The 115,343-nt window shown below is 64.2% G+C and carries 93 protein-coding genes, 1 tRNA gene and 6 pseudogenes (2 of these 100 running past the window's edge); 41 read left to right on the top strand and 59 right to left on the bottom strand.

Features of this window, described 5'->3' with window-relative positions; all coding sequences use genetic code 11:
• Positions 1–1,747: the 5' portion of an AMP-binding protein gene (locus tag QP164_RS06730; protein ID WP_333922634.1), read on the bottom strand. It extends 170 nt beyond the left edge of the window; only the first 1,747 of its 1,917 coding nucleotides appear in the window; it begins with the start codon at positions 1,745–1,747; the stop codon falls past the left edge of the window.
• 184 nt (positions 1,748–1,931) lie between these two features.
• Entirely contained in the window at positions 1,932–2,462 is a 531-nt protein-coding gene (locus tag QP164_RS06725; RefSeq protein ID WP_277984139.1) for a thermostable hemolysin, read from the bottom strand.
• A 368-nt stretch (positions 2,463–2,830) separates the two neighbouring features.
• Between QP164_RS06725 and QP164_RS06720 the strand changes: the two genes are divergently transcribed.
• The 7 genes and pseudogenes from QP164_RS06720 to QP164_RS06690 all read left to right on the top strand — a co-directional run bounded on the left by QP164_RS06720 (position 2,831) and on the right by QP164_RS06690 (position 8,715).
• Positions 2,831–3,310: a DUF3833 family protein gene (locus QP164_RS06720; RefSeq protein ID WP_333922633.1), complete on the top strand. Its 480-nt coding sequence runs from the start codon at positions 2,831–2,833 to the stop codon at positions 3,308–3,310.
• Positions 3,307–3,998, top strand: a pseudogene (locus QP164_RS06715) (VIT1/CCC1 transporter family protein). The gene QP164_RS06720 and the pseudogene QP164_RS06715 overlap by 4 nt, the downstream one beginning before the upstream one ends.
• A gap of 40 nt (positions 3,999–4,038) precedes the next feature.
• Positions 4,039–4,539: a hypothetical protein gene (locus tag QP164_RS06710; RefSeq protein ID WP_333922632.1), complete on the top strand. Its 501-nt coding sequence runs from the start codon at positions 4,039–4,041 to the stop codon at positions 4,537–4,539.
• A gap of 383 nt (positions 4,540–4,922) precedes the next feature.
• Positions 4,923–5,411, top strand: coding sequence for an RNA polymerase sigma factor (locus QP164_RS06705; protein WP_333922631.1), 489 nt, complete (start codon positions 4,923–4,925; stop codon positions 5,409–5,411).
• Positions 5,412–5,547: 136 nt separating this feature from the next.
• Positions 5,548–6,450 carry a FecR family protein gene (locus QP164_RS06700; protein WP_333922630.1) on the top strand — a complete coding sequence of 301 codons (903 nt, stop codon included), beginning with the start codon at positions 5,548–5,550 and terminating at the stop codon, positions 6,448–6,450.
• A complete protein-coding gene (locus QP164_RS06695; RefSeq protein WP_333924311.1) occupies positions 6,353–6,745 on the top strand; it encodes a hypothetical protein in 393 nt (130 codons plus the stop codon). The genes QP164_RS06700 and QP164_RS06695 overlap by 98 nt, the downstream gene beginning before the upstream one ends.
• 32 nt (positions 6,746–6,777) lie before the next feature.
• On the top strand, positions 6,778–8,715 hold the full coding sequence (locus tag QP164_RS06690; RefSeq protein ID WP_333922629.1) for a TonB-dependent receptor: 1,938 nt from the start codon (positions 6,778–6,780) through the stop codon (positions 8,713–8,715).
• 274 nt (positions 8,716–8,989) lie between these two features.
• On the opposite strand, the gene QP164_RS06685 is transcribed toward QP164_RS06690, so the two are convergent.
• On the bottom strand, positions 8,990–9,397 hold the full coding sequence (locus QP164_RS06685; RefSeq protein ID WP_333922628.1) for a response regulator: 408 nt from the start codon (positions 9,395–9,397) through the stop codon (positions 8,990–8,992).
• Positions 9,398–9,632: 235 nt separating this feature from the next.
• Between QP164_RS06685 and QP164_RS06680 the strand changes: the two genes are divergently transcribed.
• The 3 genes from QP164_RS06680 to QP164_RS19805 all read left to right on the top strand — a co-directional run bounded on the left by QP164_RS06680 (position 9,633) and on the right by QP164_RS19805 (position 14,319).
• Positions 9,633–11,156, top strand: a complete 1,524-nt coding sequence (locus tag QP164_RS06680) for a PAS domain-containing protein (protein WP_333922627.1) — start codon at positions 9,633–9,635, stop codon at positions 11,154–11,156.
• 538 nt (positions 11,157–11,694) lie between these two features.
• Positions 11,695–13,416, top strand: a complete 1,722-nt coding sequence (locus QP164_RS06675; protein WP_333922626.1) for a DUF885 domain-containing protein — start codon at positions 11,695–11,697, stop codon at positions 13,414–13,416.
• Between the two features lie 207 nt (positions 13,417–13,623).
• Positions 13,624–14,319: a J domain-containing protein gene (locus tag QP164_RS19805; RefSeq protein WP_443027425.1), complete on the top strand. Its 696-nt coding sequence runs from the start codon at positions 13,624–13,626 to the stop codon at positions 14,317–14,319.
• 206 nt (positions 14,320–14,525) lie between these two features.
• Here QP164_RS19805 and QP164_RS06670 read toward each other — a convergent pair whose 3' ends face one another.
• From QP164_RS06670 to QP164_RS06660, 3 genes are read right to left on the bottom strand one after another with little or no spacing between them, the layout of a single operon-like run.
• On the bottom strand, positions 14,526–15,020 hold the full coding sequence (locus QP164_RS06670; protein ID WP_333922625.1) for a nucleoside deaminase: 495 nt from the start codon (positions 15,018–15,020) through the stop codon (positions 14,526–14,528).
• Positions 15,021–15,078: 58 nt separating this feature from the next.
• Complete coding sequence (locus QP164_RS06665) at positions 15,079–15,573, bottom strand: hypothetical protein (protein ID WP_333922624.1); 495 nt, start codon at positions 15,571–15,573, stop codon at positions 15,079–15,081.
• A complete protein-coding gene (locus QP164_RS06660) occupies positions 15,567–16,538 on the bottom strand; it encodes an aminotransferase class V-fold PLP-dependent enzyme (RefSeq protein WP_333922623.1) in 972 nt (323 codons plus the stop codon). The genes QP164_RS06665 and QP164_RS06660 overlap by 7 nt, the downstream gene beginning before the upstream one ends.
• A 202-nt stretch (positions 16,539–16,740) precedes the next feature.
• Between QP164_RS06660 and QP164_RS06655 the strand changes: the two genes are divergently transcribed.
• Positions 16,741–16,983, top strand: coding sequence for a ComEA family DNA-binding protein (locus QP164_RS06655; RefSeq protein WP_333922622.1), 243 nt, complete (start codon positions 16,741–16,743; stop codon positions 16,981–16,983).
• Here the strand turns inward: QP164_RS06655 and QP164_RS06650 are convergent.
• From QP164_RS06650 to QP164_RS06615, 8 genes are all read right to left on the bottom strand, one after another.
• The gene (locus tag QP164_RS06650; RefSeq protein ID WP_093401120.1) at positions 16,949–17,299 is read right to left on the bottom strand and encodes a response regulator; all 351 of its coding nucleotides are present in this window, start codon (positions 17,297–17,299) and stop codon (positions 16,949–16,951) included. The two genes, QP164_RS06655 and QP164_RS06650, sit on opposite strands and share 35 nt — an antisense overlap.
• Positions 17,300–17,390: 91 nt before the next feature.
• Entirely contained in the window at positions 17,391–18,881 is a 1,491-nt protein-coding gene (locus QP164_RS06645) for an HWE histidine kinase domain-containing protein (protein ID WP_333922103.1), read from the bottom strand.
• A 118-nt stretch (positions 18,882–18,999) separates the two neighbouring features.
• Positions 19,000–19,434, bottom strand: a complete 435-nt coding sequence (locus QP164_RS06640; protein ID WP_333922104.1) for a response regulator — start codon at positions 19,432–19,434, stop codon at positions 19,000–19,002.
• Positions 19,391–20,563, bottom strand: a complete 1,173-nt coding sequence (locus QP164_RS06635) for a histidine kinase dimerization/phosphoacceptor domain -containing protein (RefSeq protein ID WP_333922621.1) — start codon at positions 20,561–20,563, stop codon at positions 19,391–19,393. The genes QP164_RS06640 and QP164_RS06635 overlap by 44 nt, the downstream gene beginning before the upstream one ends.
• A gap of 380 nt (positions 20,564–20,943) precedes the next feature.
• Positions 20,944–22,515 carry an alkaline phosphatase D family protein gene (locus QP164_RS06630; RefSeq protein WP_443027424.1) on the bottom strand — a complete coding sequence of 524 codons (1,572 nt, stop codon included), beginning with the start codon at positions 22,513–22,515 and terminating at the stop codon, positions 20,944–20,946.
• A gap of 10 nt (positions 22,516–22,525) precedes the next feature.
• On the bottom strand, positions 22,526–22,975 hold the full coding sequence (locus QP164_RS19800) for an acid phosphatase (RefSeq protein WP_443027478.1): 450 nt from the start codon (positions 22,973–22,975) through the stop codon (positions 22,526–22,528).
• Between the two features lie 423 nt (positions 22,976–23,398).
• On the bottom strand, positions 23,399–24,040 hold the full coding sequence (locus QP164_RS06620) for a DUF1826 domain-containing protein (RefSeq protein WP_333922619.1): 642 nt from the start codon (positions 24,038–24,040) through the stop codon (positions 23,399–23,401).
• Positions 24,040–25,257 carry a GTP-binding protein gene (locus QP164_RS06615; protein WP_333922618.1) on the bottom strand — a complete coding sequence of 406 codons (1,218 nt, stop codon included), beginning with the start codon at positions 25,255–25,257 and terminating at the stop codon, positions 24,040–24,042. The genes QP164_RS06620 and QP164_RS06615 overlap by 1 nt, the downstream gene beginning before the upstream one ends.
• Positions 25,258–25,343: 86 nt before the next feature.
• Here QP164_RS06615 and QP164_RS06610 point away from each other — a divergent pair, with 86 nt between their 5' ends.
• Positions 25,344–25,739: a MerC domain-containing protein gene (locus tag QP164_RS06610; protein WP_333922617.1), complete on the top strand. Its 396-nt coding sequence runs from the start codon at positions 25,344–25,346 to the stop codon at positions 25,737–25,739.
• Positions 25,740–26,179: 440 nt separating this feature from the next.
• Here the strand turns inward: QP164_RS06610 and QP164_RS06605 are convergent, their stop codons facing one another.
• Positions 26,180–26,749, bottom strand: a complete 570-nt coding sequence (locus tag QP164_RS06605) for a cytochrome b (protein WP_333922616.1) — start codon at positions 26,747–26,749, stop codon at positions 26,180–26,182.
• Between the two features lie 95 nt (positions 26,750–26,844).
• On the opposite strand from QP164_RS06605, the gene QP164_RS06600 reads away from it, so the two are divergent.
• Entirely contained in the window at positions 26,845–28,275 is a 1,431-nt protein-coding gene (locus tag QP164_RS06600) for a glycosyltransferase family 2 protein (protein WP_333922615.1), read from the top strand.
• Positions 28,276–28,350: 75 nt separating this feature from the next.
• On the opposite strand, the gene QP164_RS06595 is transcribed toward QP164_RS06600, so the two are convergent.
• Together QP164_RS06595 and QP164_RS06590 are read right to left on the bottom strand one after the other, a co-directional pair.
• Positions 28,351–28,956 carry a DedA family protein gene (locus tag QP164_RS06595; protein ID WP_333922614.1) on the bottom strand — a complete coding sequence of 202 codons (606 nt, stop codon included), beginning with the start codon at positions 28,954–28,956 and terminating at the stop codon, positions 28,351–28,353.
• Complete coding sequence (locus tag QP164_RS06590; protein WP_333922613.1) at positions 28,953–29,309, bottom strand: hypothetical protein; 357 nt, start codon at positions 29,307–29,309, stop codon at positions 28,953–28,955. The genes QP164_RS06595 and QP164_RS06590 overlap by 4 nt, the downstream gene beginning before the upstream one ends.
• A 315-nt stretch (positions 29,310–29,624) precedes the next feature.
• Here QP164_RS06590 and QP164_RS06585 point away from each other — a divergent pair, with 315 nt between their 5' ends.
• Together QP164_RS06585 and QP164_RS06580 are read left to right on the top strand one after the other, a co-directional pair.
• Entirely contained in the window at positions 29,625–30,074 is a 450-nt protein-coding gene (locus QP164_RS06585) for a MarR family winged helix-turn-helix transcriptional regulator (protein ID WP_333922612.1), read from the top strand.
• A gap of 264 nt (positions 30,075–30,338) precedes the next feature.
• Positions 30,339–31,396 (top strand): annotated as a pseudogene (locus QP164_RS06580) (NAD(P)H-dependent flavin oxidoreductase).
• 225 nt (positions 31,397–31,621) lie between these two features.
• Here QP164_RS06580 and QP164_RS06575 read toward each other — a convergent pair.
• The 7 genes and pseudogenes from QP164_RS06575 to QP164_RS06545 form a co-directional block, all read right to left on the bottom strand.
• Positions 31,622–33,229, bottom strand: a complete 1,608-nt coding sequence (locus tag QP164_RS06575) for a glycoside hydrolase family 32 protein (RefSeq protein ID WP_333922611.1) — start codon at positions 33,227–33,229, stop codon at positions 31,622–31,624.
• Positions 33,230–33,425: 196 nt separating this feature from the next.
• The gene (locus QP164_RS06570) at positions 33,426–36,320 is read right to left on the bottom strand and encodes a TonB-dependent receptor (protein ID WP_333922610.1); all 2,895 of its coding nucleotides are present in this window, start codon (positions 36,318–36,320) and stop codon (positions 33,426–33,428) included.
• Positions 36,321–36,436: 116 nt separating this feature from the next.
• Positions 36,437–37,951, bottom strand: a complete 1,515-nt coding sequence (locus QP164_RS06565; protein WP_333922609.1) for a glycoside hydrolase family 32 protein — start codon at positions 37,949–37,951, stop codon at positions 36,437–36,439.
• Positions 37,948–38,565: pseudogene (locus tag QP164_RS06560) on the bottom strand (MFS transporter); the annotation flags it as partial. The gene QP164_RS06565 and the pseudogene QP164_RS06560, both read right to left, overlap by 4 nt.
• A 75-nt stretch (positions 38,566–38,640) precedes the next feature.
• Positions 38,641–39,252 (bottom strand): MFS transporter, encoded by a 612-nt coding sequence (locus QP164_RS06555; RefSeq protein WP_333922608.1) that lies wholly within the window; start codon positions 39,250–39,252, stop codon positions 38,641–38,643.
• A 61-nt stretch (positions 39,253–39,313) separates the two neighbouring features.
• On the bottom strand, positions 39,314–40,276 hold the full coding sequence (locus QP164_RS06550; protein ID WP_333922607.1) for an ROK family protein: 963 nt from the start codon (positions 40,274–40,276) through the stop codon (positions 39,314–39,316).
• Between the two features lie 190 nt (positions 40,277–40,466).
• A complete protein-coding gene (locus tag QP164_RS06545; RefSeq protein ID WP_333922606.1) occupies positions 40,467–41,591 on the bottom strand; it encodes an ROK family transcriptional regulator in 1,125 nt (374 codons plus the stop codon).
• A gap of 476 nt (positions 41,592–42,067) precedes the next feature.
• On the opposite strand from QP164_RS06545, the gene QP164_RS19795 reads away from it, so the two are divergent.
• On the top strand, positions 42,068–42,604 hold the full coding sequence (locus QP164_RS19795; protein WP_443027423.1) for a J domain-containing protein: 537 nt from the start codon (positions 42,068–42,070) through the stop codon (positions 42,602–42,604).
• A gap of 126 nt (positions 42,605–42,730) precedes the next feature.
• Here the strand turns inward: QP164_RS19795 and QP164_RS06540 are convergent, their stop codons facing one another.
• From QP164_RS06540 to QP164_RS06525, 4 genes and pseudogenes are all read right to left on the bottom strand, one after another.
• On the bottom strand, positions 42,731–44,059 hold the full coding sequence (locus tag QP164_RS06540) for an alpha/beta hydrolase family protein (RefSeq protein ID WP_333922605.1): 1,329 nt from the start codon (positions 44,057–44,059) through the stop codon (positions 42,731–42,733).
• Between the two features lie 131 nt (positions 44,060–44,190).
• Positions 44,191–44,823, bottom strand: a complete 633-nt coding sequence (locus QP164_RS06535) for a tyrosine-type recombinase/integrase (protein ID WP_333922604.1) — start codon at positions 44,821–44,823, stop codon at positions 44,191–44,193.
• Positions 44,824–44,983: 160 nt separating this feature from the next.
• Positions 44,984–45,970 carry an NAD(P)/FAD-dependent oxidoreductase gene (locus QP164_RS06530; RefSeq protein WP_333922603.1) on the bottom strand — a complete coding sequence of 329 codons (987 nt, stop codon included), beginning with the start codon at positions 45,968–45,970 and terminating at the stop codon, positions 44,984–44,986.
• 174 nt (positions 45,971–46,144) lie between these two features.
• A pseudogene (locus QP164_RS06525) lies at positions 46,145–47,088 on the bottom strand (aldo/keto reductase).
• 164 nt (positions 47,089–47,252) lie between these two features.
• On the opposite strand from QP164_RS06525, the gene QP164_RS06520 reads away from it, so the two are divergent.
• Positions 47,253–48,140, top strand: a complete 888-nt coding sequence (locus QP164_RS06520) for a LysR family transcriptional regulator (protein WP_333922601.1) — start codon at positions 47,253–47,255, stop codon at positions 48,138–48,140.
• Between the two features lie 253 nt (positions 48,141–48,393).
• The gene (locus tag QP164_RS06515; RefSeq protein ID WP_333922600.1) at positions 48,394–49,557 is read left to right on the top strand and encodes an IS3 family transposase; all 1,164 of its coding nucleotides are present in this window, start codon (positions 48,394–48,396) and stop codon (positions 49,555–49,557) included.
• Between the two features lie 15 nt (positions 49,558–49,572).
• Here the strand turns inward: QP164_RS06515 and QP164_RS06510 are convergent, their stop codons facing one another.
• The 3 genes from QP164_RS06510 to QP164_RS06500 form a co-directional block, all read right to left on the bottom strand.
• The gene (locus QP164_RS06510) at positions 49,573–49,851 is read right to left on the bottom strand and encodes a DUF6538 domain-containing protein (protein ID WP_333922599.1); all 279 of its coding nucleotides are present in this window, start codon (positions 49,849–49,851) and stop codon (positions 49,573–49,575) included.
• Between the two features lie 94 nt (positions 49,852–49,945).
• Positions 49,946–50,020, bottom strand: a tRNA-Glu gene (locus tag QP164_RS06505).
• An 84-nt stretch (positions 50,021–50,104) separates the two neighbouring features.
• A complete protein-coding gene (locus QP164_RS06500; RefSeq protein ID WP_132741841.1) occupies positions 50,105–51,478 on the bottom strand; it encodes a class II 3-deoxy-7-phosphoheptulonate synthase in 1,374 nt (457 codons plus the stop codon).
• Positions 51,479–51,701: 223 nt separating this feature from the next.
• Between QP164_RS06500 and QP164_RS06495 the strand changes: the two genes are divergently transcribed.
• Positions 51,702–51,875 carry a hypothetical protein gene (locus tag QP164_RS06495; RefSeq protein WP_277982561.1) on the top strand — a complete coding sequence of 58 codons (174 nt, stop codon included), beginning with the start codon at positions 51,702–51,704 and terminating at the stop codon, positions 51,873–51,875.
• Here QP164_RS06495 and QP164_RS06490 read toward each other — a convergent pair.
• The 5 genes from QP164_RS06490 to QP164_RS06470 form a co-directional block, all read right to left on the bottom strand.
• Positions 51,869–52,807 (bottom strand): D-2-hydroxyacid dehydrogenase, encoded by a 939-nt coding sequence (locus QP164_RS06490; protein WP_333922598.1) that lies wholly within the window; start codon positions 52,805–52,807, stop codon positions 51,869–51,871. The genes QP164_RS06495 and QP164_RS06490 overlap by 7 nt on opposite strands.
• A 95-nt stretch (positions 52,808–52,902) precedes the next feature.
• Positions 52,903–54,453: a M1 family aminopeptidase gene (locus QP164_RS06485; protein ID WP_333922597.1), complete on the bottom strand. Its 1,551-nt coding sequence runs from the start codon at positions 54,451–54,453 to the stop codon at positions 52,903–52,905.
• A 185-nt stretch (positions 54,454–54,638) separates the two neighbouring features.
• Positions 54,639–56,492 (bottom strand): ABC transporter permease, encoded by a 1,854-nt coding sequence (locus tag QP164_RS06480; RefSeq protein ID WP_333922596.1) that lies wholly within the window; start codon positions 56,490–56,492, stop codon positions 54,639–54,641.
• On the bottom strand, positions 56,492–56,806 hold the full coding sequence (locus QP164_RS06475; RefSeq protein WP_333922595.1) for a hypothetical protein: 315 nt from the start codon (positions 56,804–56,806) through the stop codon (positions 56,492–56,494). The genes QP164_RS06480 and QP164_RS06475 overlap by 1 nt, the downstream gene beginning before the upstream one ends.
• Positions 56,743–57,399, bottom strand: coding sequence for an ABC transporter ATP-binding protein (locus QP164_RS06470; protein ID WP_333922594.1), 657 nt, complete (start codon positions 57,397–57,399; stop codon positions 56,743–56,745). The genes QP164_RS06475 and QP164_RS06470 overlap by 64 nt, the downstream gene beginning before the upstream one ends.
• 272 nt (positions 57,400–57,671) lie before the next feature.
• On the opposite strand from QP164_RS06470, the gene QP164_RS06465 reads away from it, so the two are divergent.
• Positions 57,672–59,888, top strand: a complete 2,217-nt coding sequence (locus QP164_RS06465) for an ATP-binding protein (protein WP_333922593.1) — start codon at positions 57,672–57,674, stop codon at positions 59,886–59,888.
• Between the two features lie 6 nt (positions 59,889–59,894).
• Here QP164_RS06465 and QP164_RS06460 read toward each other — a convergent pair whose 3' ends face one another.
• From QP164_RS06460 to QP164_RS06435, 6 genes are all read right to left on the bottom strand, one after another.
• Positions 59,895–61,241, bottom strand: coding sequence for an ABC1 kinase family protein (locus tag QP164_RS06460; protein ID WP_333922592.1), 1,347 nt, complete (start codon positions 61,239–61,241; stop codon positions 59,895–59,897).
• A gap of 129 nt (positions 61,242–61,370) precedes the next feature.
• On the bottom strand, positions 61,371–64,499 hold the full coding sequence (locus QP164_RS06455; RefSeq protein ID WP_333922591.1) for a PAS domain-containing protein: 3,129 nt from the start codon (positions 64,497–64,499) through the stop codon (positions 61,371–61,373).
• A gap of 273 nt (positions 64,500–64,772) precedes the next feature.
• Positions 64,773–66,326 (bottom strand): aldehyde dehydrogenase (NADP(+)), encoded by a 1,554-nt coding sequence (locus QP164_RS06450; protein ID WP_333922590.1) that lies wholly within the window; start codon positions 66,324–66,326, stop codon positions 64,773–64,775.
• A 142-nt stretch (positions 66,327–66,468) separates the two neighbouring features.
• Complete coding sequence (locus QP164_RS06445; protein ID WP_333922589.1) at positions 66,469–67,665, bottom strand: sensor histidine kinase; 1,197 nt, start codon at positions 67,663–67,665, stop codon at positions 66,469–66,471.
• Positions 67,655–68,005, bottom strand: a complete 351-nt coding sequence (locus QP164_RS06440; RefSeq protein ID WP_333922588.1) for a helix-turn-helix domain-containing protein — start codon at positions 68,003–68,005, stop codon at positions 67,655–67,657. Before QP164_RS06440 ends, QP164_RS06445 begins: the two co-directional genes overlap by 11 nt.
• On the bottom strand, positions 67,948–68,868 hold the full coding sequence (locus QP164_RS06435; RefSeq protein WP_333922587.1) for a response regulator: 921 nt from the start codon (positions 68,866–68,868) through the stop codon (positions 67,948–67,950). Before QP164_RS06435 ends, QP164_RS06440 begins: the two co-directional genes overlap by 58 nt.
• A 162-nt stretch (positions 68,869–69,030) precedes the next feature.
• Here QP164_RS06435 and QP164_RS06430 point away from each other — a divergent pair, with 162 nt between their 5' ends.
• The 7 genes from QP164_RS06430 (at position 69,031) to QP164_RS06400 (ending at position 76,910) form a co-directional block, all read left to right on the top strand.
• Positions 69,031–70,014 (top strand): HlyD family secretion protein, encoded by a 984-nt coding sequence (locus QP164_RS06430; RefSeq protein ID WP_333922586.1) that lies wholly within the window; start codon positions 69,031–69,033, stop codon positions 70,012–70,014.
• Positions 70,015–70,067: 53 nt separating this feature from the next.
• On the top strand, positions 70,068–70,277 hold the full coding sequence (locus tag QP164_RS06425) for a hypothetical protein (RefSeq protein ID WP_333922585.1): 210 nt from the start codon (positions 70,068–70,070) through the stop codon (positions 70,275–70,277).
• 8 nt (positions 70,278–70,285) lie between these two features.
• Positions 70,286–70,966 (top strand): ABC transporter ATP-binding protein, encoded by a 681-nt coding sequence (locus QP164_RS06420; protein WP_132741823.1) that lies wholly within the window; start codon positions 70,286–70,288, stop codon positions 70,964–70,966.
• Positions 70,966–71,094, top strand: coding sequence for a hypothetical protein (locus QP164_RS06415; RefSeq protein WP_333922584.1), 129 nt, complete (start codon positions 70,966–70,968; stop codon positions 71,092–71,094). Before QP164_RS06420 ends, QP164_RS06415 begins: the two co-directional genes overlap by 1 nt.
• Before the next feature lie 10 nt (positions 71,095–71,104).
• Entirely contained in the window at positions 71,105–73,522 is a 2,418-nt protein-coding gene (locus tag QP164_RS06410) for an ABC transporter permease (protein WP_333922583.1), read from the top strand.
• A gap of 10 nt (positions 73,523–73,532) precedes the next feature.
• On the top strand, positions 73,533–75,938 hold the full coding sequence (locus QP164_RS06405; protein ID WP_333922582.1) for an ABC transporter permease: 2,406 nt from the start codon (positions 73,533–73,535) through the stop codon (positions 75,936–75,938).
• Positions 75,939–76,121: 183 nt separating this feature from the next.
• Positions 76,122–76,910, top strand: a complete 789-nt coding sequence (locus tag QP164_RS06400) for a SirB1 family protein (protein ID WP_333922581.1) — start codon at positions 76,122–76,124, stop codon at positions 76,908–76,910.
• 15 nt (positions 76,911–76,925) lie between these two features.
• Here QP164_RS06400 and QP164_RS06395 read toward each other — a convergent pair whose 3' ends face one another.
• The 3 genes and pseudogenes from QP164_RS06395 to QP164_RS19790 all read right to left on the bottom strand — a co-directional run bounded on the left by QP164_RS06395 (position 76,926) and on the right by QP164_RS19790 (position 79,099).
• Positions 76,926–77,147 carry a hypothetical protein gene (locus QP164_RS06395; RefSeq protein ID WP_132897071.1) on the bottom strand — a complete coding sequence of 74 codons (222 nt, stop codon included), beginning with the start codon at positions 77,145–77,147 and terminating at the stop codon, positions 76,926–76,928.
• A gap of 104 nt (positions 77,148–77,251) precedes the next feature.
• The gene (locus QP164_RS06390) at positions 77,252–77,500 is read right to left on the bottom strand and encodes a hypothetical protein (RefSeq protein ID WP_333922580.1); all 249 of its coding nucleotides are present in this window, start codon (positions 77,498–77,500) and stop codon (positions 77,252–77,254) included.
• An 85-nt stretch (positions 77,501–77,585) separates the two neighbouring features.
• Positions 77,586–79,099: pseudogene (locus tag QP164_RS19790) on the bottom strand (alkaline phosphatase D family protein).
• A gap of 527 nt (positions 79,100–79,626) precedes the next feature.
• On the opposite strand from QP164_RS19790, the pseudogene QP164_RS06375 reads away from it, so the two are divergent.
• Positions 79,627–80,018 (top strand): annotated as a pseudogene (locus tag QP164_RS06375) (MerC domain-containing protein).
• 42 nt (positions 80,019–80,060) lie between these two features.
• On the opposite strand, the gene QP164_RS06370 reads toward QP164_RS06375, so the two are convergent.
• From QP164_RS06370 to QP164_RS06360, 3 genes are all read right to left on the bottom strand, one after another.
• Positions 80,061–80,261 (bottom strand): hypothetical protein, encoded by a 201-nt coding sequence (locus QP164_RS06370; protein ID WP_333922576.1) that lies wholly within the window; start codon positions 80,259–80,261, stop codon positions 80,061–80,063.
• On the bottom strand, positions 80,255–80,542 hold the full coding sequence (locus tag QP164_RS06365) for a peptide-methionine (S)-S-oxide reductase (protein WP_333922575.1): 288 nt from the start codon (positions 80,540–80,542) through the stop codon (positions 80,255–80,257). The genes QP164_RS06370 and QP164_RS06365 overlap by 7 nt, the downstream gene beginning before the upstream one ends.
• A 118-nt stretch (positions 80,543–80,660) precedes the next feature.
• Positions 80,661–81,374, bottom strand: a complete 714-nt coding sequence (locus QP164_RS06360) for a dihydrofolate reductase family protein (protein WP_333922574.1) — start codon at positions 81,372–81,374, stop codon at positions 80,661–80,663.
• A gap of 295 nt (positions 81,375–81,669) precedes the next feature.
• Between QP164_RS06360 and QP164_RS06355 the strand changes: the two genes are divergently transcribed.
• Genes QP164_RS06355 through QP164_RS06345 form a run of 3 tightly spaced genes read left to right on the top strand, consistent with a single transcriptional unit; the run spans position 81,670 to position 86,878 of the window.
• Positions 81,670–82,647, top strand: a complete 978-nt coding sequence (locus QP164_RS06355; protein ID WP_333922573.1) for a L,D-transpeptidase family protein — start codon at positions 81,670–81,672, stop codon at positions 82,645–82,647.
• Entirely contained in the window at positions 82,644–85,271 is a 2,628-nt protein-coding gene (locus tag QP164_RS06350) for a cation-translocating P-type ATPase (RefSeq protein WP_333922572.1), read from the top strand. Before QP164_RS06355 ends, QP164_RS06350 begins: the two co-directional genes overlap by 4 nt.
• Positions 85,268–86,878 carry a SulP family inorganic anion transporter gene (locus QP164_RS06345; RefSeq protein ID WP_333922571.1) on the top strand — a complete coding sequence of 537 codons (1,611 nt, stop codon included), beginning with the start codon at positions 85,268–85,270 and terminating at the stop codon, positions 86,876–86,878. Before QP164_RS06350 ends, QP164_RS06345 begins: the two co-directional genes overlap by 4 nt.
• On the opposite strand, the gene QP164_RS06340 is transcribed toward QP164_RS06345, so the two are convergent.
• The gene (locus QP164_RS06340; protein ID WP_333922570.1) at positions 86,870–87,433 is read right to left on the bottom strand and encodes a GNAT family N-acetyltransferase; all 564 of its coding nucleotides are present in this window, start codon (positions 87,431–87,433) and stop codon (positions 86,870–86,872) included. The genes QP164_RS06345 and QP164_RS06340 overlap by 9 nt on opposite strands.
• Before the next feature lie 167 nt (positions 87,434–87,600).
• Between QP164_RS06340 and QP164_RS06335 the strand changes: the two genes are divergently transcribed.
• Together QP164_RS06335 and QP164_RS06330 are read left to right on the top strand one after the other, a co-directional pair.
• Positions 87,601–88,215, top strand: a complete 615-nt coding sequence (locus tag QP164_RS06335; RefSeq protein ID WP_333922569.1) for a hypothetical protein — start codon at positions 87,601–87,603, stop codon at positions 88,213–88,215.
• A 60-nt stretch (positions 88,216–88,275) separates the two neighbouring features.
• Positions 88,276–88,812: a hemerythrin domain-containing protein gene (locus QP164_RS06330; RefSeq protein WP_333922568.1), complete on the top strand. Its 537-nt coding sequence runs from the start codon at positions 88,276–88,278 to the stop codon at positions 88,810–88,812.
• Here the strand turns inward: QP164_RS06330 and QP164_RS06325 are convergent.
• Genes QP164_RS06325 through QP164_RS06310 form a run of 4 tightly spaced genes read right to left on the bottom strand, consistent with a single transcriptional unit; the run spans position 88,809 to position 92,463 of the window.
• The gene (locus QP164_RS06325) at positions 88,809–89,519 is read right to left on the bottom strand and encodes a Crp/Fnr family transcriptional regulator (RefSeq protein ID WP_333922567.1); all 711 of its coding nucleotides are present in this window, start codon (positions 89,517–89,519) and stop codon (positions 88,809–88,811) included. The genes QP164_RS06330 and QP164_RS06325 overlap by 4 nt on opposite strands.
• A gap of 55 nt (positions 89,520–89,574) precedes the next feature.
• Positions 89,575–89,697 carry a cytochrome bd-I oxidase subunit CydX gene (gene cydX / locus QP164_RS06320; protein ID WP_333922566.1) on the bottom strand — a complete coding sequence of 41 codons (123 nt, stop codon included), beginning with the start codon at positions 89,695–89,697 and terminating at the stop codon, positions 89,575–89,577.
• A gap of 25 nt (positions 89,698–89,722) precedes the next feature.
• Positions 89,723–90,862: a cytochrome d ubiquinol oxidase subunit II gene (gene cydB, locus QP164_RS06315; protein ID WP_333922565.1), complete on the bottom strand. Its 1,140-nt coding sequence runs from the start codon at positions 90,860–90,862 to the stop codon at positions 89,723–89,725.
• A gap of 14 nt (positions 90,863–90,876) precedes the next feature.
• Entirely contained in the window at positions 90,877–92,463 is a 1,587-nt protein-coding gene (locus QP164_RS06310) for a cytochrome ubiquinol oxidase subunit I (RefSeq protein ID WP_333922564.1), read from the bottom strand.
• Positions 92,464–92,828: 365 nt separating this feature from the next.
• On the opposite strand from QP164_RS06310, the gene QP164_RS06305 reads away from it, so the two are divergent.
• The 5 genes from QP164_RS06305 to QP164_RS06285 all read left to right on the top strand — a co-directional run bounded on the left by QP164_RS06305 (position 92,829) and on the right by QP164_RS06285 (position 99,599).
• On the top strand, positions 92,829–95,534 hold the full coding sequence (locus tag QP164_RS06305) for a TonB-dependent receptor (RefSeq protein WP_333922563.1): 2,706 nt from the start codon (positions 92,829–92,831) through the stop codon (positions 95,532–95,534).
• A gap of 54 nt (positions 95,535–95,588) precedes the next feature.
• The gene (locus tag QP164_RS06300; RefSeq protein WP_333922562.1) at positions 95,589–97,139 is read left to right on the top strand and encodes a tryptophan halogenase family protein; all 1,551 of its coding nucleotides are present in this window, start codon (positions 95,589–95,591) and stop codon (positions 97,137–97,139) included.
• Positions 97,136–98,455 carry a tryptophan halogenase family protein gene (locus QP164_RS06295; protein WP_333922561.1) on the top strand — a complete coding sequence of 440 codons (1,320 nt, stop codon included), beginning with the start codon at positions 97,136–97,138 and terminating at the stop codon, positions 98,453–98,455. Before QP164_RS06300 ends, QP164_RS06295 begins: the two co-directional genes overlap by 4 nt.
• Complete coding sequence (locus QP164_RS06290; RefSeq protein ID WP_333922560.1) at positions 98,379–98,669, top strand: tryptophan 7-halogenase; 291 nt, start codon at positions 98,379–98,381, stop codon at positions 98,667–98,669. Before QP164_RS06295 ends, QP164_RS06290 begins: the two co-directional genes overlap by 77 nt.
• Positions 98,670–98,840: 171 nt before the next feature.
• Positions 98,841–99,599 (top strand): FadR/GntR family transcriptional regulator, encoded by a 759-nt coding sequence (locus QP164_RS06285; protein WP_333922559.1) that lies wholly within the window; start codon positions 98,841–98,843, stop codon positions 99,597–99,599.
• Positions 99,600–99,658: 59 nt separating this feature from the next.
• Here QP164_RS06285 and QP164_RS06280 read toward each other — a convergent pair whose 3' ends face one another.
• The 6 genes from QP164_RS06280 to QP164_RS06255 all read right to left on the bottom strand — a co-directional run bounded on the left by QP164_RS06280 (position 99,659) and on the right by QP164_RS06255 (position 108,335).
• On the bottom strand, positions 99,659–101,290 hold the full coding sequence (locus tag QP164_RS06280) for an alpha-L-fucosidase (protein WP_333924197.1): 1,632 nt from the start codon (positions 101,288–101,290) through the stop codon (positions 99,659–99,661).
• Between the two features lie 2 nt (positions 101,291–101,292).
• Positions 101,293–102,090, bottom strand: a complete 798-nt coding sequence (locus QP164_RS06275; protein ID WP_333922558.1) for an SGNH/GDSL hydrolase family protein — start codon at positions 102,088–102,090, stop codon at positions 101,293–101,295.
• A complete protein-coding gene (locus QP164_RS06270) occupies positions 102,090–104,390 on the bottom strand; it encodes a glycoside hydrolase family 31 protein (protein ID WP_333922557.1) in 2,301 nt (766 codons plus the stop codon). Before QP164_RS06270 ends, QP164_RS06275 begins: the two co-directional genes overlap by 1 nt.
• A 251-nt stretch (positions 104,391–104,641) precedes the next feature.
• Positions 104,642–106,729 carry a beta-galactosidase gene (locus tag QP164_RS06265; protein ID WP_333922556.1) on the bottom strand — a complete coding sequence of 696 codons (2,088 nt, stop codon included), beginning with the start codon at positions 106,727–106,729 and terminating at the stop codon, positions 104,642–104,644.
• Between the two features lie 47 nt (positions 106,730–106,776).
• On the bottom strand, positions 106,777–107,157 hold the full coding sequence (locus tag QP164_RS06260; protein ID WP_333922555.1) for an alpha-L-fucosidase C-terminal domain-containing protein: 381 nt from the start codon (positions 107,155–107,157) through the stop codon (positions 106,777–106,779).
• A complete protein-coding gene (locus QP164_RS06255; protein ID WP_333922554.1) occupies positions 107,154–108,335 on the bottom strand; it encodes an alpha-L-fucosidase in 1,182 nt (393 codons plus the stop codon). Before QP164_RS06255 ends, QP164_RS06260 begins: the two co-directional genes overlap by 4 nt.
• Positions 108,336–108,723: 388 nt before the next feature.
• Between QP164_RS06255 and QP164_RS06250 the strand changes: the two genes are divergently transcribed.
• The 3 genes from QP164_RS06250 to QP164_RS06240 all read left to right on the top strand — a co-directional run.
• Entirely contained in the window at positions 108,724–111,531 is a 2,808-nt protein-coding gene (locus tag QP164_RS06250; RefSeq protein WP_333922553.1) for a TonB-dependent receptor, read from the top strand.
• 156 nt (positions 111,532–111,687) lie between these two features.
• The gene (gene galA, locus QP164_RS06245) at positions 111,688–114,615 is read left to right on the top strand and encodes a beta-galactosidase GalA (protein ID WP_333922552.1); all 2,928 of its coding nucleotides are present in this window, start codon (positions 111,688–111,690) and stop codon (positions 114,613–114,615) included.
• A gap of 120 nt (positions 114,616–114,735) precedes the next feature.
• Positions 114,736–115,343: the 5' end (the start) of a DUF5597 domain-containing protein gene (locus tag QP164_RS06240; protein WP_333924196.1), read on the top strand. The gene runs 1,027 nt beyond the window's last position; only the first 608 of its 1,635 coding nucleotides appear in the window; its start codon is at positions 114,736–114,738; its stop codon lies beyond the right edge, outside the window.

The following is a 115,343-nucleotide window of genomic DNA, read 5'->3' as shown; positions in this document are numbered from 1 at the left end:
AGGTCAGGTAATGAAACGCGTCGTCGGGCAGCCCGAGCGACGCCTGAACCGCGCCTGCGCCGTGGCTCGCCATCGCGATGCTGGTGCCCTCGAGGACATAGACCATGCCGAAGAAGGCGGCAGGGTTACCCTCTCGAATCGTTTGATAGGCGTATTCGACCATTGCACGCGTAGCAGGAGAGGGCGCTTTACTCGCTGCCACGCTGTCGCCCCCAGCCGCTTCGATGTCTTCCAGGATCCAGAATTCGTGGCCGGTCTCTTCCTCGATATACTCGTCGAGTGCGGCGACCAGGACCGGTCGATGCGAAAGCCGGGTCCGTGCTTCCTGCATGAGCGGCACGGTGTGGCGGACGTGATGGAACGCTTGCGTCAGATACGCGATGTAATCCGCGCGCGTGATCCGTCCGGTCATCCCGGCGACGAGTTGCGGGGTCATCGCAAACCGCGCCTGTGCCTCGCGGGTGTCGGCAACGAGGCGGTTGAAGAAGGGCACATCTGAAGGCGCGTGATCCATGGAAATCTCCTGGGCGGGATAGGCGGTGTCGATCGCGGCGCGGCGGAGGCGGCCGTTGCCGGTGAGAAGTCCCGTCGCGGGGGTGAACGGCGGGACGACCTGCCAGTCCGCGATGTGCGCGTAGGCAGGGAGCGCTTCGTTGGCGGCGGCGACTGCGGCCTCGACGTCCGCGGTCGGTGATGACGGGACGAGCAGCGCGTCGATCGTCGCGCGCCCGTCGCCGCGTACCATCGCCTGGAATATCGCGGGTTGGCGCGTCAATATTCCCTCAACCCATTCGGGGGCAATGTTGCGGCCGTGGCTGGTAACGATGAGTGCGGACTTGCGCCCCTCGATCCAGAGCCGGCCGGCGTCGTCGATCCGTCCCAGATCGCCGGTCGCGAGCGGGCCCGGAGCGCGCGGCGCGCCGACTGTGCCAAGGAAAAGCGGCCCGTCGATCAGGATCTCGCCGTCGTCGGCCAGGCGCAGGATATTGGCACCGATGCTCCGGCCGACGCTGCCGCGCGATGACGGATCGCCGTCGTCGAGTGAAACGACCGAAGCGCATTCGGTAAGGCCGTAACCCTGGCAGACCGGCAGCCCCAGGTCTGCCGCGGCGTCGAGCAACAGCGGATCGATCCGCGCACCCCCGACCGCGACTAAAGTCAGGCGTGGCAGCCGGATGCCGGTCGCGCGCATCGCCGCGACGAGGCCGGCAAGGTAGTCCGGCACGAGGATCAGCGACGTAATCGCCTGCCGCTCGATTGTGTTGAGGATCGCCATGACGTCCGGGCGGAACGGATCGGCCATGCCGACCGCGGACTGGGGCAGCGCGACGTAAGTGCCACCCGCCAGCATCGTCGCATGGAACCCGGCGACGTTTTCGAGCAGGATCCCCGGGGGCAGCAACGGCAGATGCCGCCCGGCGTGATGGACACCCAGCGTATCCACCACCCCCTGCGCGACGCTTAGGAGATGGTCGCGCGAAAGGCAGATACCCTTCGGGTCGCCGGTCGATCCGGACGTAAAGGTAATGCGTGCCGTGCCGTCGGGCAGCGTGCGGGCGGGTGTGCTGCGTCGAACTTCGCGAACCTGCAGGCTCGGATGGGCGTCCAGCGATACAGCCACCGGCCCCGACAGCAGTATCTCCGCACCCGCCGCGTCGAGTGCGTGATCGGTCTGTGCGGCGGTGAAAAAGGCAGGGAGGGGATGGTCCGTATGCCCGCTTCGAGCAAGGCGAGGTCGAGGAGACATTCGCTCACGCCCTGATCGACCTGCAGCGCAACCGGGCGGCCATCGGCAAACCGCGCGGCCAGATCCTCCGCCAGCAGCGGGAGCGTGCGCGCCAGTGTCGCCCAGGTCACCGGTTTCGTGCCATCGATTGCGATCGCATCGGGCCGGTGCTCGGCATGGCCCCGGATCGCATCCAGCAACCGCGTCATGCGCGTGCGCTACGATCGAGCGTGGCGCGACAGGCGGCGATGTCTCCTGCGCAAACCACCGGGTCGGTCTGGTAATAGCGCCCCCAGATTTCGCCTGCCGCGCCGAGCGCCTCGATCCGCGCGGGTGCGAGTTCGATCAACTCGAGACCCAGGCGCGCGAACATCGACCGCAACGGCCGGGTCAGTACGGCGACCGCGACATCCGCCTGACCGGCGAGTGCCGCTGCCGCCTCGTGCCACAGAGTTATCGTCGCGCCGGGACGCTGCGAGGCATGGTCGCCGAGCTCGACGACCCGCGCGCGGGGTACCGGTCGCCCGAACCGTTCGGTCAACAGCACCTCGATTGGGCGGTCGAGATACCCCTCAAGAAACAGGGTGCCGGCTTCGGCCAGTCGATAGCCGAGGGTCGCTTGCGGCAAATCAGGCGCACCGACAGTCAGGTAGGTCGGATAATCGCTCGCAGGGATGGCCCCGTGTACGGCGGCGTAACGGTCATGGATCAGCGCGATCAGCGCGGCGTCGTGCATCTGCATCCTCCCAGATGCAGATGGGACGCCACCCGCACGTCACGACCTCAGTCCACGCTGACAAAAAACTTCAGTTAACGACGATTTGACGTCGGCAAACGGAGACAATCGACGATTTAGTCGTCCTTTCAAAGAAGTCGGAGGAATAAATGATAATCATTATCAGCTTCCCGCGCGTAGATCGGTAACATGAACTTGAGTTTAGGGAACGGGTGGTGGCGCAAGGGTCGTCGATAGCTTAGATATTGGCACTGAGCATAGTATCGGACGTTGCAATCGTTCCGTTCGACCACACCGCGCTCCTGCCGAAAGCCCCTGCGATGATGCCGTTCTTGACCTCGAGGCCAGCCGTCGCGATAGCGTTCGCCGTGCTCGTCTCGGCCTGTGCGGGCGCTCCACCCGTAGCCAACACCTCTGGTGCCGCGCCGCGCTTCGTCGCAGAGCGTTTCTTCGCAGGCCGCCTCGATGGCGTCGGCACGCTTAAGATCGTGCTGCACGCGCCGGCCACGACGCACGTGATCAGCATCGGTCGTGTCGGCGCCGACGGGATCCTGCTGCTCGACCAGCACATCGAACAGCAGGGTAAGCCCGCACGTGATCGGCAATGGCGGATCCGGCCGCTCGGCAACGGGCGTTATAAGGGCACGCTGACCGACGCCTCCGGCCCGGTAACGGGGGAGGTCGAGGGCAATCGGCTGCATCTCGGATTTCCGATGAAGGGCGGCATGCGCGTCGATCAGTGGCTGAGGCTGTCGTCTGATGGGCAGGTCGCTCAGAACCATCTCATCGTCCGTAAGGTGGGCGTTACCGTCGCGACGCTAGAGGAAACCATTAGGAAGTTACCATGAGCGTCCATAGCGAACGCCATCTCGTTTCGCGGACCGGCTGGTTGCGCGCGGCGGTGCTCGGCGCGAACGACGGGATCGTCTCGACCGCAAGCCTGATCGCGGGCGTCGCCGCGTCGGGTGCGACCACCGGCGCGGTGCTTGTCGCGGGGTCGGCAGCGATGGTTGCGGGCGCGATGTCGATGGCGGCGGGCGAATATGTCTCGGTCAGTTCGCAGGCGGATAGCGAAGCCGCCGACCTTGCGCGCGAACATGCCGAACTCGCCAGCGACTGGGCGCACGAGCATGACGAACTGGCGCAGATCTATGTAGCGCGTGGGCTTGATCCGACGCTCGCGCATCAGGTCGCGGAGCAGTTGATGGCGCATGACGCGATCGGCGCCCACGCGCGTGACGAGCTCGGCATCTCCGAAATCGTCATGGCGCGCCCGGTCCAGGCGGCGTTCGCCTCGGCGATCAGCTTCGTCACCGGCGCGGTCGTGCCGCTCGCGGTCGCGGCCCTCGCCCCGGCGCCGCACCGGCTGGTCGTGGTGATCGGCGCGACGCTGGTCTGTCTCGCGATCCTCGGCGTGGTGGGCGCGAGGGCAGGGGCGCCCACCCGTTCCGCCCTGCGGTCCGCGTGCTGCTCTGGGGTGCGGCAGCGATGGCGGCGACCGCCGGGATCGGGCATCTCGTCGGCACTGCCGTATGAGCGTCATGCCCTATGCCAAGGCCAGCCACCGGAGTCCGCGATGAAAGCCCAGACGATGCGCCGTATCCGCCAGTATCATTTCTATTTGGGCATGTTCTTCGCGCCCGCGACCTTATTGTTCGCGCTGAGCGGTGCGCTCCAGACATTCCGCCTGCAGGAGGCGAAGGGCTATGGCGGCACGCCGCCCGGCTGGATCGTCTGGATGGCTAGCGTGCACAAGGACCAGTCGCTGCCGCGCGAGAACCGCGGCGGGCCTCTCAGTCTAACGCCGTCGGCACCGCGCGCCGGGGCGGCGTCGCGACCTTCCACCGAGATGTCGTCGGGATCGCTGTCCGGCCCTGCAAGGCGCGGGGAGGATCGACCGTTCGCACCCATCTCGCCGCTGCCCCTGAAGATCTTCGTCGTACTGATGTCGATCGGACTGCTGGCGTCGGCGATCCTCGGCATCGTCATCGCGCTCACCAATCGGACGATGCGCCGGACGTCGGTGATCGTTCTCGTGGCGGGAGCAGTGTTGCCGCTTCTGCTCCTGCTGGCCTGAAACGCTGGCGATCGGCCGTCAGCGACTTGCAAGGATCAGGTGCGGTTCGGGTCAATTACTGCGATCGGCGCGCTGCATCAGCCAGTCCTTTGCGCGCGCGGTGGACACCACGATATCCGCCGGCTCACCGGGCAGCCGCGCGTCGTCCGGCAGCGCAATGACTCGCCGGTCCGTCCGATCGGCGGGCGGCGTGACATCGTTTCCAATATTTCGGACGCGACTTCCTGTTGGGACGAGGGCAGTATGCCACGAGATTGCCGATTCCGGGCGCCAGGGTGACGTGCAGCGATTGCTCGCCAAGGTGAATGCCAGGTTCGGCGCCTGAACCGCGGAGCCCTGTCGTAGCCGACGCCGACCCGATCCCGCCCGCCGGCCTGTCCGCGGTGCTCGCGGCCAACCGCCCGCAACTCGTCCGGTTCTTCACCGGGCGAACGGGAAGCGTCGCGGAGGCCGAAGACGTGGTGCAGGAAATATGGCTGCACGTGGCCGAGCCCATAACGGGCCCGATCGCGAACCCGCTCGCCTATCTGCACCGCGTCGGCATGAACATCGTGCTCGACCGGGTACGGGCCGGCGGGCGACGGCAGCGGCGCGACGCGGGCTATGTCGAAGTCACGACGTCGGTCATGGGCGCGGAGGCGATCGACGATGCGCCGTCCGCCTTCGACGCGGCGATGGGGCGCGAGCGGCTCGACCGGCTCGTCGCTGCTCTGTCGGGGCCACCCGAAGGCGCAATGCGCGTGTTCCGACGGCACCGCATCGACGGCGCATCGCATGCCGAGATCGCCGCCGAACTGGGCATATCCCGCAGCGCGGTCGAAAAACACGTCGCGGTCGCGCTCCGGCACCTCAGAAAGGCGCTCGATGATTGATCGAGACAAGCAACTGCGGTCCGATACATGCGGCGGCGTCTATCATTCGGGTGGGGAAAGGAGGGCGGCATGACGGACATACGCACGGCGATCGACGACGCGGCCTCCTGGCACGCCCGGCTCGATCTCGCCGGAGATGGACTGGGAGGCGTTCGGTGCCTGGCTCGATGCCGACCCGTCGCATCGCCGCGCCTATGACAGCATCGCTGTGCTGGACGCCGAGATCGGCGAGGCCGCAGCCGCGATCGCAGCCGCGATGCCCGCGAACGACGACATGGTCGCCGAGACGCCGACGCCGGCACGATCGCCGCGCTGGCGCTGGGCTGCGCTCGGCACTGGTGGTGCGCTGGCGGCAGGGCTTGCGGTGCTGATCGCCGTCCCCTCGGCCGATACGGCGGCACAGCTCTACACGACCGGTCGCGGCGAAACGCGCGCGGTCACGCTCGCCGATGGCAGCCGCATGCAGGTCGACCGCGGGTCTCGCGTGTCGGTCAGCGGCGGGACGAGCCCGGTGATCGAGATTGCGGACGGTGCGGCGAGTTTCGCGGTGCGCCATGACCCCTCGCGCCTGCTGATGGTGCGCGCCGGCGGCTATGAAATACGCGATATCGGCACGCGGTTCGACGTCGTTAACGCGCGCGGGCGCGTCGCGGTCACGGTCGCGGAGGGTGCGGTGGACGTCACGCCGATCGGTGGGTCGGCGGCGGACACGACAATGCTGCACGCCGGGCAAAACCTGGACATCACGCCGTCGAAGCAGATCGCCGAGCGCCGCACCGTCGATCCTGCCCGCGTCTCGGACTGGGCCGATGGACGGCTCGATTACGATGGCGCTCCGCTGGCGCTGGTTGCCGCCGACATATCGCGGTATGCCGACGCCCCGCTGATGGTCGATCCGTCCGCGGCGAACCTGCGTTTTTCCGGGGTATTGACGATTGGTGATGGATCGCGGCTCGTCGATCAGCTTCGCGCAGTCCTGCCGATACGCGCTCGTCGCGTCGGCGGCGTGGTGCATCTGGACGCCGCCGCTTCACGCTGAGGCGCCCCATGCTGAGCAGGCCCACGCTGAGCAGGCACGCCCGGGGCTGACGATCCCGGCCGGTACGTTGCGATCGGCGCTGGATGCGCTCGCGCGGCAGAGCGGCATTTCGATCGGCATGGCGGGATCGCTTCCCGATCTGCGCGTCCGGCGGATCGATCGGGCGCGCGATGTCGGCGATGCGATGCGGCGGATGCTGGCCGGCAGCGGGCTGCGTGCCGTCAGGGTCGACGCAAGCACATGGCGGGTCGAGGCGGTTCCGCAAAAATCTCGCGTTCGCCCCGCCGCCGCGTAACGCCGCCCGACCTCGCCAGCGGCGACATCATCGTGACCGCCAGCAAGCGAGACGAACGCCTCTCCGATCTACCCGCCTCGATCAGCATCGCGGGCGGGCAGGTGCTCGGCCGTCTCGCCGGGCGCCGGGGACTGGTCGACGTGATGGCAAGCGCTGACAGCGCGTTCTCGACTAATCTGGGGCCCGGTCGCGACCGCATCTTCCTGCGTGGCGTCGCCGACAGCGCGTTCAACGGGACCAGTCAGTCACTGGTCAGCCTGTATCTCGACGACGCGCGGATCGGCTATGCCGCGCCCGATCCCGATCTGCGGTTAGTCGACGTTGACCGCGTCGAAGTGCTGCGTGGCCCGCAAGGCACGCTCTACGGCACCGGTGCGCTGGGCGGCGTCGTCCGCATCGTCACGGTCGCGCCCGATCTCGATCGCTTCACCGGTAGCGCAGCGATCGAGGGAACGGGCGTCGCCAACGGTTCGCTCGGCGGTGCGGTCGAGAGCATCGTCAATGTGCCGATCCTGCCCGGCACGCTGGCGTTGCGCGCGTCGGGCTGGAGCGAGACGATGCCCGGCTGGATCGACGACACCGGACGCAACCGCCGAGACGTCAATCGGACACGCCGGATCGGCGGCCGCGCCGCTTTGCGATGGTCGTTCGGCGACTGGCATGCGACGCTCGACGGTGTCGCGCAGCGGATCGATGCGCGCGACAGCCAATATGCGACCGATGGCCTGTCGCGTGCGACCCGCATTGCAGAGCCGCAGGACAATGACTTCACTGCGGCAACGCTCACCCTCCAGGGGCTGATCGGCAAGCTCGACGCGCAGGCGACGACTGCATTCGTCGACCAAGAATTCGGCAGCACCTATGATGCCAGCGTGTTGGCGTCCTTGCTCGGCCCGACGGCGCCGCTGGCCTATATCGAGGATCGCTCGGCACAACTCCTGTCGCAGGAGATCCGCGTCAGCGACCCGACCGCGCGCCATCCGTGGATCGTCGGTGCGACGATCCTGCATTCGACCAGTCGGCTAGACGGCCGGTACTTCTCCACCGGCGGATCCCCTGCGGTGACCGCGCGGCGCGACGAAGAGGATGTCATCGACGCCGCCCTGTTCGCCGAGGGCACGCAGCAAGTGACGCAGACGCTCGATTTGAAGCTCGGACTGCGGGCGTTTTCGACCATTAGCCATCTCGAACAGGTCGACCCCGACCGCGAACGCGCCGCGCGGGTCGGCGTCACCCCTAGCGCGACACTCAGCTGGCACCGTGACGATCTTGGTCTCGTGTGGCTGCGCTATGCGAGTGCTGTTCGCCCAGCCGGTGTCAGTCGCACCGCGCCGATCGCCGATCGCCGCATCCCCGGCGACGAGTTACAGAGCCTCGAATTGGGGTGGCGGATCCGCGTGGGCGGAGACCTTGTTGCGCTACACGGAGCAGTCTTCGGCTCGGTCTGGGAGCATTTGCGCAGCGATACCGTCGGCGCGGACGGCCTGCTCGGGACGGTCGATGTAGGTAACGCGAACAATTACGGGCTCGAACTAGGGGGCCGGCTGGACCTAGCGCCGGTCGCAATCGACTTTAGCATGACGCTCCAGCGCGCGCGCCTGACCTCAACCTCGTCGGTTGCAACGGTCGATGACGATGATCGCCGGCTGCCCGTAGTACCTGATATATCTGCGAGGCTCGCTGCCTCGCGAAACTTTGACGTGCGCGGGCTGCCTGCTCAAGTCTATGCGGCCGCTCGTTATATCGGTCGGACCCGACTGAGCTTCGATCCGTTGCTGGACCGTCCGGCAGGCCGCTATGCGACGATCGATGCCGGTAGCTCGATCGATATCAGCGGACGGCGCTGGTCGGTCGACGTCACCAATCTGCTCGACAGCCGTGGCAACAGCTTCGGCTTCGGCAACCCTTTACTCTCGGCAGCACGATGCAGACCGTGCCCGTGCGTCCGCGGACGATCACGCTGCGGTTAGCGATTGGGCTTTGAAATGACGTTGCTGCTTACAGGGGGCATCTGGAACCGCTTCTCCGCCTATATGAACGAACGGCCGGAGTAGAGCAGTCGCAGGCAGGCCGGGAATGACCGGTTTTGGGTCTCGACAGCAGCCTGAGCCTCTCAGCCTCGTACTTGCAGAGCGTTTTTAGGCCTGGTCTTGCAATAGCCTCATCGGCTCGATCGTTGTCCGCTAGAGAGTTACGCTGGTTGTCCCGTTCAAGCTCATCTACGCCAATGAGTTGTACAGTTGATCAAACCGCCTTTTTGAGCGGCTCCGGCAATTTGTTGTCCGGAAGCATGTTGCGCAAATGCTTGTGCACCATTTGCTTGTTGAACGGCTTGGAGATGAATGTGGCCTTTGCGGGCATCTCGCCCGCTTTTGGCAGAACATGACCGGATGCGATGACGATTTCGATCGCCGGCCAGCGATCGGCGACATGACGCGCCAATGCAAAGCCGTTGGTTTCGCCGGGCATGTCGACGTCAGAGAACAGCAGTACGATACTCTCCCAGTTGGTGGCTAAGACGCGCTTCGCCTCGTCGCCGTCCATGGCTTCGTAGAAGCGGAATCCGGCGTCTTCGAGAATGGCAGTCGTATCCATCATGATGAGCGGATCATCATCGACAACGAGGGCGTAGGGTACGGTTGAAAGGGTCATGGAGCCCTAACTCGCCCGCCATATGCCGAGTTGCGGCGCGCGAGGATTTACTGGTCGATTTCCTCAAAATGCGACTGCGGCATGGCCGTATCCACGGGCCATGCCGAGTGTCGTTTGCAGGCTGTTAACCGAGTAGTTTTGTCACAATAGCCATCATAGCCTACTGACACTAAAGGACTAAAAAACGCAGCGTCCAACGTCGTAAGGCCCGTTGAGCACGCGAACGGAGTGACGTGTGCGAGATATCCAGGAAGAAGCGCGGATCGTCCGCGAGCTGACGCGCGGCGATAGCGGATCTGACCCTTTTGCCTCGGCCGTGCGGGCAACGCGCATGCCGATGATCATCACCGACCCCCGGTTGCCCGACAATCCCATCGTGTTTGTGAACGACGCCTTTGGGAAGCTGACCGGTTATGCCCGCAGCGAGATCATGGGTCGCAACTGCCGGTTTCTGCAGGGACCGAACACGGACACGGCCGACGTCGACCGCGTTCGAGACGCGATACGCGCGCGCGAGTCGATCGAACTCGACCTGCTGAACTACAAGAAGGACGGCACGCATTTCTGGAACCGGTTGCTGGTTTCGCCCGTGTTTAACGACGACGGGGTGCTGCTCTATTTCTTCGCCTCGCAGTACGACGTCACTCTTGAGCGCGAACGCCTCGTCAATCTTCAGCTCGATCGCGATGCCCTCGAAGCAGAAGTAGAGCGCCGGATAGCCGAGCTTCAGGAGAGCGAGCAGCGGCTTCAATTTGCCCTCGATGCCGGTCGCCTGGGGTCCTGGAGCATCAATCTCGATACGTACCGGCTGACGGCATCTGCCGAGTGCAAGAGGATATGCGGTCGTGCCCCAACCGATCCTCTAACCCTCGACGAACTGCGAGAGTCGATCCATCCGGAAGACCGGCAGATGCAGGTCGACGGCATAGAGCGCGCCATACGCGACCGATCGCTGCTGGACCTTGAGTACCGCTTGCAGACGCCGGCAGGCGAGGAGCGCTGGGTACAGATCCGGGGACAGGCGAGCTACCGCGCCGATGGCACACCGTTGGCACTCGTCGGGACGACCCAGGACGTGACCGCACGGAGACGCGCTGAGGAGCATCGGACCCTCTTGGCTAATGAGCTAAGCCACCGGGTGAAGAATACGCTTGCGTCCCTGCAGGCGATCGTCTCGCAAACGATGCGCCGGGCGACCTCTGTGCAGGAGGCCGGCACGACGCTGGAAGCACGCATCCACGCGATGTCTGCCGCGAACGACTTGCTGATCAGTGGCAGGTTCGAAAGCACATCTCTGCGTGCGCTGGTCGAGCGTACCCTTACCCCCTTTGGGGTGGAAGACGGGCAGAGGTTTAAGCTTTCCGGCGAGGACCTTCAGCTCCCGCCCCGCCTCGTCGTCGCCTTCGCCCTTGCCCTCCATGAGCTTGCAACCAACGCCGCAAAATACGGCGCGCTATCGACCGCCGAGGGCGTGATTGATCTGAGCTGGAAGGTCATGGACGGCTGGCAGCCACATGATCTCCACCTCACCTGGATTGAGTCAGGAGGCCCACCGGTTGAACCGCCAACGAGGACCAGCTTTGGCACACAGCTCATTCAGCGTGTTTTGGCGCACGAAACCGGTGGAACGGCTCGTATCTCATACCTTCCTGGCGGCGTCTTATTTGAAGCCGTGGCTCCATTGATCGACAGCGCCGACAACGACAACGACAACGACAACGACAACGAGCAGCAGGATAGAGCGGAAGAAAGGAATTGAGGTCGGGCGTTCCCAAAATTTGATCCCTTTCGAGAAATTCGGCGTGCCGTCAGGCAGGGGGAATGCGCGCCGCTTGAGCCCCGCCTCGACATGAGCAAAGGGCTGAAGTTGGGGAGCAGAGATTGCCCTGTGAACGTCCACAACTAGGTCCTGTTCGCAATTCTCTATGATCTGAGCAGTTCGACGTTCTCAAAGTATCGGTCCGAAGGGATAGTGGCCCAAAATGCCGGCCTGAGCCCCCCGGCTATTCTCGTTGCGGAACCTGCCTTGATGACCTCGCTGCCGACCCGACGTTAAGCGAGGTAATCCGACCTCCAGTGGCCCATTTGGACTTGACGGCGCGCGTTAACCCTCGCGCGCTTGCGGGAACTATGGCCGCATCCTAACCCTCGCACCGTCGCATCCCAAGGAGCCGCATATTGTCCGTCAAACTGATGCTCGCCGCTCTACTGTCCACCACGCTGGCGACTGCCGCGGCGAGGGGCAGGCGGTACCCGAGCCGGTCGTGCAGCCGGGTGAGAGCGCAGACGACGCGCGTTTGAAGCAGCTGTTCTACAACAGCGATGAGGCGAGCTTGGAGCGTCATCCCATCGAGGCGGTTTTCCGTGGCGACCTGCGCTACGCCGACCAGTTCGGCGACTATCTGACCGATGGGTATCTCGCGGCCGAGCGCGCGGCAGTGGAGCATGACCTCGCGACCCTGAACACAATCGATCGTTTCCGGCTGACCCCGACAGATCAGATCGCCTATGACGTCTTCAAGACGCGAAACGAGACTGATCTCGCCGGTTTTGCGCCCGCGCTCTTGAAGGTGCAGCGCGACCTGCCGATCGACCATATGAACGGGTTTCAGACCTTCTATCCTGATTTCGCGTCGGGCAACGGCGCCGCGCCGTTCAAGACGCTCGCCGACTATGAGAACAATCTGAAGCGCAACGCGAAATATGCCGTTGTCCTCGACCGCGCGATCGGCCTGTTCCGGCAGGGGATGAAGGACAAGATCGTCCAGCCCAAGCTGGTCGTCACGAACATGATCCAGGAGTTCGAAAACCTCATTGCTGAAGGGGTCGAGGGCTCGACCTTCTACGGCCCAGTGAAGACGTTTCCGGCAACGATCCCCGCAGCGGACCAGGCGCGTCTGAAGGCGGCCTATGCCGCGCAGATTCGCGACGTGATCATACCTGCGCATCGGCAGATGCGCGATTTCCTCGTTAACGTCTATCTGCCCGCCGCGCGCGACACGGTAGGTCTTTCTTCCCTGCCCGGCGGCGACGCGTATTACACCTTTCTGATCCGGCAAAACACGACGCTGCCGATGACCGCGGAGCAGGTTCATCAGCTCGGCCTAACCGAGGTCGCGCGCATCCTGAAGGGTATGGAAGCGCAGAAACAGGCGGTCGGGTTCAAGGGCAACCTGCCGGCGTTCTTCGCCTTCCTGCGTACCAACAAGCAATTCCAGCCGAGCTCGGTGGACCAGCTGCGCAACGGTTACCGTGGAATCGAGGCGCGTATCTCCAAGCTAATCCCCGAGCAATTTTCGCTGACGCCGAAGACGACGCTGGAGATCCGGCCGGTCCCGGCGTTCAAGGAGAAAACCGAGGCGGCCGGATCGTACAACGGCGGCACGCCCGACGGGTCGCGACCGGGCGTGTTCTACTACAACACCTACGACCTGCCCTCGCGTTACATGTGGGAAATGGAGACGCTGTTCTTACACGAAGGCGTGCCGGGGCATCATTTCCAGATCAGCCTCGCGCAGGAGAACACCGCGCTGCCCGCGTTCATGCGGTTCGGCGGCAATACCGCCTATGTCGAGGGCTGGGCGCTCTATGCCGAGAGCCTGTGGAAGGAACTCGGCATGGAAACCGATCCGTATCAGCGGATGGGCGGGCTGAACGACGAGATGCTGCGCGCGATGCGGCTGGTCGTCGACAGCGGAATCCATGCCAAGGGTTGGACGCGGGATCAGGCAATCACCTACATGCTCGCGAATTCGCCAATGGCGCGGACCGACGCGACGGCTGAAGTCGAACGCTACATTGCTATCCCGGGCCAAGCGCTGGCGTACAAGATCGGCCAGCTGACGATCGCGCGCACCAAGGCGAAGGCGCGGGCGATGCTTGGCCCGAAGTTCGATCCGCGCGATTTTCATGCGCAGGTGCTTGATACCGGAGCGCTGCCGATGCCGGTTCTAGAGGCTAAGATCGACAAGTGGATCGCTGCTGGCGGCGGTGCGGCGAAGCGAGCGGCCGCCCGATAGCCAAGCGGGCTCGACGTGCCCTGACGGCTAAACAGGCTTGCCCGTATTGAGTCCGCAGGGACGGCGGCACGGACTCGAAGCGTAAGTTCTATGCAGTCGGCCCCCTGGTAAACCAGTCGACACCGTTGAGGTTCTGTCCCGTCCGAATCCGGAATTTGGATAGGGCACAGTGACTGGTGGCAGTTGAGCTGAGCGGGACGAAGATAAATGAGCGACCGTCCGGGGAGCGGCGGGCGCTGCTTGAATGTCGCTTTCATCCGACTGTTGGCCCCTAAAGCCACCCTTTGGATCTGTGAGAAGACCAAGTTTAGATCACGCGACGGGCGGACTTTCCTTTTTCGCGTTTTAGCCGCAAGTAACGGCTGGATGGCTCTCTCACCCGACTATTATTCTATTTTAGGGGTGCCCTCGACGGCGAGTCGCGACACTATCCACGCCGCGTGGAAAGCGCTGCTGCGTCAATATCACCCCGATGCCAATCATGGTGTGGATGTTTCTGCTCGTGCGAAAGCGATCAACGAGGCGTATTCCGTTTTGGGAAAGAAGGAATCACGCGCCGCCTATGATCGGTCGCAGATCAGGCCGTCTGCCCACCGAGCGACTGGGGACCGTCCGTTTCACCCCAGGAAAGCCGGCAGGCGCCCGATGCGACCTAGCCCGTCGATGCAGCCCAGCGGTAGCTTCTCGCAGCCGCTACAGCCCAACGAATGGCTGATGGGCCTTTTCCTACTGATCCTCACGGCCGCACCGATCGCTACAATCCTTGTTCTGTGGAATGAGGAATCCGGATTGGCACCTACGGTTCGACGTAGCGTCGCCGCTCATCCCTTGCCTAAGCCTCCTGCAAATGGCGTCCTCAGCTCATCAGGCACAAAACTCGGACTCGGACGGCCTGCTTCCTAAACTACCGCCCAACCGCGACATTCGAATTCGCAGGGTCAGGCGCCAAAAGCAGTCGTAACGCGGAGATGAACGAGCGTCTGTAGTTGGGAAGTTGGGCAGGGGGCGGGGACGTCTGCTTCTGGGTCGTCGGGGCTGCTTCGAGGAGGCTTTGCGTTACCCTCGCGCTCACAGCCGCAAACAGTCGTCGCCTATGACATGCTGTGTGCTTATAGGTTGGCCTGTTCCTCTTTATTTAAGTCGGCGTCGGAACCGTAATAGAGTTCAGCGCACGCGTCGCGCAGGCAGCCACCCTCGATCTCGATATCGTCCCGATAGGCGTCCCCGATGAAGCCGAGAGTGTCGACGTGCTTTGCCTCGAAATACATCGGGTGCACATCGTTGCGACCAGCACCGTAAACGACGCGGCCGACTTTCGACCAGATCGATGCCATCGTACACATGCCGCAGGGCTGGAGTGTCGAGTATAACGTCGCTCCGCGCAGCTCCAGTTCTCCGGTTTGCTCACAAGCCCGACGGATCGCCATCATCTCGGCATGAGCGGTTGCGTCAGGCAACTCCTTGGTCTGATTGCGTTCGGCGGCAATCACCCTCCCGTCTAACACGATGACGCATCCAAGCGGGGAGGTTGAGGGATCGGACCCTTTGGAGCGCGCGACGTCTATCGCCATTTGCATCCAGTGTTCGTCGGTATCGGTCTGCATTGCGTTTCCACCTAATTGCAGTTGCTGTTAGATTTGGCGTGTCGATCCGGTTGCTGCGTCAGCTCTGAACCACTCTGACGGTCGCTTCTGTGGGATCGACCGGATCCATCACGAAAGCCCCGGCATCACGGTTCGCGACAAGCCATGCGACGTGTGCGGCAGTGATGCGCTGGCCCGGCACCAGTCGAGGTACGCCGGGCGGCGCGGGCGCGATCATCTCGGCTGCGATCCTTCCCTCCGCCGCCTCGTAGGCAACCATCTCGGCTGAGCCGTAGAGTGCCGCAGGCCCAGGCATCGCCATGTCGACGGAAAGGGTGCCGATCCCGGGCACAGGTGGGATTGCCGGCAGGATGGAGGGATCGGAACCGAGCTGATTCACGAGATCCTGCAAACCACGGACGAGCTTGCGGAGATCGGACCTGGTTGTGCCCATGGACAGAACAGCCAGAATATGCCGGGCGTCGGACAGGCCCATGCTGATCCGGTGATGCTTGTAGAGCCAGTCATCGATAGCATACCCCGATACGCTCAGCGCCGAGACGTCGATCAGCACTTTCGTGACGTCCAGACTGGCATCTGGCGGCAAATGATCATGACCGAACACGCGCAGGGGGCTATACCGGCAATCTTCCTGCGGACCTTCTCCGCCAGCGCAATGACGCCGTTCCACATCTGCTCCCCGTTCAACGCGTGATCTCGCCGGGTCGCGTCAAGCGTTGCTAGGATCGGTACCGATGGGCTGGTGGTCTCGAACAGCTCATAGGCCATCCACAATCGCTGGCGATCGATCAGGTCGCCCTTGGCGACGATCACCGATCCCTGCGCGAGGGCCCCCATCGTCTTATGGGCGCTGTAGACGGCGGCATCCGCCCCCTTGGTCAGCGGATCGTCAGGCAGTCCTTCACAAAATGCGAACGCACCACCCCAAGCGGCATCGACGATCATGGGAATACCGTGATCGTGACAGACAGTGGCGAGTGCCGCGATATCGCTCGTCACGCCGTAATAAGTTGGGCTGACGACGATGAACGCCTTGGCGGTTGGATTGGCCGCCAAGGCGGCGTTCAGCGCCTGCGGCTCAACACCATGCTCAATGTCCCATTCCCCGTCGATCTGGACCGGCACGATAGCGGCATTGAGCCCCGTCGCGAGCGCGTAGGTACGCTCGGCCTTGTGGGCATTCGCCGCGACCAGAATGGTGTCACCTGGTCCGGCGACCGAGGCCATAACCGTGTGAAGACTCTGGGTGGATCCGCCGGTTGCAAACCGGCAGAAGTCGGCATTCCAGGCCTCCGCCGCGATCTCGTGCGCACGTTGAAGGGCCAGCTTGCCTTCGGTACGGTCGTCGAGCCCCTTCGGCGTCAGCACGTCGGCTTGGAAAACGCGCTTGCCGAGCAGTGCCTTCATCCCGCCAGGAATGGCTGCACCCTGGTTGTGGCCCGGCGCTCCAAATCCGATGACCGGCCTCTTCTCGATCGCCGCCAACGCATCGGCCAACGGCGCACTCTTCTGATCCATGCCGAACCCTCTCCTGATCGAGTGGGTGAAACGCACGGATACTGGAAAGCCCCTCCACGATGGTTGATCTTCTTTATCAAACAAGCAGTTATCCGCCGAAGGCGGACATGAATCAAACCTTCCGCCTAGCTGGCTAGGGCGCTCATCGATAGCAAAGCCCTTTCCAACATTCCGTCACCAAGGGTACGAAAGAGGAAGAGCTATGAGGAACGAGATGCCGATCAACGTCAACGCGGCGAGTGCGGCGGAGTTGGACGCCATCCCGGCGCTAGCGGGGCACGGGTTCGAGATCGTCCGCTATCGTGAGGAACGTGGCGGGTTCAGTGACCTGAGACAGCTTGATGAAGTACCCGGTCTTACCGGTAAGGCCGATGGGGCGACTGCTTCACTGACCGTCGGCGATCGCTGGCTCAGGCGGGCGCCAGACTTTGGAACGCCGCGATAAGAGCCTGTTCGTTGATCGGTTTGTCGAGAACGATCATCGATGGCCGACTTACATGGCATGCTTCGCGCGTGCCGGTAACGAAGATCACGGGCGTCGGCCCATGCTCCAAGATGATGGCTTCCACCGCGGCAGGACCGGTACCGGCTGAGAGATTGACGTCGGACATGATGATGGAGGGAGGCCGCAATCTCGCGGCATCGATTGCCTCATCTTGCGAGGCGGCCTGATCAAAGGATGTGCCACCAGCCCGCTCGATCAGCTGAATGATGTGATCGGCGATGAGGAAATCATCCTCGATGACGAGCACATGGCACATATGACAGATCCCGATAAGCTGAGCTCTTAACCAATGTGGTCACGCAATGGGCCCGCCACGGCGTTAATAAATGTCAGACATGATCGAGAGCTTAGATCGGCGCTTCGATTGCGAAGCGAACACCTTCCGGCAAATATTGGATTTCCGCCCTGCCGCGGATGTGGCGTGACAGGACACGCTCAATCATTCGCGTACCAAATCCAATACGCGTAGGCACGGCAACGACAGGACCATCCTGCTCTGCCCAGGAGAAGGTAAGTCGACGTTCCGTCCCATTGCCGTTCAGGTCCCAGCGTATGCTCACCTGACCCTCCGGTACCGAGAGCGCACCATATTTGATCGCATTGGTCGCCAGCTCGTGCAGCGCCATCGACAACGCAAGTGTCACTTCCGGGGTCAGCCGTATCGTCGGGCCGACAGCGGAAAACCGTCGACCGTTGCTGTCCATGAACGGCGCGAGCACCCGCTCGACGATCTCACCGATCGCCGCGCCTTCGATCTCGTCCTTGAGCAGCAGTTCGTGGGCAGACGCTAGGCTGGCGATGCGGCCCGATACCGCATCCCGAGCCTCAGCGAGGGACGCAGCATCGCGTAGCGTCTGACTGACAACGGCACTGACTGTCGCAAGCGTGTTTTTCACGCGGTGTGTCAGTTCATGGGCCAGAACCGAACGTTGCTCCTCGGCGAATTTGCGCGCTGAAACATTGCTCGAAAAGCCCGAAACCGCCAACGGCGTGCCATCCGCACGGCGCTGCAGCGAGCCTTGGGAATGGATCCAGCGTTGCTCGCCTTCAGGCGTCAATATGCGGTATTCGACGTTATACCGCGTGCCATGCTCGATAGCGTTGTTCAGCGAGGTCGTGAGGAGGTCTCGATCCTCTGGATGAACGCATGCCAGCATACCTTTCATCGACAACTTTTCGCCGACAGGCCGGCCAAAGTTCGTCAGGCAACTTGGCGAGTAGCTGAGCCGCCATTCCGGCAGGTCGATGGTCCAAGTGCCCAGTCCGCCAGCATCGAGCGCAAGTGCCAGGCGGGCCTCTCGTTCGGCTAGCGCAACTTCGCGCTTCGCAAGCTCGGCACTCAGCGTGTCGCGGTCGCGTTCCAACTGCAACAGCCCGTGCCGCTCGAGTGTGACATCGAGCTGGGATGCCACGAAGTAGCGTAGGCTGCCGATCGCGTCATGCACGGGCGCGACCATGAGGCGGTTCCAGAACGGCGTGCCATCACGACGGTGATTCAGGAGGTCGATATCGATCGGCTTACGAAGAGCAATTGCGTCCTTCATGCGTTGGACGTCAGCCTGATCGGTCAACGGTCCCTGCATGAAACGGCAGTTCCGGCCAACGACCTCGACTGCCGAGAACCCCGTCAGAGCCTCGAACGCACGATTGACGTAAACCAGCGGGTTATCCGGTAGCGTTGGATCGCTGACGACCATTGGCGTAATGCAGTGATCGAACGCCGCAACGAAGGGGTCATGCTCGTTGAGGCGGGACGCAAAGGCATCGACAGCCTCGCGTACGACACTTGAGGCATCGTGCGGTCGAATAGGCGAAGGTGGGAGTGGCTGACGGTCCAAAGCGGGAACGTCCTAGCGGTAAGACGTTGATGGATCAACGTAATCGAATTTATGTATAACTTCTGTCATCTGTCGTCCCACTTCGTGAGGCCGTGGATTGTCGCTTATCACCCGGAAATCAGGTACTGGTCTGGGACCACTCTGCGGCAAACGCGGGCGCCGCAATGAAGCTCGCTGGCTGCGGGGATACGGGCGGTGGATCGCAGACACCCTCTTCGATGTAGCGCATTGCGGACATCAGACCATTCCGGGAGAAGGGTTTGGGTATGACGCCATGGCCACCGGCAAAGTCGGCTGGGATCTTAAGTGGGTTTGCAGTGACGAAGACGACTATTGCGTCCGCCCATCGCTTTCGGATTAGTGCACAGACATCTAGGCCGCTGGTGCCTTTCGCAAGCTGTATGTCGACAAAAGCCAAGTCCGGATGGAGATCGCTTGCCAGGTCTTCAACTTCGTAGAGAGACGCGGCCTCGCCGACGACACGGTGACCGGCGTCTTCGATCATCGCTTCAATATCCATCGCCAAAAGAGCTTCGTCCTCGACGATCAGCACATTCAACGGCGGTTGGGCACGTGCATTCATTAATCGTCCACCGGGAATGAGAGAGATACACGAACACCGGGGCGGCGTCGGACCATACGACGTCGGCCCTGACTTGCTTGGCGAGGCGGGAAATAAGCATTTTGCCAATGCCGTCCGGCTGAACGTCATTGCTGGCAAGCCCATGCCCATCATCGGTGATTTCGATCAGGGCATTATTGCCTTCTAGGGCGGTGCGGACGGAAATCGTACCCGCTCGCCCGTCGGCAAATGCATGCTTGATGGCGTTGGTCGCTATTTCGTTGAGGATCAACCCAAGCGATGCCGCCTTACTGGACGGCACCTCTATTTGCGAAATGTTCGAAACAAGCTTGATGTCGTCGCGTCGGCTGGCACCAACGACGTCGCTGATTAGATTTTCGGTAAACGCCCCGACATCGAACCGGGTGACGTCGTCCGACTGATAAAGACGGCGATGCACTGTCGCCAGCGCATCAACCCGTTCGAGCATAGTTTCAAGTTTTGATGAAACGGCCGGGTCTGATATGCTGCGCGCCTGCAGACGCAGAAGTGAACCGATCATCGTAAGGTTGTTCTTTACCCGGTGATCGACTTCGTGAAGCAGCAGAGTTTTCGCATCTAACGCGGCCTCGAGGTCTGACGTGCGCGCCTCGACTTCCTGTTCGACCAATAACTTCTGCTTTGAAATCATAGTCTGCGCTTTGACGCGGTCAGTAACATCAAGCTGGGAGGCGAAGAAGAATACAACCTTACCGGCGTCATTGCGTACAGGGCTCAGATACAACGCGTTCCAGAACGTAGATCCATCCTTTCGATAGTTTAGAAGGTCCACGGCAATGTCGGTCTGGGCGTCGATTGCCCGACGCACTTTAGCCACCTGCTCTCGGTCGGTGTCGGGACCCTGCAGGAAGCGGCAGTTACGGCCAATGATTTCACTTCGGTCATAGCCCGACAGCGTTTGAAAGGCTTCGTTGCAGAAGACGATCGGGTTATCGGTCTGCGCGGGGTCCGTGATGACCATAGGCATTCGGGTAGCCCGAACAGCCGCGGCAAAAGGGTCCGCTCGCCCGTGCTCGTAATCGAGCGCTTCCGTCAGATGCCAATCGTCCCGCTGCTTCATCACGCCTCCGTGGAGCGTGCCGACCAGCCGAACTCCGTGCCGGGACTAAATCGTTTTGATCGGCTTCCGTTCCGCTGAGAGATCGAGTTCGTCTCACTAAGGCATTGCCATTGGGCGGCATGGCTTGCGCGTACAAAGCCTCTTTGAGATCGAAAATCGGCGACCCGTCTTGCAGGCTGGAAGCTGAACGAATGGCAGAAGTAGGGAAAGCGAAAACGGCTTATGAGTGTCCGCTTGTGGGTCAAGTTACTGCAGAAAGCCGATCAGTCATCGTTTCTGCAGTTTATCATTTGAAGCGCACGTTTAAAGAACTGAAGCGCAAACGCAGTGTTTTTCGTATATGCACAGATCGCGATTTCTGGCACCATACTCGGGCAAGTTTAGGTCACTTTCACTGCGGCACGGCCATGCTCGACGATCGCCGTACCAGACGTCTTGATAACGCCATCGGGCCGCGTGACGGTATCGACGGTACGGAAGTTGGTCTTCCACTGGTCGGCGTTCACATCGCACAGCAGATAGCCGCGCCGGTCGTTGGTCCAGGCGAGGAACGGGTTGCGGGCGCGGATGCGATCTTCGCCGACCCGCCGATCCGCGCCGTCGCCGCCCGAGGTGATCGATGTGCCGACGAACTCGACCGCGACTGCATCCCCCTGGCCGCCGTCGGTACGCAGCACGCCGGCATAATTCTGATGCTCGTCGCCGGTCAGCACGACCATGTTGCCGAGCCCCTCGACCATCTTTAGCACGCGTTCGCGCGGCGCGTCATAGCCGCCCCAGCTGTCCATGTTGCGGATCGGTACGGGTTCGTCGCCGGTCCGCCGATCGAGCGGCATCATCATCACCTGTTGCGCCAGCGCGTTCCAGCGGGCCTTTTTTTGCTTCAGGGCGTTGGCGAGCCATGCTTCCTGGGTCCGTCCCATCACCTGCGCGGCGGGGTCGGCCCAGCCCGCACAGCGAGTCTTGAAGCCGTCGTCGCACGGCTGATCGGTCCGGAATTGCCGGGTGTCGAGCAAATGCAGGTCGAGCAGATTGCCGACCGTCGCCCGGCGATAGATCTGCATCCCGGCGGGCCCCGGAAAGGCCGATCGGCGCAGCGGCATGTGCTCGTAATAGGCCTGGAACGCAGCGGCGCGGCGCAGCGCGAACACTTCGGGCGGGTCCTTCTCCTGGTCGATCTCGCCGACCCAGTTGTTCTCGATTTCGTGATCGTCGAACGTCACGAACCATGCGGCTGCGGCATGCGCGGCCTGCAGGTCCGGATCGGTCTTGTACTGGGCGTAGCGACGGCGATAATCGGCGAGGTCGAACAGCTTCTGCCCGGCATGCTCGCGGACGAACCGTCGGGGCTTGCCGTCATAGCCGACCGGCATCGGCGCGCTTCGGCCCTCGTAGATATAATCGCCGTGATGGAAGACGAACGCCGGATCGTCCGCGGCAAGGTGGCGATAGGCGGTGTAGAGACCGTCCTCGTAATTCTGGCACCCCGCGACCGCGAAACGTAGCCGGTCGAGCGATGCGCCGGCGATCGGCAGGGTGCGCGCGCATCCCGCGGTCGAGCGCTCGCTGCCGACCGTGAAACGGTACCAATAGGGGCGATCGGGCTGCAGTCCCGCGACCTCGACATGGACCGAGTGCGCGAGTTCCGGACGCGCGAGCGCCTTGCCGCCGGCCACCAGCGTCGCAAAGCGCGGATCGGTCGCGACCTGCCACTCGACCTCGACCGGCTGCATCGGCATGCCGCCATGCTCGGCCAGCGGATCGGGGGCGAGGCGGGTCCAGATGACGAAGCCGTCCGCGGCTGGATCGCCCGCCGCGATACCGAGGCGAAACGGGTAGGCGGCGAAGAGTTGCTGCGCGCGCAGGATCGCGGGTGCGCCGATCATGGCGGCAGTGGCACCGATCATGGTGCGGCGATTGAGCAGCAGGCGCGAGCCGGTCGTGTCGGTCATGAGTGTCTCGTCAGTAGAGGGGCTGGGCGACGAGTGCGGCCTCACGTGTGCACTGGACCGTATCGTGTTTCGCCGCGGCGCCGGGCTGTCGGAGCGCCGCGATCTCCTGTCTGGCCGCGGCAAGATCGGTGGTGAAGGCCGGATCGCCCTGCATGGCGGTCAGCGTCGACGAGGCCGACAGCCGCCCCGCCTCGACCGCGCTGGCATTGTGGACGCCGCACACGATCCGGCTTTCGCCATACGCCCGACCACGCGCGAGCAGCGCGGTTGCGCGATCGGGAGCGATCTCCGCGAGCAACGTCGCCATCGTCCAGCCGGCGGTCGTATGGCCCGACGGATAATCATAGCTGTCCGCGACCTCCGATGCAGGCTGGCAGATCGGTCCGCGGTCGATCAGGAACGGGCGCTGCCGCTTGTAGAATGTCTTCGCGATGCCGGTCTGTCGTCCGGTGTCGAACATGGCGCGCCGAAGCAGCGCGGCCGTCCGTGGCGCGTTTTCAGGCGTCATCGTGATCCCCATGGCGCAGTTGAAATCGCGGAAGAGGTCGGCGGGGGCGGACTTCACGTCGTTTGTCGCCATCGCCCAGCGAGGACTGCCCTGCAAAGCCCGCGTTGCCTTGAAGATCGCGCGGTCGGCGAGACCGCGGGGATCGGTCGCCTTCGGGGCAGGCGGCAGGACGGCCAGCACATCGAACGCGCCGGGCTTTAGATACCCTGCCGGTCCGAGCGTTTGCTGCGCACCGGCAATGCCACCAAGACTTGCCAGCGTGACGGCAATGATTAGCGGCAAACGGGTCATGGGGTCGGCATCCTGATGGCTTGGATCATGGGAATCGTGAGAACGTGCCCGCCGATCGCGTGACGATGATGGGCCGCGAATATGTCAGCCACGTTGCATCGCCCGCTCCCACAGCGCAGCGGTGTCCGCTGGCGGCGGACCGTCGATCACGAGCAGCAACCGCTCCTCGCCGGTGCCCGCGATTGGTGGCGAGCGGTGGACGATTGCCTGCTCGCCGGCGAGGATGCGGCCCTTGAACAGGCCGACCGCGCCTTGAGCGAGCGATCGCGGTGTCTCGACCGCCGGCGCATCGGCGCTCTCGACCAACCGTTCGATCCACTGCGTCCCCGATCCGCGATAGGTGCAGATCAGCCGGACGGACACGTAATCCGCGTGCCAGCGCTTGCAGGCGTCGCCGACTACCCGTTCCAGCCGGATCACGACGTGCGACAGATCCATGATCGCGGCGAAGGACTCGGCCAGCGTAGCGATGTCCGCGGCGATATCCGCATGCCAGGCGGCCGGCGGCTGTTGTGCGAGCGCATCGGTCAGTGCGGCATGCGCGCGACCGACTGTCGTCGTCATCTGGATGGTGCCGAAGCCGTCCAGCGACCCGACCGGCAGCATCGACGGACGATCCCAGATCGCAAGGTTCACGTCGGGGTCGAGGATCGCCGCGAAGGCATCGACGGTCCGCGCACGGTGAACGTGCGAGCGGCACGGGGCGAGTATCGCCGCGCCGTTCATCAGGCCATCTCCCGCACGCCCCAGGCGGGGAACGGATCGGGCAGCCCCTCCCACAGCCGGGGCGTGAAATCGGCCGCGGGGACGAGGCACGCATCGAGGCGCCGCCTGATCTCCGCCTCGTCCATCTCGATGCCGATGAAGACCAGTTCCTGCCGCCGGTCGCCCCAGATCGGCGACCATTTCGCCGCAACCATCCGGTCCCAGGCCTCGCCGCTCGGGCGCTTCGTTTCCGGTACGCACGCCCACCAGCGGCCCAGCGCCTCGGTCACCGACTGGGCGCCGGCTTGTGCGAGTTCGCCGCACCAGTCGGGTCGCGTCGCGAGCCAGAAATGACCCTTGGCCCGGACCACACCCGGCCAGCCGCCGCGTGCGAACGCGTGGAACTTCACGGGGTCGAACGGCGCGCGAGCCCGATAGACGAAGCTCTCGACGCCGTATTCCTCGCTCTCGGGACGATGTTCGGCGTGGCCGTAGAGTTCCTTGGCCCAGAGCGGGTGCAGTTCCGCCTTCTCGTCGTCGAACAGCCCGGTCCCGATCACCGAGTCGAGCAATACGTGTCCGTGGCGTGCCTCGACGATGCGGGCATCGGCGTTGAGCGACGCCACCAGCTTGCGCACGGTCGCCAGCTGCGCAGCATCGACGAGATCGGTCTTGGTAATGACGATCACGTCCGCGAACTCGATCTGCTCGACCAGCAACCCGACCAGGCTGCGGCGATCGTCGTCGCCAAGCGCCTCGCCGCGGTCGGCTAGAAAGTCGGTGCTGGCATAGTCGCGCAGCAGATTGGCGGCGTCGACCACCGTCACCATCGTGTCGAGCCGTGCGACATCCGACAGGCTTTCGCCATGCTCGTCCTCGAACGAAAAGGTCGCTGCGACCGGCAGGGGCTCGGAGATGCCGGTGCTCTCGATCACCAGGCAGTCGAACCGCCCGGCATCGGCCAGCGCGCGCACTTCGATGAGCAGATCCTCGCGCAGCGTGCAGCATATGCAGCCATTGGTCATTTCGACCAGCGTGTCCTCGCCGCGCGACAGGGTGGTATCGCCACTGCGCACCAAGTCGGCGTCGATGTTCACCTCCGACATGTCGTTGACGATCACCGCCACGCGCCGGCCCTCCCGGTTGGCGAGGATGTGATTGAGGAGCGTGGTCTTTCCGGCACCCAGGAATCCGGACAGGACCGTCACGGGTAACAGCGGCTTCGCATCTTGAACCATCGACCTACCTCATATTGAATGATATGATGTATCATTACTGTGTTGATGGTGGTTGTGGCAAGATGAGAACGATACGGAATTACGGAATGGATTGGCTCGACCGCGCGGCGATGGCGGGATCGGCGGCCTGCATGGTTCACTGTCTCGTGCTGCCGATCCTCCTGGCGGCGGTACCGGCCGTGTCCGCGTTCATCGTCATACCCGAAAGCTTCCACCGCTGGGCGCTGCTGTTCGCGGCACCGATCGCAGCGATCGCACTGGTCGGTGGTCACGCGCGCCACGCGGCGTCCTGGCCGCTGTGCCTTGGCGCCGCCGGACTGGGCCTGATGACGATAGGGGCCTTCGCCCTGCCGGAAGGCGGCGTCGAAATCACCGTCACGGTGACCGGCGGCATACTGGTAGCACTCGCCCACACGGCCAATCTGCGGTTGCGGCATAGCTGCGGCAGCCTGGGAGATCGCTCGCGCGCACGGTCAGCCTGAGCCGTTGAGCCTTCGATACAGCTACTCATTGCTCTGCTGAGGTGTTGAGCCCGGCCTAGCGCCCGCAGGAATCTGTCTCGGGCTCGTTTCTTGGGGCTCCCGGCTTGGGAATGCTGACGGGTAAGTACGGTAGCCGGGGGAGCAGGTTTGGGAGAACTCCGAGTTTCTCAAAACCGTGCTGTCGTCCTAGCAGCAACAGCGGCTCGATGCGGCAGGCGCGCTGCTTTCACTCGAGCTTTGTCTCATTTTCGCCTCGCCGCGCAACCGCATCATCAGCAGCAGTGACGTGAGAGTTTGGAGCGAGGGTAGCTGAACGAACGGCCGCTTCCAAGACGGCAGTTAGCAGGGCTGAATGTCCGTTTCTGGGTCTTGCAGGCGGGCCTGCTTCGGTACCGAGCAGCCGTCCGTTCTCTAAGCGGCAGCCGCGTCGCTCAATTCCCTCAACGGCGGCGCCAAACCGGCATCATGCGGCTTAATTCGCGGTGTCGATCGATCCATTCATGCTTGAGCGCGCCGCCGATGTGAAGCGCGACCAGTGTATAGAGCAGGTAGGACAGGTAAACGTGCAAGGCGCCGAAACCATCGTGGACGGCGTCGCGCGTGGCGGGCGGCAGGCTTAATATCGTGCCGATCCGCGGCCATTCGAACAGTCCGAACAGGAACATCGGGTGGGTCGCCGCATCCTTGTACGCCGAGTCCATGATCCAGCCGGTCAGCGGCATGGCAAAGATCAGCGCGTACAGCAGCCAGTGGGTCACATGGGCCGCGCCGATTTCCCATTTTTGATAGGTGGTCGGCATCGGGGGAGGCCGATGCGTCAGCCGCCAGAGCAGGCGCATGGTTGCCAGGCCGAGGATCGTGATCCCGATCGACTTGTGCAGGTCGATCGCGGGGCGCACGCGGTCGTCGGCAAGATGTGGCCAGAGCCAGGGCAGGGTCATGTTGATGACGATCCCCACCGCGACCAGCCAATGGAAGGCGATGGCGACGCCTGTGTATCTGGTATTCATCCGCTGCAATCCGCTCCACCACCTCGCGCCGATTCCCGGTTCTCGACACATTTCCGCAATAGCGCGTTCAGCAAGCCAGCGTTAGGCGCTGGCCGATGCAATCCCTCTCGGCAAATTTTACCGCACAGTCGCCGCGGCTGTCGCCACGGCCGATCCGGCTGGCGAGCCGGCTGATCGGCTTGGCCGCCCCGCTGGTGTTCGTCGTGCTGATCGCGCAGGCATTTCTGCGGCAGGGGCTTGCCATATGGTCGGTCGGGATCGCGTACATCCTGTACGACACGGCGCTGCTCGTGTTTACGGCGTGGCAGATCCGCCACCTTGCGCAAACCGCAACGCCAGCCCCGACCGGCGTGCAGCCGAGCTTCGGTGTGATCGTCGCCGCGCATAACGAGGCAGGCGTGATCCGGCTGGCGATCGACCGGCTCCTTGCCCAGGACCAACCACCCGAGGCGATCCTTATCGCCGACGACGGATCGAGCGACGATACGCCGTCCGCCATGGCGGCGGGCTATGCGTTGGCGACGCCGCCCCTCGGGGGGCTCGTCGAGATCGAGACGGGGCGCACCCGGCTTCAATGGCTGCGTCTGCCGCACGGCGGCAAGGCCCGCGCGATTAATGCTGCGCTCGAGCGGATCGCTACGGACGTGGTGCTGACCGTGGATGCCGACACGTTGATCGAGCCCGGCTCGATCGCAGCAATGCGTGCCGCCTTTGCAGCGGAGCCAGAGCTGGTGGCGGCTACCGGGGTGCTGGCGCCGATCTGCGGTCCAAACCTGAGCGGTCGGATATTCGAGTGGTTCCAGTCCTACGAATATGTCCGCAACTTCCTGTCACGCGACGCGTGGATGCGGATCGACGGGCTGTTGCTGATCTCGGGCGCCTTCGCGGCGTTCCGGCGCGATGCGGTGCTGACGGTCGGCGGCTTCGATCCCGACTGCATGGTGGAGGATTACGAGCTGATCCACCGGCTGCACCGCCATGCCCACGATGCCGGGCTGCACTGGACGGTGCGGGTCGTCGGTGGCGCGCTGGCGCGAACCGATGCGCCGGCGAGCATCCCTGCCTTTCTAAAACAGCGACAGCGCTGGTTCGGCGGCTTCCTGCAGACGCAGCACTGGAACCGCGACATGGTCGGCAACGCGCGTTACGGGCGGCTGGGTACGCGGATGCTCCCGGTGAAGGCGCTCGATACGGTGCAGCCGATTTATGGGTTGGCAGCCTTTGCGGTCCTGATCGGCCTCGTCGTCACCGGTCGCTACACGCTCGCGTTCCCGATCCTGCTCGTGATGATCGCCAAGATCGCGATCGACCTGAGCTTCCACCTTTGGTCGCTCGGCATCTACAAGCGCTGGACCGGGCAGCGCGAAGGCTTGAACCTCGGCCCCGCGATCGTCGCCGCGATCGCCGAACCGTTCAGCTTCCAGCTGTTGCGTCACGCGGGCGCGATCTATGGCTGGTACGCGTTTTTGCGCGGCGGTCAGACTTGGAGTGCACAGACCCGGACCGCGCTTGAGCAGCGCGCTTGACGGAGAAGCCGGCGGTGTCCGACGAATACGCCCACGGACGAGGTTAAGTGGGAAGCGTTGCTCTGCCAGAGACGATCATGCCGCACCATCCGAGACTTCGGTCGAACGGCCGAACAGTTTCCAACCGAGCAGCCCGGCGACCAGCACGCCGACGATGACCCAGGTCAGATTGCCGAGCAGGCTCGCGATCGTCTGAACCTGGTCGCTGAAGGCGCGGCCCAGCGAGACGTAGATCAATAGCCACAGGACTTCGCCGGCAACGTCTAGAACGATGAACCGTACCCAGGGATACTCGGTCAGTCCGCTGGTGACGTTGATCCACGGTCCCAATGGCCCGATCAGCCACCGGCTGAAGAAGATGCCCCAACCCGCCCATTTGCGAGAATAGGCTTCGGCCTGCTCGACCTTGTCTGCCCCGCCGATTCGCTTCGTGACCGCCGATAGCAGCGGCCGGCCGCCATATCGTCCAAAGGCATAGCCGATCTGGTCGCCGACGATCGCGCCCGAGGCACCAGCGAAGATCACGGGCCAGAATGCGAGCTCCCCCTGCGCGACGAACGAACCCATCGCGACTAACGTCAGCGAGCTGGGGAACGGCATGCCGGCCGCAGCCAGGATCATTGCACCAAACAGGGCAGGCAGCCCGTAGGTCGTCAGCAGTTCTAGCAGCTGGTCGGTCATTTGGCGGGGGATGCCGTAGACGTAGGTGATCGCATGAACGGTCGTGCTGGTGGGCCGGGTGGCGGATAGGGCGGCCGCGCGTGGACGATCGCATACATCAGTTTCGCCTCGATCTGTGTCATCGAACGGCCGCTATCCCGCGCAATCCGTCCGAGCGGCCGACGGTCCGGCGTCGGCGGCAGGTTCAACGCCTGATGCAGGACATGGGGCGGGACGTGATACGAATGTGCGACATAGCCTATCGTCATCCACCGCTCGATCGGCTCATCGCGGTGCGCGTTCCAATACATCGCGTCGCTGACCGTCCGGACCGCGTGATAGCCAGTGAAGGCTAGGACCGCGACGAACAACACGATCAGGGCTTTTCGCCAGGGTCGATTACGTGTCATTCCAGTGCGATACGCGCGCCGAGTGCGACGAGCAACGGCGGCGATACTACTATCTCTTTAACTCCAGAACGTCTCATAGGCCCGAACAGCGCCTCGTTTGCCTGTAAGTTTTGCACCTCACAGCGCAGAAAGTTCGTGGTAGGCGTAGATACTGCCATTTCGCTGCTTCATGCATGACGGACCTGCCTGCCAACAGTGAGAGAGATACCAAGCCTCACATGCCAAAATCCATAAGCCCCCCGTGCCCAATATTTGCGTGACGACGTCATCCGTGGAGGAATGGATCTCCTGCTTTTCGCGCACAGATCGCACCTGCGTCATTCGGATGAGGAGCTTGCCGCACTGGGTCTTGGGCGCGCGCATCATCGCTGCCTCTATTTTGTCGGCAGGCAACCTGATCTAAGTGTCTCCGAACTTTTGAGCTTGCTTGGTGTCACCAAGCAGTCGCTTGGGCGTGTTCTCAGCCTTCTTGTCGAACGTGACCTGATCCGCCAGAAGACTGGCGACAAGGACCGGCGACAACGTCTGCTTAGTCTGTCGCCAGCAGGCGAGCTACTCGAACATAAGCTTTTTGCTGGACTGCATGAGAATATGAGCCGTGCCTATGCTGCCTCAGGCGAAGAGGCCGTCCATGGTTATTGGACAATGATGCAGAACCTTATGAGTGATGAAGCGCAGCGACAGTTTGCGGCGTTTCATGCAATCGGCGCACCACGAAACCCGTGCTGATCAGCACCGAATGGCTTCCAGAGCAAAACCTCCTACGCAACCAGATGGCGACGTTCTGACGTGAATGTCGGGCGGCGGATGGGTGATCTTGGCGGACCTGAACGGACGTCCGAAGTTCGGTTGCTAGGAGGGCGGGCTAAACGTCTGCAAGTGGGTCGTAGAGGTTGAAGGGCAGAGGATCCGCGTCCGCCCACCTGGCGTCATTCACTTAATGAGCTGGCGTAGTCATAAGCGGACCATCGTTAACGGTTGGGTCCCGTAGGTATGTCTCTCATCAATCGGTTCGAACTCTCGGTGCCCTTGATCCAGGCGCCGATGGCGGGGGTCGCCACACCTTCGTTGGCGGCAGCCGTATCCGAGGCAGGAGCCTTGGGGTCGATCGGCGTGGGCGCGACCGACGCCGCCGGCGCACGGGCGATGATCGAGGAGGTGCGCAGCCGCACGGCCCGCGCGTTCAACGTCAACGTCTTCGTCCACGCTGGCGCAAAGGCCGATCTCGCACGGGAAGCGCACTGGTTGGATTGGCTTGCCCCGCTGTTCGCCGAGTTCGGCGCAGAACCCCCGACGGCACTCAGGACCATCTACAAGAGCTTCGCGGATGATCCCGACATGGTGGCGGTACTGCTCGACCTCGCGCCGCCAGTGGTCAGCTTCCACTTCGGGTTGCCGTCCACCGACGTGCTCTCGGCGTTGCGAGCGCGCGGTATCTACCTCATGGCGACCGCAACCAGCCTCGACGAAGCCCACGCGATCGAAGCGGCGGGGATCGACGCGGTGGTCGCGCAGGGGATCGAGGCTGGGGGCATCGGGGTGTCTTCGACCCCACTGCGCCCGACGACGCGCTCGGCGTGTTCGCGCTGACCCGGCTCTTGGTGCGCAAGAACAACCTACCGGTCATCGCAGCTGGCGGGATAATGGACGGCGCCGGCATCGCCGCGGCGCTCGACCTCGGCGCATCGGCAGCGCAACTGGGAACTGCCTTTGTCGCGTGCCCGGAGTCGGCCGCAGACGATGCATACCGGGCGGCCCTTACCGGTGCGGGCGCTTACCACACCGTCCTCACGTCGCTTATTTCGGGTCGACCCGCGCGTGCGCTGGCCAACCGGTTTACGGCTATGAGCCAGTTGGTCGATGAACGCCGACCGCCTGATTATCCTATCGCCTATGATGCGGGGAAGGCCTTGCACGCGGCTGCCAAGGCGCAAGGCGAACACGGTTTCGGGGCGCAGTGGGCCGGGCAAGGTGCGCCGCTTTCTCGTGCCATGCCGGCAGCAGCCTTGGTTAGGGTGCTGCGAGCGGAACTCGAATCGCTACGGATTTGATGTCTGGTTGAGCTTTGTGACGTTCCCTGATCGGACTCGCCATTTCCCCACTCGAAGCCGTCTAAGCAGACCCTCCAGCGTACGGGATAAGGCCGTACGGTCGAGATGAACCAATGGCCGAAGTTGGAACACAAAAATGGGTCGCGGATGGCCGGTTGTGGGTCCAGCCGGACTTGGCTTAAAGGCGCGAAACCGAATTCGCTGCAAGCGCGAGTTCAAAACGCGCTAATTCATAGGCGTTATTGAAACACCCGATACCTTCAATCTAGCGTTGCTTACGCTCAGGTTAAGCAGCTTGGCCTCAAGAGGCGCCGTTATGAGTTCAGAAATGTTTGCTTTTCCGCTGCCGAGAAAAAGCTCAACCGAACCTGAATCAATGAATAGGCTTAAGTTTATCGAGCCCGTCGTGAAATCGCACGCGACACTACGTTGCTGCCGCCAAACGTCAACATTCGGTACGTTGGGGCCGCTCTTTTCTCGGTGAAGGGAGACCGTATTGGTATGCGCTGTGAATAGAATTCGGGTTTCAAAATTATCATCCTTGCGAACCAATAAGATGATGTCGTCGGGCCAAATGGCGCCAATCCGGCTGAACGTCAGATCAATACGGCAGGCGGCTGCTTCTGCACCTGCCGGCCATACGTAATACGTCCCTTCTGTAATCGTCTGATCCTGTCCGGCAATGGCGGGAGCAAAGACCTTATTCTGGGCAGCGAGCGGTGTGCTGAGCAGACGTGGTAAGTTCGCTACACGCTCAAGTCTTAGCTGGCGAACAAGGCTGAGTTGTCCGCGGTAATCTCGGGTGACAGGAATCTTGTTCACATAATCCCAGTTGCTCATCCAGGCTATCGAGTACGCCGATGCAAGCGGATCGGCCGAGGCTGGGTCGGTCCAGACTACAGCGGCGTAGAAGTCTGCCCCTCCATCGATCCACTGCCCCTCCAAGGCGTCGGACGTGAACGTCATCCCATCAAAGTCGCCGACCCAATAATAGCCGCCTACGGTGAAGCCGAGCTTGGTACCATTGCCGCCAACCAGCAATACCCATTTATCTGCCGACGTCTCACCGTTCGCCTCGTACAGATGCAGCTTGAAGAGATGTGAGCATTCCATGACGCGCCCGACAATCGTCGAGGCGAAGCCACTGGCATATGTCCACTGCTTGAGATTGGTGGATGTGTAGATCCCGATCTTACCCTCCTCGGAGAGGGTCATAACCCAACGGTTCGTGGGCGCATGCCAGAACACGGTAGGATCGCGAAAATCCTTGCGACCTCCCGGATTAGCCAGAACGATGTCATGGAACGCAAAGTTCGCTCCGTCGTCATGTGAGTACCACAATGCACAGGATTGGCCGGTGCCCGGCACCGGCATCGTTACGAGAGTTACGAGCGCTCCTGCGCCGAAACCGGCGGTATTTGCTGTATCAACAACGGTACTGCCGCTCCATACGTCTCCAAAGCGGTTGGTGTTTCGCGGGATCGCAATGCCACGGTCTTCCCATGTGACGAGATCCTTCGACGTCCAACGCCGCCAATTTGTGCCACCGGTAGGGTAGGTGGGATTGTACAACGCCCAAAGCGTCCAGGTATCGCCGATCTTCAGTGGGCGTTGCGGATCGTTGATCCAGCCGCCTGCCGGGGCAGTGATGTGATAGCGAGGCCGGCCGTTTTCTGCCTGAGGCACAGTGGCTGAAGGTGACGGAGGAATGGAGACCGAGCCGTCCGTCAAGGTCGTTGCTCCGCCCAGTGTTCGGCCACACCCAGCCATCATCGGAAAGCCGGCGATGAGCCCAAGCGTCGTGCGCCGGGTGTAGACGGTTTCACGTGGCATTGCCTTGGCTCCTATCAGGATATCTGTGGCAGACGGGTCCCGGCCTCCCGCACCCGAGCGGAATGGCATTTCGTTACACGGGACTCAGGGATCCTACGCTGCGCAGGTAGGTCAGAGTTCGAAGGCGTTGACCCGCGGTCAACTTGGTCCAAGTCCCTGCGCAGTGCCGTGTTGCCACACTGCGCAGGTCAGAGCGTTACATCTTGAATCGCAGGCCTAGGCTCATGTATCGACCTTCGATCCGGAGATCGCGACCAAAATACTGCGTCTCATTATAGTAGCGGTAGTTCTTGAACGGCTGCGCCAGGATGTTGCTGACGTTGGCCACGAGCGAGATGTTTTTGTACGGCTCGAAGCTCGCGGAGAAGTCCAGTCGTGACACAGGACGTACGAGTTCGCCCGCATATTGCGTTTCATTGATGGTGCGGTTGTAGCTCGTGGTATACCCCGACCGCCAGTTGTACGAGAGCCGGGCGGAAACCTTGCCCTTCTCGTAGAAGCCGGTGAGATTATAGGCCCATTTGGACAGACCAGTAATCCGCACTTGGCGATCACTTTCGCCGAGCGCCTGCGGCAGTTGGTTGGTGCCGTCGAGATAGGTGCCGTTCGCCTGCACGCCGAAGCCAGAGAGCAGGCCGGGAAGGAAGTCGAAGAACGTCTGCGCCGAAGCCTCAATACCCTTGATGCGTCCGTTACCGGCATTTTCAGGACGGTTCAGCTGAACGCGGCCGTAGATCGGGTCGTTTACGACCTGTGTATAGTTGCCGATGAAGCCATTGAGATCGCGGTAGAACGCGGCGACAGATGCCGACCCGTTCTTGGAGAAGTACCACTCCAGAGTGGAATCATAGTTCTTTGACGTCAGCGGGCGCAGGTTCGGATTGCCGCCAGAGCCGGTTGCATCAAACTGCGGCGGCGAGCCATCTGGACCTGGGCTGTTGGCCGTGATGTTGAGCGAAGGGTTCAGCTGACCGAACCCCGGCCGGGTCCGCGTCTGCGTGTAGCCTAGACGAACCTGCCATTTCTGAGAGAAGCGAATGCGCGCAATGGCAGATGGCAAGACGTCGACGTAGTTCTGCTTGGTCGTCGTCGGGACGATACCAACGGTGCCATCGCTGCCCTGTACGCGACTGAAACCGCGATACTCACCATCTGTGTTGACGATGCGAGCACCGGCAGTGCCGTCAACCTCGATACCGCCGAGGTCGAACGCGAACTTGCCCTGACCATAGAAGGCATAGCTAGCCTCGCTAGCGGTGAAGCCGCCCAGCGGATCGACAGGGATCTCGGCAGTTGCGTACTTTGCCACAGCGTCACGAATGCCGCCGTCGTTCGGGAACAGCACGGTCGCCTGCTGGACCGACTGATAGGCAAGCTGGCGCAGTGCCTCGCTATTGGCGATGATCGCGTCACGATTTGGCGCAAGCCAGTTCTGAAAGCGCTGTGGATCGTTACGGAAGCCATCCGTAATCACTTCAAGCGCGCCGGTTGGAAGGCTCGCAAGCGGGATGTTGAGGCCGGCAGTGTAGGCGTAGCGAGTATTGTTCTGCGACGAGGCGTTGCGATCACTGGCACGAACGCCAAACTGAAGATGCGGCAGGAAGCCCCAGTCGGTTTCGAGATCCAGATCAAGACGGCCTTGAAGCCCGTTGCCCTTGGCGACGAACTCGCGCTGATTGAAGCCGCGCCAGCGGGCGTTGTCGGGGTTGGTGATGTCGTAGCTGCCTAGATCGAAAACTGCCGATCCGCGTGCGTCCCAATCGACGTTGATAGTCGGTGCAGTCGCAAGCTGGGAGTCGACGGCAAGCTCCAGGGCTTTGTAGCGGCTGTTGGTGTAGGCGAAGTCGCCCGACAGCGTTGCGCGGCCGGTCGTCCATTTAAAGCCCAATGCGCCCTGATATGTATCAGTCCGATCATCCTGCGCTACCCGTGAAAACTCGGGAACGTAGCCGCCCGTCTTGGTGAAGCTTGCGGCCTTGTTCGGCTCGCCCGGTACCAGGACGACGTTGCTGAGCGTGGGCGCAACGCCGTTGGCATCACGCCGTTCGAAGTTCACGTTAAACGAGTCCCGCAACACGTTGCCGCGATACGCCTGCCACAAACCTTCTGCGTAAACCTCAAGATCGGCCGATGGGCGCCACTGGATCGTACCGTTGATGGCCGGCCGGTGACGAACGCCCTTCTCGTAAAAGTTGCCGGCGTTTGCCGGAAAGTTGAAATTGCCAACGCCAGAGGTCGTGACCGTCAGATCATCGGCGGGATCATCGACGCCAAAACCGCGCGGCGTGATAACCGCGGAGTCAGCATAGCGATCGGCGTTGCGATAGGTGGTGCGCGTGTAGCTCATATTCACCAAGGCGCCGATCTCGCCAATCGGTGTGTCCCAGCGCTTCGTCAGCAGGAGGTTACCTGACGGGTCGAATGCTTTGGACTGATCATTGTATGATCCGCGGATTTCTCCGGCGATCTCGGTGTCTTTTACGTCGAACGGGCGACGCGAGCGCAGATTGACCAGCCCTGCCAGACCGGGTTCGATAAGATCGGGCGTCCCCGACTTGTAGACCTCGATGCCCGCGGCGACACCAGCCGGGAAATCCTGGAGATGCAAGACGCGGTCTTCGGCCGAGAAGAACTCGCGGCCGTTGAACGTCGTTGCAACGTCCGGGAGGCCACGCACCAGAATGACGCCTGCTTCGTCGTTGTAACGTAGAACCGTAACGCCGACGATCCGCGAGATGGCTTCGGCAGCGTTGTTGTCCGGCAGTTTGCCGATGTCGTCAGATACGACCGCGTCGACGATTGACGACGAATTGCGCTTGAGTTCCTGTGCAGAACCAAGCGCTGCACGGTAACCAGTAACAACGATTTCGTTGTCTCCGCCCGCCTGCGCGTTCTCCGGCGCCGCGTCCGATTGCGCCTGCGCAGCACTGGTGGGCGCAGAGTTGGGCAGTGGATCGCCGGATGTTGGCGTCTGGGCCGCTCCGGTCTGGTTCGTTGCCGGCGACACATCAGCTTGTGCCCAAGCTGAAGATGCAACAATCAGCGGCAGGAGTGCAGTAGTCGTCAACAGGACGTGGAAAGACCTCGTCATAAAAGAATCCCCTCTTTATTACGTTATTTGTTTCAGGTTATTGGTAGTCCGGGCCGCGAGGCCCGCTAGCTAGCTCGGGCCGGACATGCTTGCCGACTTTTGAACGGGACCCGTCGTCACTTCGCTGCGACCTTCACTGGGCCTGCGTTCATCGGCCATGCGGTGAGCTTCAGTTGCGCACTGCCGCCGCGCGAGGACGCGCTCCACCGCAGCAGGCCACTGCCACGGAAGAATCGATCGGTGATCGTCCGCTCGCCATCGTTGATGAAGACTTCGAGGATCGACTCGTCTGCCAGAATGCGCAGTTTCACGCGATGCGTCTTCAGATCGACGGGGGCGACGTGGCGGCTGGCAAAGCCGTCATGGAAATGCGGTCCAGAGCGCGTCCGATCCACGAAGACCTCGTTCACGGTCGGATTAACGCCGACGACGGTCTGATAACCCTCGCCATCCGTGAGCGTGATCGCCACCTGCTCGGACGAAGCAGCGTCGATCGCGAACTCCAGATCCGCCGAACCACCCTGAATGGGAAGCGCGGTCGGGCTGTCGTTCAACGTCGCGGCGAATTCCTGTCGGGCGCCGTGCAGGGTCGCGACCTCGCGCACCGGCGTCTGCATGATCCGATACCCGTCGGGCGATTTGCGCAGCGTAACCTGGCGTGGGACGGTCATCAGTCCGCGCGATGGCCAGGTTGGGATGGCTTCCGCGTAACGCCAGTCGTTAGCCCAGCCGATCCAGATGCGGCGTGGATCGTCCTTGGGCAGATCGTTCCACGACACAGCGGCGTAGAAGTCTGCCCCATAATCCATCCACTGCGCATCGCCGGGCCAGCCCTGAACCGGCGTGAATCGCGTCCCATCGAAGTCGCCGACGAAATACTGACCACCCGAGCCCCCACCGACGGCGTTGTCGCCGAGGTTGATGCCGAGCACCCAGTGCTTTTCGCCGGAAGCTCCGCCCTCGACGGGCAATTCGAACAGATCCGGACACTCCCAGTTTTTCCCGCGACCGCCGGCGGGGCCGAAGCTGCTGGCGAACGTCCACTGCTTGAGGTTCGGCGAGGTGAAGATCACCGCGCGGTTCTCCAGCGCCATCACTGCGACCATCACCCAGCGCTTGGTGGCGGCGTGCCAGAAGACCTTTGGATCGCGGAACTCTGGCGATCCGACGTTCAGAACCTCGCCGTGGACCGTCCACGTCCGACCGCGATCGTTGCTATAGGCGACGTACTGCGACTGGAGCTTCGCCTTGGGGTTGTGCCCGGTGTAGATCGCGATCATCGGCGGTTTGCCGTTGCGTCCGAAGCCGCTGGTATTGTTCCAGTCGATCACGGCGCTGCCGGAAAAGGCCATGACGTCGGCGGTCTCGGGAATCGCGATGGGCAGTTCCTGCCAATGGACGAGATCGCGGCTGACTGCGTGTCCCCAGTTCATATGGCCCCAGCGGTCGCCATGAGGGTTGTACTGGAAGAACAGATGATACTCGCCGTCATAGTAGACGAGCCCGTTGGGGTCGTTCATCCAGTTCTTGGCTGGGGCGAAATGATAGCTAGGCCGGGGATCGGGCCGCTGCGCCGACGCCGAGGTTGCCAGAGCGGCAGCTGCCGCCATCAGCAGTGCAATCGTCTTCATGCTGCAGCTCCACGCAAATCCATATCTTCCAAGGCGACACCGTTCGTCTCGGGCATCACTTTCCATGCCCAGACGAACTGGAGCAGCATCATCGCGCCAAAGAATGCGAACACCCATCCGCCGACGGCGCTGGCGACCACCGGGAACAGCCAGGTGATGATCGCTGCCATGACCCAGTGCGTGGTCGAACCCAGCGCCTGACCTTTCCCGCGAACGGAGCTTGGGAAAACCTCGGAGATGAACACCCAGATCACCGCGCCCTGGCTCACCGCGAACGCTGCGATGAAGGCGAGAAGTCCGACGAGGATCAGGGTGCCGTTCGGCGCGACGCGCTCGAGCTGCCAGCCGACCAGAAGCAATGCGGCAGCACAGATGATCGACCCGACGAACAGCAGCGGCTTGCGACCGAAGCGGTCGATCAGGAACAGTGCCAGCGCCGTAAACAGCAGGTTGGTACCGCCCACAGCAACCGATTGCAGCAATGCGCTGTCAGCACCGGCACCGGCCAATTCGAAGATGCGCGGTGCGTAGTAGAGCAGGGCGTTGATGCCGGAGAGCTGGTTGAACATCGCGATCGCGATTGCGCAGGTGACGGGGAGGGCGTGCGACGCCTGGAAAAGGCGTGGAGCCCCTTGGCGGCTTCGCGCGTGTCTGCGGCTTCGATGCGGAGCAGTTCGGCACCGGGGTCGCTAAATCCAAGCCGCGTCATCGCGGCGACGGCGCGTTCGCGGTGCATATGCACCGCCAGCCACCTTGGGCTTTCTGGAAGAAGAACGTGACGATGAGGAATATGACGGACGGCACCCCGACGATGCCGAACATCCAGCGCCAAGCCGTCTGGGGGGCAGGATCTGCGCTATGATGTAGTTGGAGAGGAACGCGATGAGGATACCCAGCACGATGTTCAGTTGGTTCATCGCCACCAATCGGCCGCGGAACCGCGCCGGCGAGACCTCGGCAATGTAGATCGGCGTGACGACCGATGCGGCGCCGATCGCCACGCCACCCAGGAAGCGGAATGCAATCAGCACGTACCAGTCGTGCGCCAGCGCAGTACCGAGCGACGACACGACATAGGCTATCGCGACGGACAGCATGATGGCTTTGCGGCCGTACCGATCGGCCGGGGCGCCTGCTATCAGCGATCCCAGGACGGTGCCGATCAAGGCTGAGGCCACGGTAAAGCCAAGCGATGCCTCGGTCAGCGCGAACTGGCTTTGCAGCGCATTGGTCGCACCCGAGATCACAGCGGTGTCGAAACCGAACAGAAGACCACCAAGCGCAGCGCCTGCCGCGCTCATGATGATCGCCGGAGTTGCCCGGGCGTCATCGGCAACACCCGCGGGGCCTGAACTAACAACACTATGCATTGACGGCTTCCGCTTCGATGGAGGTGGTTTCAGTAACGGCCCAATGCATCGGCCACTGTCGGGTCGCTTTTCGATAGGCGAGCGCGAGGGCGCCTGTCAGACCTGCCGAAGAGCCCGCGGTTGGCGCCGCCACATAGTCGGCCATGTCGATCGCGCGCATGCTGGCATCGTAACCGGCCAGCTTCGCGGTCAGCGCCCTGCGCACACGGTCATACATGGGCGGTTGCATGACGCCTCCACCGATGATGATGCGGTCGGGCCGCACGGTATAGGTAAGTGTCGCACAAAGACCGGCGAGGTAGTCTGCCTCGATGTCCCATGCTGGATGACTGCTGGGCAACGTCTCCGCCGGCGTACCCCAACGAGCATGCATCGCAGGCCCTGAGGCCAGACCTTCAAGACAGTCGCCGTGGTAAGGACAGATTCCGGCAAACTGATCATCGCTAGGCGCGCGTGGCAGTTTGATATGACCTGCCTCGGGATGATTTGCGCCACCATGCGGAGCACCGTTAATCAGAACGCCAACTCCGATGCCTGTTCCAACCGTCACATAACAGAACGTATCGAGCCCTTGGCCGCTGCCAAACAGCCGCTCGCCAACTGCAGCACAATTCACGTCGGTATCGAGTGCTGTGGGCGCGGAGATAGTTTCGCGGAAATGCGCAAGAAGGTCGACGTTCTGCCAACCCGTTTTCGGCGTTGACGTGATGCATCCGTAATCGATTGCAATCGGATTCAAAGAAAGTGGCCCAAAACTGCCGATAGAGAACGCCGCAAGAGTGCCGTACTGCTCGCTCGCCTGAGCGAAGAAATCGCTGGCCGCGCCTAGTGTCTCTTTCGGCGTCGTGGTCGGGATGCGTGTCTGCATCAACGTCGCGCCATCACGATCGGAGATCGCGCAAAGAAATTTGGTGCCGCCAGCTTCGATTGCGCCGAGAATCAATGGCTCAACCATGAGCGCGATTCCGAAAATAGTCGGCGCACGACAGTGGCTTAGGACGAACGAACACGAAATCTCTCTCCTGACACTTGCCACGCCTTCGTGGTCAGGTACTAAATCTACTAGTGTGAGTTAGTCTGTCAAGCACAGTTAGAAATCCAGTCGGCATAGACCGTGTTTTTTTATTGTGGCCGTTTCGGGCAGATCAGCTTTTCTTGAACAGGCTCGCCAAGTCTGGGGTAAAGCTTGCGTGGAGTGGCAGCAGGGCTGCGCCCACGGCTGCAGCTACGTTGCCAAGACCTCCTCGGCGGATCTCAGGGACAAAGAAATCCGGCGGTGAATTAGTCAAAAAGTGATCTTGCAATCCTGTGGCGATTGCATCGAGACACGTGGAAGAAAGGGCACCGTCAATGATGACGGCTTCGAGATCGAGAAGGCTGTTTGCGCTAGTCACTGCGAAGGCGAGTGCCTCAACACACCGACGCGTCCACGCGGAACGCTCCTCGGCAACGGCTTCCTGGTTAAGAGCGTAAAGCGAGGCGTGGTGGATCAGATAGTCGCTCTTGCCGGCTGCGCAGACAGGCATTGACGCGAGTGCTCCGGCATTGCCATGTCTGCCTTGATGTACCCGACCGCCCAAAACTAAACCTCCGCCGACGAAGGTGCCGATATTGACTGCCAGGAAGTCCTGAAGATCGATGCCTGCGCCGCATAGCAGTTGGGCCAGTGCAGCGGCATTACCGTCGTTTTCGAAAAATGCAGGCCAGGCGAGTCCTGCTTGAAGGCGATCCGCCACATCAGCACGTCGCCACTCGTCCGCTTGGTCGATCGATATACCAAGCTCGTCACGCCATTCTCCGAGGAACCACGGCATTGCAATTCCAATGCCCATAAAGGCTTCGTTACTGAGCAAGTTCGTGGCCGCGAGATGTTCGTCAATGAACGCGTTGACGTGCCGAAGCACGGTATCGATAGATGGAAAGCTGTCGGCATGGCGACAGACGGCTTTGCGCTCTCCGTCGAAATCCAGAAGCGCGATCGTGGTATCCCCACGGCCAACCTCGACGCCGACCGTGTATCCACGCTTGCCGTTGATACGATAGATGGTCGCAGGCTGGCCCATGCCGCCGGTGCGCTTACCTGCCTGAAAAAGCAGACCTTCACCATCCAGCTCGTCAACTATGCGTACGACTGCCTGTGGAGACAGCGTAGTCACGCGAGCGAGTTCAGCTTTTGACGCGCCGTTCATACGTCGCACGGCTGACAGGATCAGGCGCTCATTATACCGTCGCATCCCGCCCGCATTCGTGCCTCGCCGTATCGTATCCACGCCGTATCCTTTTCAAACGCGGCGTTTTGCACAGGTACTTGCCACCGTGGTTGCTCGTTAACCCGATCAGGCGTTTCGGCCTATGCCAAAGAGCGGCCGGTTAACAACGTCAACCGTAGCCCGTCGTGATTACCGAGACAGGTCAGGAACAGATCGTTTTCGGTGCGTCCTGCAAACCTGGTCGATCTTACGCGGTGTGGAGTATGGTCCCTTTCAGCTGGGCATGCGTGTGGCGCTCCGGCAAGGATATGAAGAAGTGTCTGAAGTTAGGATACGCAGAGGGACGATCGAACGCCGACTATGGGTCTGCGCCGGGGGCGTCGTGGTGTCGTCAAAAGCACGAAGTTGTGGATGGGAATGGTAGCCATCTGACTGTTGGCGCCTAAAGCTTTCTTTTGGATCACCGAGAAAGCTAGGTTAATATCACGCCTCAAGCGGACTTTTCTTTTTGCGTTTTAGCCGCAAGTAACAACTAGATGGCTCTCTCACGCGACTATTATTCTGTTCTAGGCGTGCCCTCGACAGCAAGTCGAGACACTATCCACGCCGCGTGGAAAGCGCTTCTCCGTCAATATCACCCCGATGCCAACCATGGTGTGGATGTCTCTGCTCGTGCGAAAGAGATCAACGAGGCGTATTCCGTTTTGGGAAAGAAGGAAGCACGCGCCGCCTATGATCGGTCGCAGATCAGGCCGTCTGCCCACCGAGCGACTGCGGACCGCCCGTTTCACCCCAGGAAAGCCGGCAGGCGCCCGATGCGACCTAGCCCGTCGATGCAGCCCAGCGGTAGCCTCTCGCAGCCGCTAGAGACCAACGAATGGCTGATGGGCCTTTTCCTGCTGATCCTCACCGCCGCACCGATCGCTACAATCCTGGTTCTGTGGAATGACGAATCCGGATTGGCACCTACGGTTCGACGTAGCGTCGCCGCTCATCCAGTGCCTGAGCCTCCTGCAAAAGCCGTCCGCAGCTCATCGGGCACAAAACTCGGACTTGGACAGCCTGCTTCCTAAACTATCGCCCAGTCTGGACATTCGAGTTCGCAGGGTCAGGCGCCAAAAGCGGTGGCAACGCGAAGATGAACGAGCGGCCGAAGTGGGGAAGCCGGAAAGGGGCGGGGACGTCTGATTATGGGTCGATTAGGCCGTAGTTGAGACGACCCAGTCAGCAATTAATTCCAGTACTTTGGGATCGATGGTAGTCGCAATATGACCATATTCGCTGGGGGACCCGGTCGCAGCCGGTTGCAGTAGATGATTTAATCCAGGTAGTTCGACTATTTTGGCGTGCTTGTTTTTCAATAGCGCTTTGCGGATGAGCGGCAGGTTCCGTTCCGGCAGCACTTGAAGATCCTTCGATCCTGCAACTACCAAGGTTGGTACATTGAGAGCTTGCAATGCCGGCAGCGGATCATCATTCAAGAAAGCACGGTACCACGGGGACGCGAGACCCTTAGCCTGCGCGGCCGCCCGATCGGTCGGCATACCTGTTGCGACCAGGATGTCGGTCGCCGCGCGCTCCGCCGTCGCATTGTCCGGAGCGGCGCCGACCGCTGCGAGCAGCCGCCGTTGGAGTACGTCGTTGGCCGCGGCGGTTGTGGCGGGCACGCCACCGATAAGCGATATGGCCTTGGCCTGGGACGCGATCGTCTCCATTCCTGTTTCCGCCGGCGTCGATAATAGGACGGTGAAAGCGACATGGCCATCGACGTTGGCAACGGTGGGGGCGATCTCTGCGCCCTCGCTATGTCCCAGCAGGCCGACCTTCGCCGCGTCGATGCCGGGCTGCTTGCGCAGCCAGTGCAACGCCGCTGTCGCATCGGTGATGAAGTCGCGCTGCGTCGCTGTGGCGTAACTGCCGGTCGACTTGCCGACGCCGCGCTTGTCGTAGCGAAGGACCGCGATCCCTTGCCGCGTCAATCGATCGGCGATCACGAGAAAGATGCGATGACCCTCGACAGTCTCGTCGCGGTTTTGCGGGCCGGATCCAGCGATCATTACGACAGCGGGAAAAGGGCCCTTGCCATTAGGCATGGTCAACGTGCCTGCGAGCGTGACTGCGGGATCGGGGACGCTTACGTCTGCCGCCGCATAGGGGAATGGCGGTTGCGGCGTTTGTGGACGTTCTCGAACCGGTTCCTTCGCTCCAATAGGACGACGCTGGAAGTTCGCCTTCATCTCCATGCCGCTTTGACGAAACGGACCAGCCAACGTGTTGCAATCAGACGACAAAACGCCGTCAAATTCGGCCTTCGTTGATGGCATTACGACCGTGGCGCCACTGTCGTGCATTGTGACGTCGATGGGTATGTCTCGTGCATTCTGGTCCGGGCTGTCGATCGTGCTGCCTGTGCCCTTGAGATGCAGCACTAATGGGAGATGCATTCCCGCGGGAACGGTCAGCGCTCCATCCCAGTCGCCCAGAGGCGAGCAAGCGGAAGTTGCAGCAAGCAAAGCAATCGCGATCATCGCCTGATCATACGCTCGTCGCGAGCCTCGACAATAGGACATCGTCGCTTAAACAAGGCCGAATGAGGATGAACGAGTGACCGGAATGGGGAAGCAGACATTGCGCCGTGAATGACTGCGTCTGGGTCCGATCAGACCTCAGTCCTTTCGGCCAGTTCTAAAGCGTCCTCCACGTCAACGCCCAAGTAGCGAACCGTGCTGTCGATCTTGGCATGACCGAGAAGGATCTGAACGGCGCGGAGGTTGCCAGTCGCCTTGTAGATAATCGATGCTTTCGTGCGCCGAAGCGAGTGCGTCCCGTAATCCTGAGCCGGTAGGCCGATAGCGACCACCCACTCGTGCACTAGGCGGGCATATTGTCGCGTGCTCATGTGCGCCATGTAGTCATTTCGGCTCGGGAATACGAAGTCGTTCAGTGTCCCGCCGCGTCGCTCCAACCATGCCCGAATCGTCTTTCGTGCCGTGTCCATCAGCTCGAACTGGACCGGTCGTTTCGTCTTCTGCTGAACCACGATGGCGCGGTCACGGACGCGCCCGCCGGAAACTAGATCGCCGATCCGCACCGTGACCACGTCACAGCCGCGCAGCTTGCTGTCGATGGCGAAGTCGAACAGCGCTCGGTCGCGCAGTCGTCTATGCTGGTCGAGCCAGAAGCGAATAGCCCAGACCTGTTGCTGTTTCAGTGCCCGCTTCGCACCAATAAGCCGACCTTCGTTCCAAGGTCGAAGTTCGTGAAACGCGGGGTCCATCGACGAGTGACCCATCGACCATCTCCATCAGGCCGGATCAGCCAAGTGAGCGTAGGCAGGCGCGGTAAACCGACGGTTCGGAAATGTGGTTGATCGTCCGTCGGTAATACTGAACGACCGGCAGGTTTCGGGCGCCGCCTCGTAGTCTCTGAGCGGCCGATTTTGGGTCTCAGCATCAGACATTCTGTTCGGAAACAGTCCAATTTGTCGATCCTACGAACTCTGCGAGTTGCTGCCCCGAAAGCCAAGCGGCTTCAATTCGTGGTCCGAGGAGCCAGTCGCCGCAGGCGCCAAGCCGGATATCCGCGTTCCAGATCGCGCCGAGTTTTAACGCGTCGACTTTCGCATACCGCCAGCGATGGACGCTGGTCGCGATGACGGCAGGCGACCTAGCGCCGACGTGCTCCGCGAACGCCGCGAGAAGCGCGCGTTGGACCGTGTCCGGAGCGTCTTCGATATGCACGCGCGACCAATCGGCGCTGGCCTGAAGCACCCAGGCCTCCGGTCCGGTCCGCGCTGGCTTGGCCGAGTTGCGGACGGCGGATCCGATTATGCCGAGATCCGTAAGCCGATCGCAATCGGTCGGTACTGGACCGTCGAATGCTGCCATGACGGTCCAGCACGGATCGGAGACCGCAGAGCGCGCTGCATCGGCTAGCGCGGCATCGTGGGCGGCGACTAAGGGCGCGACCTGTTCGGCGGGCACCGCGACGATCGCCGCGTCGAACCGCTCGTTACCGATCCGCCATTCGCCGTCATAGGTCAGGCTGCCGATGGCCGTGTTCCAGCGGACGTCGCCGTCGCTCGCCATAGCCCGGATCGGCGCGTTCATCGCCGGCGTCCCGACCCACGCATCCGCGCCGGCGGGCAACCAGCGCGCGACGTGGCCGTCTTGCGCCCAGCGCTCGACCTGCGCGACGAACGCGGGGTCGCGTGCCGTCAGATATTGCGCGCCGTGATCGAACGCGGCTTCACCCAGCGGGGTGCCGATGCGGCGGGTCGACATGCGGCCACCCGGCCCGCGGCCCTTGTCGAACACGATGACATCGTGACCCTGATGACGAAGCGCCTGCGCGCAGGACAGACCTGCCATTCCCGCCCCGATGATTCCGATCCGCATGAACACCCCCGTGTCGGCGTGCAGCAAACGAACTTGCTGCACGCCGACACCCTCAAACGCGGAGTTTGTCGATTGGAGCCGATCACGCGTAGATTTCGTCTCGGGCGGGTGGCTCCAGGATGACGCGTCAGCTTCGAACGTCTCCGCCGCCGAAGACGACCTGGTTGCGCACGGCAGGGGCGAACAGGCCGTAGAGAAACGGCAGGTTGCCACCGCTCACCGCATCGAGCGCGGCACGGTGCTCGGGTGACAGGGGAGGCCAAGTGCGGCGACATTGTCGGTTACCTGCTCCGCCCGGCTCACGCCCATCAGCGTCGATGCGACGCCGGACTGCCCGACCACCCAGGACAGCGCGACGCGCGCCGGCGTCTCGTTAATCTCCGCTGCGACGCGTTTCAGTTCGTCGAGGATCTGCCAGTTGCGCTCGGTGAACAGCGTGTCGCCGAACGGATTGTCGCCATCGAGCCGCTTGTCGTCGGCGGGCCGCGCCGTGTCGTCCTGCCCGGCCTGGTTGGGGACGCCGCCCGCGCGCTTCGGACCCGCCTCGACGGTCGCGCGGTCGTATTTTCCGGTGAGCAGGCCATAGGCGAGGGGCTCCATGGCACGAGACCCATGCTCGCCGATCGCGCGAGCGGCAGGTGCTCGGCTTCGACCCCGCGTTCGACCAGCGAATAGAAATATTGCAGGCCGATCGGCGCCGGATCGCCCTGGACCCGCGCCAGCGTCGCGAGTTCGGCGACGTACCAGGCCGGGGTGTTGGATATGCCCCAGTAGCGGATCTTGCCGGCTGCGACGAGCGTGGTCATCGTCCGCAGCAGTTCCTCGGGCGGCGTGATGCCGTCCCAGACATGCACCCAGTACAGGTCGATGAAGTCCGTCCGGAGCCGGCGGAGCGATCCTTCGACGGACGCCAGTATGTGGCGCGCGCCATTGCCGCCTGCGTGATAGCCGCGGCCGGTCGCAAACCCCGATTTCGTCGCAATGACGATCCGATCGCGCGACGATTGCGCGGCGACGAAACTACCGACCATCTCTTCCGATCGCCCGCCTGCATAGACGTCTGCGGTGTCGATAAAATTGCCGCCCAGATCGGTGTAGCGATCGATCACCGCGCGGCTGCCGCTCTCGTCCAGCCCCCATCGCGGCGTGCCGAAGGTCATCGTGCCGAGTGCCAGCGGGCTGACGAGAAGGCCGGAGCGGCCGAGCGGGCGATAGGTGTCGAGGTTCATGGTGGCGTCCTGCGTTGTGTCGTCTCCAGATGGACGCCGGACGGCGCGAGGATTAGATCATCTGCGGCGCATGGGTTGCTGAAGGATGTTCAGGAATGGATCGTGATCTCTGGTCCGGTCTCGCGGTGTTCGAGACGATCGTCGAGGCTGGCAGCTTCGCGCGGGCGGCGACCCGGCTTGGGTTGTCCGCCTCTGCGCTCAGCCATGCGATGCGCTCGCTGGAGACGAAACTGGGCGTTCGGTTGCTCGATCGTACGACCCGCTCGCTGGCGCCGACGCCCGCCGGCGAGGACCTGCTGGCGCGCTTAAAGCCCGCAATCGCCTCGGTCGCGGGTGCGCTCGCCGACCTGGACAACGCCCGCGAACGGCCGGCGGGGCGGATCCGGGTCAGCGCGCACCGGGTCGCGGCGATCTACGCCATCCTGCCGCGGCTGGCCGAGTTTGCGCGCGCCTATCCCGACATCGCCGTCGAACTGGTGGTCGACGACAGGTTCGTCGACATCGTCGCGGACCGTTTCGACTGCGGGGTCCGGCACGCGCAGACGCTGCAGGCCGACATGATATCGGTGCGGATCAGCGCGCCGGTGCCGCTCGTCTTCGTCGCTGCCCCGGCCTACCTCGCCGATCATCCCGCACCCGTCGAGCCCGACGATCTCGTCGCGCATCGGTGCCTGTGTTACCGGTACACGTCGTCCGGCATCGTCCACCGTTGGGAATTCGAGCGGGATGGCCGGACGGTGGAACGGTCGGTCCGCGGCGACTTCATCACCAACGACATCGACGTGATGCGCGACGCCGCGGTGGCAGGTCTAGGAGTGACTTGCCTGCCGCTGCCGCACGCTGCGCTGCAACTGGCCGACGGTACGCTGGTCGAAGTGCTCGCCGGCTGGGCACCCATACTGGCGCCGAACCACCTCTATTATCCGAGCCGCCGCCAACCTACTGCCGCTTTCCAGGCCTTCGTGGCGGCGATGCGCGTCTGATCGCAAGCGTGCTTTGACAAGATTGAGGGCATTTGATGATCAGGACCACGGGGCGCTTCGGTGGGGAACGTCGCCGTCAGTTTCTGAAGACCCGAGGGCATGAATAAGTGTCTGGAGTTGGGAAATGGGGGCCGGCCCGAACGTCTGCAAGTGGGTCCTCAGGACACCCCCGCTTGCTCTCGGAAATGTTGACGTGACCCCCGTTTTTTCCTCCAGTTGGAGCTAGAGTCCGACCCCGGAAAGGGACGGACAGATGAAGCGGAAGCAGTTTTCGGAAGAGCAGATCATCGGCATCCTGAAGGAGGCCGAGGCGGGCGCGGTAGTGACGGACCTGTGCCGGCGGCACGGGATGTCGAGCGCGACGTATTACGCGTGGAAGGCCAAGTTCGGAGGGCTGGAGGTGTCCGACGCGAAGCGGCTGCGAGCGCTCGAGGAGGAGAACGCCCGGCTCAAGCGGCTGCTGGCGGATACGATGCTCGACAACGCGGGTCTGAAGGACCTGCTGTCAAAAAATGGTGACGCCTGCCGCGAAGCGGAAGCGGTCGCGCATCTCCAGACGGCGCTGGGGATGAGCGAGCGGCGGGCGTGTGCTGTCGTCGGAGCGGATCGCAAGAGCATGCGGTACCGCTCGTGCCGGGGAGATGATGGCGACCTGCGGTCGCGATTGCGTGAGCTGGCGCAGCAGCGCCGGCGGTTCGGCTATCGGCGGCTGCACATCCTGCTGCGCCGGGACGGCATCACGATCAACCGCAAGAAGACCCAGCGGCTCTACCGCGAAGAGGGTTTGACGGTGCGTCGTCGCAAGGGACGCAAGCGTGCTGTCGGCGCGCGGGCGCCGGCCCCCGTGCTGGCGCTGCCCAACCAGCGCTGGAGCCTGGACTTCGTGCATGACCAGATGGCCACGGGGCGGCGGTTCCGCATCCTCAACATCGTCGACGACGTGACACGCGAGTGCTTGCGGGCGGTGCTCGACACCTCGATCTCGGGCAAGCGCGTGGTACGCGAACTCGCTAATCTGATCGCCGAGCGCGGTGCGCCCAAGATGATCGTCAGCGACAACGGGACCGAACTGACCTCGAACGCGGTGCTCGCGTGGTCGGGCGATGCCGGCGTCGAGTGGCACTATATCGCCCCGGGCAAGCCGACGCAGAACGGGTTCGTCGAGAGCTTCAACGGTCGCATGCGCGACGAGTTGCTGAACGAGACGCTGTTCTTCACCATCCGCCAGGCGCGCGCGATCCTCGCGCGCTGGGTCGACGACTACAACACTGAGCGGCCGCACTCCTCGCTCGGCTACGCCACACCAGCGGCCTTCGCCGCCGAACTCGAAAAGCAACGGGCGGGTTTAAACCCGCCCGTTGCTTCACCCGCGCTCCTGCGCGACAACAACGGTCGGTCTCTGGTTGCCGCTGGATGAAAAACGGGGGTCACGTCAGCCGGTGCCTGTCGCCGGCGCCTCGCACCAGCGTCGCACCAGGGCGCCGGGCGTCGGGACCAATGTTCCCTCCGCGAACCGGCGGCGTGCTTCGGCGAGCCTCGTCTCGAATTCTGCGTTCTCGCGCGCGAAGCCGATCTTGGCCTCGGCGGGATCCTTGGTCCGCAGCGAAACCTTCACCACGGCCTTGCCTTCGAAGGCCGACCGGAGTGCCTCGGGGACCGCCCGCCTGAAGTAGAGCTGACCGGTCCGGGGATCGGCGAAAGGGGACGCCATGCTGGTCTTCTTCACGTTCTTCTGTACCCATGTTCTGTACACATGACGGGTAAAAGAGACGTAAATCCGCACATTTCCGAGGTTTACTCGAGAATGGTGACCCCTACGAGAATCGAACTCGTGCTTACGCCGTGAGAGGGCGTCGTCCTAACCGCTAGACGAAGGGGCCGTGTAGCAGAAGCGGGCGTCTACGGAATGGGTCGGTAGCCGTCAAGACGGTTACCGACAATTCTTGCGACGCCCGCGCATTTTATCAGGCAGCGACCTTCTTGCGTTCGGCCATTTCCTCGTTGAGCATCTCGGCCAGCAGGAATGCGAGCTCGAGGCTCTGGCTGGCGTTGAGGCGCGGGTCGCAGTGCGTGTGGTAGCGATCGGCGAGCGACTGCTCGGTTACATCGACCGCGCCGCCGGTGCACTCCGTCACGTTCTGGCCGGTCATCTCGGCGTGGATGCCGCCGGCGTGCGTACCCTCCGCGCGGTGGACCGCGAAGAAGCCGCGGACCTCGGCGAGAATCCGGTCGAACGGCCGCGTCTTGTAGCCGTTGGCGGCCTTGACGACATTGCCGTGCATCGGGTCGCAACTCCACACCACCGGATGGCCTTCGCGTGTGACCGCACGGACCAGACGGGGCAGGTTGGCCTCGATCTTGTCGTAACCATAGCGCGTGATCAGCGTCATGCGGCCGGGTACGCGGCCGGGATTGAGCGTGTCGAGCATCCTCAGCAGGGCGTCCGGCTCCAAGCTAGGCCCGCATTTGATGCCGATCGGGTTGCCGATGCCGCGCAGGTATTCGACATGCGAAGAGCCCTCGAACCGCGTGCGATCGCCGATCCAGAGGAAATGCGCGCTCGTGTCGTACCAGTCGCCGGTCAGCGAATCCTGCCGTGTCAGTGCCTGCTCATACTGGAGCAGCAATGCCTCGTGGCTGGTGTAGAAATGCGTTTGCGCAAGCTGTGGCACCGTCTCCGGGTCGATCCCGCACGCCGCCATGAATTCGAGCGCCTCGCCGATCCGGTCCGCGGTCTCGGCGTATTTCTTCGACCAGGGGCTGCGGCCCATGAAGTCGTGAGTCCAGCGGTGCACCTGGTGGAGGTTCGCGTAGCCACCTTGCGCGAACGCCCGAAGCAAGTTGAGCGTCGCCGCCGACTGAGAATAGGCACGGATCATCCGCTGCGGATCTGGCGCACGTGCCTCGGCGGTGAAGGCGATATCGTTGACGTTGTCGCCGCGGTACGAGGGCAGCTCGACGCCGCCGATCGTCTCGGTATCGGTCGAGCGCGGCTTGGCGAACTGACCCGCCATGCGGCCGAGCTTCACCACCGGTAGCTTCGACGCGAACGTCAGGACGACCGCCATCTGCAGGATGACGCGGAACGTGTCGCGAATGTTGTTCGCGCTATGCTCGGCGAAGCTCTCGGCGCAATCGCCGCCCTGGAGCAGGAATGCCTTACCGGCAGCGACCTCGGCGAGCGACGCGGTCAGGTTGCGGGCCTCGCCGGCAAAGACGAGCGGCGGGAAGGTCGCCAACTGGTCAGTCGCGGCGGTCAGTGCAGCCGCGTCGGGATAGGTGGGGAGCTGTCGTGCTTCGTGACGCGTCCAGCTGTCGGGGGCCCAGTTCGCGGCCATATCATGTCGTCCGGATGGTGAATTGTGCGGCTGGCCATGCGCGAAAACGCCTTTTCGCGCAATGAAGTAAAGCTTGTGCGGCTCAAGCATGTGCCGTTGCTAGGCCACCATAGAGAGGGTAGGCCCTTGAAAGCGCCCGGTTTGACCATTTTTGGCGTAGCTGAGACGATTGGGAATGGCGCAACCGCTGTCCCTTCGGCATTAGCCGCGTATGGATATCCCTTTGCGTGTCATGATCGCGTTTTCAATTATCGCCGGCGTCATCGTGGTCGGCGTGCCTATGCTGTTGGTCTTTGCCCGTCGTCGCCGCGCAACCAAGCTGCGTCGGCGCGGCGTCAAGAGCTACAACCGCCAGCAACGCACCGACCCCCTCAGCATCCGCTCGAACGGTCAATAGCCCTCGTCGAGATCGGCGACGTTCTTCATCGGTTCACCGGCAAGAAACGCGGCAAGATTTTCGAGGAACATCGTCGCCCCGCGTTGGAACATCGTCGTCTGGCTCCTGCCCGACAAGTGCATCGTCACGATCGCATTCGGGGCGGACCAGAGTGGGTGGCCGGCGGGCAGGGGTTCGGGCTGGGTAGGGTCGAGAAACGCGCCGCCGATCGTTCCGTCCGCCAGCGCACTGCATAAGGCTTCGTCGTCGATCATGTCGCCGCGGGCGATGTTGATCAACCAGGCCGACCTTTTCATCTGCTGGAGTTCGGCATGGCCGATCATCGCCTGTGTCGCGCCGGTCGACGGTGCGGCGAGAATGATCCAATCGAACGCGCCGAGCCGGTCGCGCCAGGCATCCGCCGTGATCGTGCCATCGCGGCCGGTCCGCGAGACGCCCGTCACCGCGACGCCAAACCCGGCAAGCCGGTCGCCGATCAACCGGCCGATCGTGCCATAGCCGATGACCAGCGCCTTCGTCCCCTCGAGCTCGATCTTGCCCGGCGCGTCCTTGAGCCATTCGTGGCGGTCGTACGCCCGCAAGACCGTATCGAAGCGCTTGGCCGCGACCAGCACGCCCATCACGGCATATTCCGCCACCGTCACCGCATTGATCCCCGCGCCGTTGGTCAGCGTGACGTGATTGGCCTTGAGGTGTTCGAGGGGGAACGCGTCCAGCCCAGCATAGATCGTCGATACCCACGTCAATCGGGGCCCCGCCGCCCGAATCGCCTCGGCAACGAGATGGGTCGGCTGCATGTCGACCCAGGCGATGTCGGCATCCGCGATCATCGCCTTCGCATCGTCCGGCGTCGAAAACCAGGCGACGTCGAGCGTCATGGGGAGATGGGGTTCGAGGAGCGGGCGAGCGGCTGCGGGCAGGACGGCTTTCATTCGCTCAGCATCGGTCGTGGACGGAGCCTGTCAAGTGCCGTGATCGGTGCCGGTACCTCGTCGCCACCTCGTCGCATTGCCGGCCGTCCTGACCGTCATCCGCCGGTCACCGCGGCGACATTGTCGTCGCCGTTGCGGTCTACGTAGAAATTATAGGGATCGACCCCGGCGAATGCGGGCTTGCGCGTCGTGACGATGCGGATGACCTGTTCGCCAGAGCGGATCGGGCGGCGTTCCTTCAGGATGACGTCCTTTGTCGCAAAGCTGCCAAGCCCGGGACGCTGATCGAACACGCCGACGTCGATCATATCCGACAACGGTGCTTCGGTTTCGACGCCTGCACCATTTGCATGAGACTTGGTGGCTTTGATCGTCAGCAGCGTTTCGAAACGGCCGTCGGATCGCCTGCGCGTAACGGCCGCGGTCGTCTTGAGGTCGTACACGGTGATCCGGTCGAGCAGGTCGAGCACGAGTTCTCTTTCCGCCGGGGTTCGCGCCAACGACAGGAACCCGTCGACCAGATCGAGCGAGCGCGGATATGGCTTGCCCTTGAACCTATACCGCGCAAGCAGGCCGCGCAGCATCGCGTTGACCCGCGCCTCGCCAAGCCGATCCTGGAGAAGATACATCACCAGCGACCCCTTGCGGTAGTGGATGTACCCCTGGCCCTCGACCCGGTCGAGCGGGACTTCTTCGACGACCTCGCTACCACGCGAACGCAGATAGCTGTCGAGTTCATACTTCAGGAAGCGGCGAATCTTGTCGTCGCCATATTGATGTTTCATCACCATCAGCGCCGAATATTGTGCCATCGTCTCGATCAGCATCGAGCCGCCCTGCATGTCCGCGCTGACCAGTTGATGACCCCAATATTGGTGGCCTAGCTCGTGAGCGGTGATGTAGCTGATATAGTCGACCTTGGCCGGATCGCGGTTGTCGGCAATGAAGCCGAGCCGTTCCGAATAAGGGATCGTGCCAGCGAACGCCTGCGCGTAGCTCGCATAGCCCGGATATTCGAGGATGCGGGCATAATCGAACTGATAAGGCCCGAAATTGGTGCGGTAATAGCGGAGCGAACGCTGCATCGCGTCGAGCATCCGATCGACGTTGAAGGCGTGCTGCGGATCGTAATACACCGTCAGTGCAGTGCCGTCGGCGGTACCGTTTTTCTGCGCGTACGCCGCTGACTGGACCGAGAAGAAGGCGAGGATCGGAACGGTCGACACGAACCGGGCAGTGCGCCGCCCGCCAGCGATGGCGTCCGAGACTTTCCGACCCGGCGCGATCGGGATCTGGCTGGCGAGCGTCGAGACGGTGATGTCGGAACGAACCCATGGTGCGTTGCCCAGCAGGTTGCGGTCCTGTGCAGTGCGATCCTCGAGCTTGGCAGGACGGAGTTCGGGCGTCAGGCCGTATTTGCGCCGTTTCGAACGCTCCTCGAGCAGGCCATCCTTGCTCATGCCGATCTGCGGCGCGAATTCGCGATTCTCCAGAAACGTACCGTTGGCCACCACGCGCGTGTCGTCGCCCGTAGCGACGAGGCCGCGTTGCCAGCGGGTCGTGTGGAACGTCAGCGTGCCATGCGCGCCGGGCGCAAGCGGAGTTGCGAACCGGTAGATACGGTATTGCAGGTCGGAATCGTCCATCACCAGCACAGCGCCGGGAATGGAGACCGCCCCCAGCCGGGTCCTGTCGTCGGGCAGGCGAACGTGAAGGTCGCGTACCGGCGCACCGCTATCGTTGACGAACGCGTAGGTGCCGTCGGTCTCGAGCCGGCGTTGGTCGGGATAGAGCGCGACGTTCAGCCGGATATCCGTGACCGAAGGCTGCTTTACGCCGAGATAGCGTAGATATTTTTCTCGTAGAGCGCCTGACGCGCCTCGCCATCCTGCTTGGTGCGATAGACGCTCAGAACGTCCATCTGGTAGTACAGGAAGACGCCGGTCGCAGTGGCCATGATGAGCGCACCGGCCAGGACCGCGCCGGGCGTGCCGATCAGACGACGTGGCACCTGCACAAGCCGCACCCGCAGCCGGGTTTCGGTGCCGCGCCGCCAGAGCAGATGCGCGAACACGCACAGGCCCAGCGCAATCGCGCCCCAGTACAGCCGCAACCACCATGCCCGCGCGCCACCGATCTGTGCGCCGTTCATGTCCGACAGCGTGACGGTGCCGACCGTGCCATATTGGTAGAGTGGGTGTTCGAAGCCCATGTTGGTCAGCGTGATCGTGCCGACGAGGTAGAGGACCATGATCGCCCAACCGATATATTTGTTCGGACTGAGCGCCTGGACGAATACCGCCAGCACCGCGAGGATCACGGCATCGACGGTCATCGGCAGCACCCACCACGCGATATAATGGCCGAGCGCCAGATCAGTCTGGCCGCGCGAAAGCTGGACGACGCACGCAGTGACGACCGCCACCACGGAGGTCGCGAACAGCACGCCGGTGATCGCCAGGACTTTCGGCACGAGATACGCCCAATTGGGGAGCGGGGTGGCGTCGACGATCTCGTGCATCCCGCGCTCGCGGTCGCGCCAGACGAGTTCGCCCGAATAATAGATCGCGATGATCAGCGGGATGATGCTGAACGCACCCTCCAGCGTCCCGATCACCGCAAAGGTCAGCGGGCGGATCGCGGTACCGTACATTTCGTTGGACGAGAGCAACGCGGCCAGCGCGTTGAAGATGCCGATCAGCATCAGCACGAGAAATGCGGGACTGCGGAACACGAGCGCCATCTCGAACCGGCAGCGCTCGCGAAGGCGGGTCCAGCCTGCGGCGGCGGGGCGCGCGGCGGGGAGCTGGTCGACCAGCAGCGGCGGGGTGGCGGCGAGCTTTGCGGTCGTCCGGCGTTGCCGGCGAAGCGCCCGTTTCGAGACGCCGCGCTCGGCGAACGAAAAGCGGACATAGGCGATGCCGATCGCGACGAAGCCGATCAGGATCGCGAACAGCCGGTTCCAGACCAGCACGCCGGTAAAGGCGGGCAGCCCGGCATTCGCCTCGCTGGCGGTGAAATAGCGCGTGGTGCTCGCAAAGGCGCCAAGCCCGAACGGTTCGAGGTAGCTGCCGACCGCGCGCCATTCCGGTTTCGCCCGCAGCACCGCGTTGATCGCCAGGTACAGGACCAGGAAGACGATCACGCCGAGATAGCTGTACATCATCGACCGCGTCATCGTCGCCACCGCGAAGAAGATCGCGGAGGTCATGAACACGCTCGGCAGCGCCAGCAGGAAATAGGCATAGGCATAGTCGCCCAGACGATTGGGTCCGAGCCGTTCGGCATCGACCCATGGCATCATCGACCCCAGCCAGATTGCCAACGGGATCGCGACGAACGCCAATGCCGCGGCACCGAACGCGCCAAGGAACCGTGCGGTCAGATAGTCGAACTTGCTGACGCGCGTCGACCGGACCATCGGCCCGAACCCGCTCTCGTCGTCGCGGACGATCACGTTGGCGACGAACGCGGTCGTCACGAACATGAAGAACAGCGACATGATCAGGTGGACCTGGGCGATCGCGACCGGTGCATTCTTGTGGATGTTGGCGCCGCTGCCGATCTGGATCTGCTCGATCGTCATCGATCCGAAGCTGAGCAGGAAGAACAGGATCGCGACGGTCCAGAAGACCGGGTTGCGCAGCTGATAGCGCAGTTCGAAGCGGGCGATCTGGCCGAACATCAGGCAGCGACGAACTGGTCGGATGCTGCTGCCGGTATTCGCCGCGACCTAGCGAGCGTCGAGAAATAGACATCCTCGAGCCCGCCATGTGCTGCGGCAAAGCCTTCGCCGGGATCGTCGGGCGACAGGATGTGAATGATCGTCCGGCCAGCGAACAACCGTGTCGAGATCACCTCGTAGCGCAGCTTGGCCTCGTCGAGTTCGTCCCTGCCGATCGTCTTCGCCCAGACCTGGCCGCGGGTCCGCTCGATCAGGTCGAGGGGGCGCCTTCGAGCTGGATCCGCCCGCCCGCCAGCACTGCCATCCGCGGGCACAGATCGGCGACGTCCTCGACGATGTGCGTCGACAGGATCACCACGACGCTCTCGCCGATCTCGGCCAGCAGGTTGAGGAAGCGGTTGCGTTCCTCCGGGTCGAGCCCGGCGGTCGGTTCGTCGACGATGATGAGACCGGGGTTGCCGATCAGCGCCTGCGCGATTCCGAAACGCTGGCGCATGCCGCCCGAGAAGCCGGCGATCGCCTTCTTGCGGACGGACCAGAGGTTGGTCTGGTTGAGCAGCGTCTCGACCGTCTCCTTGCGTTCGCGCGCCGAGGCGATCCCTTTGAGCACTGCCATGTGATCGAGCATGTCGTAGGCCGACACGCGCGGATACACGCCAAAATCCTGCGGGAGATAGCCGAGCGTCTCGCGCAACGCCTCCGGGTTGGCGACTACGTCGATATCGCCGAACCGGATCGTCCCCGAGGTGGGGGTCTGCAACGTCGCCACCGTCCGCATCAGCGTCGACTTGCCCGCGCCATTGGGACCCAGCAGTCCGAACATGCCATTGGGGATGCTCAGCGTCACATCATCCAGCGCGCGCGTGCCATTGGCATAGACATGCGTGACATTGACCAGATCGAGCATGTGGAATCCCCGTTCGTTTCGAAGGCGCAACCTATCAAGTGTATTGCCGTTGTAAAGCGCTCAGACTGAGGGGCTATCGCGGGCGCGGTGGCGTATGATGGATTTGAGGGGCGGCGAGACAGCACGATCCTTGTGTTTCAAAGACGTCGCTAGGCGGCGGGTAGTTGTGCCGATCCTGAGTTACTCGCGCGCCAACATGCGGAAAACAATCTTGTATTGTTGGGCTGGCCCCGACAGAGACGCGGGGCGGTCGGCGTGGAAAAGGCGGAATGGTGTCGAAGGAATTCGCGTTCTTGGGCGACGGCGGGCAACTGGCGACGCTGATCGGCGAGACTGATTGGGCGTCGACCCCGCTCGGACCGATCGACGGCTGGCCGCAATACCTCAAGACCGCGACCTCGATCATCCTGCGGGCGCCGGTGCCGATGGCGTTGCTGTGGGGGAGCGACGGCGTCATGATCTACAACGACGCCTATGCCGCCATCGTCGGCGCCCGGCACCCCGCCGGTTTGGGGGCAACGGTCCATGCTGCGTGGCCCGAGGCGCGGACGTTCAACGAGCATGTCCTGCGCGTCTGCCTGGCCGGCGAAACGCTGTCGTTCGCGCGACAGGAGATGTCGCAATATTTTCCGACACACGATCACGCGGTCTTTCTCGATCTCAATTACTCGCCGGTGCTCGATCATGATGGCGTGCCCGGCGGCGTGCTCGCCGTCGTCGTCGAGACGACCGACGCGGTGCTCGCCGAGCGCGGGCTGCGGGGAGAGACGCACACGCTCGAGACGCTCAACCTCACCGGCGCGGCGCTGGCGGCCGAACTGGAGCTCGAGCCGCTGATACAGATGGTGACTGATGCCGGCGTCAAGCTGACCGGTGCGCAGTTCGGTGCCTATTTCCACAATCTGATGGATGAGACCGGCGAGAAGCTGCATCTGTTCACGCTGGCCGGCGCCGAGCGCGCGGCGTTCGAAGCGCTCGGCCGCCCGCGTGCGACCGCGGTGTTCGGCCCGACCTTCCGCAACGAAGGCGTGATCCGCTCGGACGATATTCTCGCCGATCCGCGCTATGGTCGCAGCGCGCCGCATTACGGGATGCCCGAGGGGCATCTGCCGGTCCGCAGCTATCTGTCGGTGCCGGTGACGTCGCGATCGGGGGCCGTGCTGGGCGGATTGCTATTCGGGCATTCGGCGGTTGGGCGGTTCACCGAGCGGCACGAACGGCTGCTGGTCGGGGTCGCGGCGCAGGCGGCGATCGCGATCGACAATGCACGGCTGTTCAAGGCGGTCCAGGACGTCAACGACACGCTGGAGCAGCGCGTCGTCGAGCGTACGTTGGAGTTGACCGAGGCGCACGAGGCGCTTCGCCAAGCCCAGAAGATGGAGACGCTGGGTCAGCTCACAGGCGGGATCGCGCATGATTTCAATAACCTGCTGACGGTCATCCGCGGATCGGCCGATCTGCTCAAGCGCCCCGACCTGACCGAGGATCGCCGGACGCGCTATATCGCCGCGATTGCCGATACCGCCGACCGCGCGACCAAATTGACGAACCAGCTGCTCGCGTTCGCCAGGCGATCGTCGTTGACGCCGACCATCGTCGATGCGCGGACGATCCTGCGCGGGATGACCGACATGATCGCGACGCTGTCGGGCGCCTTTATCGAGGTGTCGATGCGGCTTCCCGACGAGCCTTGCCTGGTCAACGCCGACGCCAGCCAGCTCGAGACGGCGATCGTCAACCTGGCGGTCAATGCGCGGGATGCGATGCACCAGCGCGGCCGCCTGACGATCGACGTCGATGCCGCGCAGCGTATTCCTGCGGTCCGCGGTCACGCGGCACAGCATGGGGATTTCGTCAGGATCGCGATCCGCGATACCGGCACGGGCATCGACCCTGCGCATATCGAGCACATCTTCGAACCGTTCTTCACGTCTAAAGCGGTCGGTCACGGCACCGGACTTGGGTTGTCCCAGGTCTTCGGGTTCGTCAAGCAATCGGGCGGTGAAGTGATCGTCGACAGTGTCCCAGGCGAAGGCGCGACGTTCGCGCTGTATCTCCCGCGCGAGCGTGATATGACCCCGATCATCGCCGATCCGGAGCCGGCCATCTGTCCCGAGCAGGCCTCGCTGCGTATTCTCGTGGTCGAGGACAATCCCGATGTCGGCAATTTTGCGATCTCGGCGCTTGCCGATCTGGGTCACGCCATCGTCTTCGCGCGCGATGCCGAGGAAGCGCTCGACGTGCTCGACGGGCAAACCACGAGGTTCGATGTCGTTTTTTCAGACGTGATGATGCCGGGCATGACCGGGATCGAGCTCGGGCGCGAAATCCGCCGGCGCTATCCCGAGACCGCGATCCTGCTGACCAGCGGGTATAGCGAAGTCATTTCGCGCGAGGGCTCGCACGGATTTGATCTGTTGCGGAAGCCGTATTCGATGGGCGAACTCGCCGCTGCGCTTCAGCGCGCAACGGCGGCGTTCGTCGAGTAGATCCCGTCAGTCGACCGACGGCGCGGCGCAATAGGCGGCGACCATCGTCCGGATATCGACCTTCGCCTTCAACCGGGCCGCCAGTAACGCCGTGCCGCTGATCTTGCGCTGGACGAACAGCGTGTCGATCGGCGGAAGGTGCCATGTCTCGCGATCGCGCGCGATCTCGGTGCCCTGCTCGCGTAGCACGCCGACGAACGCGCGGTCGCCAAAGTCGAACGGGCCGGGCTTGGCGAGCTCGCGGAGGATCACGTCGATCATCCGGTCGACCAAAGCACGATGCCGGACCACCGCCGCCTCGCCGAGGAAACCCGCAGCGATGGCGGCCTCGCGGACCGCATCGCGGTCGCCCGCCAGTGCGGCGGCGAGCAGGCGGCGATAGCCTTCGCCGGTTTCGGCAGGCAGCGGGCGCGCGGCACCGAAATCGAGCAGGACGAGCTTTTCGGTATCCGGCTGCCAGCGGTAATTGGCGAAGTTCGGATCGGTCTGCATCAGCCGCCAGTCGAACAGCTCGCGCAGCACTAGCGAGATCAGATCATGCATCACCCGGTCGCGCACCGCCTGCGGGGCGGTTTCAAGCGACTCGACGGGCACGCCGGTGACGAAGCTCATCGCCAGCACGCGCGGTGTCGTCAGGTCGGCGACCAGCGACGGCACGACGAACGCGCTCTCGCCCGCCAGAAGTTCGCCGTAGCGCGCGAGCATCGAGGCTTCACGGAGATAGTCGGCCTCCTCGTGGAGCTGGCGCTTCGCCTCGTTCAGCAGCGGGGCGATGTCGAGCGACTTGGGCAACAGCCCCGACACGCGGAGCAGCGTGGCGACGTTGTCGACATCGGCGTCGATGCTGTCCTTCACACCGGGATACTGGACCTTGATCGCCAGTTCGGATCCGTCGGGGAGGCGCGCGCGGTGAACCTGGCCGATCGAGGCGGCGGCGACCGGGTGCGCCTGGAAATGCGCGAACCGACGCCGCCAGTCCTTGCCCCATTCGGTGGCAAGCACGCGGTCGAGCTGTTGCGGCGGCATGTGGTGAGCATTGTTGCGAAGCTTGGCGAGGATCGTCGCGAGTTCGGGCGGGAGCATGTCGCCCGCATCCATCGAGATCATCTGGCCGAGCTTCATCGCCGCGCCGCGCAGATGCGAGAGCTGATCGGCGACGCGCGTGGCGTTGGCGGGGGTAAGCAGCAGGTCGCCCATGCTCGGACGTTCGCCACTGGCGAGCCGCCGTGCACCTTCGGCGACGACCCCGCCTGCAACACCACCGGCGAGACGTCCGAAGACCCCGAGACGGGCGAGACGGCCACTGGGGATCGCGCGTCCTGCGCTGGCTTTGCTGCCGCGGTCTTCGGTCAAATCACATCCTTCAGTCGCTGGGCGCGACCTTCGACCAGAATATGGGGCGGGAGAGCGAGGGCGCAATTGATGTGAGTCACCGCAGACCGATAACATCTCGATCCTCCCCTGGCGGGATCGCCTGGCGTTCTATTCTGCGTCGGTCAGGCGAACCGTCGCTGTTGCGGCCTCCAGCGGATCCGCAAGGATCGTTTCGCCGAGCGATGCCAGCACCGCGGCCGCGAGCGCGTCGAGGCCGTAGGGCTTCTCCAGCATGATCGCATCGGTTTCGTCCGCGACCGACGCCGTATCCCCCGTCGCGAAGACGATGCCGACGCCCGGACGCAACGCCCGCGCGGTCCGTGCGAAGTCCGGCCCGGATACGCCCGGCAGGTTTACGTCGGTCACCAGCGCGTCGATCGGCACGGTCTGGAGCGCGGTCATCGCGTCCTCCGCGCTGGCTGCGTCGACCACCACGAAACCGCTGCCCTGCAACATCTCGGCGGTGTTGGCGCGGATCAGCGCGTCGTCCTCGACCAGCAGCACGGTGCGCCGGGCAGGCGTGTCGAGCCGGCGATCGGCCTCGATCCGCGCATCGCGCGCGGCCTTCGCCGAAGTGCTGCCCGAGCGCTGGCGATTGGCGAGCACCTGGCGGAATTTCCGCGCAAGGGCTTCCCGCGTGTATGGCTTCGACAATAGCTCGAGACCCGCATCGAGCTTGCCGCCATGGACGATCGAGTTCTCGGTATAGCCAGACGTGAACAGCACCGCGAGATCGGGCAGGCGTTCCTTGGCCTTCCGCGCGAGTTCGGGGCTTTTCAGCGTGCCGGGCATCACGACGTCGGTGAACAGGATATCGATCGGCACGCCGCTCTCGACCACGTTCAGCGCGCTGGCCGCATCGACTGCCTTCAGCACGCTGTAGCCGAGATCGGTCAGCAACTCGACGACCGTGCCGCGCACCTCGTCGTCATCCTCGACCACCAATACGGTCTCGGTGCCGCCGGAGATCGGGCTGGCATCGGCGACGACCTCGACGTCCTCGCTCTCCATCGCGCGCGGGAGGTAGAGCTTGATCGTGGTGCCTTCGCCGACCTCGGAATAGATCTTCACATGGCCGCCGGACTGTTTGACGAAGCCATAGACCATCGACAGGCCGAGGCCCGAGCCCTTGCCCTCGCTCTTGGTCGAGAAGAACGGTTCGAAGACCTTTTCGATGATCTCCGGGCTCATGCCGGTGCCGGTGTCGGACACGGCGAGCATGACATATTGTCCTGCCTCGACCTCGTCATGACCCTGTGCATAACTGTCGTCGAGGTGCGCGTTGCCGAGCTCGATCGTCAGCTTGCCCTGGCCCTCCATCGCGTCGCGCGCATTGATCGCGAGGTTCAGGAGCGCGTTCTCGATCTGCGCGGGGTCGATGAAGGTGTTCCACAGGCCACCGCCGACCACGGTCTCGATCTCGATGCCTTCGCCGATCGCGCGACGGAGCATGTCGTCCATGCCGCGCACGAACCGCGTGACGTTGACGACCTTAGGCTCGAGCGCCTGGCGACGCCCGAACGCGAGCAGCTGCGCGGCGAGCTTCGACCCGCGCGAGACGCCGGCCATTGCATTCTCGACCCAACGTTCGGCGCGCGCGTTGCCGGCGAGATTCTTGCCGAGCAGCTGGAGATTGCCCGAGACGACCTGGAGCAGATTGTTGAAGTCGTGTGCGACGCCGCCGGTGAGCTTGCCGACCGTCTCCATCTTCTGCGACTGGGCGAGCTTGGCTTCGGCCTGGCGACGTTCGTCGATCTCGCGGATGACGCGCGCTTCGAGCGTCTCGTTGAGCTGGCGGAGCTGATCCTCGGCGCGCTCGCGGTGGCGGACTTGCCGCGCGAGCGCCTCGGCCTGTTCGCGCAAGGCGGCCTCGGCAGCGCGCTGATGCGTGATGTCGGTGTGGACGCCGACCCATTCGAGGATTTCGCCGGCGTGGTCGAACATCGGCAGGCCGCGTACCGCGAAAGTGCGCCACGTCCCGCAGTGCCGACGGACGCGGTGCTCGAAAACGAACATCGACTTGCTAAGGACGGCGGCAGTCCACGCCTTGATCGTCGACGCCACATCGTCCGGGTGGATCGCGTCGGCCCAGCCGAAATTCTGGTATTCGTCGATCGACTGGCCGGTCAGCGCCGCCCAACCGGGCTGTTCGCCGATCATCCGGCCATCCGGGCTGTTGGTCCAGAGTACGCCGTGGACCGCGTCCATCGCGGTGCGGAAGCGGCCATTGCTGATGCCGATCGCCGCTTCGCGCTCGGCGCGCTCCTCGACGTCGATGCCGAGCACGTAGATGCCAGGGATCGTGCCATCCGCCGCGATGTGTGGCACGTAACGAAATTCGGCACGGCGCGCGCGACCGTCGCGGTGCGGAAAGACGGTCTGCGCGGTGAAGCTTTCGCCGGCCAGCGCCCGGTCGAATGAGGGGCGGCGATCCTGATAGACCGCGTCGCCGAGGACGTCGCGGACGGGTCTGCCGATCATGGCTTCGGGGTTGGCGCCCAGCCACTCCTCGTACTGCGCATTCGCCAGGCGATAGACGTGATCGCGGTCGATGTACGAGATCAGCATGGGCACCGCATCGGTGATCCGGCGCAGTTCGGCTTCGCTGGCGGCGAGACGGTGCTCGGCTTCGACCCGGCCGGTATTGTCGACCATCGTGCAGAGCACGCCGCCGACGCCGGCATGCGGGCGGTAGACGGGCGTGTAGAACAGGTCGAGCGTCAGCGTCTCGGGGCCGTCGGGGCGCTGGAACAGGATCGGCTGATCGCGATAGGCGACGGTCTCGCCGCGGAAGCCGGCTTCGAGGACGGCGCGGTTCCAGTCCCACACTTCGGGGAACGCGGTCGCGACCGGGCTGCCGAGCGCGGCGGGATGGCGATCGCCGGCCACGGCGCGGTAGCTGTCGTTGTAGAGCATGATGTGCTCGGGACCCCACATCACGACCTTGGCGACCGGCGAGTTGAGGATGTTGGCGAGCGTGACGCGGAGCTCGGCGGGCCACGAGTCGATCGGGCCGAGCGAGGTCGCGCTCCAGTCGCGCTGGCGGACCAGCATGCCGCATTCGCCGCCACCGATCAGGCTTTCGCTCGACGATGTCGCTTCGCCGTCGCGCATCCGTTCGAGTGCGGTGCGGAGAATCGTGGTGGCGTCGCCGTGGCCGGCGGCGGCGAGATCGTCGATATAGCCTGCAAGGTCGTCTGGCAGGGAAATGGTGCGCGACGCGACTGGGGTTGTCATGCCGGACTAGTGCGTATGCGGCGCACGCGTGTCAATGAATTCGCGTGGTTAGGGATGGCATGCGCCGTATCCAGACACCCGTCACCCCAGCGAAAGCTGGGGTATCCCCGTGACGAGCGATCCTTGCGCCAAGCTTGATACCCCAGCTTTCGCTGGGGTGACGGCGTTTGAATGCGTCGGCCGCAGCAGCTTCCGGCGGACACCGTGCCACCGGCAGAACCCAAGAGGGCGCTTCCGTACGGCAGCGCCCTCTTCCCTATCACTTCGAGTCGATCAGCCCTCGGTGCGCGGCAGGTTCAGCGGGTTGCCGTGCTTGACCGCCTTGGGCAGCAGTGCGTCGGGCAGATCCTGGTAGCAGACCGGGCGCAGGAAGCGCTCGATCGCCGCGGTGCCGACCGACGTCGTGCGTGGGTCCGAGGTGGCCGGGAAGGGGCCGCCATGCACCATCGCCGGCGCGACCTCGACACCCGTCGGCCAACCGTTTGCGAGGATCTGCCCGGCCTTGCGCTCGAGCACCGGCACCAGCGCGGCGGCGTCGGCATAGTCGCCCTCGTCGATCTGCAGCGTGATCGTGAGCTGACCCTCGATCTTTTCGAGAACGCTGTGAACCTCGGCCAGATCGGCGCAACGGACGATGATCGAGGCTGCCCCGAACACTTCATGCGACAGCGCGGGGTCGGCGACGAACGCCTTGCCGGTGGTCGAGAACAGCGCGGCGCGACCGCGGTTGGCGCCCTCGGCCTCGGTGCCGCGCGCGACCGTCTCGACCGAGTCGTGCCCGGCGAGCGCCGATACGCCCTGCTCGTAGCTGGCATGGATGCCCGGGGTGAGCATCACCTGCGGCGCGGCCTCACCCAAGGCGGCAGCCGCTGCCTCGACGAACACGTCGAGATCGGGGCTATCGACCGCGACGACGATGCCGGGGTTGGTGCAGAACTGCCCCGACCCCATCGTCAGCGACCCGACATACGCCTTGCCAAGCGCCTCGCCGCGCGCCGCGAGCGCGGCGGGGAACAGGATGACCGGGTTGATGCTGCTCATCTCGGCATAGACCGGGATCGGCTCGGGACGCGCTGCGGCGAGCTTGACCAGCGCGAGGCCACCGCCACGCGACCCGGTAAAGCCGACCGCCTTGATCCGCGGATCGGTCACGAGCGCCGCGCCGAGCTCGTTCGCCGGACCCTGAACCAGCGAGAACACGCCCTCGGGCAAGCCGCATTTGGCGACCGCGGCCTGGATCGCCTTGCCGACCATCACCGACGTTCCGGGATGCGCAGGGTGCCCCTTCACCACGACCGGGCAACCGGCCGCCAGCGCGGAGGCGGTGTCGCCGCCCGCGACCGAGAAGGCGAGCGGGAAGTTCGACGCCCCGAACACCGCGACCGGACCGACCGCGATCCGACGCTGGCGGAGGTCGGACCGTGGCATCGGCTTGCGGTCGGGCTGTGCCTCGTCGATCACGACCGAGGCCCAGGTGCCGGCGCGCAGATGCTTGGCGAACAGGCGAAGCTGGCCGGTGGTACGACCGCGCTCACCCTCGAGACGCGGGCGGGGCAGGCCGCTTTCCTGGATCGCGCGCGCGACGAGCGGCTCGTGGATCGCCTCGATCTCGTCGGCGATCGTCTCGAGAAATACTGCGCGAGCCTCGGGATCGATCTCGCGGAAAACGTCGAACGCCGCTGCGGCGAGCGTGCAGGCCTCGGCGACATCGGCCTCGCTCGATACCGCGAAGGCGGGCTCGATCTTCGCGTCGGTCGACGGGTCGATCGCGAGGAAGGTGACGTCGCTGCTCACGGCGCGCGCGCCGATCGGGAAGGTGCCGTCCATATCAAGTCTCCAGGTCAGTCGATGCCCGCCGGATCATCACGTCGGGGCCAGCGAGCGTTGCGCATGCAGTATTAGTGGGAGCGGTAACACGCAAGCGCAAGCCAAGCGTGATCGCGGTGCAACGGCTTCGACGGCGTTGCCATCACGGCGCCACGACCGACGGAAGGATGCCTTCAAACTGGGTTTGCCCCGCGAGGGAATGGGTGAGCGTAAGGTCGCCATTATGGCCGCGAACGATCTGGCGAGCGAGGGCCAGCCCTATTCCGCTGCCCGCCTGTTTCGTCGTGAAAAAGGGTCGGAAGATGTCCTTCAGGTTCTCAGCAGGAATACCGGGTCCGTTGTCCGTCATGGTTATGCGCGTTTCGCCGACGCGGGCCTGGATAGCCAGCGTGACGTGAGGAGTGGGCGTGGCGTCCAACGCCTCCGCTGCGTTTTGCAGCACCGCCCAAATTGCGGCGGTCAATTGATCAGGATCGGCCAGCAGAAACGCCGGCGCCTCCTCAAGATCGGCGGTGAAGGCGATGTGGGGCCATCTGATCGTGAACAACGCCGCAAGGTCGTTCACAAATCCCGTGAGCGGGATCCGCGCGGGGATCGGCAAGGGCAGCTTTGCGAGCGTACGGTAGCTTTCGCCGAAACGATGCAGGCTGGCGGCGCGGCGCGCGACCGTCTCGATCGCCTCGCGGATCTTGGGCAGCGCAGGCTCGGGATCGTCGAGCATCGCCACCGCGGTCTCGGCGAGCGAGGCGATCGGGGTAAGCGCGTTGACGATCTCGTGGCTCAGCACCTGGACGAGGTCGCGCAGCGCCGCAGCCTCGGCCGCCTTCAGTTCGGCGTCGATGTCAATCAGCGCGCCGATCCGCGTCATCCGGCCGGTCAGCGCGAGATCGCCGGTCGCTAGCGCGAAGCTGCGGACGTCGGCGTCGTGGCCGATGTCGATCGTCGCGGTGCGGCCGGGGCGGGTCTCCGAGAGCGCCGCGACGAGCCCCTCGGGTGGATCGGCGACCAGATCGCTGGCGCCGAGCAAGCGCCGCGCGGCGCGGTTGACGACGCGCAGCCGACCGTCGTCGAGCGCGACCAGCGGTGCGGGCGACAGATCGAGATAGGCGTTCAGGCGGCGCCGTTCCTCTTCTCCGGGGAAAACGGGCGCGGGGGGCGGGGGTGCCGGCGGCCGTCGAGGACCGCGATCGACCAGGTCGAGCGCGGCGATCCAGACCGTGATCAGCGCGGCAAGCAATGCGGTGGCGTACAGGCCGCGCATGGCGGCAACCGCGCCGCCTGCACCGGCCGCGGCGATCACCAATGCGCGCAACATCGCGCGCGCCTGGTCAGAGGCCATAGCGCGCCATCCGTCGATACAACGCGGCGCGCGTCAGACCGAGCTGGGCGGCGGCACGGCTGACGTTGAAGGCATGGCGTTCGAGCGCTGCGGTGATCAGGGACTCTTCGTTACGTGCCAGCGACAGGTCGGGTGCGAACGCCGCGGGCTCGGCGGTGGCGGGTGACAGCATGAGGTCGCCATTGCCGAGCAGTACCGCGCGTTCGATCGTCTGGCGCAGACCGCGGACGTTGTCGGGCCAGCGATCCGCGGCGATCGCGCGCGCCGCATCTTCGTCGAGCGCTATGCTCGGCCTGCCATGGCGGTACGCGAACAGCGCGAGGAAATGGCGGGCGAGCACCACCGCGTCGCCGACGCGATCGACGAGCGGATACAACGGGATTTCGATCGTGGCGACCCGGTCGAGCATGTCTTCGCCGATCGCCCCCGGATCCCGATGCGATCCAGCCGCGCGGTCGCTATGACGCGAATGCCATCTAACGCAGCCAGCAGAACGCCGTTGAACGCACGTGGCAGTCGGTCGATATGGTCGATCACCAGCATCCCACCAGCTGCGGCCGCAGTGCGTTCGGCGATAGCCGCGGCGTCCGCCGCCTCGGCATCCAGTGTGACGAGCGGCAAATGGGCATGCGGCGAGGCCTGATGGATCAGCCGGGCGATCAGCGTCTTGCCGGTGCCCGCAGCCCCGTGGACGAGGATCGGCGCGGTGGTCGGCGCGACGCGGGCGATCAGGTCGCGCGCGCGCGCGATCCCGGCGCTTTCGCCGAGCAGGATGCCGTCATGGACAGGCGGTGTCGCGGCGGTCTCCAGCCTCGCGCGGCGCAGCGCCAGACCGCGCTCGACCGTGGTCAGCAGCCGTTCGTTGTTCCAGGGCTTGATCACGAAATCGGTCGCGCCGCTGCGCATCGCTCGCACTGCCACCGCGATCCCGCTATGCCCGGTGACGACGATCACGACCGCGCGCGCGTCCGCGGCGATCAGCCGGTCGAGCATCGTGAAGCCCTCTTCGCCGGTGGTCCGCCCGCGCGCGAAATTCAGATCGAGCAGGATGACGTCGATCGGTTCGCCCGCGAGCAAGACCCAGGCCGCCTCCGGGTTCGCCGCGGTCGACACGCGCATCCCGTGCCGCTCGAGCAACAACCGCGCCGCCTTGGCGATGTCGGGATCGTCGTCAATGACCAGGATATGCGATTCGGTTGACATGACCGGCATAGTGTCCGGAAACGGACAGTTGGTACAGTAGCAGTGACCGCTCCGGCGCTTTCCTCAAGAAAGCCAACTAATAACAGCGGTTTAGGTTCGCTTCGTTCGATCCCGTACACTGTCCGCATGACGGAGACGACCCCTACAGGAACCGGTGCCGCGATGGACCGGCGTATCGAGCGTCCGCACGCCCGGCGGCGCAAGCGGATCGTGCGCGGTGCGCTTGTACTCGCCGTGCTGGCTGCGGCGGTGCTGCTGTGGTTGTTGATGCCCGGCGCCAATGCGCTGACCGTCGATGCCGCCGCGATCCGTACCGGTGACGTCGTGCGCGCACCGTTCCGCGATTTCGTGCCACTCCGCGCCGAGGTGGCGCCGTTGCGGACCGTGTTCGTCACCGCGATCTCGGGCGGACAGGTCGCCGAACTCGCCGCAAGCGACGGCGCGATGGTCGCGGCCGGCACGCCGCTCGCGCGGCTGTCCAATCCATCGCTCGAACTCGACGTCGCCAGCCGCTCGGCCGATATCGTCGGGCAATTGAGCGCGATCAGCGGCCAGCGGCTGTCGGTCCAGAACACCCGGCAGGATGGCGCACGCGATCTGGCCGAGGCACGCAACGCGCTGTCCAAGGCGTGGACGTTGCTCGCGCAGAAGCAGGTGCTGTTCGACCGGGGGATCATCACGCGCGCCGCGATTGATCCGGTGCGCGAGGATGTCGGCTATCAGCAGGCGCGCGTTTCGGCGCTCGATCGCGGGACCGCGGAAGTGGGCGCGACGCTGGCGGATCAGTCCTCGGGCATCGCCGCCACCGCGCGGCAGTTGCGCGAGAGCCTGGCGATGGTCCGCGCGAGCCTGTCCGCGCTGGTGCTGCGCGCGCCGGTCGCGGGACGGCTGACCGCCTTCACGTTGCAACCCGGCCAGACGCTCAAGAGCGGCGACGCGGTCGGCCAGATCGACTCCGAAGGACAGTGGAAGCTGACCGCCGATGTCGATCAATTCTACCTCGGACGCGTCCGGGCCGGGCTGGCGGCGACCGCGGATATCGACGGACGCAGCTATCCGATGTCCGTCATCAAGATCCTGCCACAGGTGACCGAAGGCCGGTTTCGCGTCGAGCTTGGTTTCGTGGGGCTGCACCCACGGGACTGAACCGCGGCCAGACGCTCGACGTCCGCCTCGTGCTCGGCGCGGACCGGCCCGCGGTGGTCGCGCCCTCTGGCGGCTGGCTCGATGCGGGCGGCACCACCGCGTTCGTGCTCGACGGTGACAAGAAGGCCGTCAGGCGGGCGATCGTCACCGGCCGACGCAATCCGGACCAGGTCGAGATCGTCTCCGGCCTCGCCCCCGGCGAACGGATCGTAACCACCGCGCTCGGCACCTACACCCCCTTCCAGACCCTCATCATCCGATAGGATTCGATATGATCCAGCTACAGGACCTCAGCCGCACCTATGCCTCGGACGAGATCGAGACGACCGCGCTCGGCGGTATCGACCTGCTCGTCGAGGCGGGGGAATTCGTCGCGATCATGGGGCCGTCGGGGTGCGGAAAATCGACGCTGCTTAACATCATCGGCACGATCGACCGGCCGACCGATGGACGCTATCTCTTCGAAGGCGCCGATATCGCGCGCGCTCCCGAGGCCGAACTCGCCAGGCTGCGCCGCGACAGGCTGGGCTTCGTGTTCCAGAGCTTCAACCTGATCGATGAGCTGACGATCGCCGAGAACGTCGCGCTGGGGCTCGCCTATCGGACGATGCCCGCGCGCGAGAAGAAGGAGCGGGTTGCGGCGGCGATGGACCGGGTCGGCATCGCGCACCGCCAGCGTCATCACCCGCACCAATTGTCGGGCGGCCAGCAACAGCGCGCCGCGATCGCCCGCGCGATCGTCGGCGAGCCGCGGCTGATCCTCGCCGACGAGCCGACCGGCAACCTCGATACCGAGAACGGCGCACAGGTGATGGACATCCTCGGCCAGCTGAACGCGGAGGGCGCGACGATCGTGATGGTCACGCACAGCCCGTCGCACGCCGATATCGCCAAGCGGACGGTGCACATGCTCGATGGCCGCATCCTGTCGTCGGCACGGCGGGCGGCCTGATGCGCCGCTCGCTCCAGATGCTCGTGCTGATGCTCCTCGTGGTGGTCCTCGTCCGCCATCTCGCGGCGACCAAGCCTGGGGCCAAGTCCGGCCCCAAGCCCGGCCCCGATTCCGCAAGCGAAGCCTGAAGGAACCGCCATGTCCGCGCTCACCAGTCTCTATCGTTCGCTCGCGCATCACCGGCTGTTCGCGCTGCTCAACATCGGCGGTCTCGCACTCGGGATTGCGACGTTCCTCGTCCTGTTTCTCTTCGTGCAATTCGAGACCGGGTACGACCGCGTATTGCCGCAACAGGACCGCTTGTGGGTGATGGAGGAGCGCTACGTGATGCCGGGCTACCCGGCGGACACCAATCCGAGCACGATGGGCAGCGAGCTCAAGATCCTGCAGGCGGACTATCCGCAGTTGGTCGGCACGCGCTACATGAACATGGCGGCGACGGTGCAACAGGGCGGGCAGGCGACCGCCGAGGATTTGGGCACGGTCGACCCGAACTTCTTCGATCTCATGCGCTTTCCCGCGGTCGAAGGCGATCCGGCAGCAACGCTCGCCGATCCGAACGGCTTGGTCGTCACCCAGAAGACAGCGCGGAAATATTTCGGGAGCCAGTCGGCGATCGGCCGAACGCTGCAACTGTCGATCGATGGGACGACCTATCCCTACAAGGTCGGGGCGGTTCTGCGCGACATGCCCGACGACGTCACCTTCAAGAGCGAGATGTTCGCGCAAATCTCACGGACTCGCTTCGGCAACGAATGGTGGGAGCATTGGGGCAGCGCGTCGCTGACCACGTTCCTGCGGTTTCCCGATGCGGTGGCAGCGCGGGCGTTCGAGGCGCAACTGCCGGCGTTCCTCGACCGGCACGCCTATGCCGACCACAATCTCAAAAAGGGCGAGTATTTCCAGTCGCTGCGACCGCTGACCGCGATGCATCTATATAGTCCGGGCGATCGCGCGATCGTCACGACCTTGGGGGCGGTCGGGCTGCTGACGCTGCTGATCGCGATCGTGAACTACGTCAATCTGGCCACCGCCCGTGCCGGGTTGCGCGCGCGCGAGGTGGCGATGCGCAAGGTGCTGGGCGGCACGCGGCGGTCGCTCATCCGCCAGTTCCTGGGCGAGGCGCTGGCGACCGTCGCGGTGGCGGCGCTGATCGGGCTCGCGCTTGCCGAGATCGCGCTGCCGTTCGTCAACGCGCTTGGCGGAACGTCGCTGGCGATCCGCTATGTCGGTTGGGACGGCGTCGTCCTGCCGCTGGTCCTGCTGGTCCTGGGCATAGCACTGGTCGCGGGGCTGTATCCCGCGTTCGTGTTGTCGGGGTTTCGCCCGGCGGCGGTGCTCGCCTCGACGCGCGCGCCCGGTGGTGGGCGGAGTGGCACGAGGCTGCGGAGTGCCTTGGTGATCGTGCAGTTCGCGATCGCGATCGCATTCGCCATCGCCACCGGGGTCATGCTCAAACAGACCGAGCATATCCGTGACGCCGATCTCGGTTTTCGTCGCGACGGCTTGATGATCGTCCGCTCGCTGATGACCGGCGGGATCGACTCCCCACAGCGCGCTGCGATCCTGCGCAGCCTCGCGGCGGCGCCCGGCGTCGTCGGCGTCACCGTCGCCAACAATGCCCCGGGCGACCAGAGCACGACCAATTTCTCGGGGTACAGCCGTGCCGGCGTGTCGGGCAGCAAGATATCGTTGATGGATGTCGGCACGGGCCGCGACTATTTCCGGGTGTACGGCGCGCGTCTCGTCGCGGGGCGCCTGTTCGACGCCGCGCATGCCGACGACCGCGGCCTGTTGACGACTGCCGAACGCAAGCGGGCAGGGCCCAATGTGGTGATCAACCGGACCGCGGTGACCGCATTGGGCTTCGCGTCGCCGGCCGCGGCACTGGGACAGGCGATCAATGACGGCGAGCGGGACGCGACGATCATCGGCGTGGTCGACGACCTGCGCTTCAGGAGCCCGCGCGATGCCGTCACGCCGGTCGCCTACACCTACAACACCGTCGATATCCTCTCGCCGTTCGCAGCGGTCCGCTATGCCGGCAGCGATGCGAAGACGATGATGGCGGCGCTCGAGGCGGCCTGGAAGCGCGTCGTTCCCGGCGTTCCGTTCGAGGCGCGCTCGGTCGAGGACAATCTGTACCAGCGCTATTACAAGGCGGATGCGCAACGCTCGCGGCTGTTCACGATCGGCGCGGTGCTGGCGGTCCTGATCGGTTGCATCGGGCTTTACGGCCTGGCGGCGTTCGACACCGCACGGCGCGTGAAGGAGATCGGTATCCGCAAGACGCTCGGCGCTTCGACCGCCGAGGTGCTGCGGCTGCTGATCGGGCAGTTCCTGCGACCCGTGATCCTCGCCAACCTCGTCGCGTGGCCGCTCGCTTATGTCGCGATGCAGCGCTGGCTTGGCGGGTTCGACGACCGGATCGCGCTGTCGCCGCTGTTCTTCGTCGGCGCCTCGCTCGCCGCGGTGCTGATCGCGAGCGGCACGGTCTTCGGTCAGGCCTGGCGCGTCGCCCGTGCCGAGCCCGCGCGCGCGCTGCGTCACGAATAGGGGCCGATCGATGTCCTCAGCCTTCCTGACGCTGTACCGGTCGCTCACCCGGCATCGACTATATGCGGTGCTCAACATCGGCGGGCTCGCGCTCGGCATCGCGGTGTTCCTGGTGCTGTTCCTCTTCGTCCGCTTCGAGACCGGCTACGACCGCGCGTTGCCGGGATGGGAGCGGGTCCGTGTCGTCAAGCAGACGATGCAGTTTCCAGGGTCTCCGGAAATGGCCATTCCCTCGCCGATGCCGCTGCTCCGCCAAATCGAGAGCGACTGGCCAGAGGTCGACGGCGCGCGGTTGCTGGAGGACTCGATGCCGGTGCAGAACGGCACTATGCTCACCAAGGAGAAGGTGGCCCGCGTAGACCCGGCGTATTTTACGCTGTTTCCCCTGTCAGCGATCACCGGAAACCCCCATGCAACACTCGCGACCCCCGATGGCGCGGTGGTCACGCAGCGGATCGCCGAAACCTACTTCGGCAAGGGACCTGCGATCGGACGCACGCTGATGCTGATAATCGATGGCAAGGCGACGCCGTTTCAGGTCGGAGCGGTGATCGCCGAACCGCCGGCTGCGATGACGTACCGCCACTCCATTTATGTCGCCTTGCCGAGCGTGGATGTCGGCTTGGCAGGCGGGTCGGGCGTAGTCACCTTCCTCCGCTTTGCCGATGCACAGGACGGGGCGCGAAGGGCCGCGATGTTTCCGGCATTCCTGCGCCGCCATCCCGGTCTCAATTTCGCGGACCTGCCGCGCGACGTGCTGAAGCAGAGCTTGGTACCGGTGGCCGATGTTCATCTGGCGAACCCGACCGACCGGATCGTCGTCGGTGCCTTGGGGTCAGTCGGCGTCCTCGCGCTGCTGATTGCAATCGTGAACTATGTGAACCTCGCGACCGCGCGCGCTGGGTTGCGGGCGCGCGAAGTCGCAATCCGCAAGGTTGTCGGTGCGACCAGCCAAGAGCTCGTCGCGCAGTTCGTCGGCGAGGCGATGGTGACCGCGGCAATGGCTGGGCTGATCGGGCTGGCACTTGCCGAACTGGCGTTGCCGCTGGTCAATGTCGCTGGCGGTACGACGCTGTCGATGACGTATATCGGCACGGGATCGATCGTGCCGCCGCTTATGCTGCTGATCCTCGCGGTCGGCCTGGTCGCCGGCATCTACCCCGCGTTCATCCTGGCGGGGTTCCAGCCGGCGGCGGTGCTTGCGTCGGTCCGTTCGCCGGGTGGCCACCGTGCCGGAACGCTGCTGCGTCGCGCGATGGTCGTCGGCCAATTCGGAGTCGCGATCGGGTTGATGATCGGTACCGCGGTGCTGGTAGCCCAGACGCACCATCTCCAGGCTTCGGACGTCGGGTTCGATCGTGAAGGGCTGATCGCTCTACGCATGTTCGGGGACCAGGCCATCGACGATAGTCAGCGGCGGGCGTTCATGGCCGCGGTTGCGCGACTACCCGGTGTCATGGCGGTGGCACAATCGGCGGTGGCACCGACCGGTGGCAGCTTCGGGATCGCGGCGATGCACCGCGAGGGTGCAACCGGCACGGAGCCGATGATCGTGCGTGCCGACGTCGCGCAGGGGTTCTTTGCGACCTATGGCGCGCATCTGCTCGCCGGACGATTTCTCGATGCGCACCGCTATCGCGGTGACGACGCGCTACGCAAGGCACCCGGTGCCAGCGCGATCGTGCTGAACCGGACCGCGGTGCGAATGCTGGGTTTCGCCACCCCGCAGGCGGCGATCGGCCGTACCGTCCGCGACGCCAGCAACGCGGGCACGGGAAATAGCGCCACCGTCGTCGGGGTCATTGATGACATGCGGTTCAAATCACCCCGCGATCCGGTCGAACCGCAAGCCTATTACCAACGCGATCAGACCCTTTCGAACCCCGTCTTAGCCGTCCGTCATGCCGGCGATGGTCGCCAGTTGACGGCTGCAATGGAGACGCTCTGGCGGCGGATCGCGCCGGCCATACCCTTTGTCGCGTTGCCGGTGGATCGACAATTATACGACACCTATTACCGCGCCGATGCGCAACGGTCGCACCTGTTCATGATCGGAGCAGTGCTCGCCGTCGTGATCGGCTGTATCGGTCTCTATGGCCTAGCCGCATTCGACACCGCGCGGAGGATCAAGGAGATCGGTATCCGCAAGACGCTCGGGGCCTCGACCGGCGACGTCCTGACGCTGCTGATCGCGCAGTTCCTAGTTCCGGTCTTCGTTGCGGGAGTGATTGCAATACCGGTGTCATACCTTGCGATGACCCGCTGGTTGGCCGGGTTCGACGATCGGGTCGCGCTATCCCCCTGGCTATTCGTGGGGGCGATCGTGTTTGCCGGGAGTATCGCGACGGCAACGATCTTTGGTCAGGCATGGCGGGTCGCGCGCAGCGAGCCTGCGCGCGCCTTGCGGTACGAATAGCTCCGACGCGGCGCTCCGTAGTTCGCAACCGTTCCACGCACCCGAGGATCATGACGTTTTACACTATTCGTCCAACGAATCTGCACGGTGCGGACGACGCCGTGCGAAGAGATATTCGTTTCATGATGCCGGACGCGTTGCGGACGGTGGCGGCGCTACCATGTTGTCGGGATGCATGATGATTTGATCCGTCTCGGCCTTATCGATGACGACGACGTCGTTCTCGACGAGGCGGCGCTGGCGTTGGCGATGCCCGATCATCCCAATGTCGATCCCGATCGCGTGCTGAATGTGTTTCAGTCGATCGCGGGCAGGCTGGCCGCAATCGGCGGCGAGGCGCGTGACGCCAAGTCGCAGGCCCGGCTTCTCGCCAATGTCCTTGGCGACGAATTCGGTTTTGTCGGCGATCGAACGACGTATGATGATCCCGCCAATACCGACATGATCCGCGTTATCGAACGCCGGCGGGGGCTGCCGGTGAGCCTGTCGATCCTCTACGTCGCGGCGGCGCGACGGCTGGGTTGGACGGCGAACATGCTCGACGTTCCGGGCCATGTGCTCGTGTTGCTCGGCGAAGAAGCGGTTCCGGTCATGATCGATCCGTTTCGCGGAGGCGAGGCCGTCGATCGCGATCAACTCGTCGTACTGTTACAAACGATGGATCCCGGGCGGATCGCTGCGGCCAGCCACGTTGCCACCATGTCGAACCGGGCGATTCTGGTCCGCCTGTTGCTGAACGAGGCGACGCGGGCGGAAGCGGCAGGGGAGGGGCGCCGTGCGCTCACCCTCTACCACCGTATGACTCTCGTAGCGCCCGACTCCGGTCATGCCTGGTGGGAGCGGGCGCGTCTCGAACTCATCGGCGGCGACGTCGCCGGCACTCGCAAGAGTCTGAGTGCCATGCTGGAGATCACACGCGAGCCGGAACTGCGCGCAAAGGTCTCCAGCATATTGGCGTCCTTGCAGACGTGAGAGCCGCGTCAGGGTTCAACCGGGAATACCCCAGTTCGCATCCTCTTTGGCGGCCTTGGCGGTCCGCACCAGATGCTCGACATAGTTCTGGAAAACCGGGACCGTAAAGGTGACGAGCGTCGGCTCGCCGTTCGGCTCCTTGAACGTGAGCACGACGAAGCGGCTGCCTTCCTCGTCGAGGACCAAGCCGGCTTCCATAGCGCCGGGGCCGCTGGGCGTGATGACAGTTGGAGTCATGGACAGGTTCTCTTGGGTGCGGCGTTACGCGCTAGGCGGGCGCAGCCACCTCGCAACGCCGATGTTGTCGAATCGGCATCAATTTGCACAAGTTCGTCGACGTGTCACGGTCGCGTGCGGCGCAGATCGATGATGAGAGCGTCGATCGCGTGGCGGTCGAACGTATGCGGCGGGACGCGACGATCGGGTAATGATACCGACAGGCCGCGACGCGCGTCCGGCGGCATTGCGGCAACCGTCTCCACCACGTGGTGCAGCGGGCCTTGCTGCACCATCTCGCGGCTCGCCGCCGTTTCAGTCGTACGGTCGGTGACCCGGATCAGCGTCGCCAACTCGTTCCACGGGATACCCATGTCATTCCCCCCAGGCCACAGTCCAAAAGGGTGTTTAGCATCGTCGTCGCAAACTTAAATTGACGTGGCGCAATACGCGCGGGTTTCAGGCGGAGGCGGTCATCGTCACCGCCGCGAGGCCGTGTTCGATGATCGCGGTGCCGGCCGTCTTCACCGGCGCATCGGGACGTGTGACGCTGTCGACGGTGCGGAACTCGGTCTTCCACTGGTCGGCGGTCACCTCGCAGAGCAGGTAACCGCGCCGGTCATTGGTCCAGGCGAGGAACGGGTTGCGGTCTCGGATGCGGTCCTCTCCGACGCGGCGGTCCGCGCCATCGCCGCCCGAGGTGATCGACGTGCCGACGAACTCGACGGCGACTGCGTCCCCCTGGCCAGCCTCGGTACGTAGCACGCCTGCATAGTTCTGATGCTCGTCGCCGGTCAGGACGACGGTGTTGCCGAGTCCTTCGACCATCTTCAGCACGCGTTCGCGCGGCGCGTCGTAGCCGCCCCAGCTGTCCATATTGCGGATCGGCGTGGGCTCGTCACCGGTGCGACGGTCGAGCGGCATCATCATCACCTGCTGCGCCAGCGCGTTCCAGCGCGCCTTTTTTGCTTCAGCGCGGTCGCCAGCCACGCTTCCTGCGCGCGTCCCATGACCTGCGCCGCCGGATCCGCCCACCCCTTGCAACGCGTCTTGAAGCCATCGTCGCAGGGCTGATCGGTCCGAAATTGCCGGGTGTCGAGCAGGTGCAGGTCGAGCAAATTGCCGATCGTCGCGCGACGGTAGATCTGCATGCCGGCCGGTCCCGGAAACGCCGAACGGCGCAGCGGCATGTGCTCGTAATACGCCTGGAACGCCTCAGCCCGGCGCAGCGCGAACACTTCGGGCGGATCATTCTCCTGGTCGATCTCGCCGACCCAGTTGTTCTCGATTTCGTGATCGTCGAACGTCACGAACCACGCCGCCGCCGCATGCGCCGCCTGGAGGTCCGGGTCGGTCTTGTACTGGGCGTAACGGCGGCGATAATCGGCGAGGTCGAACAGCTTCTGCCCGGCATGCTCGCGAACGAACCGTCGCGGCTTGCCGTCATACCCGACCGGCATCGGCGCGCTTCGGCCTTCGTAGATATAGTCACCATAGTGGAAGACGAACGCCGGTTCCTCCGCTGCGAGGTGGCGATAGGCGGTATAGAGCCCATCCTCGTAGTTCTGGCACCCGGCGACCGCGAAGCGAAGCCGCTCGAGCGACGCGCCGGCGATCGGCAGTGTCCGGGCACATCCTGCCGGCGAGCGCTCGCTGCCGACGCTGAACCGGTACCAATAGGGGCGATCGGGCAGTAGGCCTTCGACCTCGACATGGACCGAATGCGCGAGTTCTGGACGTGCCAGCGCCTTGCCGCCGGCGACCAACGTCGCGAAGCGCGGATCGGTCGCGACCTGCCACGCGACCTCGACCGGCTGCATCGGCATGCCGCCATGCTCGGCCAGCGGATCGGGGGCGAGCCGCGTCCAGATGACGAAGCCGTCCGCGACCGGATCGCCCGCCGCGATGCCCAGGCGAAACGGGTAGGCGCCGAACAGCTGTTGTGCGTGCAGGATCGCCGGTGCGCCGATCATCGCTGCGGCGGCACCGATCAGGGTGCGGCGATCGAGAAGCAGGCGCGAGCTAGTGTCGGTCATGGATGTCCCGTCAGTAGAGAGGTTGGGTATGCAGAATACCGTGTCGGGTTTCGCCGCGCCGCCGTCCTGTCGGAGCGCCGCGATCTCGTGTCGGGCCGCGGCGAGATCGGCGGTGAACGCCGGGTCGCCTTGCATCGCTGACACCATCAAACGCGTCATAGGGTGAGCATCCTGCTGCCTCGGACCACAGATGAGCCCGGCTGACACGTGTCGATCATGGATCGCGAATGTGTCAGCTGCGTTGCATGGGGCCGTTTTCCCGCCATTACGGGTCTGATGTTCGAGGACAGTCCAACGCGCGAAGCCACCGCGCCTCCGCAGCGGGAGCCCTTCGTGGAGACTCTGGATCCGATATTTTGGTCCGAACAACGTCGAAGCTTTCTTGCGACCGCATATGGTGCATCGGTGTTTTACCCAATATAGGAGATGATGTATCATAACCTAAAGTATGTGAGGTCGGCAAGATGAAGAGTGCGCGTATCTACGGTGTAGACTGGCTCGATCGGGTGGCGGTGACGGGATCGGCGGCGTGCATGATCCATTGTCTGGCACTGCCGTTGCTCCTGGCTGCGGCACCGTCATTGTCCGCGATCATCGCGATCTCGAAAGCTTTCATCGCTGGGTGCTGCTGTTCGCGGCACCGGTCGCGGTGGTCGCTCTGCTAGGTGGAAACGTCAGCCACAAGGCCCCGTTGCCGCTAGGTCTCGGGCTGATCGGGATCGTGCTGATGACGATCGGCGCATTTGCGCTGCAGGAGGGAGCGGCCGAGATCGCCATGACCGTTGCCGGTAGCGTCCTGGTTGCTACGGCGCACATCATAAACCTGCGTCTGCGGCATTCCTCCTGCACCGCCTGACGGCACGATGCGCAATACGCGCTCGGTACGATATCCCGCCTCTCAAGGCCGCGCGATGGCCGCGAAATTGCGCCGGATATAATCCAGTTTGGGATCGATATAGCGGCGGCAAAAGGGCCGGTCCGGGTTGCTGCGGTAGTAATTCTGGTAGCGCGCCTCGGACGGTTTGAAGGCGACGAACGGGAGCACCATCGTCCGTGCCGGCGCTCCGGACTCGGTCGCGATATGGTCAATCATCAGCACCGCTGTCTGACGCTGATGCGCGTCGAAAACGTAGATAGCGCTGCGATACCGTCCGCCGGGGAGTAGGTTCCGTTCGCCGAATGCGTCCTCAGGTGGACCTCGGCGAGTGTTCCGAGATCGATGATCGCAGGGTCGAAATGGACCAGCACACCTTCTGACCAAGCATCCCACGGGGCGTCAGACTGAATGAAGCCCTGCTCAACCTCGACGACGCCGAGCAACGCTTGGAATACCCCTTCGGTGCACCAGTGGCAGCCACCGCCAAAGCCGATTTTTTGCATTGCCAATTCCCCAACGCTGGTTGCGACGCCATGTTACGCCGGGCGGTCAGCGGCAGACCGCCCGGAGAGTATGACCGCTGTCCCCAGCCGGCGCGCCATGGTGATGAAACGTCCGAGCCTAGCGCCCGTCAACCGAACGGACGTCGTAACATAACAGGACGGCGCCGTGATCGAGGCGATCGCAGCTTTTCAACGACAGACTGGTTTTGCCGGCAAGTCCGTCTCGACCGTATGAGACGAATGTCTGCATATTCGCACGCGCGTCCAGCGTTGGCGTGACGATGACGTTCAATTCGTCGACCAGACCCTCCGCCAGAAAGCTGCCGACGATTGCGGCACCGCCCTCCACCAGCAATCGCGTAACGCCAAGATCATCGCGCAGGACGCGAAGCGCTGCCTTAAGATCGACCTGCTCTTCAGCAGAGACGATGTAAGAAACGCCGCTGGCTGCCAGTTCCGCGAGATGCGTGTCCGAGACGTCTTTGCCGAGCAGCACCACGACGTCGTCGCCGGCTATCTTCGGCTCACCGAAGTGCAGTTCGCCGCGCGTATCGACTGTGAACGCGAACGGCTTGGCAATCCCCTTTGCGAAATGCCGTGACCGCTGGACCGTCGGGACGGCCGCAGGCCGGGTAGCCTCACCCTTCGCCATTTCCGCCATCGTCGCGCGCCCGACGAGCCAGGCATCTCCCGCCAACCGATCGTGCAGAGCCTCGTAGAGCAGGGCCCAGTCCTTCGACGTGCCGTCGGGGCTCTTGGTACACCGACTGGCGTGGAGACCGCCGTCGAGGGATGATGACATCAGGCAAATGACGTGAAGGCGATCAGGCATGTGCGAACTCCGCTACGACGTTGAAGCGCCGGTCGTGTGATACTCGACGCTGGAGATACCCATTATTGTCAGCGCGTTATAGCGCCATCACAATTAATGGGACGGTCGCTGTTCTGAGCCGGGTGCACCTGGCGAATACCGCGCCGGGCCGATCTGACGGTAATGCCCGAGCTGGGCGCGTGCGGGGTGATCCACCCCCGATTGCGTAGTTTCCGACGCTGATGCTTGGCGACTTCGATCGATAGCAGCGGGTCGAATGCTCGCTTCGGCGAGGCCCTTTGGATCGGAACAGATCATGATGCCGTGCCGAACCTCGCGCCGTATCCGTCCCGCACGGTCACTTGTCCTGCCGCTGGCCCTGACGCTTGCCACGACCCTCGCGGGCCCCGCGGTAGCGCAGGCCCCGCCGAGCATCGACGGCCGGATCGAGCAGCTCAAACCCGGCGAGTATCTCTGGGCGCCGGAGATCGCCCCCGCCGGGCCCGTCACGGTGATCGTCAGCCTCGCCACGCAAAAGGCCTATGCCTACCGCAACGGCGTGGCGATCGGCGTCTCGACCGTGTCGACCGGCGGCGATGGTCACGCGACGCCGACCGGGGTTTTCACGGTGCTCCAGAAGGACGCGGATCATGTGTCGAACGTCTACAAGGACGCGGCGATGCCGTTCATGCAGCGGCTGACTTGGGGCGGGATCGCGATGCATGCGGGCAACCTACCGGGCTATCCCGCGTCGCATGGCTGTATCCGCCTGCCGCCGGCGTTCGCCAGACTCCTGTTCGGGATCACCCGGCTGGGGATCACCGTCGTCATCACGCGCGACGCGACCGTTCCGGTGGTGGCCGCCGCGCCGGGCATGCTGACGTCGGCGGGATCGGCGGGCGGGGACTTCGCGTGGAACCCCGCCTTGTCGCCCAAGGGGCCGGTCTCGATCGTGATCAGCGGGCGCGACCGGCGCGTGGTTGTCCTGCGCAACGGTATCGAGATCGGCTCCAGCGCGATCGCGTTCGATGCGCCGATCGCGCAGACCTCGGCGTTCACGCTGCAATCGATCGATGCGGACGGCGAGCATTGGCTGCGCCTGCCACTGCCCGGCGATCCGAGAACCGGCGAACTGACCGCCGAGGACCGCGCCAAGGGGCATCTCCCGGAAAGCTTCCGCATCGCGCTGGCGACCGTGACGACGCTCGGTACGACGCTGTTGGTAACGCGCGAGACGCTGGCGAGCGCGGGCACCGGTACGCCCGTGACGATTATCGAGGCGACCGGGCAATGATCGCCGAGCGCCCGATCGACCAGCTGCACACGCCGGCGCTCATTCCGCGACCCTGGCATGCGACGTCGGCGGTGCGCGTGATGGCGTTGCTGAACACCCGTGCGGCCGGGTTGAGCGCGAGCGATGCCGCCGCACGCCTGGCCCATGACGGCCCGAACGCACTCGCGCCACCGCCCGTCGCGTCGATGCTGCGGCTGTTCGTGCGGCAGTTCGACAGTCCGCTGATCTATCTGCTGATCGCGGCGGCGGCGATCTCGCTCGGGCTTGGCCACCACACCGATGCGGGGTTCATCGGCGTCGTGCTGCTCGTCAACGCGGCGATCGGCACGGTGCAGGAGAGCAAGGCGGCCGACAGTCTGGCCGCGCTCGGCCGGATGATCGGCCAGACCGCGACCGTGCTGCGTGACGGTGCGGCGTCGGTGATCGACGCGCGCGCGCTCGTCGTCGGTGATGTCGTCGCGCTGGAGAGCGGCATGGCGGTGCCCGCCGATATCCGCCTCTCGTCGAGCAGCGCGCTGCGCGTCGATCAGTCGACCTTCACCGGCGAGTCCGTCGCGGTCGCCAAGGACCAGGCGGCGCTGTTGCCCGACAGCATGCCGCCCGGCGAGCGGACGACGATGGTGCTGGCCGGGACGATGATCGAGCAGGGGCGTGGTGGCGGCATCGTCGTCGCGACCGGCGCGGATACTGCGCTGGGGGCGATCGATGAGTCGTTACGGACCGCGAAGGCGACGCCGCCACCGCTCGTGATCCGGCTCGACCGGCTGGCGCGGCAGATCAGCCTCGCGACGATCGCGCTGATCATCCCGTTCGCGCTCGTCCTGCTGGTGCAAGGCCGGCCGGGCGACCAGATCCTGCTGCTCGCAGTTGCGTTGGCGGTGTCGGCGATCCCCGAAGGGTTGTCGATCGCGGTGACGGTTGCGCTGGCGGCGGGCACGCGGCGGATGGCGGCGCGGAACGTGATCGTCCGCTCGCTGCCCGCAGTCGAGGGGTTGGGTGCGTGCACGATCATCGCCAGCGACAAGACGGGGACGCTGACGCGGAACATCCTCTCGGTGGAAAGGATATTGCTCGCCGACGGACAAACTTTCGCGGGTGCTGACTGGGGCGCGGATGCTCTGCCGGAGATGCGTCGTGCCGCCGCGCTCTGCAACGAGGCAGCGATCGGACCCGATGGCGTGCCGGTCGGGGATTCGGTCGACGTCGCGTTGCTCCGGTTCGCGGGTGAGGGCGGCGAGGATCTGCGCGCGCTGCATGCGGTGGTGCGGACCGCGGCGCTTCCTTACGAACCAGTCCGCAAATTCTCGACCGTCGCCGTTGCCGAGGGGAAGGGCGTCCGCGTGTTCGCCAAAGGGGCGCCCGAGATCATCCGGCAGATGTGCCGCACGATCGATCCCGCCGCGTTCGCCGCCGCCGCCGCGATGGCCGGTGAAGGCTATCGCGTGATCGCGGTCGCTGCGTCTGACGGTGCGACGACCACCGACCTGACCGCGCCGAACGATCTCGTGCTGCTGGGCTGGATCGGGCTGATCGACCCGGTTCGCCCCGAAGTCCCCGCCGCGATTGCGCGCTGTGCCGAGGCGGGGATCGGCGTGCGGATGGTCACCGGCGATCATCCCGGCACCGCGTTGACGATCGCTCGCGGGCTCGGGCTTGAGGTCGCGGCCGAGCAGGTCGTCACCGGCGCGCAGATGACCGACCTCGTGGACCAACCGGAACGGCTCGCCACCCTCGTGCTCGGCGGCCGCGTGTTCGCGCGGATCGAACCGGTGCAGAAGCTGGAGATCGTCCGCATCCTCGCTGCCAGCGGCGAACTCGTCGCGGTCACCGGCGACGGGGTGAATGACGCCCCCGCGCTCCAGGCGGCGCATATCGGCGTGGCGATGGGCGTGGCCGGCACCGACGTCGCGCGCGGCGCCGCCGACCTGGTGCTCGCCGACGACAATTTCGCGTCGATCGTCGCAGGCGTCGAGGAGGGGCGTGTGACCTATGCCAACGTCCGGCGGATCGTCATCATCCTGCTCGCCACCGGGGTCGCCGAGATCGGCATGTTCATCGGCGCGGTGATGCTTGGCCTGCCGATGCCGCTGACCGCGGTGCAGCTGCTGTGGCTCAACCTCGTCACGAACGGCGCGCAGGACGTGATGCTAGGCTTTGGTCGCGGCGAGGGCGACGAACTGCGCCAGCCACCGCGTCCGCCGAGCGCGCCGATCCTCGACCGGAGCGCGATCGCGCTGATGATCCCGCCCGCACTGCTGATGACCGGGCTGGCGCTGTGCCTCGTGGCGCAGATGCGGGCCGAGGGGCGCCCGCTGGCCGAAATCCAGAACGCGGTGCTGCTGATGACGGTGCTGTTCCAGAACGCCTATGTGCTGTGCATGCGCAGCGAGCGTCGCTCGATCGTCCGCGAGCCGCTGTTCTCGAATACTTGGCTGCTGGTCGGTGTCGGCATCGCGCTGGCGTTGCAGGCGACCGCGATGCTGTGGCTGCCGCTCGGCAGCGTGCTCGGGACCACGCCGGTCTCGGCCGCGACGATGCGGTTCTGCGTCGTCGCGGTCTTCGGGACGATCGTCGTCACCGAAGTGACCAAGCAGGTGGTTGCGCTATGGCAGGGGCGCGCGTGACCGCCTTCGTCCCGAAGATCGTCACGACGATGCGTGAAGGCTATTCGCTCGCCACATTGCGCGCCGATGCGATCGCGGGCGCGACGGTCGCGGTCGTCGCGCTCCCCTTGGCGATGGCGCTTGGCATCGCGAGCGGCGCGTCACCCGACAAGGGGCTCATCACTGCGATCGTCGCAGGCTTCCTGGTATCGGCGCTCGGCGGATCGCGCGTCCAGATCGGCGGCCCCACCGGCGCTTTCGTGGTCGTGGTGTTCAGCGTGATCGCGCGGCACGGCTATGACGGGCTGATCCTGGCGACCTTGCTCGCCGGCATCATCCTGATCGTTGCGGGCTATGCGCGGCTCGGGGCGTTGATCCGGTTCATTCCCTATACCGTCGTCACCGGCTTTACCGCGGGCATCGCGGTGATCATCGCGTCGAGCCAGGTTCGTGACTTTCTCGGGCTGGCCATGGCCTCGGTGCCCGCCGACTTCGTGCCGAGATGGGCGACCTATGCGGGCGCGATCCGGACCATCGACGTCCCGACTGTTGCAGTCGGAGTAGGCGCGCTGGCCGTCATCCTGATCCTGAAGCGGATCGCACCGCGCGTGCCCGGGTTCCTGGTCGCGGTCGTGCTCGCCTCGATCTTCGTCGTCGTAAGCGGCGTGGATGTCGCAACGATCGGCTCGCGCTTTCCGGCGATGCCGAACAGGATCGCGATGCCGGCTTTCCCCGTCTGGACGCTCGCGAAGCTTCAGGCGGTGCTGCCCTCGGCGTTCACTATCGCGTTTCTTGCCGGTATTGAGGCGCTGCTCTCCGCGGTCGTCGCGGACGGGATGATCGGATCGCGGCACCGGTCGAACCAGGAACTGGTCGCGCAAGGGATCGCCAACATCGCGTCGGCGCTGTTCGGCGGGCTGCCCGCGACCGGCGCGATCGCGCGCACCGCGACCGCGATCAAGGCGGGCGCGCGGACCCCGGTCGCGGGGATGCTCCACGCGGTGTTTATCCTGCTGTTCGTGGTGTTCGGCGGGCGGCTGATGGCGTTCGTCCCGATGGCGTCGCTCGCGGCGATCCTGTTCGTCGTCGCCTGGGGGATGAGCGAGCAGGAGCGCTTCGTCGGCCTGTTGCGGATGCCCAATGGCGACCGCGCGGTGTTGCTGCTGACGTTTGGCCTGACGGTGCTGGTTGATCTGACGGTGGCGATCGGCGTCGGCGTGACGCTCGCCGCGCTGCTGTTCATGGCGCGAATGAGCGAGACGGTCGCGATCATTGGCCCCGAAGACGACGCGCCCACCGAACGCGCGGCGCTGCCTGCCGGCGTCGAAATGTTCCGGATCGACGGGCCATTCTTCTTCGGTGTCGCGGCCGGATTGATGGATACCTATCGCCGGTTGGGCAGCGTGCCGCGCGTGCTGATCCTGCGGCTGGAACGCGTGCCGATGCTCGATGCGAGCGGCGTCGCGGCGATCGCCGAGCTGCTGCGGCGGGCGGGGATGACGCATACGCGCGTTATTCTCTGCGGCATGGCCGCGCAACCGGCCGCGATGCTGGGCCGCGCCCGGCTAGGGCCGATGACCAGCACCGCCACGTATGCCGAGGCGTTGGCGATGTCGGCGTCAGGCTGAGAGCGTCATTCGCAGCATCATTGAAGCGGGATCGCCCGGGCAGGCGGACGCGATCCAGCCGCGTTCGCGTTCCAGCTCGATTGCTTGGTGATTGTCCCGGCTCTCGATAGATTCGAGCGTCGCGATACCCTTCGCACGGGCGAATGCCGCGACGTGATCGAGCAAAGTCCAGCTGATCCCGCGGCGTTTGAAGTCGGCGCGGATCGCGACGGCGACTTCGGCGCGGGTCAGGCTCTCGTCCGCCGCCAACATCGCGGTCGCGACGATCCGCCCGGTCGCGGGATCGAACGCGAGGAAGTTCTCAATATGCTCGTGGTCGACGGTGACGAGGGCGCGGAGCTGGTCGTGACCGACCTTGTGGATCGCGCTGAGGAATCGGAACCGGAGGTCCTCCCTGTCGACATGCTCGAAGAATTCCGCGAGCGCGGGTTCGTCAGCGGGCGAGGCGGGGCGGGCGTGGAAGACGTAACCGTCGCGTGTCGTCAGGTCGGCGCTCCACGACACGGCCGGGAGTGTATGTGGGGCGGTTGCGCGCTCGCTGACAAGTTCGACCATGAGAAATCCTTTGCGATTGCGCGCCGTCGATGGCGATGCACGCCGTGCTAACCGAGAAGCCTGCGTCACCGCAGCGTCGGGAAACACGTAGTTTCCGACGCTACCGGGCCGGTTGGTGCGCGCTAGGCTGCCTCCCAAGGGCGATCTCCGCCCGTCGAGGAGACCGCATGACGATCGATATCCAGCGGATGCAGGATCTGGCGCATGAGATCGTCCGGCTTCAGGGTGAACTCGACCGCGAGATCGAAAGCAGGCGGCGTGCGCTCGGCGTCGAACTCACCGGGCGGATCGTCGGGTTCGAACACGGCGTGCTCGATGCGCAGCGGCGGCTGAAAGTGTCGGTATTGCGGTTCGTCGCGCGGTCCGACCTGGTCTCGATCGTCACGGCGCCAGTGATCTATTCGCTGATCGTGCCGCTGGTCATCGTCGATCTCTGGGTCACCGCGTATCAGGCGATCTGTTTCCGCGCCTACGGGATCGCGCGGGTGCGGCGGCGCGACTACATCATGTTCGACCGCGCGCATCTCGGCTATCTGAACCGGATCGAGGCGCTGAACTGCGCCTTCTGCTCCTACGCTAACGGACTGGTCGGGTTCGTCCGCGAAGTCAGTAGCCGGACCGAGCAATATTGGTGCCCGATCAAGCACGCGCTGCGCGTCAGCGATCCGCTCCACCGCTATTATGCGTTCCTCGAATATGGCGATGCAGACGGCTATCGCGCGCGGTTGGCGGAGTTTCGCGACCGTCTTCGCGAGAGCGAGGCAGCGGATCGAGCGGCCTGATTGACCGCCGTCAATGTCGCGTGCGCGCTGACGTGCGACCGAGGCTCATGGAGAGCCGCGATGACCGAGCATGACGAGTTTGCCGCGCGCGTCGTGCCGTTTGCGAGGCGCTGGCATGTCATCCATGAAGTCGATCTGGCGCGGCTGGTTGCCGCCCATGCCCGGCTGCGTGACGTGTGCGATCGGCTGGAGGCGTGCGCCGATGCATTGCCGGGGCGGCTGTCCGATGCCGAGGCCAGGGCGATCTGCCGAAACTTGCGTGCCGTTGTCGTCAGTCACCCGCGTGACGAGACGGCGGTGGTCGACGCACTGTTCGCGCGGAATGTGCGCGATCCCCTGACGGCGGTGGTAATGGGGCGGGTGCAGGCGCGTCATGCGAGCGAGGCGATCCAGGCCGATGACATTCTCGCCGCGCTGTCCGGCGTTACGACGCCCTGCGCGGAAGCGTTCGGCTATATGTTGCGGAGCTTTTTCGACGGGTGCCGGATGGCGATGGACTTTACCCAGCTCGCCATCCTGATCCTCGGCGCCGGACGTCTCACGCGTGGCGCACGCGACATGCTCGTACGCGGGCTTTGCGAGCGCGGCGCGGTCTAGGCCGCCTCGGCGCGACCTTGCAGTGCATCCGGGTCGGAGATCGTGATTGCGCGGCCGCCGGGCAGGGCGATCACGCCTGCAGTCTTCAAACGGGTCATCTGGCGGCTCACCGTCTCGATCGTCAGTCCGAGCACGTCGGCGATCTGGCCGCGCGTGAGCGGCAGATCGAACGTCATCGGTCCGTCCGGCGTCGCGCGACAGCCGGTCGCCGTGGCCCGCGTCGCCATGTCTAGAAGAAAACCGGCGATCTTCTCCTGCGCGGATTGGCGTGCGAGCGACAGGATCCGCGTCCGGGCGATGCCGAGTGCGGCGAGCGTACGCTGCAACAGCAGCCGCTCCATCCGCGCGTGATCGTCCAGCACGCGTTCGAACGCGTCGCGCGGGAAGATGCACAGTTCGGACTCGGTCAGCGCAGTGATCGTGAAGTCGGCCTGGCCCGCATAGGGTTGGCCCACGAAATCGGCGGGATACAGCAGCCCGACGATCTGTTCGCGGCCGTCGGACGTCGCCGCCACCAGCTTGAGCACGCCCGACAGCAGGTTCGCGCAGATGATGCTCTCGTCGCCCGCCCAGATCAACGTCTGGCCGCGTGCGATCTTGCGGCGACGGCCGAGCGTATTCAGCGCGCCCAGCTCGACATCGCTGAGGCTGCTGCACAGCGCCTTGTCGCAGACCGCGCAATCCGCACAGATGTCGTGGTGAGCCATTGATCGAGTATAGTATGAAGGCGCGCGATCTCTGTGCGAATTCTTTACGCGACCGTTACGAGTTCGTCGAAGTGCCAGCGTCGTCTTCGATCGGCAGATGGAACTCGTGCCAGATGCCGTTGAGGATGCCGAAGCCAACCGCGAGGCCGAGGCCGAGGACCCAGGTGAAATACCACATGATCAGATGTCCTTAGTGATCGGGGTCAGTAGAAATCGGGGTTGGTCGCGACCTCCTGCGTCGTCACGCGGCCGAACATGACCTTGTACGCCCAGGCGGTGTACGCGACGACGATCGGCAGCAGCACCGCGGTGACGAACAGCATGATTCCGAGCGTCTTGGCGCTCGACGACGCGTTCCAGATGGTGAGGCTGGAATGCGAGTCGATGCTCGACGGCAGGATGAAGGGGAACATCGACAGGCCGACGGTCGCGATGATGCCGAGTGCCGACGCCGACGACCCGGCGAACGCCGCGGCTTCCGCGCCACATCGGATACCGAACAGCGCGAGCGCCGCGCCGCCGAAGCCGAGTACCGGGGCGATCATCATCCACGGGTAGAGGCCGTAATTGGCGAGCCAGCCACCACGCGCGAGTTCGCTGGTGGTGTGCAAGGGGTTTGACGGGCCCGAGGGATCGATCGCGCCGACGAGGCGGTAGCCGATGTCGCCATAGGCCACGAACGCCCAGCCGATCGCGAACAGCGCAAGCGACGCGAGGCCCGCGACCGTGCCGAACTTGCGCGCGCGATCGTGGACTGCGCCATGCTCGACCTTGATCGCCAGCCATGCGCTGCCGTGCAGCACCAGCATCGCGACCGACAACAGCCCGCACAGCAACGTGAACGGCGTGAACAGTCCGAGAAAGCTGCCGTCGAAGAACGCGCGCAGGTCGCCGTCGAGGCGGAAGGGGGCGCCCGACAGGACGTTGCCGACCGCGACGCCGAACACGAGCGCGGGGACGAACCCACCGACGAACAACGCCCAGTCCCAGCGCGAGCGCCAGGCAGGGTCGGGCCGTTTCGAGCGGTATTTGAACCCGACCGGGCGCAGGATCAGCGCCGCCAGGACGAGGAACATCGCGAGGTAGAAGCCAGAGAAGCTGATCGCGTAGACGAACGGCCATGCCGCGAAGATGGCGCCGCCCGCGAGGATGAACCACACCTGGTTTCCTTCCCAGGTCGGGCCGATCGAATTGATCACCATGCGTCGTTCTGCATCGTTGCGCCCCACGAAGGGTAGCAGCGCCGCGACGCCGAGATCGAAGCCGTCGGTCAGCGCGAACCCGATCAGCAGGATTCCCATCAGCGCCCACCAGATCAGACGCAGCGTTTCATACTCGAACATCGTCGTGTCTCCTGTCAGGCGGCCAAGGGAAGGGGTGGAGTCGGTGTTTCGAGGATCGGGCCCGCAACCGGTTGCGGGCTCTCATCATGCTCGAACGGTCCGTTGCGGATCGTCGCGAGGATCAGCCGCACCTCGATCACCGCCAGCGTGCCGTAGATCGCGGTGAAGCCGATGATCGTCGCCCACAGCACCCCGGGGGTCAGCGACGATGCCGCGAGGAACGTCGGCAGCACGCCCTCGATCGCCCAGGGCTGGCGACCGATCTCGGCCAGCATCCAGCCAAGCTCGATCGCGATCCATGGCAGCGGGATCGCGATGACGGCGAGCTTGAGGAACCAGCGTGTCTGGGTGTGCAGCCTGAGCGAGGTCAGCACGAACGCGGCACCGAACAGCGCGATCATGAAGAAGCCGATGAACGCCATGATCCGGAAGCTCCAGAACATCAGCGGCACGTTCGGCACGACGTCCCACGCGGTCGCCGCGATCAGCTGTGGGCTCGCCATGCGCGGATCGGCGACGTGGCGTTTCAGCAGCAGCGCATAGCCGAGGTCGCGCTTATGCGCCTCGAACCGAGCACGTTGGACGACATCGGTCCTGTCGACCTTGAGGCGCTGAACCGCGTCATAGGCGATGACGCCTGACGTAATCCGTTCCTGCGCCTTCAGCACCAGTTCGGACATCCCCGTCACCTCCTTGTCGAGGCTGCGCGTCGCGATCAGGCCGAGCACCCAGGGCACCTGCACCTCGTAACGGGTCTCGCGTGAGGCGACGTCGGGTATCCCGAACAGCGTCAGTCCGGCGGGGGCGGGCGCGGTGTGCCACGCGGCCTCGATCGCGGCGAGCTTCATCTTCTGGTTGTCGGTCAGCGCGTAACCGCTCTCGTCGCCGAGCACTACGACCGACAGCGATCCGGCGAGCCCGAACGCCGCGGCGACCGTCATCGAACGGCGCGCGACCGCGGTGTAGCGGCCCTTCAGCAGCCAGAAGGCGGAGACGCCGAGCACCACGACCGAGGCGCAGACATAGCCCGCGCTGACGGTGTGGACGAATTTCGCCTGCGCGATCGGGTTGAACAGGACCGCGCCGAAATCGCTGACCTCCATCCGCATCGTGTCGGTATTGAACTCTGCGCCGGTCGGGTTTTGCATCCAGCCGTTCGCGACCAGGATCCACAGCGCCGACAAATTGGTGCCGAGCGCGACCATGCAGGTGACGATCAGATGGCCGAGTTTCGACAGGCGTTCCCAGCCGAAGAACATTAGCCCGACGAACGTGGCCTCGAGGAAGAACGCCATCAGCCCCTCAATCGCGAGCGGCGCGCCGAAGATGTCGCCGACATAATGCGAGAAATACGACCAGTTGGTGCCGAACTGGAACTCCATCGTCAGCCCGGTGGCGACGCCCAGCACGAAGTTGATCGCGAAAATGCGGCCCCAGAACCGTGTGATCACGCGCCAGATCGGCCGGTTGGTCATCACGTACACGGCCTCCATGATGACCAGCATCATCGACAGCCCGAGCGTCAGCGGCACGAACAGGAAATGGTACAAGGCGGTCAGCGCGAATTGCAGCCGCGACAGATCGATGACCCCAAGGTCCATGATGATGCTCCCCACAGTGCCGTCGACGGCCCTGTCTGGATGCCGGGCTAGGCGCCGTCGGCGGCGCGAACATTGACCGCGGTCAAAGACGCGCGCGGGCTCGGCCCTGCATGCGATCGGCATGAACAGCATCGCCAAAGACCGGACACTGGCGTCACGCGCCTATCTGAAGGGGTGCGTCGCGGACGGCGGCGGGGTGCGGCTTTCCACGAGCCTGCTTCTGCTCGACACCGTCGCGGCGATCGGCTTTGCTGCCGGGCTGGCGGGCGGCGTGGTCGCGGTTCCTCAGGGCGTCGACGCTATGCTGCCCTGGGCCCTGCTGGCGGGCGTCTCGGCAATCGGGCGCGGTGCGTGCGCGATGCTGGGTGCGCGTCCAGGGTTCGGGCGTGCAGGTGCGTGGCCTGACCGGCGTCGCCTCGCGCCTCAACGGCCGCGAAATCTTCAGCGCGAACAATGGTCGCGCGATCCTGTGGAGCGACGTGACGCCCGAACTGATGTCGGCAGTCGACGTCTACAAGGCATCGACAGCGGACCTGATCGAGGGCGGCACCGGCGGCCAGATCGATCTACGCACCAAGCTGCCGTTCGACTTCAACGGCAAGTTCCATATCGCGGGCACCAGCGAACTCGCGCTCGGCGACATGGCGAACAAGGCGGATCCGTCGGGCTCGGTGCTGATCACCGACTCGTTCGATACCCCGATCGGCCGGATCGGCCTGCTCGGCGACGTTGCGTTCAGCCAGTTCAGCTCGCTGTCGCAGTTCATCCGCGTCAGCCCGTATTTCAAGACCACGCTCAGCGACGGCAGCAGCAAGTACGTGCCGAGCGGCTTCGCGTATGGCGACGAGGCGTTCCAGTATAAGCGCTACGGCATCTATGGCGCGGCGCAGTGGCAGCCGGCAGAGTCGCTGACCTTCACCGGCAGCTTCTTCCAGTCGCGCTACAAAAGCCAGTCGAGCGATTACGGTACGCAGCTCGATTCTCAGACGCTGGCGGTCGATCCGGCGAGCAGCACGTTCGACAGCAACGGCCTGCTGACGAAGACGGACGCGCTCTTCAATCGCGATACGGCCACGTTCCTTCCCACCGGCGGCGCGGTCAACAGCAGCGGCAACAAGGGGTTCGTGGAGAGTAATACGCGGACACGCGATTACTCGCTGTCGTTCGCCTGGGCACCCGTTGATAGCCATTTGTCGCTCAAGGGCTCGTTGCAGCGCGTCGACTCGCGTCAGATCTACGATCGCCTCGACATTTTTCGCGACATCGGCTTCGGCCAGAGCTTCGGCATGGATCTGACCGGCGACCTGCCGCAGATCACCGTCAGCCCGGCAACGCAGGCATCGTTCGCGAATCCAGCGAATTATTTCTGGACGGCGTCGATGCCACATAACGAACGCAACAAGGGCCGTCTCGACGCAGGGCAGCTCGATGCCGAATACAAGTTCGACAACAGCTTCTTCCGGTCGGTCAAGGTTGGTGGCCGTTATGCCAAGCGGACCGAGCGCGACCTGTCGAACGGCTATAACTGGACCGCGCTCGGCCGCGGCTGGAACGGCGACCCGCAGCTGACCTACGCTAACGCGGCGCCGGGCGACGTCGCCAGCCACGCGTTCAAGGACTTCTTCCGCGGCAACACGACGCTGCCTGGCAACCTGATGTTCGCGTCGGAAAGTCTGGCGGACCGGTTTAACGCCAACCGCACCGGGCTGGTAACGGCGCCGCCTGCCGGCTTCTGCACCGGCCGCGAGTTCGATTGTTCGGCCTCGGGTCCCTTGCCGGCCACAGGCTATGGCGGCGAGTTCAATCCGGACGGCACCCTGGCGATCAGGCCGGTCGGCTTCGTCTTGCCGGGCGATCAGGTCGAGAACCGCACCAAGAACATCGCGGGCTATGCGCTGGTGCGTTTCGGCCCCGAGGGCGACGCGCGCGGCATCTCCGGCAATATCGGCGTGCGGGTCGTGCGCATCGAGAACGAGGGCAGCGGCTTCATCCAGCAGAATGGCGGGACCGTCTTCATTCGCAATGGCGCTCTGGTGACGCTTGCGAACACCTTCCTCGCACGCGGCGGCAAGGCCGACTTCACGCGCGTCCTGCCGTCGGTCAATCTCGAATATGCGCCGACCGACAAGATCAAGGTGCGCGGCGGCTATAACATCACGATGGATCTGCCGACCTTCAACGCACTACGCGCGTCGGGTTCGATCGGTGTTGCGACGACGCCCAGCCAGACCCCGGGCGGGATCGGGACGTTCAACAACTTTACCGCGGACACGGGCAATCCGTTGCTCAAGCCAACGCTGTCGAACAATTTCGATCTCTCGCTCGAATATTACGGACGCGCGGGCACGTCGTTCCACATCGCTCCATTCTACAAGCGGCTGACCAACCTGCCGATCTACGCGCTCACGACCCGGCAGGTGACGGTCCAGTTTACCGATGGGACGACGGAGAACGTATCGGCGTCGGCCACCGACTACAGCAACTCGACGAAGGCGGCGACCGTCAAGGGCGTCGAGGTCGGCGGACGCTTCTTCTTCGACATGCTGCCGGGTGCGCTCGCCGGGATCGGGTTCGAGGGCAACTACACCTTCATCAAGAGCAGCAATCCGGGCGACGTCTACCGCGACATTACCGGCGCGGTGAAGAGCGACGCGCCGCTGGTGGGTCTGTCGAAGCACAATCTGAACGCGACGCTGCTATATGAGCGCAATCCGATCTCGCTGCGGATCGCGTATTCGTGGCGCTCGCAATATCTGCTGTCGACGAACAGCAACGGCACGAACGGCACGTACACCTATTACAGCGCGCCGGGCGTCGTCAGCAATCAGGATGGCGGCCTCGATGCCTCGACCCAGATCGCGCTGCCGATCTATGGCGGCAATTACGGGTCGATCGATGCCGGCGTCCGCTTCAAGGTGACCGACTATCTGTCGTTCGGCGTGCAGGGGACCAACCTGACCGCGTCGACGCAGCGTACGCTGATGGGCGGGTATCCCGGCGGCAAGCTGGTCGGGCGTAGCTGGTTCCAGGCAGATCGTCGTATCAGCACTGGTATCAACCTCGCCTTCTGACGATGATACGCCGCTCGTCGACACCGTGTCGGCGAGCGGCAAAGCGAGGCTGTGATGACCAAGCGGATCCTGATCGTGGGCGGCGGCACTGCCGGGTGGCTGACCGCAGGCTATCTCGCCAAGCGGCTCGGCGCTGATCTGCCGGGCGGCGTCGCGATCACGCTCGTCGAATCGCGTGACATCGGGATTCTGGGTGTCGGCGAGGGGACGTTCCCGACAATCCGGCGGACGCTGGCGACGATCGGGATTGACGAGGCCGACCTGATCCGGCGCTGCGGCGCGACGTTCAAGCAGGGTGCCAAGTTCGTCCACTGGCGCCACGCGCCGGGGCAGGGGGCGACCGATCATTATTCACACCCGTTCCAGGTCGCAGACGCGAGCGATGGCCTCGACCTGTTGCCCTATTGGCTGCTGGGTCTCGGCGGCACGGAGAATTGGGACGAGGTCTCCAACCCGCAGAAGAAGGCGGCCGACCGGCACCGCGCGCCCAAATTACCGACGCATCCCGATTATGTCGGGCCGCTAAACTACGCCTTCCACTTCGATGCGATTGCGCTGGCGGGGCTGTTGCGCGAGCAGGGCGTGAAGAACGGCGTCCGCCACATGTCCGACACCGTGAGCGAAGTGCTGCTTGATGCGGACGGCGCGATCGGTGGCGTTCGGACCGAGCGGAACGGGATGCTCGACGCCGATCTCTATATCGACTGCACGGGCTTTCGCGCCGAACTGATCGGCAAGGCGATGAAGATCCCGTTCCGCTCGTGCCGCGACGTGCTGTTCTGCAACCGCGCGATCGCTGCGCAACTCCCCTACACGCGGCCCGACGAACCGATCGCCTCGTACACGATCTCGACCGCGCAGGAGGCGGGCTGGATCTGGGACATCGGGCTCGATCGTCGCCGCGGCATCGGTCATGTCTATTCGTCCGACCATAGCGACGACGATGCTGCCGAGCGTGTGTTGCGCGGCTATCTAGGCACGGCGGGCGAGACGGCCGACGTGCGCCACTTCAAGTTCGAGGCCGGCTACCGCGAGGTGAACTGGTACAAGAACTGCGTCGCGGTCGGGCTGTCGAGCGGCTTTTTCGAGCCTCTCGAAGCGACCGGCATCGCGTTTGCCGAGGTGTCCGCCGGGATGATCGCCAACCTGTTCCCGTGGGGCGGTGATTACGAGACGTCCGCGCGCCAGTTCAACGCCAACATGCTCCGCCGCTACGAACGTGCGCTCGATTTCATCAAGCTGCATTATTGTATCTCGGAACGCCGCGACACCGCGTTCTGGCGCGACAATGTGGCCGACGCATCGGTGCCGGATCGTCTGCTGGAGATGCTGGATCGCTGGCGGTTCCGGCCGCCCAACGAGCTCGACATCGACGGGCAGGTCGACATCTTCACCGAGGCAAGCTGGCAATATGTCCTGTACGGCATGGGCTGGAAGACCGACCTGAGCGCCAAGGCAGGCGCGCTGCGCTACGCCGACGATGCACGCCGGGCGTTCGCCGAGGTGCAGCGCCAGGCGCGCTATGCGATCGCCAACCTCCCGTCGAACCGCGATCTGGTATCCTACGCCCAGTCCCACAGCTTTGGCGCGCGGGCCGCAGCGTGACCGTCACCCGGCCCGGGAAGATCACAAAGGTCGTGATCGTCGGCGGCGGCACGGCAGGCTGGATGACCGCGGCGGCCCTGGCGCGACTGGTCGCCAGCGGCGTTTCGGTCACCTTGGTCGAATCCGAGGAGATCGGCACGGTTGGTGTTGGCGAGGCGACGATCCCGTCGCTGCTCGATTACAACCGCATGCTCGGGATCGACGAGGACGCGTTCGTCCGCTCTACCGGCGCGACGTTCAAGCTGGGGATCGAGTTCCGCAACTGGACGCGGCTCGGCGACTCCTATCTCCACCCGTTCGGCACGCACGGCCGCGACATCGACGGCGTTTCCTTTCACCAGCTCTGGCTCCGTCAGGCTGCCTCGGGCAACGCCGATCCGGGACCGATCGGCGACTATTGCCTGTCCTCCGTGGCGGCTCGGCGCGGGCGGTTCACTCGGCCGAGCGCCAATCCGCAGTCGGTGCTGTCGACCTTGTCGTACGCGTTCCATTTCGACGCAGGCCTCTACGCGACGTTCCTGCGCGACATCGCCGAGCAGGACGGGGTGGTCCGCGTCGAGGGGCGCGTGATTGCTGTCGATCGGAATGCCGAAACGGGGTTCATCGAGGCGGTGCGGCTTGAAGGCGATCGCCGGATCGAGGGCGAACTGTTTATTGACTGCAGCGGTTTCCGGTCGCTGCTGCTTGGCGATACGCTGGGTGTACCGTTTAAGAGTTGGAAGCAGTGGCTCCCCTGCGACCGCGCCTGGGCGGTGCCGAGCGTACGACAGGGGCCACTAACGCCCTATACGCGGGCGACCGCGGATAGCGCCGGATGGCGCTGGCGGATTCCGCTCCAGCACCGCGTCGGCAACGGCTATGTCTATTCCAGTGCGCATATCGACGACGACGATGCCAAGCAGGCGCTACTGGCGGGGCTTGATGGCGCGGCGTTGGGCGACCCCCGTCAGTTGCGTTTCGAGGCCGGGCGGCGCGAGCGGCTCTGGGACCGGAACTGCGTGGCGATCGGGTTGTCCGGCGGTTTCCTCGAACCGCTCGAATCGACCAGCATCCACCTGATCCAGTCGGGGATCGCGCGGTTGATGACCCTGTTCCCCGATCGTGGTTTCGATCCGGTCGAAATTGACGAGTACAACCGTGTCATGCTCCGCGAATACGCGCAGGTCCGCGATTTCATCATCCTCCATTATCATGCGACCGAACGATCGGATCTCGCCATTCTGGGACCATTGTCGGACCATGGCGCTGCCGGAATCGCTGCAGGGCAAACTCGCGTTATGGCGGGGCAAGGCGCGGGTGTTTCGCGAGCAGGGTGAATTGTTCACCCCCGATAGCTGGATTGCGGTGTTGCTCGGCCAGAATGTGCAGCCGACGTCCTTCGATCCGTTGACGGGCGGGTTGCCGCTTGGCGAGGCGACGCGGTTCATGGCCCATATTCGAGAGATGATCGGCAAGACCGCCGAAGCGATGCCGACACACGAGGATTTCATCGCCCAGCACTGCGCGGCACCGATGTTCCGACAAGCATGATGGGGACGCGCTATTCGGCCGATGCCGCGGCCATGTGCGGGGTGGGATGAGATACGGTGCTGGTGAGGCAATCGGGTGCGCTCATGATCTTCGCAGCGTAAAAGTGAGCACCTGTCGTCCGATATGCAGAGGGACGCTTGTAGCGGTCACGAATTTGGGCAACCAAGCCCTATGACCGAACCCAAGCCCACGAAGGTCCGCACGGCGCTGGGCCGCAATCTGACTTACGGTATGCTCGACGCCGTGGGACGCGCGATCGTCACGGGCCATTACGACGGAAAGCGATTTCCTACCGAGGCGGAACTGGCGATCGAGCACGGCGTGAGCCGGTCGGTGACGCGCGAGGCGGTCAAAATGCTGACCGCGAAGGGTTTGCTTTCCGCGCGTCCGCGGCAGGGCACCATCATCCAGCCAAATTCGACCTGGAACCTCTTCGACACCGATGTGCTGCGTTGGCTACTCGAACGGCAGTTTACCTTGCCGCTACTCCGCAGCTTCAACGAGCTGCGCCTTGCGGTCGAGCCGATGGCGGCGCAGCTCGCGGCATTGCACGCCACGCCGTCGGGCATCGCGATGATTGCGGGGGGCTATGCGCGCATGGAGGCGGCCGAGCTCGGCGATGACGATGCGCTCGAGGCCGACATCGTGTTCCACGTTGCGATCCTCCGAGCGTGCGACAACCCGTTCTTCGCGCAGTTCGAGGATCTTGTGTCGACGGCGCTGCGGACCTCGATCCGCTTCACCAACCGGTTCAAGGGCCGCAGCGCAAGCCTGCCCGCGCATAAGGCCGTGCTCGAGGCGATCGCTGCGCGCGATGCGGCTTCCGCCAGCGCCACGATCCGATCGATCATCGAGGACGTTATGATCTTGATCCGGCAGGCCGAGAGCGAGGGCGCGGTGGTCGATCGCGGGGCGGCCCTGCTGGGCTGAGCAGCGCTCCCAATCGTATCCGCGTTGATCCGTGGTCCGTAAGGCGCAGCCCATAATGGTTAGACCAGGCCTCGGCCTTCGATCTTCAGGACAGGGACGAAGCTGTCCCCCGGGTTCGTGGGCATCGTCAGGTGCAGACCGCGCGCGTCGCGGTGATACGCCATGCTGCCGCCGCCGAGCAACGTCACGCGCTCGATCACGCCGTTGGCAAAGCGGTTGCGTCCCAGCGCCTCGATCGTGACGTCGCCCTGCGGCCAGCCCAGGAACAGTGCATAGAGCGCGCCCTTTTTGGTGGTGAACCGCACGTCGCGGGCCGTGAACACGCCCGACGACTGTTCGTTCTGCATCCCAGCCTGAAGCTTTGTCGGGCCTTCGCCGTAGATCCGCCATGGCCGCGAGCCGAAGATCGCTTCGTCGTTGACCGCGATCCAGCGGCTCATGCCGTCGAGGATCTTTTCCTCTTCGCCGTCGATCGAGCCGTCGCCGGGCTGCGGGATCGAGAGCAGCAGATTGCCGTTCTTCGACACGACATCGGCGAGCCGCTGGATCACCTGTTCGGCGGTCTTGTAGCTTTTGTCGTTGAGCCGCGCGACGTTGTAGAACCAGTCGCCGATGCACGTGTCGGTTTGCCACGGCTCGTCCCACAGATGGTCGGTGAATCCGCGCTCGACGTCCTGCACCAGCCCGAACCGTGCATAGGGCTTCAGCTGCTTAGCAGTCAGTACGACGTCGATCTCGCCGTGCCAGGCGATCGAGCGGTTGTAGTAATCCGCCGCTGCCTGGAGCCCGATCGGGCCGAACGGCAGTTCGTAATCGTCGAAATAGCAGAAGTCGGGCTTGTACTTGTCGATCAGGTCGGTCTGGCGGAGCAGCCATTTCGCCGCATAGCCCGGATCGTTCGGCGGCGGCGTCTCGATCCACTGGCCGTCGTTCGCGTCGTGCCATGCATTCATCGCCGCGATCGTGTCGATCCCGTTCGGCAGGACCGCGTGCGCGCCCGTATACAGCTGTTGCGGGTCTAGCCCGTCCCACCATTTGCTATGGCCATCGGCGGTCCGCAGCGTGAACGCGTCGTATCGCTGGCCCTTCAGCGGCCCTGTCGGGTCATAGCCATAGGCAGTCTGATACCAGTGCCAGCTATGCGCCGCATGGTTCGAGACGCCGAACTTGAGCCCGGCCTTCCGTGCCGCCTTTTCCCAGGTGCCGACGACGTCGCGCTTCGGCCCGACGCGGAGCGAATTCCAGGCGTGATAGCGGCTGTCGTAGCAGTCGAGATTGTCGTGGTGATTGGCGAGCGAGACGAAATATTTCGCGCCGGCCTTCGCATAGCGGGCGATCAGCGCGTCGGGATCCCAGCGCTCTGCGGTCCAGCGGTTCATCACCTCCATCATCCCCGACTTGGTCGGATGGCCATAGGTCTTTAGATGATGTTCGTAGACCGGGTGCCCCTGCATATACATGAAGCGGCCGTACCAGTCGCCTTGCTCGGGCACGGACTGCGGGCCCCAATGCGACCACAGGCCGAGCTTCGCGTCGCGGAACCATTCGGGGTAGCGATAGTGATCGACCAGCGACTGCCAGGTGGGTTGCACGGGACCGCGGGCCAGCCCCATCGGGCTCTGCGCGAGGGCGTGCGTCGCGGGACCGAGTGCGGCGATCCCGGCGAGAACCGAACGGCGGCTGAGATCGATACTCACTTGGCTGCGACGGTCCGACGGATCGCGGCGAGGGCCAGCGGACGCATCACTGCATAGCCAGCGGGAGTCGGGTGGACGCCGTCGCTCGCCAGCCCCGGCTTCATCGCGCCTTCGGGTGTGGCTAGCGCGGTGTAATAATCGACATAGGTGAAGCCGTTCTTCGCGGCATAGGCCTTCAACCAGCTGTTGAGCGCGCGGATCTGCGGCACCGGCTGCTTGTCCCTGCTCCACGGGAAGGCGGCGGCGGGTGGGGTCGACGCGATGATCACCTTGATGCCGTTCGCGCGCGCGAGGTCGGCCATGCTGGCGATGTTGCCGTGGACGATCTCCATCGTCGAGGCGCCGGTGTTGCCGGCGATGTCGTTGGTGCCCGCCATGATATGGACGGCGCGCGGTTTCAGCGCGATCACGTCCTCGCGGAAGCGCACCAGCATCTGCGGCGTGGTCTGCCCGCTGATCCCGCGATCGACCAGTCCGCCAGTGAACAGCGCAGCATCCGCACCGATCCAGTTCTCGGTGATCGAATCGCCCATGAAGACCACGCGGACCGGCGTGTTCGATGCATTCAGCTGTTCGTTCTGCGCGCGGTATCGGCACAATTGGCCGAAATCGCGCGTGAGCGAATGCAGCTTCCACGCCTCCCATCCGGCGCCATCGGTCGGCGACGGATGCGCAGGGCAGGGCGCCGCGACGATCCCGACCGGATCGCCGGCATAGGGATCGCCCGGAACATTGGTCTGCGCTGCCACCGGAAAGGCGACCAGTGCCAGTGCCGCGATGGAAACTGCGCGCATCACTTCGCAGCCACGATCTGGACCAGCGATGCGGCGTCCTGCCCGGTCGGCAGCTTGCCCGACGCGGTCAGCCGCCGGGTCTTGTCGTCCCAGCGCAGCATCGCCTTGCGCCCGCCCTTGGTCCGATAGTCGTTGGTCACGCCGTCATCGTCGTACAGCGCGAAGCTCGCGTCTGCGCCGGGATAGACGCGGATGCTTTCCAGCGCCTGCGCCGTCGCCGTGCTCGGCACCTGGACGCCCATCGGGATGATCGACCCGGCACGTACGAACAGCGGGATCTTGTCGATTGGCGCATTCGCGGTGACGGTCTGGCCGCCCGTGAAGCGCTGGTTGGTCCAGTAGTCATACCATTCCGCACCGGCCGGCAGATAGACCTGACGGCTGGTCTTGCCCTGTTCGGTGACGGGGGCGACCAGGAAGGCGGGGCCGAACATATATTCGTCGCCCATGTCGGCGACGTTGGGATCGTTCGGGAAATCCATGAACAACGCGCGCATCATCGGCGCATTGCTCTCGTACGTGTGGCGGCCGAGCGAATAGATGTACGGCATCAGCGCATAGCGCAGCTTCAGGAAGTTCGCGAGGACCGGCTCGGCGGCCGTGCCATATTGCCAGATCGCGGTTGCCGGACGCTGGCCGTGAATACGCAAGGTCGGCGTGAACACGCTGTAGCCGAACCAGCGCGTGAACAGCTCGGGGTAGTCCGCGTAGTCGGGCGCCATCGCGGTCGCGCCTGCCGGATCGAGCAGCACCGGACGCGTCGCCTTGGGCCCGTTCGGCCATTGCCAGCCACCGATGTCGCTGCCCCAATAGGCCATGCCGCTCGCCGTGAAGCCGAGCCCGGCGGGGACCTGACGGTGCAGCGCTTCCCAGGTCGACTTGATGTCCGACGACCAGAACAGCCCGCCGTTGCGCTGCGCACCGAGATACGCCGCGCGCGACAGGATCAGGTTGCGCATCGTTGGGCGATCCTTCGCCGACCCGTCCGCCACGCTCATCGTGTGGAGCAGCGGGAAGACGTTGTGATAGCGATCACCCGAGCCGATCGAATAGAAGCTGCCATCGGGCACCAGATCGGGCTCGGTCTCGTCGAGCCAGAACCAGTCGAAGCCCTGGCTGGCGATGTTGTCGCGGATCCTGTCCCAGAACCAGTGGCGCGCATCGGGATTGGTGCTGTCGAGCAACGCGCCCGCACGATCGGACCGGATCGGCAGGCCGTCGACGACGTTGCCGTCCTTGTCCTTCAGAAACCAGCCCTTGGTCGACAACAGGTCGAAATACCGCGATTCCTTCTCGAAGCGCGGCCAGACGCTGATGATCGAATGCATCCCCATCGACTTCAACTTGTCGTTCATCCCCTTGGGATCGGGGAAATAATTGCGGTCGATGTCGAGCTGGCCCATGCGCGACCAGTAGAACCAGTCGAGCACCATGATATCGAGCGGCAGGCCGCGGCTGCGATATCCGTTGGCGACGTCGAGCAGTTCCTTCTCGGTCTCGTACCGTGCCTTGCTCTGGATGAGGCCGAACGCGGCCTTGGGCGGCAGCGGCGTGGTACCGGTCAGCGTCGCGTAGCCGGCGTAGATTTCATCGGTGGTGGCGCCGGTGATGACGAAGAACGAGACGCGCTCACCGACCTCCGACTGCCAGTGGGTCGAACTATGCAGGCCGGGGGAAACGGTGGTCGAGGACGGGTTGTCCCAGACGATGCCATAGCCCTTGTTGGTGACCATGAACGGTACGCAGACCGTCTCACCCGCGGGCGCATCGTAATTGTGGCGGCAGTCGATCGTGCGGCCGCGCAGGTCGAGCTTGCCTTCCTGGTTCTGGCCGAGGCCGTAATAATGCTCGTCCGCGGGCGAGGCGAAGCTCGCACCAACGCGGAACGTCTTCTCGCCGTTGACGGTATGCGGCGCCATTTCCCAGCCGGTCATCTGCGTCAGCATAGTGCCGTCCGCCTTGCGGATCGTCACCGACACGGGCGGCAGCGACGGCGCGAAATAGCGCTCCATCTGCGACGGCGCCTTGGGCCAGGGCTTGGCGTCGACCGAGAGCGACAGCGCGGAAGAGACGAAGACGTCGGCGCCTGCGTCGTTACGATGCGTCCAGCCGGCGGCATCGGGCTTGGCGTTGGGACCATCGCCCGGGGGCGCATCGACCTGTTCGCGGTCGGTCGCGATCGTCACGCGGACGATGTTGGGCGCATAGGCCTCGACCGAGACGAGGCTGCCGTTGCGATCGACCGTCGCGATCGGTGCGGCAGTGGCGGCGGTGCCGAGCGTCGCTAGTGAAACCCCCATGGTCAACCGTGCGATTAGCCGCGAAGACCAGCCCCATCGCGACGTGGTGCGGGACTGGTCAGACGATTGCGCGTCGATACGGGCTGGGGAAATGTACATCGAAATCCTCTCCACGGGTCTATGCCCTGACGGTAGCGCTATCTTGGCCGAGACGGTAATTTTGTCGTATAATTGCAGATACGGCGCGCGGATCAACCGTATTCCGCTTCAACGCAAGGCGAAGACCCGGATTGGCCACTTATCGGGCGTCGTTATTGGAGCAGCGCCACGCCGTACGGCGGAAGGTCGAGCCGATCGGTATAGGCTTTGCCGCTCAGAATATCGTGCTGCTTGCCTGCCAAGGCCACACGAGCAGGCGCGGTGTTCGTGTTGACGTACAGCGTCCGCCCATCGACGACGCGCGCGACCACGCCCGGCGGAGTGACCGGGCCACGCTCGATTCCGAGTTCGGTATAGAGCGATCGCACGAGCGGATCGAGAAACGCGCCTTGCGCGGCGGTAGCGAGGTAGATCGCCCGGCCCTTGCCGAAGCGGTTGACCGTGACCGCCGGGCTGGGCTTGGGCGTGTTGGTGAACATCGCCAGCGGTTTGGCCGTGCTCGGTTCGAGCACCTCGTAATAGGGATCGGTGCCGGTCTGTACCTTGCCGTCGAACATGCTCTTCAGCGGTTGCTCGGCGCGGTAGAATTCGTTGGTCCGCACGCCGAACACGTCGGTCAGGCGGCCGGGCAGGGGCGTCTCGAACCATTTGCCGGTCTCGTCGACCTTGGCGGAATAGCCGGTCATAATCACCGTCCCGCCGTTCGCGACATAGCGCCGCACGGCCTCGGCGGTTTCCTTGTCCATCATGTACGCGCTGGGCAGGATCACGAGCTTGTAGCGGTCGATCGCGTCGTGACCGATGTCGATCACCGCAATATCGATGTTGTCGGCGAACAGCGGTGCTAGCGCGGCCTTGGCCTGATCAGGGTAGTTGGTCTTGAAATACTCTTGCATCGTGTTGGGCCCCGGCGGGGGCGAGGTCAGCCAGTTGGTCTGGAACGAATAAGCGATCGCCACCTCAAGCTTGCGGTAGCGCGGGAAGCCCATCGACTTCAGCTTGGCGAATTCGCTGGCGATCTGCCCGAACTCGCCGACCTTCCACGACGGGCGACCGTCATGGTCGACCAGCCCGAACAGACCCTGTTCCTCGCCGCCGCTATGCGAGTTGAAGGTCCAGGCGAGAAACGTCTGCGCGTAGTAGATCAGCCCGAAATACGCCCACATCCGCGACCGGCCCGGCGTCCCGTAATAGCCGCCACCGCCGGCGGTGAACTCGTTCAGCCACATCGGCGTGTCGTGGCCGGCACGGTTGCGCGACACGTCGAGCGCGGCGCCTAATGGCTCGCCCGGATAGAAGCCTTGGCCCCCATAGGTCGAGACCTTGTCCCACGACCGTAGGTAATCGAACCCCTTGGTCCACGCGTCGGGCCAGAAGTTCGACGCGACGGGCAGGTTGGGCGCAAATTGCTTGCGCACCGCTTCGAGGTCGGTGAGCGCGCCGATCGTGTCGTTGGACCAGAAGCGGCGAAGATCGAGATTGCGCTCGTTTGGCCCCGGACCATTGCCATAGGGTAGGTCGACCTCGTCCCAGCTGTTGATCCGACGCGACCAGCGCTGCGTCGCCCAGGCGGTGCTGAGTGCAGCGATCGTCCCGTATTTCTTCTGCAGCCAACCGACGAAGCGTTGCCGATCGGCCGGCGAATACGACATCTGGCCATTGCCGATCTCGTTGGTGTAGCCGATCGCGATCACCGCGGGGTTATGGGCGTAGCGCTTGAGCATCTGCTCGGCGAGCCGCCTGACGAGGCGGCGATAATCGGGATCGCTGATATTGTCCCAATAGCGCGTCGCGGCATTGCGGCGGACGCCGTCCTGCGTGACGAGATCGACGCCGGGATATGTCTTGTGCAGCCAGGTCGGTGCCGGCTGGCCGGGAATGTCGAGGAGCACCTTGATCCCGGCGGCGTGCATCTGATCGAGGATCGCGTCGAACCATTCGAAGGTGAAATGGCCTTCCTGCGGCTCGAACGAATCCCACGACAGATCGCCCATCCGGACCATGGTGAAGCCGGCCTTCTTCATGATCGTGATGTCCTGGCGGATCTGTTCGGGCGAACGATCGATCGGCTGGTAGCAGGTGCCGACGAACAGGTCGCCGTAGCCGGGCCAGTCGGGATGCCCGACGGCACTCTGCGCCTGCGCTGGAACGATGCCGGCAAGCGGAACAGCCAGCGTAGCCGCCGCAAGCATCGCAAACCGCAGGGCGCGGATCAGGGGTGTTTCAAATAGCCTCTCCAAGCTCGTATTCGATCGACGCGCACATCGTGCACGTGCGGTATTTCTGGTCAGGCGAAATCGATCGCGAATGCGCTCGCGTGTCGCGTCGGCAAGGTCGCGGGCAGATCGATCAACAGAGCTTGTCCGGTCTGGCGAAACGCGATGTCCCCGGGGCGGCCGAGCAGGCGCACCCCGCGTACCCGGCGTCGTTCGTGCGGGTTGGGCTGGGCGAGCGACGTGATTACGGTTTGCCCCCGAGGCGTGCCGAGCGTGATCGCGTACAGCGTCTCGCCCTTCGTCGTGAAGCGGATGTCCTGCGGCGTATAACTCGTTTTTTCCGCAAACGCGCCGGCGGCGGCGGTGGTCGGACCCTCGCCATAGATCGTCCACGGGCGCGTGCCGTGGATCGCCTCGCCATTGGCGGCCATCCACGGCGCCAGATCGGTCAACAGCCGGTCGGATTCCGCGGGTAGACCTCGTCGCCGTGCATAACGACGTTCAACAGCAGGTTGCCGTTCTTGCTGACGACGTCCGCGAGCATCGCGACGACCTCGTCTGTGGTCTTGTAGCTGTCGGTCCGGTTGAAGAACCAGTCGCCGTTCGATGTGTCGGTCTGCCAGGCGTGTGGATTGATACCCCTGAGGACGCCGCGCTCGACGTCCTGCACCGCCCAGTCCGTGCTGAACGCGCCCGAGCCCGTATCCTTGCAATTGTAGACCGCGTCCAACTTTCCGGTGCGCGCCGTGCTGCTGTTGAAGAAATGCGCGAGCAGCGAGCGTCCGACCTCGCCGAACGGCAGGCCGCCGTCCGAATAGAGCAGATCAGGCTGGTAGCTGTCGATCAAGTCGCGGATCCGGTCGAACCACATCGCGTGATATGTCGGGTTGGTCGTGTACCAGCTGGCGGGCGTATTGATGAACGGCTCGTCGCGGTTGGTGTGATAGAGATCGGCATAGCGCGGATCGGCGCCGTCATAGGCGACCCCGAGCTTGGGCCAGAACTGATCGTAGAGGTGGTTGGGATACCACCAGCTATAGCTTGCGCCGAGATGCTCGGACACGCCGAAGCGCAGCCCGCGCCGGGTGGCGGCCGCCTTCCATTCGCCGACGATGTCGCGCTTCGGCCCCATTGCGACCGCGTTCCAGCGGTGATGCTTCGATCGCCACAGGTCGAAATTATCGTGATGCACGCCCATCGAGACGAGGTAGCGCGCGCCTGCGGCGGCATAGCGTGCGGCGAGTACGTCGGGATCGAACTTTTCCGCACGCCATAGCGGAATGATGTCCTTGTAGCCGACCTTGGAGGGGTGGCCGTAGGTCTTGACGTGGTGGTCGTAATGCGGGTGCCCGGGGACGTACATGAAGCGTGCGTACCAGTCGCCCTGGCTCGGTACCGCCTGTGGTCCCCAATGAGCCCAGATCCCGAACTTGGCGTCGCGAAACCAGTCCGGTGCGCGATAACCGGCGAGCGACTGTGCGGTGGAATCGAACCGGCCGGGCGTTATGGCGCGATGGAAGAGAGGCGACGGTTTCGTCGCCGCCGGCGATGCGGCGGCACGCGACCGCCCGCTTAGACCCAGCGTCGCTGCTAGCGGTGCTCCCAGTATCTCGCGTTTGCTGAACGTCATTACGCTTCTCCCCACACGCGGTTTCGACAGTCCGGAAAGAGCGTCGATGGAATTACGCCATTGTTACGAAGGTCGGCGCTTAAGTCCTACAATTACAATTTGATACGCTACCTTGCTGGAAGCCTACACCAGCATCGCATGTCAGTTTAGGATCGATTTGGTCGGATATTGACGTAATTCATCGAAACAACTCCGAGTATCGTCATTCCATGTGCGACATTTTTGCCATCGTACCGGATGAATTGTCCGCGTAAATCGAATTAGCATATAAATGATCTAAATCATTCGCTAGGCGCCGCGGACGATACGGTAGCGGCGTGGCCGCGCACGATATCCAAGAGTGAACCGCGGGCGGTCCGTAAGGATCAGACCGATGGAGGAGAGTGTGATGAAGCGTTCCAAGATTAGCGTTGGCAGCATCAAGGGTCTGAGCACGACCGTGTCGCTGCTAGCACTCGTGATAGTCGGTTCGGTAGCGCAGGCGCAGGTCGCAGCACCGCAGGATGGCGCGCCCGCGCCGGTTGCGGATGCTCAGCAGACCAGTGGTACTGCCGCCTCGAGCGCCGATCAGGGCCAAGCAGTCGATACCGCCCCCGTCGCCGCAGAGGGGGGCGACGACATCGTCGTGACCGGCGTCCGTGCGAGCCTTCAGTCCGCCCAGAACATCAAGCGCAACTCGGCGCAGATCGTCGACTCGATCGTGGCCGAAGACATCGGCAAATTGCCCGACCGCAACATCGCCGAAGCCCTGCAGCGCATTTCCGGCATCCAGATCCAGCGCAATTTCGGCGAGGGCAGCTCGGTCGCGATCCGAGGGCTAACGCAGGTCCGCACCGAGCTGAACGGTCGCGACATCTTCACCGCGAGCGGTTCGAGCAACACGCTGAGCCTCGAGGACGTGCCGTCCGAGCTGCTTGCCGGGATCGACGTCTACAAGAACCCGTCGGCGGACCTGATCGAGGATCAGCTCAGCGGCACGATCAACTTCCGCACGCGCAAGCCGTTCGACTTCGACGGCTTCAAGATCTCGGGTTCGGCGACTAACACCTATTACGACCTAATCAAGAAGAGCCAGCCGGCCGCATCGCTGCTCGTCAGCGATCGCTGGAATACCGGCATCGGCGAAATCGGCATCCTGGCGAGCGCGTCGTATCAGAAAACCAATTTCCGCCAGGACACGATCTCGACCGAGCCGTTCTACACGCTCGACGAAAGCAATCCCGGTGACGCCGCGACCGCCGCGCTGCTCGGGCGGACCGGCCAGACCACGACGCTGCCGCACGGCACCGGCATCGGGGAAGTGTTCGGCGATCGCCGTCGCCTCGGCATCGACGTGTCGCTCCAGTGGCGCCCGACCGACACGCTTGAGTTCACCGGTGAGGTGTTCCGCAACGATTACAAGCTGCGCTACTATGGCTACAGCTATTTCGCGTACACCAGCGGAGCGTCGATCACGCCGCTAGCCGGCGCGCCGTTCACCTATGCACCGAATGGCGATTTCCAGAGCGGCACGTTCACCAACGTCCCGATCGGCAACAACACCTCGCTCGGTTCGCGGCATTCGGTGACGACCGATTATTCGCTCAACGGCAAGTGGAAGCCGACCGCCAATCTGACGATCACCGGCGATCTCCAATATGTCGATTCCAAGACCGACAACCTGAACTCGATCGTCGGGCTGAGCGGCGTCGCCACAACGCTGACGCAGGATATTTCCGGCGAGATCCCGTCGTTCCAGATCGCGTCCGCCGATGGCCTCGCGAACCCCGCGACCTACAGCAACGGCTTCGACCTGGATAACCTCAACAACTCGAAGGGTACCGACAAGGTCGGCCGCCTGGACGGCGAGTACCGCTTCGACGGAGGCATCCTGAGCTCGATCAAGGCTGGCTTCCGGTTCGCCGATCGTCGTAACCGGACTAGCGATACCGGCTATCGTTATACCGGGCTGACCGGCGCTGCGACCAATCTCCGTTATGTCGACCTCGGCGGCTTCTTCCGCGGCCAGGCCGACCTGTTCGGGGACATCCAGGCGTTCTCGCTGCCGACCGTCCTCGACTACGACGCCACGCGGGCGTCGCTCGGCATTGCGACCACGCCGAGCTATGTCCCGAGCGGGACCAACACGCAGGCGCAGAAGACCTATACCGGCTATGCGGCGGCGTTCTTCAAGGCGGACGATCTGCCGGTGCCGATCGACGGCAATATCGGCGTGCGCGTGGTCCAGAGCAAGGTCGCGGTCTCGGGCTTCTACCAGCAGGTCGACCTGATTACCGCGCCCGACGGCACTCAGTCGACCGCGGCTCCGACCTTCACCGAGGTCAACGAGGCGACCAAGTACACGTCGGTTCTGCCGAGCCTCAACGTCCGTGGGCGTCTGACCGACCGGCTCCAGCTGCGTTTTGCCGCGTCGAAGAACATCTCGCGCCCGAACTTCAACCAGCTCAACCCGAGCCTGACGATCACCGAGCCCGGCACCGCGCAGATCGACCAGCAGCATGTGACCTCGACCGGCAATCCGTATCTCAAGCCCATGAAGTCGACCAATTTCGACGCCTCGCTCGAATGGTATTTCGCCAAGAGCGGATCGCTGACAGTCGCGGGATTCTACAAGGATATCTCGAACTACATCCAGACGGTCATCACGCCGCGTGACGTAACCTTTACCGACGGCGTCACCGCGACCTACGACGTGACCACCTACAGCAACGCCGCCAAGGCCAAGGTGAAGGGTGCGGAAGTCGCGTATCAGCAGTTCTTCGACTTCCTGCCGGGTCCGCTCGCCGGCCTCGGCGTCCAGGCGAACTTCACCTATGTCGATTCCGAGGCGCCGAGCCCGGCCAGCGACGGTCCGGTGACGCAATTGTCGCTCGAAGGGCTGTCGAAGTATAACTACAACGTGATCGGCATCTACGAGCGTGGGATCGTCTCCACCCGCGTCGCCTATAACTGGCGCAGCGAGTTCCTGGTGACGACGTCGGCCAACGGCACGGGCAATCTGCCGCAGTTCCAGAAAGCGTCGGGGCAGCTCGATGCGTCGATCACCGCCAACGTGACCCCGCATCTGTCGCTGACGCTGAACGGGACCAACCTGACCAACACGGTGCGGTCGACCTATTACGGCATCACCACCCGGCCGCGCGATTCGATCATGAGCGACCGCCAGATCAGCGGCGTGGCGCGCATCACCTTCTGATCCGGCAACGCTGGACGTCGGGGCTGGGCTTGATCTTCGGATCCGGCTCAGCCCCTGACGGGCAGGGAATGATAGACACGGTTATGACAGAGCCGCTGGCTTCGGATACGCAAGCGTAAAGCATGGCCGCTATACGCGCGCTTCGGAGGGGAAACGATGAAGCAGGACCAGCCGACGACCCGGATCAGCCGACGCTTGTTTCTTGCGAATGGTGCAGCGCTTGGCGCGGCGGTAGGTCCTGCTCAGGTCGCGCGCGCTGCAGCGCGTTCCGCCGAACACGGTGCGGGCGCGCTGCCTATGCCGGCGACGCGCGATGCTCTGCCGCTACGCGCGCCGGTCGAGGATCCGGGCCGGCTGCTGCTCGACGGCGGCTGGCGGTTTCATCTCGGCGACATACCGATGCCCGAGATTCGCGGGCATGGCTGGTCCTACAACAGCGCGAAGGCCGGACAGGCACAGGGTGCCGCGGCCCTATATTATGACGATTCGGACTGGCCCGAGGTCGCATTGCCGCACGACTGGGCCATGGCGATGCCCGTCGCCGAAAGCGCCAACGTCTCACAAGGCTATCGCCGCCGCGGTTTCGGCTGGTACCGGAGGGCGTTGCGGCTCGATCCGCAGGATCGCGGGCGGTATCTCGAAATTCAGTTCGGCGGGATCGCGACGAACGCGACGATCTGGTTCAACGGATCGGTCGTCGCGCACAATTGGAGCGGCTACAATTCGGTTTATGTCGATATCACCGACCTTGCACGCTACGGCGACGATCTGAACACGATCGTCGTGCGCGTCGATGCGCAGACGATGGAAGGCTGGTGGTACGAGGGCGCAGGGCTGTACCGCCACGTCTGGCTGGTGAAGCGCGATGCCACACACATCACCACCGATGGTATCCATGCCGATCCGCGCCGCGGACCCGACGGCGCATGGTCCGTCCCGGTCACCGCGACGCTCGGCAATATCGGCAAGGACGCGGCCGCGGTCACGATCGAAGCGACGTTGATCGATCCCGACGGCCGCGTGATCGCGACGCAAACCGCCGGCGGGACGGTGCCGTCGCTCGCCCCGACCGACGTTGCACTCACTCTCTCGGTAGCGGCTCCCCGGCTTTGGTCGGTCGAGACGCCGACGCTCTATACACTGCGGACCAAGCTGATTCGCGCGGGAAAGACGGTCGACGAGCGGACGCTCCGGATCGGCTTCCGTACGCTGCGGTTCGATGCTGCGACCGGGTTTTACCTCAACGACCGCCCGCTCAAGATCAAGGGGACGTGCAACCATCAGGATCATGCCGGCGTCGGCGTCGCGGTGCCCAATGCGCTGTGGGACTGGCGGCTCCGGCGTCTGAAGGATCTGGGCTGTAACGCGATCCGGTTTTCGCACAACGCGATCGCGACCGAGGTGTTGGATGCCTGCGATCGCCTGGGTTTCCTGGTGATGAGCGAGAACCGCAACTTCAACACCAGCCCCGATTATATCGCGCAGCTGCAATGGCTGGTGCGGCGCGATCGCAACCGGCCCAGCGTCATCATGTGGTCGGTCTTCAACGAGGAGCCGATGCAGGGCACGCCCGCCGGCTATGAAATGGTCCGTCGCATGTCGCGGACCGTCAAGGCACTCGACGACAGCCGCCCGGTGACCGCGGCGATGAACAGCGGGATGTTCGCGCCCGTCAACGTCAGCCAGGCGGTCGACCTGGTCGGCTTCAATTACCAGCGCGACCAGTATGACCGGTTCCACGCCGCCAATCCGACGCTGCCGATGATCAGTTCGGAGGACACGTCGAGCTTCATGACGCGCGGCGCGTGGACGACCGACCGGGCTGCGCACGTCATGGCATCCTATGACGAGGAGCCGGCCGACTGGGGCAGTACGCACCGCGCCGGCTGGAAATCGATCGCCGAGCGGCCGTTCGTCGGCGGGACGTTCGTGTGGACCGGGTTCGACTATCACGGCGAACCGACACCGTTCGAATGGCCGTCGGTGAGCAGCTATTTCGGGATCATGGACCTGTGCGGGTTTCCCAAGATGGCCTTTTATCTCCACCGCGCGCAGTGGATCGACGACGTGCCGCTGCTCGACCTGATGCCGCATTGGAACTGGCCGGGCCGCGAGGGCCAGCCGGTCAAGGTGATGGCGCTGACCAACGTCGATACGGTGCGGCTGCTGCTCAACGGTACGGTGATCGGCGAGCAGGCGGTCGATCGTTTCACGATGCCGCAGTGGCAGGTTTCCTATGCGCCGGGGCGGCTGGAGGCGATCGGCTATCGCGGCGGGCGCGAGGTCGTGCGCAGCGTGGTCGAGACGACCGGCGCGCCGGTCGCGCTTCGGATCACGCCCGATCGCCGTGTGATGGCCGCCGATGGCGAGGACGTGCAGCCGTTTACGATCGATGCGGTCGATGCGCGCGGACGCCATGTGCCGACCGCCAACCTCCCCGTCGCGTTTGCGGTGACCGGGGGCACGATCATCGGGCTCGGCAACGGCGATCCGATCAGCCACGAGGCCGAGCAAGGTGACAGGCGAGCGCTGTTCAACGGCCTGGCGCAGGTCATCGTGCGCGCCGAGCAGGGCGGGGCAGGGGCGCTGTCGCTCAAGGCGACGTCGGCCGGTCTGCGCAGCGCGACGACTACGGTCCGCCTGCTGGCAACCGCACCCCGGCCGAGCGTACCGACCACCGCAGCGACGCTCATGGTGCAGGACTGGCGGCAATCGCCGGCGTTCGAGACCCGGCCGTCGCCCAACATCGTGCTCGCGGACAACGACATGAACAGCTGGCTGTTCGTGCGGGCGGGCGAGATCCAGCCGGCGCAGGGTCGAGGGACCTGGAGCGTGTTGCGCGCCAAGGTCACGCCGCGTCGGCCGGTGCGGGAACGCGGCGGTAAGCTGGTCTTCCAGGGCGTCGTCGGTCGTGGCGAAGTTTGGATCGACGGCAAGCGTGTCGGAACGAAGGCCGGGTTCGCACCGGCGACCGTCATCGTGCCGATGCCTGCGGGCGAAGGCGAACGGATCGTTACCGTCCTGCTGGAAAGCAACGGCACGCAACCGTCGGGGCTGGGGGGCATCGTATTCGTAGAGGAATGACGCGGTGAGCGTGCGCGCGTCACGCCGATAGCCGGTGCGGAACGCAAGTATTTCGGTGTCGATCGGCAGGGGATTTCCGGTCGGCGCCGCTTCGAGAAAAAGGACATAGTGATGGTTCGTATGAAGAAAATGCTCGCGGGCTTGGCTCTTTCCGCATGGTTGATCGCTGGCATCGCGTCGGCACAGACGACGACCGAGGTACCGCGCATCGTCACCAAGGGCGGCCGACATGCGCTGATGGTCGATGGCGCGCCGTTCCTTATGCTGGGCGCGCAGGTCAACAACAGCAGCAACTATGCGTCCGCACTGCCGCAGATATGGCCGATGCTCGACCGGATGCATGCGAACACCGTCGAGATCCCGATCGCCTGGCAACAGGTCGAGCCGGTCGAGGGCAAGTTCGACCTGTCGTTTCTCCAGACGCTGCTCGATCAGGCGCGCGCGCATGACAAGCGCGTCGTGCTGCTCTGGTTCGGGACGTGGAAGAACACCTCGCCTGGCTACACGCCCGACTGGTTCAAGGCTGACAACCGCCGTTTTCCGCGGATGAAGCTGAAGGACGGCACCGACCATTATGTCCATTCGCCGATGTTCCGCGCGACGCTGGAGGCGGACAAGCGCGCGTTCGTCGAGGTGATGAAGTACCTCAAGGCGCATGATCCGCAGAACACGGTGATCATCGTCCAGCCCGAGAACGAGGTCGGCAGCTATCGCTCGCCACGCGATTA

It is taken from the genome of Sphingomonas sp. LR59, assembly GCF_036855945.1.
Lineage (GTDB): Bacteria > Pseudomonadota > Alphaproteobacteria > Sphingomonadales > Sphingomonadaceae > Sphingomonas.
Note: the sequence above shows the minus strand (reverse complement) of the source record. Positions and strands in the feature narration are given on the sequence as shown.

What these genes read in the sequence shown, in the direction of transcription:
- QP164_RS06420 (WP_132741823.1), top strand. Translation starts at nt 70,286, where the DNA reads ATGATCCAGCTACAGGACCTCAGCCGCACCTATGCCTCGGACGAGATC.
- QP164_RS06630 (WP_443027424.1), bottom strand. Translation starts at nt 22,515, where the DNA reads ATGACCGACACGACCGGCTCGCGCCTGCTGCTCAATCGCCGCACCATG.
- QP164_RS06695 (WP_333924311.1), top strand. Translation starts at nt 6,353, where the DNA reads ATGGATCGCGGCTCGTCGATCAGCTTCGCGCAGTCCTGCCGATACGCG.
- QP164_RS06350 (WP_333922572.1), top strand. Translation starts at nt 82,644, where the DNA reads ATGATCGCCGAGCGCCCGATCGACCAGCTGCACACGCCGGCGCTCATT.
- QP164_RS06585 (WP_333922612.1), top strand. Translation starts at nt 29,625, where the DNA reads ATGGATCTCCTGCTTTTCGCGCACAGATCGCACCTGCGTCATTCGGAT.
- QP164_RS06600 (WP_333922615.1), top strand. Translation starts at nt 26,845, where the DNA reads ATGCAATCCCTCTCGGCAAATTTTACCGCACAGTCGCCGCGGCTGTCG.
- QP164_RS06555 (WP_333922608.1), bottom strand. Translation starts at nt 39,252, where the DNA reads ATGAGCGCGGCAGGCGCTGCGCTTGGTGGTCTTCTGTTCGGTTTCGAC.
- QP164_RS06490 (WP_333922598.1), bottom strand. Translation starts at nt 52,807, where the DNA reads ATGAAAGCCGTCCTGCCCGCAGCCGCTCGCCCGCTCCTCGAACCCCAT.
- QP164_RS06595 (WP_333922614.1), bottom strand. Translation starts at nt 28,956, where the DNA reads ATGACCGACCAGCTGCTAGAACTGCTGACGACCTACGGGCTGCCTGCC.
- QP164_RS06685 (WP_333922628.1), bottom strand. Translation starts at nt 9,397, where the DNA reads ATGACCCTTTCAACCGTACCCTACGCCCTCGTTGTCGATGATGATCCG.
- QP164_RS06290 (WP_333922560.1), top strand. Translation starts at nt 98,379, where the DNA reads ATGGCGCTGCCGGAATCGCTGCAGGGCAAACTCGCGTTATGGCGGGGC.
- QP164_RS06485 (WP_333922597.1), bottom strand. Translation starts at nt 54,453, where the DNA reads ATGGACGATTCCGACCTGCAATACCGTATCTACCGGTTCGCAACTCCG.
- cydX (WP_333922566.1), bottom strand. Translation starts at nt 89,697, where the DNA reads ATGTGGTATTTCACCTGGGTCCTCGGCCTCGGCCTCGCGGTTGGCTTC.
- QP164_RS06275 (WP_333922558.1), bottom strand. Translation starts at nt 102,090, where the DNA reads ATGCGCGCAGTTTCCATCGCGGCACTGGCACTGGTCGCCTTTCCGGTG.
- QP164_RS06310 (WP_333922564.1), bottom strand. Translation starts at nt 92,463, where the DNA reads ATGGACCTTGGGGTCATCGATCTGTCGCGGCTGCAATTCGCGCTGACC.
- QP164_RS06455 (WP_333922591.1), bottom strand. Translation starts at nt 64,499, where the DNA reads ATGACAACCCCAGTCGCGTCGCGCACCATTTCCCTGCCAGACGACCTT.
- QP164_RS06605 (WP_333922616.1), bottom strand. Translation starts at nt 26,749, where the DNA reads ATGAATACCAGATACACAGGCGTCGCCATCGCCTTCCATTGGCTGGTC.
- QP164_RS06255 (WP_333922554.1), bottom strand. Translation starts at nt 108,335, where the DNA reads ATGACGTTCAGCAAACGCGAGATACTGGGAGCACCGCTAGCAGCGACG.
- QP164_RS06540 (WP_333922605.1), bottom strand. Translation starts at nt 44,059, where the DNA reads ATGATCGCGATTGCTTTGCTTGCTGCAACTTCCGCTTGCTCGCCTCTG.
- QP164_RS19800 (WP_443027478.1), bottom strand. Translation starts at nt 22,975, where the DNA reads ATGTTCGACACCGGACGACAGACCGGCATCGCGAAGACATTCTACAAG.
- QP164_RS06395 (WP_132897071.1), bottom strand. Translation starts at nt 77,147, where the DNA reads ATGACTCCAACTGTCATCACGCCCAGCGGCCCCGGCGCTATGGAAGCC.
- QP164_RS19795 (WP_443027423.1), top strand. Translation starts at nt 42,068, where the DNA reads ATGGCTCTCTCACGCGACTATTATTCTGTTCTAGGCGTGCCCTCGACA.
- QP164_RS06570 (WP_333922610.1), bottom strand. Translation starts at nt 36,320, where the DNA reads ATGACGAGGTCTTTCCACGTCCTGTTGACGACTACTGCACTCCTGCCG.
- QP164_RS06250 (WP_333922553.1), top strand. Translation starts at nt 108,724, where the DNA reads ATGAAGCGTTCCAAGATTAGCGTTGGCAGCATCAAGGGTCTGAGCACG.
- QP164_RS19805 (WP_443027425.1), top strand. Translation starts at nt 13,624, where the DNA reads ATGAGCGACCGTCCGGGGAGCGGCGGGCGCTGCTTGAATGTCGCTTTC.
- QP164_RS06660 (WP_333922623.1), bottom strand. Translation starts at nt 16,538, where the DNA reads ATGGATCAGAAGAGTGCGCCGTTGGCCGATGCGTTGGCGGCGATCGAG.
- galA (WP_333922552.1), top strand. Translation starts at nt 111,688, where the DNA reads ATGAAGCAGGACCAGCCGACGACCCGGATCAGCCGACGCTTGTTTCTT.
- QP164_RS06480 (WP_333922596.1), bottom strand. Translation starts at nt 56,492, where the DNA reads ATGTTCGGCCAGATCGCCCGCTTCGAACTGCGCTATCAGCTGCGCAAC.
- QP164_RS06725 (WP_277984139.1), bottom strand. Translation starts at nt 2,462, where the DNA reads ATGCACGACGCCGCGCTGATCGCGCTGATCCATGACCGTTACGCCGCC.
- QP164_RS06300 (WP_333922562.1), top strand. Translation starts at nt 95,589, where the DNA reads ATGACCAAGCGGATCCTGATCGTGGGCGGCGGCACTGCCGGGTGGCTG.
- QP164_RS06325 (WP_333922567.1), bottom strand. Translation starts at nt 89,519, where the DNA reads ATGGCTCACCACGACATCTGTGCGGATTGCGCGGTCTGCGACAAGGCG.
- QP164_RS06650 (WP_093401120.1), bottom strand. Translation starts at nt 17,299, where the DNA reads ATGTGCCATGTGCTCGTCATCGAGGATGATTTCCTCATCGCCGATCAC.
- QP164_RS06610 (WP_333922617.1), top strand. Translation starts at nt 25,344, where the DNA reads ATGGATTGGCTCGACCGCGCGGCGATGGCGGGATCGGCGGCCTGCATG.
- QP164_RS06700 (WP_333922630.1), top strand. Translation starts at nt 5,548, where the DNA reads ATGGACTGGGAGGCGTTCGGTGCCTGGCTCGATGCCGACCCGTCGCAT.
- QP164_RS06500 (WP_132741841.1), bottom strand. Translation starts at nt 51,478, where the DNA reads ATGGCCGCGAACTGGGCCCCCGACAGCTGGACGCGTCACGAAGCACGA.
- QP164_RS06340 (WP_333922570.1), bottom strand. Translation starts at nt 87,433, where the DNA reads ATGGTCGAACTTGTCAGCGAGCGCGCAACCGCCCCACATACACTCCCG.
- QP164_RS06565 (WP_333922609.1), bottom strand. Translation starts at nt 37,951, where the DNA reads ATGAAGACGATTGCACTGCTGATGGCGGCAGCTGCCGCTCTGGCAACC.
- QP164_RS06435 (WP_333922587.1), bottom strand. Translation starts at nt 68,868, where the DNA reads ATGTCAACCGAATCGCATATCCTGGTCATTGACGACGATCCCGACATC.
- QP164_RS06670 (WP_333922625.1), bottom strand. Translation starts at nt 15,020, where the DNA reads ATGCAGACCGATACCGACGAACACTGGATGCAAATGGCGATAGACGTC.
- QP164_RS06535 (WP_333922604.1), bottom strand. Translation starts at nt 44,823, where the DNA reads ATGGGTCACTCGTCGATGGACCCCGCGTTTCACGAACTTCGACCTTGG.
- QP164_RS06450 (WP_333922590.1), bottom strand. Translation starts at nt 66,326, where the DNA reads ATGGACGGCACCTTCCCGATCGGCGCGCGCGCCGTGAGCAGCGACGTC.
- QP164_RS06520 (WP_333922601.1), top strand. Translation starts at nt 47,253, where the DNA reads ATGGATCGTGATCTCTGGTCCGGTCTCGCGGTGTTCGAGACGATCGTC.
- QP164_RS06615 (WP_333922618.1), bottom strand. Translation starts at nt 25,257, where the DNA reads ATGGTTCAAGATGCGAAGCCGCTGTTACCCGTGACGGTCCTGTCCGGA.
- QP164_RS06620 (WP_333922619.1), bottom strand. Translation starts at nt 24,040, where the DNA reads ATGAACGGCGCGGCGATACTCGCCCCGTGCCGCTCGCACGTTCACCGT.
- QP164_RS06415 (WP_333922584.1), top strand. Translation starts at nt 70,966, where the DNA reads ATGCGCCGCTCGCTCCAGATGCTCGTGCTGATGCTCCTCGTGGTGGTC.
- QP164_RS06330 (WP_333922568.1), top strand. Translation starts at nt 88,276, where the DNA reads ATGACCGAGCATGACGAGTTTGCCGCGCGCGTCGTGCCGTTTGCGAGG.
- QP164_RS06410 (WP_333922583.1), top strand. Translation starts at nt 71,105, where the DNA reads ATGTCCGCGCTCACCAGTCTCTATCGTTCGCTCGCGCATCACCGGCTG.
- QP164_RS06710 (WP_333922632.1), top strand. Translation starts at nt 4,039, where the DNA reads ATGAAAGCCCAGACGATGCGCCGTATCCGCCAGTATCATTTCTATTTG.
- QP164_RS06365 (WP_333922575.1), bottom strand. Translation starts at nt 80,542, where the DNA reads ATGCAAAAAATCGGCTTTGGCGGTGGCTGCCACTGGTGCACCGAAGGG.
- QP164_RS06550 (WP_333922607.1), bottom strand. Translation starts at nt 40,276, where the DNA reads ATGGTTGAGCCATTGATTCTCGGCGCAATCGAAGCTGGCGGCACCAAA.
- QP164_RS06335 (WP_333922569.1), top strand. Translation starts at nt 87,601, where the DNA reads ATGACGATCGATATCCAGCGGATGCAGGATCTGGCGCATGAGATCGTC.
- QP164_RS06470 (WP_333922594.1), bottom strand. Translation starts at nt 57,399, where the DNA reads ATGCTCGATCTGGTCAATGTCACGCATGTCTATGCCAATGGCACGCGC.
- QP164_RS06270 (WP_333922557.1), bottom strand. Translation starts at nt 104,390, where the DNA reads ATGGGGGTTTCACTAGCGACGCTCGGCACCGCCGCCACTGCCGCACCG.
- QP164_RS06445 (WP_333922589.1), bottom strand. Translation starts at nt 67,665, where the DNA reads ATGGCCTCTGACCAGGCGCGCGCGATGTTGCGCGCATTGGTGATCGCC.
- QP164_RS06430 (WP_333922586.1), top strand. Translation starts at nt 69,031, where the DNA reads ATGGACCGGCGTATCGAGCGTCCGCACGCCCGGCGGCGCAAGCGGATC.
- QP164_RS06360 (WP_333922574.1), bottom strand. Translation starts at nt 81,374, where the DNA reads ATGCCTGATCGCCTTCACGTCATTTGCCTGATGTCATCATCCCTCGAC.
- QP164_RS06390 (WP_333922580.1), bottom strand. Translation starts at nt 77,500, where the DNA reads ATGGGTATCCCGTGGAACGAGTTGGCGACGCTGATCCGGGTCACCGAC.
- QP164_RS06355 (WP_333922573.1), top strand. Translation starts at nt 81,670, where the DNA reads ATGATGCCGTGCCGAACCTCGCGCCGTATCCGTCCCGCACGGTCACTT.
- QP164_RS06285 (WP_333922559.1), top strand. Translation starts at nt 98,841, where the DNA reads ATGACCGAACCCAAGCCCACGAAGGTCCGCACGGCGCTGGGCCGCAAT.
- QP164_RS06655 (WP_333922622.1), top strand. Translation starts at nt 16,741, where the DNA reads ATGAGGAACGAGATGCCGATCAACGTCAACGCGGCGAGTGCGGCGGAG.
- QP164_RS06510 (WP_333922599.1), bottom strand. Translation starts at nt 49,851, where the DNA reads ATGGCGTCCCCTTTCGCCGATCCCCGGACCGGTCAGCTCTACTTCAGG.
- QP164_RS06515 (WP_333922600.1), top strand. Translation starts at nt 48,394, where the DNA reads ATGAAGCGGAAGCAGTTTTCGGAAGAGCAGATCATCGGCATCCTGAAG.
- cydB (WP_333922565.1), bottom strand. Translation starts at nt 90,862, where the DNA reads ATGTTCGAGTATGAAACGCTGCGTCTGATCTGGTGGGCGCTGATGGGA.
- QP164_RS06635 (WP_333922621.1), bottom strand. Translation starts at nt 20,563, where the DNA reads ATGAAGCAGCGGGACGATTGGCATCTGACGGAAGCGCTCGATTACGAG.
- QP164_RS06405 (WP_333922582.1), top strand. Translation starts at nt 73,533, where the DNA reads ATGTCCTCAGCCTTCCTGACGCTGTACCGGTCGCTCACCCGGCATCGA.
- QP164_RS06575 (WP_333922611.1), bottom strand. Translation starts at nt 33,229, where the DNA reads ATGCCACGTGAAACCGTCTACACCCGGCGCACGACGCTTGGGCTCATC.